This window comes from Paraburkholderia sp. BCC1886 (genome assembly GCF_900996245.1).
Classification (GTDB): domain Bacteria; phylum Pseudomonadota; class Gammaproteobacteria; order Burkholderiales; family Burkholderiaceae; genus Paraburkholderia.
The window spans coordinates 1-115,343 of sequence record NZ_CAAJGK010000046.1; the positions used below are offsets into that span (position 1 = coordinate 1).

General features: G+C 61.5%; 101 protein-coding genes and 2 pseudogenes (1 of these 103 running past the window's edge). 50 read left to right on the forward strand and 53 right to left on the reverse strand.

Annotated elements, in window-relative coordinates; translation table 11 throughout:
• The 13 genes from FQ746_RS15365 to FQ746_RS15425 all read left to right on the forward strand — a co-directional run.
• Nucleotides 1-354, forward strand: a 354-nt coding sequence (locus FQ746_RS15365) for an ExbD/TolR family protein (RefSeq protein ID WP_144110222.1), incomplete at its 5' end; no start/stop codon positions are given.
• A 65-nt stretch (nucleotides 355-419) separates the two neighbouring features.
• Nucleotides 420-1,412 carry a succinylglutamate desuccinylase/aspartoacylase family protein gene (locus tag FQ746_RS15370; RefSeq protein WP_144110223.1) on the forward strand — a complete coding sequence of 331 codons (993 nt, stop codon included), beginning with the start codon at nucleotides 420-422 and terminating at the stop codon, nucleotides 1,410-1,412.
• Nucleotides 1,413-1,671: 259 nt separating this feature from the next.
• Entirely contained in the window at nucleotides 1,672-2,220 is a 549-nt protein-coding gene (locus tag FQ746_RS15375) for a GNAT family N-acetyltransferase (protein ID WP_144110224.1), read from the forward strand.
• 118 nt (nucleotides 2,221-2,338) lie between these two features.
• Nucleotides 2,339-3,289, forward strand: coding sequence for an ABC transporter substrate-binding protein (locus tag FQ746_RS15380; protein ID WP_144110225.1), 951 nt, complete (start codon nucleotides 2,339-2,341; stop codon nucleotides 3,287-3,289).
• Nucleotides 3,290-3,484: 195 nt separating this feature from the next.
• Nucleotides 3,485-5,908, forward strand: a complete 2,424-nt coding sequence (locus FQ746_RS15385) for a TonB-dependent receptor plug domain-containing protein (protein WP_260854068.1) — start codon at nucleotides 3,485-3,487, stop codon at nucleotides 5,906-5,908.
• A 136-nt stretch (nucleotides 5,909-6,044) separates the two neighbouring features.
• Nucleotides 6,045-7,046 (forward strand): LLM class flavin-dependent oxidoreductase, encoded by a 1,002-nt coding sequence (locus tag FQ746_RS15390; RefSeq protein ID WP_144110227.1) that lies wholly within the window; start codon nucleotides 6,045-6,047, stop codon nucleotides 7,044-7,046.
• 49 nt (nucleotides 7,047-7,095) lie between these two features.
• Complete coding sequence (locus FQ746_RS15395) at nucleotides 7,096-8,418, forward strand: LLM class flavin-dependent oxidoreductase (RefSeq protein WP_144110228.1); 1,323 nt, start codon at nucleotides 7,096-7,098, stop codon at nucleotides 8,416-8,418.
• A 31-nt stretch (nucleotides 8,419-8,449) separates the two neighbouring features.
• A complete protein-coding gene (locus tag FQ746_RS35515; protein ID WP_409932402.1) occupies nucleotides 8,450-10,261 on the forward strand; it encodes an amino acid ABC transporter permease/ATP-binding protein in 1,812 nt (603 codons plus the stop codon).
• Nucleotides 10,262-10,265: 4 nt separating this feature from the next.
• Nucleotides 10,266-11,252 (forward strand): ABC transporter substrate-binding protein, encoded by a 987-nt coding sequence (locus FQ746_RS15405; protein WP_144110229.1) that lies wholly within the window; start codon nucleotides 10,266-10,268, stop codon nucleotides 11,250-11,252.
• A gap of 61 nt (nucleotides 11,253-11,313) precedes the next feature.
• Nucleotides 11,314-12,399, forward strand: coding sequence for an LLM class flavin-dependent oxidoreductase (locus FQ746_RS15410; protein WP_144110230.1), 1,086 nt, complete (start codon nucleotides 11,314-11,316; stop codon nucleotides 12,397-12,399).
• Between the two features lie 64 nt (nucleotides 12,400-12,463).
• The gene (locus FQ746_RS15415; RefSeq protein WP_144110231.1) at nucleotides 12,464-13,051 is read left to right on the forward strand and encodes a GNAT family N-acetyltransferase; all 588 of its coding nucleotides are present in this window, start codon (nucleotides 12,464-12,466) and stop codon (nucleotides 13,049-13,051) included.
• A gap of 172 nt (nucleotides 13,052-13,223) precedes the next feature.
• Entirely contained in the window at nucleotides 13,224-14,825 is a 1,602-nt protein-coding gene (locus FQ746_RS15420) for a methyl-accepting chemotaxis protein (RefSeq protein WP_144110232.1), read from the forward strand.
• Nucleotides 14,826-15,037: 212 nt separating this feature from the next.
• Nucleotides 15,038-16,816 carry a phosphodiesterase gene (locus FQ746_RS15425; RefSeq protein WP_144110233.1) on the forward strand — a complete coding sequence of 593 codons (1,779 nt, stop codon included), beginning with the start codon at nucleotides 15,038-15,040 and terminating at the stop codon, nucleotides 16,814-16,816.
• Here the strand turns inward: FQ746_RS15425 and FQ746_RS35215 are convergent, their stop codons facing one another.
• A complete protein-coding gene (locus FQ746_RS35215) occupies nucleotides 16,817-16,993 on the reverse strand; it encodes a hypothetical protein (protein WP_260854070.1) in 177 nt (58 codons plus the stop codon).
• Here FQ746_RS35215 and FQ746_RS35220 point away from each other — a divergent pair.
• Nucleotides 16,983-17,285 (forward strand): aminotransferase class I/II-fold pyridoxal phosphate-dependent enzyme, encoded by a 303-nt coding sequence (locus FQ746_RS35220; protein WP_409932403.1) that lies wholly within the window; start codon nucleotides 16,983-16,985, stop codon nucleotides 17,283-17,285. The genes FQ746_RS35215 and FQ746_RS35220 overlap by 11 nt on opposite strands.
• 81 nt (nucleotides 17,286-17,366) lie before the next feature.
• On the opposite strand, the gene FQ746_RS15435 is transcribed toward FQ746_RS35220, so the two are convergent.
• Genes FQ746_RS15435 through purU form a run of 5 tightly spaced genes read right to left on the reverse strand, consistent with a single transcriptional unit; the run spans nucleotide 17,367 to nucleotide 23,421 of the window.
• Nucleotides 17,367-17,909, reverse strand: a complete 543-nt coding sequence (locus tag FQ746_RS15435) for a sarcosine oxidase subunit gamma (RefSeq protein WP_186310745.1) — start codon at nucleotides 17,907-17,909, stop codon at nucleotides 17,367-17,369.
• Nucleotides 17,910-17,943: 34 nt separating this feature from the next.
• Nucleotides 17,944-20,943, reverse strand: a complete 3,000-nt coding sequence (locus FQ746_RS15440) for a sarcosine oxidase subunit alpha family protein (RefSeq protein WP_144110236.1) — start codon at nucleotides 20,941-20,943, stop codon at nucleotides 17,944-17,946.
• On the reverse strand, nucleotides 20,930-21,250 hold the full coding sequence (locus FQ746_RS15445) for a sarcosine oxidase subunit delta (RefSeq protein ID WP_144110237.1): 321 nt from the start codon (nucleotides 21,248-21,250) through the stop codon (nucleotides 20,930-20,932). The genes FQ746_RS15440 and FQ746_RS15445 overlap by 14 nt, the downstream gene beginning before the upstream one ends.
• Before the next feature lie 12 nt (nucleotides 21,251-21,262).
• A complete protein-coding gene (locus FQ746_RS15450) occupies nucleotides 21,263-22,513 on the reverse strand; it encodes a sarcosine oxidase subunit beta family protein (RefSeq protein WP_144110238.1) in 1,251 nt (416 codons plus the stop codon).
• A gap of 20 nt (nucleotides 22,514-22,533) precedes the next feature.
• Nucleotides 22,534-23,421 (reverse strand): formyltetrahydrofolate deformylase, encoded by an 888-nt coding sequence (gene purU / locus FQ746_RS15455; RefSeq protein WP_144110239.1) that lies wholly within the window; start codon nucleotides 23,419-23,421, stop codon nucleotides 22,534-22,536.
• Between the two features lie 341 nt (nucleotides 23,422-23,762).
• On the opposite strand from purU, the gene FQ746_RS15460 reads away from it, so the two are divergent.
• Nucleotides 23,763-24,404 carry a TetR/AcrR family transcriptional regulator gene (locus FQ746_RS15460; protein ID WP_144110240.1) on the forward strand — a complete coding sequence of 214 codons (642 nt, stop codon included), beginning with the start codon at nucleotides 23,763-23,765 and terminating at the stop codon, nucleotides 24,402-24,404.
• A gap of 458 nt (nucleotides 24,405-24,862) precedes the next feature.
• Here the strand turns inward: FQ746_RS15460 and FQ746_RS15465 are convergent, their stop codons facing one another.
• Together FQ746_RS15465 and FQ746_RS15470 are read right to left on the reverse strand one after the other, a co-directional pair.
• A complete protein-coding gene (locus tag FQ746_RS15465) occupies nucleotides 24,863-25,276 on the reverse strand; it encodes a hypothetical protein (protein ID WP_144110331.1) in 414 nt (137 codons plus the stop codon).
• 57 nt (nucleotides 25,277-25,333) lie between these two features.
• Nucleotides 25,334-27,571, reverse strand: a complete 2,238-nt coding sequence (locus FQ746_RS15470) for a TonB-dependent siderophore receptor (RefSeq protein WP_260854072.1) — start codon at nucleotides 27,569-27,571, stop codon at nucleotides 25,334-25,336.
• Nucleotides 27,572-27,813: 242 nt separating this feature from the next.
• Between FQ746_RS15470 and FQ746_RS15475 the strand changes: the two genes are divergently transcribed.
• Nucleotides 27,814-28,815, forward strand: coding sequence for a LysR family transcriptional regulator (locus tag FQ746_RS15475; RefSeq protein WP_186310746.1), 1,002 nt, complete (start codon nucleotides 27,814-27,816; stop codon nucleotides 28,813-28,815).
• A gap of 18 nt (nucleotides 28,816-28,833) precedes the next feature.
• On the opposite strand, the gene FQ746_RS15480 is transcribed toward FQ746_RS15475, so the two are convergent.
• The 5 genes from FQ746_RS15480 to FQ746_RS15500 all read right to left on the reverse strand — a co-directional run bounded on the left by FQ746_RS15480 (nucleotide 28,834) and on the right by FQ746_RS15500 (nucleotide 32,560).
• Nucleotides 28,834-29,751, reverse strand: coding sequence for a LysR family transcriptional regulator (locus FQ746_RS15480; protein ID WP_144110242.1), 918 nt, complete (start codon nucleotides 29,749-29,751; stop codon nucleotides 28,834-28,836).
• 114 nt (nucleotides 29,752-29,865) lie between these two features.
• On the reverse strand, nucleotides 29,866-30,669 hold the full coding sequence (hpaH, locus tag FQ746_RS15485) for a 2-oxo-hept-4-ene-1,7-dioate hydratase (protein ID WP_144110243.1): 804 nt from the start codon (nucleotides 30,667-30,669) through the stop codon (nucleotides 29,866-29,868).
• Nucleotides 30,670-30,697: 28 nt separating this feature from the next.
• Nucleotides 30,698-31,300 carry a glutathione S-transferase family protein gene (locus FQ746_RS15490; RefSeq protein WP_144110244.1) on the reverse strand — a complete coding sequence of 201 codons (603 nt, stop codon included), beginning with the start codon at nucleotides 31,298-31,300 and terminating at the stop codon, nucleotides 30,698-30,700.
• A gap of 63 nt (nucleotides 31,301-31,363) precedes the next feature.
• On the reverse strand, nucleotides 31,364-32,026 hold the full coding sequence (locus tag FQ746_RS15495; RefSeq protein WP_144110245.1) for a flavin reductase family protein: 663 nt from the start codon (nucleotides 32,024-32,026) through the stop codon (nucleotides 31,364-31,366).
• Between the two features lie 75 nt (nucleotides 32,027-32,101).
• Nucleotides 32,102-32,560, reverse strand: a complete 459-nt coding sequence (locus FQ746_RS15500) for a VOC family protein (protein ID WP_144110246.1) — start codon at nucleotides 32,558-32,560, stop codon at nucleotides 32,102-32,104.
• A gap of 158 nt (nucleotides 32,561-32,718) precedes the next feature.
• Here FQ746_RS15500 and FQ746_RS15505 point away from each other — a divergent pair, with 158 nt between their 5' ends.
• The 4 genes from FQ746_RS15505 (at nucleotide 32,719) to FQ746_RS15520 (ending at nucleotide 36,930) form a co-directional block, all read left to right on the forward strand.
• Nucleotides 32,719-33,291 (forward strand): MarR family winged helix-turn-helix transcriptional regulator, encoded by a 573-nt coding sequence (locus FQ746_RS15505; RefSeq protein WP_144110247.1) that lies wholly within the window; start codon nucleotides 32,719-32,721, stop codon nucleotides 33,289-33,291.
• A gap of 270 nt (nucleotides 33,292-33,561) precedes the next feature.
• Nucleotides 33,562-35,166, forward strand: a complete 1,605-nt coding sequence (locus tag FQ746_RS15510; protein WP_144110248.1) for a 4-hydroxyphenylacetate 3-hydroxylase family protein — start codon at nucleotides 33,562-33,564, stop codon at nucleotides 35,164-35,166.
• 40 nt (nucleotides 35,167-35,206) lie between these two features.
• On the forward strand, nucleotides 35,207-35,647 hold the full coding sequence (locus tag FQ746_RS15515) for a flavin reductase family protein (RefSeq protein ID WP_186310747.1): 441 nt from the start codon (nucleotides 35,207-35,209) through the stop codon (nucleotides 35,645-35,647).
• A gap of 176 nt (nucleotides 35,648-35,823) precedes the next feature.
• A complete protein-coding gene (locus FQ746_RS15520; protein ID WP_144110250.1) occupies nucleotides 35,824-36,930 on the forward strand; it encodes a porin in 1,107 nt (368 codons plus the stop codon).
• 90 nt (nucleotides 36,931-37,020) lie between these two features.
• On the opposite strand, the gene aceE is transcribed toward FQ746_RS15520, so the two are convergent.
• Nucleotides 37,021-39,693 carry a pyruvate dehydrogenase (acetyl-transferring), homodimeric type gene (gene aceE / locus FQ746_RS15525; RefSeq protein WP_144110251.1) on the reverse strand — a complete coding sequence of 891 codons (2,673 nt, stop codon included), beginning with the start codon at nucleotides 39,691-39,693 and terminating at the stop codon, nucleotides 37,021-37,023.
• 162 nt (nucleotides 39,694-39,855) lie between these two features.
• On the opposite strand from aceE, the gene FQ746_RS15530 reads away from it, so the two are divergent.
• Nucleotides 39,856-40,326 carry a MarR family winged helix-turn-helix transcriptional regulator gene (locus FQ746_RS15530; protein ID WP_144110252.1) on the forward strand — a complete coding sequence of 157 codons (471 nt, stop codon included), beginning with the start codon at nucleotides 39,856-39,858 and terminating at the stop codon, nucleotides 40,324-40,326.
• On the opposite strand, the gene FQ746_RS15535 is transcribed toward FQ746_RS15530, so the two are convergent.
• Nucleotides 40,321-41,292, reverse strand: a complete 972-nt coding sequence (locus FQ746_RS15535; protein ID WP_144110253.1) for a transketolase-like TK C-terminal-containing protein — start codon at nucleotides 41,290-41,292, stop codon at nucleotides 40,321-40,323. The two genes, FQ746_RS15530 and FQ746_RS15535, sit on opposite strands and share 6 nt — an antisense overlap.
• A 710-nt stretch (nucleotides 41,293-42,002) precedes the next feature.
• Here FQ746_RS15535 and FQ746_RS15540 point away from each other — a divergent pair.
• Nucleotides 42,003-42,347: a hypothetical protein gene (locus FQ746_RS15540; protein WP_144110254.1), complete on the forward strand. Its 345-nt coding sequence runs from the start codon at nucleotides 42,003-42,005 to the stop codon at nucleotides 42,345-42,347.
• A gap of 1,247 nt (nucleotides 42,348-43,594) precedes the next feature.
• Here FQ746_RS15540 and FQ746_RS15550 read toward each other — a convergent pair.
• Complete coding sequence (locus tag FQ746_RS15550; RefSeq protein WP_144110255.1) at nucleotides 43,595-44,656, reverse strand: LysR family transcriptional regulator; 1,062 nt, start codon at nucleotides 44,654-44,656, stop codon at nucleotides 43,595-43,597.
• Here FQ746_RS15550 and FQ746_RS15555 point away from each other — a divergent pair.
• The 5 genes from FQ746_RS15555 to FQ746_RS15575 are packed head-to-tail and all read left to right on the forward strand — an operon-like array spanning nucleotide 44,655 to nucleotide 50,065.
• Nucleotides 44,655-45,629 carry a hydroxymethylglutaryl-CoA lyase gene (locus tag FQ746_RS15555; protein WP_144110256.1) on the forward strand — a complete coding sequence of 325 codons (975 nt, stop codon included), beginning with the start codon at nucleotides 44,655-44,657 and terminating at the stop codon, nucleotides 45,627-45,629. The two genes, FQ746_RS15550 and FQ746_RS15555, sit on opposite strands and share 2 nt — an antisense overlap.
• A gap of 4 nt (nucleotides 45,630-45,633) precedes the next feature.
• Nucleotides 45,634-46,836 carry a CaiB/BaiF CoA transferase family protein gene (locus FQ746_RS15560; protein WP_144110257.1) on the forward strand — a complete coding sequence of 401 codons (1,203 nt, stop codon included), beginning with the start codon at nucleotides 45,634-45,636 and terminating at the stop codon, nucleotides 46,834-46,836.
• Nucleotides 46,837-46,851: 15 nt separating this feature from the next.
• Nucleotides 46,852-47,658 (forward strand): hydroxypyruvate isomerase family protein, encoded by an 807-nt coding sequence (locus tag FQ746_RS15565; protein WP_144110258.1) that lies wholly within the window; start codon nucleotides 46,852-46,854, stop codon nucleotides 47,656-47,658.
• A gap of 55 nt (nucleotides 47,659-47,713) precedes the next feature.
• The gene (locus FQ746_RS15570; protein WP_144110259.1) at nucleotides 47,714-48,730 is read left to right on the forward strand and encodes an SMP-30/gluconolactonase/LRE family protein; all 1,017 of its coding nucleotides are present in this window, start codon (nucleotides 47,714-47,716) and stop codon (nucleotides 48,728-48,730) included.
• A gap of 54 nt (nucleotides 48,731-48,784) precedes the next feature.
• Nucleotides 48,785-50,065, forward strand: a complete 1,281-nt coding sequence (locus FQ746_RS15575; protein WP_144110260.1) for an MFS transporter — start codon at nucleotides 48,785-48,787, stop codon at nucleotides 50,063-50,065.
• 233 nt (nucleotides 50,066-50,298) lie between these two features.
• Here the strand turns inward: FQ746_RS15575 and FQ746_RS15580 are convergent, their stop codons facing one another.
• A complete protein-coding gene (locus FQ746_RS15580) occupies nucleotides 50,299-51,030 on the reverse strand; it encodes an alpha/beta fold hydrolase (protein ID WP_144110261.1) in 732 nt (243 codons plus the stop codon).
• A gap of 426 nt (nucleotides 51,031-51,456) precedes the next feature.
• Between FQ746_RS15580 and FQ746_RS15590 the strand changes: the two genes are divergently transcribed.
• From FQ746_RS15590 to FQ746_RS34810, 3 genes are all read left to right on the forward strand, one after another.
• Nucleotides 51,457-51,612: a c-type cytochrome gene (locus tag FQ746_RS15590; protein WP_186310748.1), complete on the forward strand. Its 156-nt coding sequence runs from the start codon at nucleotides 51,457-51,459 to the stop codon at nucleotides 51,610-51,612.
• 151 nt (nucleotides 51,613-51,763) lie between these two features.
• Nucleotides 51,764-53,095 (forward strand): carbohydrate porin, encoded by a 1,332-nt coding sequence (locus FQ746_RS15595; RefSeq protein WP_186310749.1) that lies wholly within the window; start codon nucleotides 51,764-51,766, stop codon nucleotides 53,093-53,095.
• 24 nt (nucleotides 53,096-53,119) lie between these two features.
• Complete coding sequence (locus FQ746_RS34810) at nucleotides 53,120-53,287, forward strand: hypothetical protein (RefSeq protein WP_186310750.1); 168 nt, start codon at nucleotides 53,120-53,122, stop codon at nucleotides 53,285-53,287.
• Between the two features lie 57 nt (nucleotides 53,288-53,344).
• Here the strand turns inward: FQ746_RS34810 and FQ746_RS15600 are convergent, their stop codons facing one another.
• From FQ746_RS15600 to FQ746_RS15665, 14 genes are all read right to left on the reverse strand, one after another.
• Nucleotides 53,345-54,211: an oxaloacetate decarboxylase gene (locus FQ746_RS15600; RefSeq protein WP_144110264.1), complete on the reverse strand. Its 867-nt coding sequence runs from the start codon at nucleotides 54,209-54,211 to the stop codon at nucleotides 53,345-53,347.
• A 5-nt stretch (nucleotides 54,212-54,216) separates the two neighbouring features.
• A complete protein-coding gene (locus tag FQ746_RS15605) occupies nucleotides 54,217-55,653 on the reverse strand; it encodes an FAD-dependent oxidoreductase (RefSeq protein WP_144110265.1) in 1,437 nt (478 codons plus the stop codon).
• On the reverse strand, nucleotides 55,650-56,279 hold the full coding sequence (locus FQ746_RS15610) for a cysteine hydrolase family protein (protein WP_144110266.1): 630 nt from the start codon (nucleotides 56,277-56,279) through the stop codon (nucleotides 55,650-55,652). The genes FQ746_RS15605 and FQ746_RS15610 overlap by 4 nt, the downstream gene beginning before the upstream one ends.
• Nucleotides 56,280-56,289: 10 nt before the next feature.
• Nucleotides 56,290-58,386: a hydantoinase/oxoprolinase family protein gene (locus FQ746_RS15615; protein WP_144110267.1), complete on the reverse strand. Its 2,097-nt coding sequence runs from the start codon at nucleotides 58,384-58,386 to the stop codon at nucleotides 56,290-56,292.
• Complete coding sequence (locus FQ746_RS15620; RefSeq protein WP_144110268.1) at nucleotides 58,383-60,065, reverse strand: hydantoinase B/oxoprolinase family protein; 1,683 nt, start codon at nucleotides 60,063-60,065, stop codon at nucleotides 58,383-58,385. Before FQ746_RS15620 ends, FQ746_RS15615 begins: the two co-directional genes overlap by 4 nt.
• A complete protein-coding gene (locus tag FQ746_RS15625; RefSeq protein WP_144110269.1) occupies nucleotides 60,059-60,604 on the reverse strand; it encodes a 3-isopropylmalate dehydratase in 546 nt (181 codons plus the stop codon). The genes FQ746_RS15620 and FQ746_RS15625 overlap by 7 nt, the downstream gene beginning before the upstream one ends.
• A complete protein-coding gene (locus tag FQ746_RS15630; RefSeq protein ID WP_144110270.1) occupies nucleotides 60,601-61,869 on the reverse strand; it encodes a 3-isopropylmalate dehydratase large subunit in 1,269 nt (422 codons plus the stop codon). Before FQ746_RS15630 ends, FQ746_RS15625 begins: the two co-directional genes overlap by 4 nt.
• Before the next feature lie 4 nt (nucleotides 61,870-61,873).
• Nucleotides 61,874-62,584: an ABC transporter ATP-binding protein gene (locus tag FQ746_RS15635; protein ID WP_144110271.1), complete on the reverse strand. Its 711-nt coding sequence runs from the start codon at nucleotides 62,582-62,584 to the stop codon at nucleotides 61,874-61,876.
• Complete coding sequence (locus FQ746_RS15640; RefSeq protein ID WP_144110272.1) at nucleotides 62,581-63,399, reverse strand: ABC transporter ATP-binding protein; 819 nt, start codon at nucleotides 63,397-63,399, stop codon at nucleotides 62,581-62,583. Before FQ746_RS15640 ends, FQ746_RS15635 begins: the two co-directional genes overlap by 4 nt.
• On the reverse strand, nucleotides 63,392-64,420 hold the full coding sequence (locus FQ746_RS15645; protein WP_144110273.1) for a branched-chain amino acid ABC transporter permease: 1,029 nt from the start codon (nucleotides 64,418-64,420) through the stop codon (nucleotides 63,392-63,394). The genes FQ746_RS15640 and FQ746_RS15645 overlap by 8 nt, the downstream gene beginning before the upstream one ends.
• A 3-nt stretch (nucleotides 64,421-64,423) precedes the next feature.
• Nucleotides 64,424-65,296, reverse strand: coding sequence for a branched-chain amino acid ABC transporter permease (locus FQ746_RS15650; protein WP_144110274.1), 873 nt, complete (start codon nucleotides 65,294-65,296; stop codon nucleotides 64,424-64,426).
• Between the two features lie 8 nt (nucleotides 65,297-65,304).
• On the reverse strand, nucleotides 65,305-66,510 hold the full coding sequence (locus FQ746_RS15655) for an ABC transporter substrate-binding protein (RefSeq protein WP_144110275.1): 1,206 nt from the start codon (nucleotides 66,508-66,510) through the stop codon (nucleotides 65,305-65,307).
• 31 nt (nucleotides 66,511-66,541) lie between these two features.
• Complete coding sequence (locus tag FQ746_RS15660) at nucleotides 66,542-67,348, reverse strand: GntR family transcriptional regulator (protein ID WP_144110276.1); 807 nt, start codon at nucleotides 67,346-67,348, stop codon at nucleotides 66,542-66,544.
• 150 nt (nucleotides 67,349-67,498) lie between these two features.
• Nucleotides 67,499-68,605: a porin gene (locus FQ746_RS15665; protein ID WP_260854073.1), complete on the reverse strand. Its 1,107-nt coding sequence runs from the start codon at nucleotides 68,603-68,605 to the stop codon at nucleotides 67,499-67,501.
• A 459-nt stretch (nucleotides 68,606-69,064) separates the two neighbouring features.
• On the opposite strand from FQ746_RS15665, the gene FQ746_RS35225 reads away from it, so the two are divergent.
• Nucleotides 69,065-69,436 (forward strand): DUF2382 domain-containing protein, encoded by a 372-nt coding sequence (locus FQ746_RS35225; RefSeq protein ID WP_144110278.1) that lies wholly within the window; start codon nucleotides 69,065-69,067, stop codon nucleotides 69,434-69,436.
• Nucleotides 69,437-69,573: 137 nt separating this feature from the next.
• Here the strand turns inward: FQ746_RS35225 and FQ746_RS15675 are convergent, their stop codons facing one another.
• From FQ746_RS15675 to FQ746_RS15690, 4 genes are all read right to left on the reverse strand, one after another.
• A complete protein-coding gene (locus FQ746_RS15675; RefSeq protein ID WP_144110279.1) occupies nucleotides 69,574-69,858 on the reverse strand; it encodes a hypothetical protein in 285 nt (94 codons plus the stop codon).
• Nucleotides 69,859-69,912: 54 nt separating this feature from the next.
• A complete protein-coding gene (locus tag FQ746_RS15680) occupies nucleotides 69,913-70,329 on the reverse strand; it encodes a MarR family winged helix-turn-helix transcriptional regulator (protein ID WP_144110280.1) in 417 nt (138 codons plus the stop codon).
• A 66-nt stretch (nucleotides 70,330-70,395) separates the two neighbouring features.
• The gene (locus tag FQ746_RS15685; protein WP_144110281.1) at nucleotides 70,396-70,854 is read right to left on the reverse strand and encodes a hypothetical protein; all 459 of its coding nucleotides are present in this window, start codon (nucleotides 70,852-70,854) and stop codon (nucleotides 70,396-70,398) included.
• Nucleotides 70,855-71,005: 151 nt separating this feature from the next.
• Nucleotides 71,006-72,445, reverse strand: a complete 1,440-nt coding sequence (locus tag FQ746_RS15690; RefSeq protein WP_144110333.1) for an MFS transporter — start codon at nucleotides 72,443-72,445, stop codon at nucleotides 71,006-71,008.
• Between the two features lie 223 nt (nucleotides 72,446-72,668).
• Between FQ746_RS15690 and FQ746_RS15695 the strand changes: the two genes are divergently transcribed.
• From FQ746_RS15695 to FQ746_RS15720, 6 genes are all read left to right on the forward strand, one after another.
• The gene (locus FQ746_RS15695) at nucleotides 72,669-73,883 is read left to right on the forward strand and encodes a CaiB/BaiF CoA transferase family protein (RefSeq protein ID WP_144110282.1); all 1,215 of its coding nucleotides are present in this window, start codon (nucleotides 72,669-72,671) and stop codon (nucleotides 73,881-73,883) included.
• A 30-nt stretch (nucleotides 73,884-73,913) separates the two neighbouring features.
• Entirely contained in the window at nucleotides 73,914-75,074 is a 1,161-nt protein-coding gene (locus tag FQ746_RS15700) for an acyl-CoA dehydrogenase family protein (RefSeq protein ID WP_144110283.1), read from the forward strand.
• A gap of 42 nt (nucleotides 75,075-75,116) precedes the next feature.
• Nucleotides 75,117-75,896, forward strand: a complete 780-nt coding sequence (locus tag FQ746_RS15705) for a GntR family transcriptional regulator (protein WP_144110284.1) — start codon at nucleotides 75,117-75,119, stop codon at nucleotides 75,894-75,896.
• Nucleotides 75,897-75,947: 51 nt separating this feature from the next.
• The gene (locus FQ746_RS15710) at nucleotides 75,948-76,736 is read left to right on the forward strand and encodes an enoyl-CoA hydratase/isomerase family protein (RefSeq protein ID WP_144110285.1); all 789 of its coding nucleotides are present in this window, start codon (nucleotides 75,948-75,950) and stop codon (nucleotides 76,734-76,736) included.
• A 6-nt stretch (nucleotides 76,737-76,742) separates the two neighbouring features.
• Nucleotides 76,743-78,116: an MmgE/PrpD family protein gene (locus FQ746_RS15715; RefSeq protein WP_144110286.1), complete on the forward strand. Its 1,374-nt coding sequence runs from the start codon at nucleotides 76,743-76,745 to the stop codon at nucleotides 78,114-78,116.
• A gap of 204 nt (nucleotides 78,117-78,320) precedes the next feature.
• The gene (locus tag FQ746_RS15720) at nucleotides 78,321-80,546 is read left to right on the forward strand and encodes a TonB-dependent receptor (protein WP_144110287.1); all 2,226 of its coding nucleotides are present in this window, start codon (nucleotides 78,321-78,323) and stop codon (nucleotides 80,544-80,546) included.
• Between the two features lie 56 nt (nucleotides 80,547-80,602).
• Here FQ746_RS15720 and FQ746_RS15725 read toward each other — a convergent pair whose 3' ends face one another.
• Both FQ746_RS15725 and FQ746_RS15730 read right to left on the reverse strand, forming a co-directional pair.
• The gene (locus FQ746_RS15725) at nucleotides 80,603-83,044 is read right to left on the reverse strand and encodes a filamentous hemagglutinin N-terminal domain-containing protein (RefSeq protein ID WP_144110288.1); all 2,442 of its coding nucleotides are present in this window, start codon (nucleotides 83,042-83,044) and stop codon (nucleotides 80,603-80,605) included.
• Between the two features lie 215 nt (nucleotides 83,045-83,259).
• Nucleotides 83,260-84,144, reverse strand: coding sequence for a LysR family transcriptional regulator (locus FQ746_RS15730; protein WP_186310751.1), 885 nt, complete (start codon nucleotides 84,142-84,144; stop codon nucleotides 83,260-83,262).
• 77 nt (nucleotides 84,145-84,221) lie between these two features.
• On the opposite strand from FQ746_RS15730, the gene FQ746_RS15735 reads away from it, so the two are divergent.
• Nucleotides 84,222-85,523, forward strand: a complete 1,302-nt coding sequence (locus FQ746_RS15735; protein ID WP_144110290.1) for an aspartate aminotransferase family protein — start codon at nucleotides 84,222-84,224, stop codon at nucleotides 85,521-85,523.
• Nucleotides 85,524-85,620: 97 nt separating this feature from the next.
• Here the strand turns inward: FQ746_RS15735 and FQ746_RS15740 are convergent, their stop codons facing one another.
• Both FQ746_RS15740 and FQ746_RS15745 read right to left on the reverse strand, forming a co-directional pair.
• Entirely contained in the window at nucleotides 85,621-88,734 is a 3,114-nt protein-coding gene (locus tag FQ746_RS15740) for an efflux RND transporter permease subunit (protein ID WP_144110291.1), read from the reverse strand.
• Nucleotides 88,731-89,897, reverse strand: a complete 1,167-nt coding sequence (locus FQ746_RS15745; protein WP_144110292.1) for an efflux RND transporter periplasmic adaptor subunit — start codon at nucleotides 89,895-89,897, stop codon at nucleotides 88,731-88,733. The genes FQ746_RS15740 and FQ746_RS15745 overlap by 4 nt, the downstream gene beginning before the upstream one ends.
• A 381-nt stretch (nucleotides 89,898-90,278) precedes the next feature.
• Between FQ746_RS15745 and FQ746_RS15750 the strand changes: the two genes are divergently transcribed.
• Both FQ746_RS15750 and FQ746_RS15755 read left to right on the forward strand, forming a co-directional pair.
• Nucleotides 90,279-91,787 carry an efflux transporter outer membrane subunit gene (locus FQ746_RS15750; RefSeq protein ID WP_144110293.1) on the forward strand — a complete coding sequence of 503 codons (1,509 nt, stop codon included), beginning with the start codon at nucleotides 90,279-90,281 and terminating at the stop codon, nucleotides 91,785-91,787.
• 467 nt (nucleotides 91,788-92,254) lie between these two features.
• Entirely contained in the window at nucleotides 92,255-93,031 is a 777-nt protein-coding gene (locus FQ746_RS15755; protein WP_144110294.1) for an SDR family oxidoreductase, read from the forward strand.
• A 27-nt stretch (nucleotides 93,032-93,058) separates the two neighbouring features.
• Here FQ746_RS15755 and FQ746_RS15760 read toward each other — a convergent pair whose 3' ends face one another.
• Nucleotides 93,059-93,694 (reverse strand): TetR/AcrR family transcriptional regulator, encoded by a 636-nt coding sequence (locus tag FQ746_RS15760; protein ID WP_144110295.1) that lies wholly within the window; start codon nucleotides 93,692-93,694, stop codon nucleotides 93,059-93,061.
• A gap of 97 nt (nucleotides 93,695-93,791) precedes the next feature.
• Here FQ746_RS15760 and FQ746_RS15765 point away from each other — a divergent pair, with 97 nt between their 5' ends.
• Nucleotides 93,792-94,979: a thiolase family protein gene (locus FQ746_RS15765; RefSeq protein ID WP_144110296.1), complete on the forward strand. Its 1,188-nt coding sequence runs from the start codon at nucleotides 93,792-93,794 to the stop codon at nucleotides 94,977-94,979.
• Nucleotides 94,980-94,995: 16 nt separating this feature from the next.
• Here the strand turns inward: FQ746_RS15765 and FQ746_RS15770 are convergent, their stop codons facing one another.
• On the reverse strand, nucleotides 94,996-95,403 hold the full coding sequence (locus FQ746_RS15770; RefSeq protein ID WP_144110297.1) for a DUF3331 domain-containing protein: 408 nt from the start codon (nucleotides 95,401-95,403) through the stop codon (nucleotides 94,996-94,998).
• Between the two features lie 39 nt (nucleotides 95,404-95,442).
• A complete protein-coding gene (locus FQ746_RS15775; RefSeq protein WP_144110298.1) occupies nucleotides 95,443-96,735 on the reverse strand; it encodes an NAD(P)/FAD-dependent oxidoreductase in 1,293 nt (430 codons plus the stop codon).
• A 148-nt stretch (nucleotides 96,736-96,883) separates the two neighbouring features.
• On the opposite strand from FQ746_RS15775, the gene FQ746_RS15780 reads away from it, so the two are divergent.
• Both FQ746_RS15780 and FQ746_RS15785 read left to right on the forward strand, forming a co-directional pair.
• Nucleotides 96,884-97,555, forward strand: a complete 672-nt coding sequence (locus FQ746_RS15780) for a TetR/AcrR family transcriptional regulator (protein WP_144110299.1) — start codon at nucleotides 96,884-96,886, stop codon at nucleotides 97,553-97,555.
• A 252-nt stretch (nucleotides 97,556-97,807) separates the two neighbouring features.
• Nucleotides 97,808-98,071, forward strand: a complete 264-nt coding sequence (locus FQ746_RS15785) for a DUF2934 domain-containing protein (protein ID WP_144110300.1) — start codon at nucleotides 97,808-97,810, stop codon at nucleotides 98,069-98,071.
• 506 nt (nucleotides 98,072-98,577) lie between these two features.
• Here the strand turns inward: FQ746_RS15785 and FQ746_RS15790 are convergent.
• A pseudogene (locus FQ746_RS15790) lies at nucleotides 98,578-100,050 on the reverse strand (collagen-like triple helix repeat-containing protein); the annotation flags it as partial.
• A gap of 259 nt (nucleotides 100,051-100,309) precedes the next feature.
• On the opposite strand from FQ746_RS15790, the pseudogene FQ746_RS35230 reads away from it, so the two are divergent.
• Together FQ746_RS35230 and FQ746_RS15800 are read left to right on the forward strand one after the other, a co-directional pair.
• Nucleotides 100,310-100,399: pseudogene (locus FQ746_RS35230) on the forward strand (peptidase); the annotation flags it as partial.
• Nucleotides 100,400-100,545: 146 nt separating this feature from the next.
• Complete coding sequence (locus FQ746_RS15800) at nucleotides 100,546-100,863, forward strand: hypothetical protein (protein WP_144110302.1); 318 nt, start codon at nucleotides 100,546-100,548, stop codon at nucleotides 100,861-100,863.
• Between the two features lie 15 nt (nucleotides 100,864-100,878).
• On the opposite strand, the gene FQ746_RS15805 is transcribed toward FQ746_RS15800, so the two are convergent.
• Both FQ746_RS15805 and FQ746_RS15810 read right to left on the reverse strand, forming a co-directional pair.
• Nucleotides 100,879-101,223 (reverse strand): response regulator, encoded by a 345-nt coding sequence (locus tag FQ746_RS15805; protein ID WP_186310752.1) that lies wholly within the window; start codon nucleotides 101,221-101,223, stop codon nucleotides 100,879-100,881.
• Between the two features lie 105 nt (nucleotides 101,224-101,328).
• On the reverse strand, nucleotides 101,329-101,802 hold the full coding sequence (locus FQ746_RS15810) for a VOC family protein (RefSeq protein WP_144110304.1): 474 nt from the start codon (nucleotides 101,800-101,802) through the stop codon (nucleotides 101,329-101,331).
• 249 nt (nucleotides 101,803-102,051) lie between these two features.
• On the opposite strand from FQ746_RS15810, the gene FQ746_RS15815 reads away from it, so the two are divergent.
• Nucleotides 102,052-103,608, forward strand: a complete 1,557-nt coding sequence (locus FQ746_RS15815) for a methyl-accepting chemotaxis protein (protein ID WP_144110305.1) — start codon at nucleotides 102,052-102,054, stop codon at nucleotides 103,606-103,608.
• Between the two features lie 82 nt (nucleotides 103,609-103,690).
• On the opposite strand, the gene FQ746_RS15820 is transcribed toward FQ746_RS15815, so the two are convergent.
• The gene (locus FQ746_RS15820; RefSeq protein ID WP_144110306.1) at nucleotides 103,691-104,857 is read right to left on the reverse strand and encodes a mandelate racemase/muconate lactonizing enzyme family protein; all 1,167 of its coding nucleotides are present in this window, start codon (nucleotides 104,855-104,857) and stop codon (nucleotides 103,691-103,693) included.
• A 216-nt stretch (nucleotides 104,858-105,073) separates the two neighbouring features.
• Here FQ746_RS15820 and FQ746_RS15825 point away from each other — a divergent pair, with 216 nt between their 5' ends.
• Nucleotides 105,074-105,970 (forward strand): LysR substrate-binding domain-containing protein, encoded by an 897-nt coding sequence (locus tag FQ746_RS15825; RefSeq protein WP_260854078.1) that lies wholly within the window; start codon nucleotides 105,074-105,076, stop codon nucleotides 105,968-105,970.
• A 190-nt stretch (nucleotides 105,971-106,160) separates the two neighbouring features.
• On the opposite strand, the gene FQ746_RS15830 is transcribed toward FQ746_RS15825, so the two are convergent.
• The 3 genes from FQ746_RS15830 to FQ746_RS15840 form a co-directional block, all read right to left on the reverse strand.
• Nucleotides 106,161-107,096 carry an NmrA family NAD(P)-binding protein gene (locus FQ746_RS15830; protein WP_313955575.1) on the reverse strand — a complete coding sequence of 312 codons (936 nt, stop codon included), beginning with the start codon at nucleotides 107,094-107,096 and terminating at the stop codon, nucleotides 106,161-106,163.
• 37 nt (nucleotides 107,097-107,133) lie between these two features.
• Complete coding sequence (locus FQ746_RS15835; protein WP_144110308.1) at nucleotides 107,134-107,676, reverse strand: carbonic anhydrase; 543 nt, start codon at nucleotides 107,674-107,676, stop codon at nucleotides 107,134-107,136.
• A gap of 120 nt (nucleotides 107,677-107,796) precedes the next feature.
• Nucleotides 107,797-108,837: a nitrilase-related carbon-nitrogen hydrolase gene (locus FQ746_RS15840; protein WP_260854074.1), complete on the reverse strand. Its 1,041-nt coding sequence runs from the start codon at nucleotides 108,835-108,837 to the stop codon at nucleotides 107,797-107,799.
• Between the two features lie 193 nt (nucleotides 108,838-109,030).
• On the opposite strand from FQ746_RS15840, the gene FQ746_RS15845 reads away from it, so the two are divergent.
• A complete protein-coding gene (locus tag FQ746_RS15845) occupies nucleotides 109,031-110,044 on the forward strand; it encodes a GlxA family transcriptional regulator (protein WP_144110309.1) in 1,014 nt (337 codons plus the stop codon).
• Nucleotides 110,045-110,378: 334 nt separating this feature from the next.
• Here the strand turns inward: FQ746_RS15845 and FQ746_RS15850 are convergent, their stop codons facing one another.
• From FQ746_RS15850 to FQ746_RS15860, 3 genes are all read right to left on the reverse strand, one after another.
• A complete protein-coding gene (locus FQ746_RS15850; protein WP_144110310.1) occupies nucleotides 110,379-111,341 on the reverse strand; it encodes a PLP-dependent cysteine synthase family protein in 963 nt (320 codons plus the stop codon).
• A 224-nt stretch (nucleotides 111,342-111,565) separates the two neighbouring features.
• On the reverse strand, nucleotides 111,566-113,356 hold the full coding sequence (locus tag FQ746_RS15855; protein WP_144110311.1) for an FAD-binding oxidoreductase: 1,791 nt from the start codon (nucleotides 113,354-113,356) through the stop codon (nucleotides 111,566-111,568).
• A gap of 23 nt (nucleotides 113,357-113,379) precedes the next feature.
• A complete protein-coding gene (locus FQ746_RS15860; RefSeq protein ID WP_144110335.1) occupies nucleotides 113,380-114,141 on the reverse strand; it encodes a DeoR/GlpR family DNA-binding transcription regulator in 762 nt (253 codons plus the stop codon).
• 78 nt (nucleotides 114,142-114,219) lie between these two features.
• On the opposite strand from FQ746_RS15860, the gene FQ746_RS15865 reads away from it, so the two are divergent.
• Together FQ746_RS15865 and FQ746_RS15870 are read left to right on the forward strand one after the other, a co-directional pair.
• Entirely contained in the window at nucleotides 114,220-114,810 is a 591-nt protein-coding gene (locus FQ746_RS15865; protein WP_144110312.1) for an NUDIX domain-containing protein, read from the forward strand.
• Nucleotides 114,811-114,815: 5 nt separating this feature from the next.
• Complete coding sequence (locus FQ746_RS15870; protein WP_144110313.1) at nucleotides 114,816-115,184, forward strand: DUF4406 domain-containing protein; 369 nt, start codon at nucleotides 114,816-114,818, stop codon at nucleotides 115,182-115,184.
• 59 nt (nucleotides 115,185-115,243) lie between these two features.
• Here the strand turns inward: FQ746_RS15870 and FQ746_RS15875 are convergent, their stop codons facing one another.
• On the reverse strand, nucleotides 115,244-115,343 hold the final stretch of the coding sequence (locus tag FQ746_RS15875) for a GntR family transcriptional regulator (RefSeq protein ID WP_144110314.1). The gene runs 557 nt beyond the window's last position; the window shows 100 of its 657 coding nt (coding positions 558-657); its start codon lies beyond the right edge, outside the window — the gene reads right to left on this strand; it ends in the stop codon at nucleotides 115,244-115,246.

Genomic DNA, 115,343 nt, shown 5'->3' on the forward strand with positions numbered 1-115,343 from the left:
GACGTGATGCTGGTGCTGCTGATCATGCTGATCATCACGATTCCAATCCAGATGCACTCGGTGAAGATGAATCTGCCGGTGGACAATCCGCCGCCGCCGAGCGCACCGCCGCCGGTCGTGCAGGTGAACGTGAATGCCGACGGCAGCCTCACGTGGAACGGCGCGCCTGTGAAGGTGGGCGCGGATCTCGAGCGGCATATGGCCGGGGTCGCGGCACAGCCGCAGCAGGCGGAAATCCATCTGCTGCCCGACCGGCTCGCGGCGTATCGCGACGTCGCCGCCGTGCTGGCCGCCGCGCAACGCGAGGGCGCGACTAAAATCGGACTGGTCGGCAATGAACGGTACGTGCAGTAAGGTGTATCGCGTGCACTGACACGACGCCAATCCACCCTTCGCCAGCAGCGTGACCGGGAAACGCCATGAGCACCCTCCATAACGAAATCGATCTGGATGCCGACGGTCGTCACGTAGGCTATCTGCGCCTGCCTTACTCGGTTCACCGCTCCGCCTATGGATGGATTCCGATTCCCATCGCGTCGGTCCGCAACGGCGAGGGACCGGTCGTCGTGGTGATGGGTGGCAACCATGGCGACGAATACGAAGGACAGGTCCTCGTATCCAGCCTGATCCGCGACATCGAGCCGCAATGGGTGCGCGGACAACTGATTTTCCTGCCGATGGCGAATTTTCCCGCCGCCGCCGCGGGGCTCAGAACGTCGCCGCTCGACGGCGGCAATCTGAACCGCAGCTTTCCCGGCGATCCAGCCGGGCCGCCGACGGCCGCGATTGCCGATTACATCGAAAACACGCTGCTCGCGCGCGCACAGTATCTGATCGACCTGCATTCGGGCGGCAGTTCGCTGCTCTACGACGGCGCTAACATGCTCGCCATCGAGCCGCGCGATGCCGACGAAGCGCAACGGCTCAAAGCCTTGCTGGCGGCATTCGGCTTGCCGCGGGCTTTCCTGCACCCGGCCAATCCGGTTCATGCGGCCAGCGCCGCGCGCCGGCAAGGCGCCATTTCCATCCTGACCGAACTCGGCGGCGGCGGTACCGTGCAAGCGCGCCTGTTGCGCGATGCGCGGCACGGCTTGCTGAATCTGCTGTCGTTCATCGGTCTGCTGAGCGGTCCCCTCGTGCCGGACGGGCCGCCGGGTACGACGCAGTTCTACAAGGTGTCGGGTTCGCGCCACTACGTCTATGCGTACGAGCGCGGGGTGTACGAACCGCTCGTCGAACTCGGTGAGCAGGTCAGCGCAGGTCAGCCGGCCGCACGCATCCACTTCCCCGATACTCCGCTGCGTGAACCGGTGACGGCCAGCTTTGCAGGCAATGGCGTGGTGGTCTGTCAACGCGTACCGGCAGCGGTCGAACGGGGCGACTGCCTGTTTCATCTGGCCGAGCCGGTTTGAATATAAACCGCATACGCTTCGTAAAGCTTTATTAATATTCGAAAGTCTATTGAAATAATTTAAAGCGGATATTGGAAAATAATCCGCTGCGTTGTCGCCGCAATTCCAGAGAATTAGATATACGGTTTTACGGGAATAACGATTCGCTAATTGTTTGGTTCTGCCGCGATTGACTGGCTGTTATCTTTCTTCCCGTCCGGGACCCTGTTATTGGCCTCGATAACGGCATCAACCGCTAATGCGTTAATCGTTATTTTCCATGACCTACGAGATTGTCGATACTACGTTGCTGGCGCCCGTGGCCGGGCCATTATTGAAAGCGCTGGAAATCGAATACGCCACCCGCTATAGCGAATTCAGAAAAGACAGCGCGGCGTCGGCCAGTGAAGAGTTATTGCGTTATCCCGCCGAACTGTTCGCGCCGCCCGAAGGCGCATTCATCGTGATCGTGCGCGACGGGCAAACCATCGCAGGCGGCGCCTTCAAACGCTACGACGCCACCACCGCAGAACTCAAACGCATCTGGACGCACGCCGGCGAACGCCGGCAGGGACTGGCGCGTCGCGTGGTGGAGGAACTCGAAAAACGTGCGCGGCAGCAAGGTTATCGCCGCGTGTATCTGACCACCGGATTCAAGCAGCCGGAGGCGGCCGGACTCTACGCCAGCCTGGGTTACGAACCGCTCTTCGACCGCGCGATTGCCCCGGAGATCCATTTCCGTCTGCCGTTCGGCAAGGACTTGCTCGAACCCGGTCGCGTGGAGTCGCTGCGCGACCTGACGCGCGCCGAGCCGCTCGGGCAGCGTTGATTCACACGCCCCTCGCGGCACCGACCGGCGACTGCCCGCTCGGTGCCGCAGACCTGCGAACCGCTGACCCGCGCTTCGCTTGACTACAACAACGCATTTCAACAGGGCACGCCCACTCATGAAACCAAGCCGCACCCTACGCCCGGCGCTCGCCGCAGCGTTCGCTGTATTCGCCATGGGACTCGCCGGCAGCGCTTTCGCGGCCGCTAGCACGAACACCTACAACCTGAGTGCAGACCAGCACGATCTCGTGCGCGCCACGGCCAATGCCGCCGCCATCAAGGCGGTGCCCGCCGGCTTCCATTTCGTCGACAAGGACACGCTGACGGTCGGCATGGCCGTCGCCTTCCCGCCGCTCAGCACGTATGCGACCGACGGCAAAACCGTGGTCGGGTTCGACCCGGAGCTCGCGCAACTGGTGGCCGACAGTCTCGGTCGCAAGCTGAAAATCGTCCCGTTGGCGTGGGAGGACTGGCCGCTCGCCGTGCAGTCGGGCAAGGTCGACGCGGTGATCTCGAACGTGACCGTCACCGAAGAGCGCAAGCAGAAGTTCGACTTCTCGACGTACCGCCGTGACGTGCTGGGCTTTTACGTGACCGACTCGAGTCCGATCCGGTCGATCAAGGCGCCGAAAGACGTCGCCGGTCTGCGCGTGATTACCGACTCGGGCACGAATCAGGAAAAGATCCTGCTCGCGTGGGACAAGGAGAACGTGGCGCACGGACTCAAGCCGGTGCAGATCCAGTATTACGACGACCCGGCCGTGCGCGACGTGGCGCTGCGCTCCGGGCGCGCCGACGTGATTCTCAGCGTCAACTCGGGACTCGCTTACGCGGCCGCGCAACGCGGCGGCATCCGTTCGGTGGGCACGATCAGCGGCGGCTGGCCGATTCAGGCCGACGTCGCCATCACGACGCGCAAGGGCAGCGGACTCGACGTGCCGCTCACGCTGTTGCTGAACGATCTGATTCAGGGCGGCAAATATAGCCAGGTGCTGAATCGCTGGCATCTCGGCGACGAAGCAGTCGATAAAGCGCAAACCAACCCGCCCGGGTTGCCGAAGAGCTGAGAGAGCGGCAGCGCAGCGCTGCCGTTCGTCGAAGCCGGTTATTCCTTTCCAACGATTGAAGCAGGTCTGGCGCACGGTTGCCTGTCGGCCCGTGTGCTGGAGCGGTGTATCCACACATAACTAACGGGGCAGTCGATGCGTGCGAAGCAAACAGGGAATCAAGCCGTAGAGCCAACGCTGAAAGTTCGTAGAACCATGCTGTCTCTTGCCGTGCTGGCCATCACGTGCAACGGCGCGGCATGGGCACAGAGCGCGCCCGCGCCGGTGCAGGCGAGCGATGCCACCGCTTCTTCGGGGACTACGCCGTCGCCTGCGAAGTCCACGGGCACGGTAGATACGGTGCAGCAGGACACCGTCGTCGTGACGGGCACGCGCACCGACACGAAGGCGAGCAGGAGCCTGACGCCGGTGGACGTGATCAGCGGCGCGCAGTTGCGCTCGACCGGCCAGACCAATCTGCGCGACGCGCTCACGCAACTCTCGCCCTCCATCACCCACGAGAGTTATGCGGGCGACGCGGCCGTGCTGACCGACGCGCTCACGCTGCACGGCCTGAGCCCGGACCACGTGCTCGTGCTGGTGAACGGCAAGCGCCGTCATACCACGGCAAATATCGCGCTCGATGGCGGCCTGAACCAGGGTTCGACGGGCGTCGACATCGACATGATTCCGGTCGGTCTCATCGATCACATCGAAGTGCTGCGCGACGGCGCCGCCGCGCAATACGGTTCCGATGCGATTGCCGGTGTGATCAACATCATTCTGAAAAGAAACTCGCACGGCGGCGAAGTGCAGTCGACCACCGGGCAAACCTACGGTGGCGACGGCCTGAAGAACAGCGAGTCCGCCACCATCGGTCTCGACCTGGGCGGCAAGGGCTTTCTCGACCTGAGCGCGGAATACGACCGCCAGAACCATACGATCCGCACCGGCCAGGACGATTATTTCGGCACCTTCCAGCCGGGCCACGGTTACTACAATCCGATCGAAGGCGACCCGGCCAGCACGCGCGAATCGATCGGCTATAACGCGGGCTATTACATCGGCGACGACGTCGAGCTGTACGGTTTCGGCACCTATGCGCACCGCAATGCGCAGGCGTACCAGAACTACCGCCCGCCAACGGTCCTGCCGAGCGTCTATCCCGACGGTTTCGTGCCGCGCGAGACGATCAACGAGAACGACTACTCGGTCACCACGGGGATCAAAGGTCAGAACCTGTTCGGCTGGTCGTGGGACCTGAGCACGACCTATGGCGGCGACCACGAGGTGGTCGGCATGGAGAATTCGGCCAATACCGGGCTGTACGCGGTGCAAGGCTACACACCGTCCACGTTCCATCTGTCGACCGTCAGCAACACGCAACTGACCAACAACCTCGACTTCTCGCGAGCGTTCCAGTTGCCGCTGTTGCCGGCACCGGTCAACGTGTCGTGGGGCGCGGAGCAGCGTCGCGAAACCTACTCGGTCGGCCCGGGCGATTACGCGTCGTATATCGAGGGCGGCTCGCAGGCCTTGCCGGGTCTCGCACCGGTTAGCGGCAGCGACAACTCGCGCAACGTGCTCGGCACCTATATCGACCTCTCGACCCATCTCGCGCCGAAATGGACGGTCGACGTGGCGGGCCGCTTCGAGCACTACAGCGACGTCGGCAGCACGACCAACGGCAAGCTCTCGACGCGCTACGATTTCACGCCGGCCTTCGCGATACGCGGCAGCGTCAGCACGGGCTTTCGCGCGCCGTCGCTCGCCGAGGAGTACTACAGCAACGTGAACGAGTCGCCGGCTTCGGTGAGCGGCCTGCTGGCGGCCAATTCGGCGGCGGCCCGGCTGATCGGCGCACAACCGCTGCAGTCGGAAAAGTCGACCAACTACAACATCGGCTTCGTGCTGACGCCGGCCAAAGATCTGCACCTCACGCTCGACGCGTATCAGATCGATATCCGCAATCGCATCGTGGAAGGCGGTACAGCGTCGGGCGCCGACGCCATCGCTGCGATGAACGCGGCCGGACTCTCCATACCGGGCACGGTGCCGCTCTCCGCGGTGTCGGCAAGTTACTTCACGAACGGCGCGAGCACGCGAACCCGCGGTCTCGATCTCACCGGTACCTATCACACCGGCTTCGGCGCCTACGGTCAGGTGGACTGGGACTTCGGCGTGAACGTCAACACCACCTCGGTCACGCACGTGGCGACCGGCGCGAATGGCCAGCCCGAACTCAACGCGCAGCAGGTGTCATGGCTGAGCACGTCGACGCCGAAGAACAAGATCATCATCGGCGGCACGTGGCGACTCGACAAATGGGGCGTGTCGCTGCACGAGACGCGTTATGGCTCGACCAGTGCCGAGGAAACCTACATCGTCGGCCCGAATGCGTTCTCGACGACGCAGTTCCTGCATTTCACGAACGCCGCGCGCTACATCACCGACGTCGAAGTCCGCTACGACGTCACGAAGAAATTCCAGATCGCGATCGGTGCGAACAACCTGTTCGACGTGTACCCGAGCAAGCTGCCTTATGCGGCACAGCTCGAAGGGGCGCAATACGATGCGTTCGGCTCGACCATCGGCGTGAACGGCGGCTTCTATTACGCACGCGCTCGCTACGCGTTCTGATTTTTTCCTTATATGCATAGCAAAATTCGCTCGAACGAAATCGTGTGGCCGTAGCGATAATGGCCAGGCGGTGGAGCTCGGCGGATTTCCGCAAATTTTTCTTCGCTGCGCTTGCAGTGCAGCGAAAGGGGCTGATATGTCCTACTCACTTTCGATTCTCGACAAGAGTCCGATAGCCGACGGCACGACTGCCGCCGATGCGTTGCGCTTCACGACACGGCTCGCGCAGCGTGCCGAAGCGTTGGGATATGCGCGGTACTGGATCGCCGAACATCATGGCGCGCCCGGCCTCGCCAGTTCGGCACCGGAAATCGTGGTCGCGCATCTGCTCGCGCATACTTCGCGCATCCGGGTCGGCTCGGGCGGCGTGATGCTTCAGCATTACAGCCCGTTCAAGGTGGCCGAGCAGTTCCGCGTGCTGGCCTCGCTCGCGCCGGGCCGCGTAGATCTCGGGGTCGGCAAGGCGCCGGGTGGATTGCCGCTCACCACGCGGGCGCTGCAAGCGCATCACGACAAAACCAGCAAGGCCGAATTCGCGGAGCGTTTCGCCGAACTGGATGCGTTTCTCCATACCGGCGTCGACGAGAATCATCCGCTCGCGGGTGCAATTGCCCTGCCCTCGCCGCCCGAGCCGGTTCAGGGCGTGCTGCTGGGTGCGAGTCCCGGGAGCGCTGCGCTGGCGGCGAAACAGGGCTGGCATTTCTGCTATGCCGGCCACTTCAATCGCGACGAACAGAATCTCGCGCGCTCCATCGACACCTATCGCAGTGCGACGGGACGCACGCCGTTGCTCGCGCTCTATGCGCTGGCCGGTCAATCCAAGGCCGAGGCCGAGCGTCATGTCGGCCCACTGCGCATTTTCAGGCTGCAGCTCGCGACCGGGCAAAGCGTGAATCTGCCGAGCCCGGAAGCGGCCAAAGAGTTCGCGCGGCAAACCGGCGTGAGCGATTACCGCCTCGACGAGTTGCATCCGCATCTTCTGACCGGCACGGCGGATGAGGTGCGGCAGGAACTCGATGCGCTGCATGAGCGTTTCGGCATCGAAGAATTCGTCATCGACACGCCGGTCGCCGACTACGCGCTGCGTCTCACGTCGATCGAAGCGCTGGCCGGTGTGCAGCAGGCCGCCCAGGTCTGAATTCATTCCCGACATTCAGTCCCGCTATTCCCGCAAAACGGACAACACCATGACCCAGAAAAATCTGACCTTCGGCATCATGCTGCACGGCGCAGGCGGCCACATGAATTCGTGGAAGCACCCGGCCGGGCCGGCCGATGCGAGCGTGAATCTCGACTTCGTCACCGGCATCGCGCAGAAGGCCGAAGCCAATGGCATTGCCTTCGCATTCGTCGCAGACGGCCTGTATATCAACGAGAAGTCGATCCCGCACTTCCTGAACCGTTTCGAGCCGATCTCGATCCTCTCCGCGCTCGCCACCGCGACCTCGAAGATCGGTCTTGCCGGCACGCTTTCCACGTCTTATAGCCACCCGTTCACGGTGGCGCGCCAGTTCGCCTCACTCGATCTGATCAGCGGCGGGCGGGCCGGCTGGAACGTCGTGACCTCGCCGCTCGAAGGCTCCGCGAAAAATTACGGCGGCGAGCATCCGGATCACGAGTTGCGCTACGAGATCGCCGACGAATATCTGGAAGTGGTGCAAGGCCTGTGGGACAGCTGGGACGACGACGCCTTCGTGCGTGAGCGCGACACCGGTCGCTTCTTCGACCGCGACAAACTGCGCACGCTGAATCACAAGGGGCGCTTTTTCGAGGTGGCGGGGCCAATCAATATTCAGCGCTCGCCGCAAGGACAGCCGGTAATCTTCCAGGCGGGCGCTTCCGATTCCGGCATTGCGCTGGCCGGCAAGTATGCCGACGCGGTGTTCACGCATTCGCCGTCGCTCGAGGAAACAAAGGCGTTTACCGACACGGTCCGCCAGAGCGCGGTCGAACACGGCCGCGCGGCGAGCGACGTGAAAATCTTCCCGGGCATCGGACCGATTGTCGGCGCAACCCAGGCCGAAGCCGAAGCGAAATATCGGGCGATTCGCGACCTGCTGAGCATCGACGAAGCGCTGGCCTATCTCGGGCGTTTCTTCGAACACCACGACTTCACGCAATACCCGCTCGACGAACCGTTTCCCGAACTCGGCGAACTCGGCACCAACAGCTTCCGCTCGACGACCGATCGCATCAAGGCCGACGCACGGCGCAACGGCTCGACGTTGCGCGAGGTCGCGCTGGAAGTCGCGACCCCCAAAACGCAGTTCATCGGCACGGGCGAGCAGGTGGCCGACGAACTCATTCGCTGGTTCGATGCCGGAGCGTCCGACGGTTTCATTCTGGGCTTCCCGGTGCAGGCGGAAGGTTTCGCGGACTTCGTCAAGTACGTGATTCCGGTTCTGGAAGCGCGGGGCCGTTACAGCCGCACGCTGAGCGGGACGACGCTGCGCGATCACCTCGGCTTGCCGCGACGCGAAAGCCGTTACGCCACGGCAGAAACGGCATGACCCACGTCTGGCCACGCAGGAGGACCGCATCTTGAACGACACGACTCAGCCGCTGGGCTCTCACGCGCACGGCGGCCATCCACCCGCCGGGTCCGACGGACCCGAATACGCGCAATACCGCATCGTGCCGGCGAAACATCACGGGCGCACCGCCGGCACCGTGCTGGCCGTCGTGGTTATCGGCATCGTGCTCGAATCGGTGCTCGGCAATCCGCGCTGGGGCTGGGACGTGTTCGTGCAGTGGTTTTTCGCTGAGCCGGTGCTCTCGGCGCTCGGCCGCACGCTGTTGCTGACTGCGATCAGTGCGCTATTCGGCTTTGCGTTTGCCGTGCCGCTGGCACTCGCGCGGGTCTCGGGATCGCCCTTGCTCGCGGCCTGCGCGTGGGCCTTCATCTGGCTGTTCCGCTCCATTCCGCCGATCGTGCTCCTGCTGTTGCTGAACAACGTCGGCTATCTGTACGAGACCATCTGGATCGGCGTGCCGTTCACGCACATCACGTTGCTGAATGCGTCGACCACCGACCTCATCAGCCCGTTTTTCGCCGCTGTGCTCGGCCTGTCGTTGAACCACGCGGCGTTTTCGGCGGAAGCGATTCGCGGCGGCATCCTGTCCGTCGATCACGGGCAGCGCGAAGCGGCCGCCGCGCTCGGTCTGCCGGGTCGCCGTCAGGTGCGCCGCATCGTGTTGCCGCAAGCCATGCGCGCGATTCTGCCGACCGCGTTCAACGACGTGATCGGTCTCGCGAAGGGCACCTCCGTCGTCTACATTCTCGCGATGCCGGACCTGTTCTACACGGTGCAGATCATCTACCACCGTAACCTCGAAGTGATTCCCCTGCTGATGGTCGCCACGGTCTGGTATCTCGTCATTCTCACCGTGCTGTCGGCCATCCAGGTGCATATCGAGCGCTTCTACGCGCGCGGCGCGACCCGCGAGCCGGTGACGGCCGCGCCGCTTGCCGCTTTGTTCGGCCGCTGGCGCAGCGCGCGGGCGGCGCGCCGGGAAGTCGCCGCCACCTCGCCTTCGCAGCAGGCGGAGAACGGAACGGCTACCGGCGCAGGCGGCTGGGCCCAGCGACGCGTGGGCGGCAAGGTCGGGATCCGCAACGTCAGCAAGAGCTTCGGTCCGCTGAAGGTGCTCGACAATGTGTCTCTGGCTTTCCCGTCGGGCAGCGTCACGGTGATTCTCGGGCAGTCCGGCTCGGGCAAGTCCACGCTGCTGCGCTCCATCAATCATCTCGAACGCATCGACGCGGGCTTCATCGATATCGACGGCGAACTGGTCGGCTATCGCCGCGAAGGACGCACGCTGTATGAACTGAAAGAGCGCGACATTCTGCAACGGCGCCGCGCCGACGTCGGCATGGTGTTCCAGAGCTTCAACCTGTTTCCCCATCTGAGCGTGCTCGACAACGTGGTCGAAGCGCCGCTCGCGGCCGGCGTGCCGCGCGGTCAGGCCGAAGCGGAAGCACGGGCCCTGCTCGCGCGCGTGGGACTGGCGGGTAAGGCCGATGCGTGGCCGCGGCAGTTGTCCGGTGGCCAGCAGCAACGCGTGGCCATCGCCCGCGCGCTCGCGCTCAAGCCGAAGGTATTGCTGTTCGACGAGCCCACCTCGGCACTCGATCCCGAACTCGTCAACGAGGTGCTCGACGTGATCCGTCAACTCGCGCGCTCGGGCACGACCCTGATCGTCGTCACGCACGAGATCGGCTTCGCGCGCGAGGTGGCGGACACGGTCGTGTTCATGGATGGCGGTCGCGTCGTCGAAGTGGGCACGCCCGCTCGTGTCCTTGGCGATCCGTCTCATCCGCGCACGCGCGAATTCCTCTCCAAGGTGCTCTGATCCCATGCGCAAAGAACGAAGACGACAAGCCACCGAAGCGATCCGGTCCGTGAAAACGCGCCGACGGTTTTTACTCGACCTGCCCGCCCTGCTCGCGTTGCCCGTAAGCTGGCACGCCGACCTCGCGCAGGCAGTGACGCAATCGTACGATTTCAGCGCTGGGCAGACGGGCCGCGTGCATGCGCCGAAAGACCCGCAGGCCATCCGCTCTCTCGCGAACTACCGGTTCGTCGAAGCGGGTGTGTTCACGGTGGCGGTCGCGCCGTTCGCCCCACCCATTGCCACTTACGCGACGGACGCCCGCACCATTGTCGGCGCCGACCCGGATTACGCGCAGCTCATCGCCGATTCGTTGGGCCTGCGTCTCGTACTCGTACCGGTCGCGTGGCCGGACTGGCCGCTCGGCCTCGCATCGGGGAAATACGACGCGGTGATCTCCAATGTCGGCATCACGGAAAAACGCAAGCAGAAGTTCGATTTCACGACGTATCGGCAGGGCGTGCACGGCTTTTTCGTGGCACAGACCAGCAAGATCCGCTCGATTCGCGAGCCGCGCGATATTGCCGGGCTGCGCCTGATCACCGGATCGGGCACGATTCAGGAGCGCATCCTGCTCGAATGGAACCGGCGTAATGCGGCGCAGGGGCTCAAGGAGGCCACCTTGCAGTATTACGACGACCGGGCTTCCGAGCGGCTCGCGCTGCTGTCGGGCCGTGCCGATGCCATCTTCGATCCGCATGGCCCCTTGTCTTACGAGGCCGCGACGCAAGGGAAAATCCGCGAGGTCGGCACGGTCAACGCGGGTTGGCCACTGAAGGCCGACGTCGCCATTGCGACGCGTAAAGGCAGCGGCCTTGCCGCCGTGCTCACGCAGACCACCAACACGCTGATTCACGACGGCCAATATCGCACGGCGCTAGCCCGTTGGGGTTTGCAGTCGGAGGCGGTCGATCGTTCCGAAACCAATCCGCCGGGATACCCGGACGCCTGACTCGCCGCGCGTGTCGACTAGTGCGCCGTGATGAATCAATAGAACCTGAGAGAACTGCCGTATGTGTGCCGTGCGAATCGATCACGTTGCTTTCCTGAGCCCGGGCAATTATCCGGAAGACCCCACCGCCGGAGACGACGCCCCCTACACCGGCTTCGAACAGACCCTTGCGCTGTTCGCCGCCGGCGAAGCGTTGGGTTTCGACAGTGCGTGGGTGCGCCAGCGTCATCTGGAGCGCGCGGTGTCGTCGTCGGCCACGTTTCTGGCGGCGGCGAGTCAACGGACCTCGCGCATTGGACTCGGCGTGGCCGTGATCCAGATGGGCTACGAGAACCCGTTCCGTCTCGCCGAAGACCTGGCCACCGTCGACGTGCTCTCGCGTGGCCGTCTGAATGTCGGGCTGAGTGCGGGCGCGCCGGCGCATGGCATTCTGCTCGGCGACCGCCTGTTCGATTCGAATCCGGAGCTGGTCGACTTCTCGTATGCCCGCGTCGAGCGCTTGCGGCGCAATCTGGCGGGCGACTGGCTGGGCGATGAAGATGCCTTCGTCGAATCCGCCGCAGGCCGCGTGCGGCCTCGCGTGACGCCGTATGCGTCCGGCCTGACCGAGCGGCTCTGGTATGGGGGCGGTTCGCTGCGTTCCGTCGAATGGGCCGGTCGCAACGGCTTCAATCTGTTGATCGGCAACATCACCACGGGCGACGGCACCGACGACTATCGCGACGCACAATTGCGTCAGCTCGACCTGTATCGCTCGCAGTGGAGCAAGGCCGATGAGGCTCAGAAGGCCCACAAGTCACGCGTGCCGCGTGTGGCCTTAGGTCGTGTGATCGTGCCGACGGACGGCGCGGATGCCGCGACACGGCAGCGCTACCGCGACTTCGCAGCGGGCCGACATGCCCGCACGCTGGCACCGCAAGGCGACAGGCGCACGCTGTTCGTGCCCGACCTCGTCGGCTCGTCCGACGAAATCGTGAGCCGCCTGCTCGACGATCCGGTGCTCGCGCAGGTCGGCGAACTGCGGCTCGAATTACCCTACGCCTTGCCGTTCGAGAACTACCAGCAGATCATCGAGGATTTTATTACCCGTATCGCGCCGGAACTCGGCTGGCGGCCGACGGCCGCTCCCGGAATCATCGCCGCGTAGCCGTGGCGGACATAGTCGCATGCACCGCATGACGAAGACACCGAACAACAGAAGGAACAGACCGATGGACGTGCAATTGGCCACGCGCAAGGATGACAGTGAGAGGGAGCCGGAGACGCCAGCGCCGGACGAGAACCATGACCGCTTCGTGTATGTATCGGTGCACGATCCGCTGGCCCGTCCTTTACTGGACGATCTGGCCTACGAATACTCGAGCCGTTACGCAGGGCTGATCGATCTGGAGGAAATCGCCAAAGAGATGAAGCGCTATCCCGCCGAGGCCTTCACGCCGCCGCAAGGCGCCTTCGTTTTGCTGTTGCGCGACGGGCAGCCGATTGCCGGCGGCGCCTTCATGCCGCACGAGGATGCCGGCACGACCGAATTCAAACGCATCTGGGCGAGCCGTGCGCATCGCCGTCAGGGATTGGGGCGCCGCGTGCTGGCGGAGCTGGAAAGTCAGGCGCGTCGCCAGGGTTATACGCGCGTGTATCTGGGCACGGGACCGCGTCAACCCGAAGCGGTCGCCATGTATCTGGCGAATGGCTATACGTTGCTGTCTTCACATGACTTCGGTGAGGAAGAGCCGCCGGGGGTGCTGTTCGAGAAGGATTTGAACAAGAAAGCAACGCCCGGGAATTTGTCTAAAGAATAACGAAAGCTCGCCATAACGGGCACGAAGCGAAATCTGCAGATGAACCCGTCCGGCTTTGGCTGTTTCATTGTCGAATCGGAAGTCACCGCATCTCTACAGATCTCTTCGCTGCTGCCGTTAAGCCGTGGTCAGCCCGCGCAATGTATCGCGGTTGCCCCCTTCGCGAGCCTTCATGAAACTCAGCCTGAAAATCCCCCTGGCCTTTGCCGCCGTCCTTCTTTTCATGTTTAGTGGCGCGCTCTACGGCATTTTTGCCCTTAACCGCTCTCTCGATGCCTACAGCACCACGGTGCAGCAAAACGTTGCCAACGAACGGATGGTCGCAGCGACGCTGGTCGCCTTCAAGTTGCAAGTGCAGGAGTGGAAAGACACCCTCCTGCGCGGCAAGGATCCGGCCAAACTCGATCAATACTGGAGCGCATTCCAGACCCGCGAGAAAACTGTCGATAAGCTTGCAGCGGAGTTGAAGACGACGCTGCCCGTAGGCGACAGTCGCGCCCTGATCGACCAGTTCGCGACCGCGCATGTCTCCATGGGCGACGGGTATCGAAAGGGATTCGAAGCTTTCAAGTCGTCCGGCTTCGAGCCGTCAGCGGGCGATCAGGCGGTGGCCGGCGTAGACCGGGAACCGGCGGCATTGCTCGAACAGGCCGCGAACAGAATCTCGGCGGATAGCGCGCAAGTCGCGGCCACCGCCGCCATCGACGCGCGTCACGCGACCGAGGCCAGCATATCGATCATGCTGGCCGTGCTGGCGTTGGGAATGATCGGCGGGTTTCTGTTCAGCCGTTCGGTCTCGCGTCCACTAGGTCGTGCACTCGGTTGCGCGCGTGCGGTCGCGACCGGCGATCTCTCGCTCGACTTCGACTCGAGCGGCAAGGACGAGATTGCACAACTGCTCAACGCATTGAAGGACATGCAGTCGAGTCTCTCGCAAGTGGTTTCCAGAGTACGCAGTAACGCCGAGGGCGTTGCTGTTGCCAGCGCTGAAATTGCGGCGGGCAACCTCAGCCTGTCATCGCGCACGGAGGAGCAGGCGGCTTCGCTGGAGGAGACGGCGGCCAGCATGGAGGAACTGACCGCAACCGTGCGTCATAACGCCGAGAATGCGCGCAACGCTTCCGCGCTTGCCGAGAACGCATCGAGCACCGCGTCACGCGGCGGCAACGTGATGGACGATGTGATCCAGACGATGCACGGCATTGCCGACAGTTCGAACAAGGTCACGGAAATCATCGCGGTGATCGATGGAATTGCGTTTCAGACCAACATTCTCGCGCTCAACGCGGCGGTCGAGGCGGCTCGCGCCGGCGAACAGGGCCGCGGGTTCGCCGTCGTGGCCGCCGAGGTACGCACCCTCGCTCAGCGCAGCGCTACGGCTGCAAAAGAAATCAAAGGACTGATCGCCCAATCGACCGAGCGCGTGGATGCCGGCTCGGCGCTGGTCAGCGGCGCCGGGCAGATCATCGTGGATATCGTGGAGTCGGTGCAACGAGTCACGACTATCGTCGGCGAGATTTCCTCGGCTTCGCAGGAGCAGAGCACGGGCATCGAACAGGTCAACACCGCGGTGACGCAAATGGACGAAGTGACGCAACAGAACGCCGCGCTGGTGGAACAGGCTTCAGCGGCTGCCCAGGCCCTCGCGGAGCAGGCTCATTCGCTTCGCGAAGCCGTGTCGGTATTCAAGTTGCGCGCCGAGTCGGCACCGGTTCAAAGTCGTCGGCTTCCTGGAACGCACGGCGTGCCTGGAAGGTACCTCGGGGTGGCATGATGGTCGGGAACCGCCCGCATTTGCGACTCTTCGCAATTCTGTCACGATGTTCCGGTATGACGCTTGATGCGTCATTGTCTTCGCACAAAGGTTACGTCCAGATACACCGATGAAGTGCGATTCAAGTGGCGATTTACCGAGTTGGCTTAAAGACTTCCAAACCGCACACTTGACTCCCGTACATGCCCTCAGCTCAACTTCTCCCACAGGGGATGACTCACACATTGGGTGTTGGCCGGCTGATCGCCTCAAAGCAACTGTCGGCCTTTTTCCAACCTATCGTCAGGCTCGCGGACGGTGCTGTCATTGGCCACGAAGCATTGTTACGCGGACCTGCCGGAACACCTTTCGAACAGCCCCACTCACTCTTTTCGCAGGCCGAACGCGAAGGACTTTCCATCGAACTGGAACACGTCGCGGCGCATCTCGGGATCACCGCCTATGCAACCGCGCCGCGAGACCTCCTTCTGTTCGTCAATTACAGTGCGCCCGCGATTCGCTCACTCGGGTCACCGGACCATGACAGGCTGCTTTCGAACCTGATCGATGCGGTGGCGCACCCGCTGGTGATCGAAGTGACCGAGCGCAGTGAAATCGGCAACCTGCAACAATTTGGCACCGTCATCGAGGCAATGCGCGGCGCGGGCTATAAAGTCGCGCTCGACGACTACGGCGTCGAGAATGCGTCGATGAGCCTGTGGGTTCACCTCGCGCCTCACTTCGTTAAAGTCGACCGGTTTTTCATTCATGGGATTGCCTGGGACGCACTCAAGTTCGAGGCAGTCAAGTCGATGGTCGCCTTTGCACGAGCAAGCGGTTCGCAACTGATCGCAGAGGGCATCGAACACCATGCCGATCTCCGGATAATTCGCGATCTCGGCATATCTTATGGTCAGGGTTTTTTGCTCGGACGCCCTGCCGCGAGACCGGCGCTGGAGATTTCGCGAGACGCGTCGAGCACACTCGATTCGCAGCAGATTGCAGTTTATCCGGGGCGAGCGCACTCCGATATTCGCGCGAACAAGGTGCACAGTTTTCTCGACTCGGTCCTCGTCGACGCGCCGCCTTTGACGGTTCGCTCGCTCAACGACGATGTCGTGCAATTGTTCAACCTGCATCCCGCGCTTCACGCGCTGCCGGTCCTCGACGCCGGCAAACCGGTTGGTTTGATCAACCGTCGCTCTTTCATGGATCAATACGCGTTGCCCTACCATCGGGAACTGTTCGGAAGACGCCCGTGCATGCAATTTGCGAATCGCGAGCCGGTCGTGCTCGAGCGTACGGCAAGCATCGATCAGGTAGCGCGACTCCTGACGGGCGACGAGCAACACATGCTGTCCGATGGCTTTATCGTGATCGAGCAGGAACGGTACCTTGGACTCGTGCCCGGTATCAGCGTGGTTCGCGCGGTGACCGAGCTTCGTCTGGAGTCGGCCCGGCATGCCAACCCGTTGACCTTCCTGCCCGGCAACCTTCCGCTAGGCGCTCATATCGACAGGCTCATCGCCAGTGGCGCGACATTCGTTGCCTGCTATGCCGACCTCGATCATTTCAAGCCGTTCAACGACCGGTATGGATACTGGCAAGGCGACGAACTGCTCAAGATGGCAGCGACCACCCTTGCGTCGGCGTGCGAGCCGACGCGGGACTTTCTGGGCCACATCGGCGGAGATGATTTTCTGGCTCTGTTCCAGAGCGACGACTGGGAAATCAGGCTTCACCATGCTATCCAGTCGTTCAACCTCTCGGTCACCGACTTCTACTCGGCGGAGGACAAAATCGCGGGTGGGATAGGCGGCGAAGACCGCTCGGGCCGTCAGGCATTTTTTGGCTTCGTGCGAATGTCCGTCGGGGCGATCGCGGTTCCTTCATTCGCTGCTCGCAGCGCCGCCGAGCTTAGCGCTGCCGCGTCGGCAGTGAAGCGCCTCGCCAAGAAAGACAGCATCGGCTTCGTCAAGCTCGACCTGGTGGAGGCTTTGTGCGACCGGTGACTAACCTGCCTTGAACCGGTCCAGCTCACGCAGCGCACGCAGTGCACGAACACGCCCAATGGCTCGCGCAAGGGCATCATTTCCTCGCCGCGGCAGGAAATTGACGAAAGACTCCAGCGCCCGTTCATGCTCGACCAGCAGCAGTTCATTCTCAAAGATCTTTTCACTGTTCGGCAAGCGACTCCGGCAACAGTGGGCAGGCGAACTGGAAGGGATGCGCTTGCATATCGCGTCCATGCGCGAGCGCCTTCACTCCGTACTCACCTCGGCGGCGCCGGGCCGCGACTTCGACTACATCGTCAAACAACGCGGCATGTTCGCCTACACGGGTCTGTCGTCTGCCCAGGTCGCTCCGCTGCAGTCGGACTTCGGCGTGTTCGCGGTCTCGAGTGGACGCATCTGTGTGGCTGGTCTGAACCACTCGAACGTCGACTACGTAGCAGAAGCGTTCGCTCGTGTGATCCGATAACTCACATGCCTGGTCTTGACCGCTTACATGCTCTGCGAGCTTAACCAGTTGCCAGACCGTCACCGGTCTGGCAACCTCGCCTCAGCTTCGGAATTCCTCAACTGCATCCAAAAGCCAGTCCAGCACGAATCCCGTCATCGATACATCGAAGTAAAGGACGTAATCCGAAACTTCGCGACAGACAAGCATAGCCGGCAACCCGGCGAAGCGCGTGGTGACCGCCGTGCCTGAGGAGAAATAGTCAGCCTCGACATCGATTGCGCAGCCTTTGCAAATGAAGCTTGCGGCGTCGGGCCCCGCGACGCTGAAACCAACCCGGCTGTCCGAGATCAGCGTCACGGTGGCAAACTTTTCAGCAAACCGTTCCCGGAGCGAATGCACGATCGAAGCTTCGTCTTGGATCGAACAGAAAGCGAGCCATTCGTTCGGACCGCTCCATGCAAGACGGACATCGCCGTTGGCTGTGAAGCTCTCCGCCAGCGGCAGTTGCAGTTGCAGCGTGGCTTCGATATCCGCGCGCGTATGAGTCGCCCACGCATCCGCCTGAATCCGGATGAGGCCGTGACGCGGCTCCTCGCCGATCTTTAGCGCCGGCGCCACGACCGGGAAAGCTCGCCCCGCCACGAAGTCTGGCGTGATAGCCGTACGTGCCTGTAGCTTAAGCATTGAGTCGCTCCCCCTTCGGGTCGAAATGTGCGGTGGGTACCACGCGCGCGGTCACTATCCTGCCGTTGGAGTAGATCTTCACCTCCTCACCGATACGGCTTACTCCATCGCGGAGAATCCCCAACCCGATCGATTTTTTCAGGGTCGGGCTCAGGCACGACGACGTCAGATAACCATGAGTCGGCGAAGACTGTCCGCGGGTGAAGCCATCCACGAAGTGGCCGCCCACCGGCAACTGCAGCGACGCGTCCAGACCTTCGAGACCGACGAACTCAAGACGGCCACTGCGCCTGTCTTCCGGACGCTGAAGCGAGCGCTTGCCGATGAAGTCGTCCGTCTTCTTCTCGATGACTTTGCCCCAGCCAATGTCCAGCGCATTGGAGCAACCATCGGTGTCGGCACCGACGTGGAGATACCCTTTTTCCGTGCGCAGGACTTCGAGTGCCTCGACGCCATAGGGGGTGATGCCAAATGCTTTGCCGGCTTCTGCCATGAGATCCCACAACGCACGGCCATACCGCGCCGGTACGGCGATCTCATACGTGATCTCTCCGGTGAAGCTCGCCCGCAATATACGGGCGTCCACCCCAGCGAAACTGCCTGAGCGGCATTGCATGTGCGGGAAAGCGGCCGCCGAGAAATCGATATCGGACTCGACCAGCAGCATCACGTCCCGAGCTTTGGGTCCGGACAGAGTGACGTTCGCCCATTGCGTGGTCACGTTGTTCACGTGGACCTTCAGGTCTGGCCATTCGCACTGCAGGTACTCTTCCATCAGCTGGAATACCCGGCCCGATGCGGCGCTCGTCGTGTGGACCAGATAGTGGTCGTCGGCCAGGCGCACCACAACGCCATCGTCGATGAGCACGCCGTTGTCGTTCGACAGCATCGCGTAACGCGCCGCCCCCGGTTTGACCGTCGAGAGGTTATTCACGTACATCCGGTTCAGGAACTTCGCCGCATCGGGTCCGCGTACCTCCAGCTTGCCCAGCGGTGAGCCATCGAACATGCCGACGTTATTACGTACGGCGGCCACTTCCCGCCAGGTGGCCTCGGTGAGGCTTTCAGAGCCCTGCGGATAGTAGTCCGGGCGCTGCCAGACATAGTCGCCAAAGCACGATGTTTTCAATCGATGCGCCGCGTGTGCAGGCAGACTCTGATAGGGCGCGTAAAGCTTTCCAACGGTTTCGCCCGCAAAAGTCCCAATGGTCACGGGTTGATACGGTGGCCGGAAGCGGGTCGTTCCAACCGTCTGGATGGGCCGGCCGCCAAGCGCGGCCATGACGGCCAGAATGTTGAAGTTGCTCGACTTGCCCTGGTCGACGCTCATGCCGCCAGTCGTGTAGCGCTTCACGTGCTCCACGGATACGAAATTCTCCCGCATGGCCAGTTCGATATCCGACACTTTGACGTCGTATTGGAAATCCAGCCATTGCCTGTCGGTACGCGCGCTTCTGGTGTACCAGTAGGGCTCGATGCGCAACGTCTCAGCGTCGTCCGCATGAGTGACCGGGACCTGGACATTCGGCGGGTTCTTCGCCCCGAGCTTGCGCAAGGCATCCGATGCCGCGCACAGCCCTTCCTCGAAGCATTTCGATAGCGAGAACGCGCCGTTTGCCGCTCCCACGACAGCGACGTTCTGCGCGCACGAATCCGGAACGAGGCATTGCAGGACGTCGTCGAATCTGAGTGACCCACCTGCCTGACTGTACAGATGGATAGTAGGTGTCCAGCCACTCGACATCGCCACCAGGTCACAGGGCAAGGTCTTCGTCGCCCCAGTGAGTACTCCGCCGCCGGAGTGCGCGGCGACCTTGACCGATTTGACCTTTCGCGTTCCTTCCAACGCTGCGATGCCGTGGCCGACCAGATGAACGATGCCGGCCGCTTTCGTGCGGGCCGTGAGCAGGATGTCGACTGCCGAACGCGTGTCGACGACAGTTAGCGAGCCCACGCCTGCCGCGTGGAGGTCAAACGCAGTCAGGTAAGCATTGTCGTTATTCGTTGCGATGACGACGTGACTGCCGGGCACCACGCCGTACTGGTTGAGATAGGTGCGCACTGCGGACGCGAGCATGATGCCGGGGCGATCGTTATTGGCGAAAACAAGAGGGCGCTCGAGTGCGCCCGTCGCGAGGATGACTTCGCGGGCGCGGATTTTCCACAGCCGTTCGCGAAGCCGTCCTGCCTGGCCGGCCGGACCCAGATGATTGGTGACCCGCTCCTGCGCTGCGACCACGTTGTGTTCGTAATAGCCGCAGACGTTCGTGCGTGGCAGCAGGCGAACGTTCGGCATCTTCCGCAGGGTTTCCAGCGTCTTGCGGACCCAGACGGACGCCGGGACGCCGTTCACTTCGAAGCGCTCGCCGAGAAGCGAGCCACCGAACTGATCGGCATCGTCGGCAAGGATGACCCGCAGACCCGACGTTGCCGCGCTCAGCGCCGCGACGAGACCGGCGGCGCCGCCGCCGACGACGAGGATGTCGCAATGCGTATTGCGCTTCTGGTATTTCTGCGCATCGGGTACGGTCGGCGACTTGCCGAGCCCTGCAATGGGACGCACGAAGCGCTCATAGAAATGCCAGTTCGGCCAGATCATCGACTTGTAGTAAAACGATGCCGGCAGCAGGCTCGAGAACCGGTCGAGCACGCCCATCAGATCGTGTTTTGCATTGGGCCAGGCGTTCTGGCTGCATGCGTTCAACCCCGGATACAGCGGCATGAGCGTCGAGCGGACGTTCGGCTCGTCGAATCCGGCACGTTCCAGTTGCACGAGGCCATTCGGCTCTTCGACGCCTTTTCCCATGATGCCGCGCGGCCGATGCAGTTTGAAGCTCCGGCCGACCACATCGACGCCATTCGCGAGTAGTGCTGCAGCGAGCGTGTCCCCCTCGAGCCCCGCGTACTGCTTACCATCGAACGTGAACTGGACCTCTTCGCGACGCGCCTGGCCGGCGGTACCAAATACCGTGACGCGCTCAGACCGGCTCATGCAAACCTCCTTCCTGCTTTAAAGCGGACGGCCCGCCACGCGGCACATCTGTAAATCTGAAAACTTTGAGCAGCGCGTGGGACACCGTGTCGCGCTCGATGCCGAACCATTGCCGGCACCCGAAGGTGTGCCTCCAGCGCTCGAGGCTCGGGCCTCGAACGTTCTCGCGCCGGAACAGGTAGGTGCTCCACGCTTCATCGCTCATCTGATCGACGTTTGCAGGACGTACGCGTTGATACGGGCCACCGAAGGTGAACTCCTCTTCGTCGCGTGTGCTGCCACAGTAGGGACATGGAATCCGTAACATGACTCGTTCCGTTTAATGCTCGACGCCGGCCGCGGCTGCTTCGTTCACGAAGCGGCCTCTGGCGAACCGGTCGATGCCGAAAGGTTCAATAAGAGGATGCGGACGGTCGTGGGCTACGGTGTAGGCCATCGTCTCGCCGCCGACCGGAATAGCCTTGAATCCGCCGGTGCCCCAGCCGGTGCTGATGAACATCGACCGAATGGGCGTCTTGCCGAGAATCGGGCTGGAGTCCGGAGAGATATCCACGATACCGGCCCATTGCCGCATCAGCTTCAGACGGCTGAACGCGGGGAACAGGTTCAGCGCGGCGCTCAGCGTGTCTTCCAGTGCCGGCAGGGACCCGCGTTGTCCGTACGAGGGATAGGCGTCCGTGCGACCGCCAATAAGGATCTCGCCGCGGTCGGACTGGCTGACATAAGCGTGTACGGCAGGCGAGTTCACGACGCCATCCATGATCGGCTTGACCGGTTCGCTGACCATCGCCTGCAGCGGCATCGAAACGATGGGCAGCGACAGCCCGGCCATCTTCGCGACGACGGAAGAGTTGCCGGCGACCGAAATCACGACCTTGTCGGCAGCGATCGCCCCCTTGCTGGTTCTGACGCCACGTATGCGGTTGTCGACGATATCGAGCCCGAGCACCTCGCAGTTCTGCACGATGTCGACACCCATTGCATCCGCCCCGCGTGCATAGCCCCACGCGACCGCATCGTGTCGGGCAACGCCGCCGCGTCGCTGGATGAATCCGCCGAGGACGGGGAAACGGGCGCGCGCACTGACGTCCAGTAGCGGAAGATAAGCGTGAATCTGCTGGACATCGAGCATCTCCGCGTCGATCCCCTGCAACTGGATGGAGTTCGACCAGCGGGTCAGACCGTCGAGTTGATGCGGACTATGAGCCAGGGTCAGCACGCCGCGCTGACTCAACATGACGTTGTAATTGAACTCCTTGCTCAAGCCTTCGTAGAGCTGCAGCGAGCGCTCGAAGAAGCGAGTGCTCTCCGGGTAAAAATAGTTCGAGCGGATGGCCGTCGTGTTGCGGCCCGTGTTGCCGCCACCGATCCATCCTTTCTCGATCACCGCAACGTTCGTGATGCCGTGGTTCTTCGCGAGGTAGTAAGCCGTCGAAAGACCCTGCCCGCCGCCGCCGATGATGACTACGTCATAACGGCTTCCGGGTTCACTCGAACGCCACGCCGGAGTCCATTTGCGATGACCGCTTAGCGCATGCTTCGCAAGAGACAAAAAAGAGTACTTTTCCATGCGAACCTCTGTCACGAGAATTACAGAATGACCGAGCGATGACCGTTCAGGAAGATGCGGCCTTCACTCCAGAGACGCACGGCGTTGGCGAGCGCAACCGCTTCGGTGTCCTGGCCGACGAGAACCATATCCTCGGCCGTGTAGGCATGGTCGATCGGCTTGACCTCCTGAGCGATGATGGGACCCTCGTCCAGGTCGCTCGTAACGAAATGCGCGGTGGCGCCGATCACCTTGACACCGCGCTCGTACGCCTGGTGGTAGGGGCGCGCGCCCTTGAAGCCGGGCAGGAACGAGTGATGGATGTTGATGGCTCGCCCTTCGAGCTTGCGGCTCATGTCATCCGAGAGAATCTGCATGTAGCGCGCGAGAACCAGCAACTCCGCACCGGTCGTCGCGAACAGATCCAGAATCTGGGCTTCCTGCTGAGGTTTGGTGTGCGGGGTGATCGGATAATGATGGAACGGAATGCCGTACCACTCCACCAGGCTGCGGCAGTCGTCGTGATTCGACACCACCCCGACGATATCGATCGCCAGAGCATTCGCTCGCCACTTCGTCAACAGCAGGTTGAGGCAGTGGTCGTGCTTCGAAACCGCGATGAGCACTTTGGGCCGGTAAGCGGCCGGCCGGATGGCGAACTGCAGGTCCAGTTCGCCGGCAAGCGACGTCAGGCTCTCCTGCACGTCCGCGATATCGCCTTTCAGGACATGGTCGTCGAAGACCATGCGCGCAAAGAAGTGCTCGGTCTGCGGGTCGCCATAGTGAAACGACTCGGTGACATACGCGCCCTGCTCGAAGAGCGCGGTAGAGACTTTGGCGAGAATACCGAGGCGGTCGGGACACTGGAACGTGAACAGGTAGCTGGTCGCTTTCGTTGCTTGCGTGGTTGCTTGCGTCGTTGCGGTCATGATGGCCTACAAAAACAGGGGTTGAGTTCGTTCATGCGCTGACTGTCAAGCGCTTCACTGCGCCGGTCAGCCAGGGCCGCACCGCCAACAAACAATAAATTATTATTGTTTCTGGCCGCGCCGCCGCGGTCTTCGACACGCTATCTGCTACGCGAAGATTCCAGAGGGATAGACGGAGGCTGACCTCGCTGCGTGCTTGACGACAGTATAAGTACAGGCACAATGATAAACAATAAAAATTAATTGTTACTTGTACAATGTTATCCCTTGCCAGACGGTTGGCTCAGGCTGTTCAGGCCATCTGGTATAGACTCTGCCCGCACGCCAATGACCGTCAGATCATGAGTACCGAAATCAAGACCGAAAAGCCCCGCCGCAAGGCGACCCGTCGAACCCAGGAAGAACGAAGCGACGCTACGCGACGCCGGATCGTCCAGTCGGCAATGCGCCTGCTGCAGAAAAAAGGCTTCCAGGCAACCAACCTTCAGGACATCGCGCGCGGTGCGAAAGTCACGCTCGGAGCGCTTCAGCACCATTTCGCCAACCGGCAGGTGCTGATGGAGCGGCTCATCGACGAAGTGATGGCACCGCTGTCGGACGATGGCGTAGTCTGGCCGCCATCGGCGCTCGTGCTGGAAGAGCGCGCGCGTGAATTCGTCCGTCTCGCCTGGCAAACCATCTATGGCGTACCGGGTTACGTCGCCGCCTGGAGCCTCTTCTTCGGCTGCAAGGCCTCGCCCGAACTGTTCAGGCGAATCGACGCGACGCGTGCGAATTCAGATCCGGTCTTCTTTGCCCGCTTCATCACCTGCTTTCCCGAAATCAGATCGAATCACCCGGCACCGGAACAGTTCGCCGGATTCGTGTTTGCTTCGCTTCGCGGGATGAGTCTGTTCGGGCTCTTCGACGTTGCGCAGGAAGAGACCGATGGTCAGCTGGACATATTGGCACAGGTAATCGTGCAGGCCGGAACGAAACGTTAGCGTCGCAACGTTTGCTATCTGGCGACTGCCGCGGTCCCGACGCCTCTCCAGTGTCCGTCGACGACCTTGAAAATAGTCACCACGCTCGGCGCCATTGCCCTGGTAGCGGGAGTCGCGCGGGCGCATGACCGCGGGACTCCCAATGACGTAATGGCAAGTGTGACGATGGTGTGCAGTGGGGCATTTGCGGTCGCAACGGCACCCGTCATGGTGAGAATGCTTTCATGAGCACACTCGCCGCCAGCACGTGGTTGGCATGCACGCCCCGCCGGATGACGATCATCGCAGTTCAGCTTCAGCCGGCCAATGTGTTGCGATGTTTGGGGGACCTCGAAGGAGATGGGTCAATCCGGCGAAAACACAACCTGATTGTTGGTGCTCGAGTGTCTCTCAAGGTCGGGGAGGCGAGTATGCCCGGGAAGTACTCCACCGGTACCTAGCAGCCATCCGCCACTGTCTCAACAGGAGCCGGAGCGCCGACCTAGTGACGAGTGTGCAATTTGGAGAGCATCGTCACGCGTGGCCACGACTTCATGTGGGATCCCAAACGCCTTGGTTGCCATTTCCGACAAAGCTTTCAATGCGTGCCGGCGAGCCTCGTCCGGTTCGACACTGATCAGGCATTTGCAAAGTCGGCCCAGCTCTGATTTGTTGTGTTTCAGCCAGATACCGCGATGTTTCCGGTCGTCATGGTCCTCTTCGGACCTGTGCTGATCGTACACGATGACGAACGCCTTATCGTTCTTCGCGAGCAAGATCATCTCTCTTTCCCACTGACTCGCGTACCCCGGTTGTGCCGCCTCTGAATTAAAAAGAACGAAAGGAAAGTCACTGATGTCGTGCACAGTGAAGGTATTTGGATTAAGGCTCATCACTCACAATCTCCTGATTTGACTAAGGCTGGCGCAATCTTCAACGCCGGGCTTCGACTAAAGTTTGTAGCTGAGCGTCACCATGAAGTTACGGGGCTCGCCGAACAGCGCCTGGTTGTAGAAGCCAGTCATCGTGTAGTAGCTTTTGTCGAACAGATTGTTGACGTTGACCTGAACGGCGGCGTTCTTCGACACGTCGTAGCGAGCCATCAAAGAAGCGATCGCATAGGGGTTCTGTCCTACTACTACCACTCCGTTTGAACTCGTCGCCATCTGGTAAAAGCGGCTTTGCCAGTTGACGCTTCCGCCCACGGTCATTGCTGTCAACTCGCCTGCCAGGCGATAAGTCGTCGATACTCTCGCGGTGGTTCTCGGAATCTGGCTGCTCAAACGGCTACCTGTGTTATCCGATGCCGTGAAATGAGACACCCCGGCGAACACGTTCCATCGGTTCGTGAGTTTTCCCTGCAACTCGAATTCGACGCCCTTCGACGTGGTCCCGTTCGCCGCGTAATAGGACTGCGTGCCGTCCGCCAGAAGATGACCCGTGTCGATCTGCGCAACGTGGTCCAGCTTTGCTTCGAAAAGCGCGAGGGAGCCGTTGAGCCTGCCATTCAGGTATTCACCCTTGATACCGATTTCGGTGTTTTTCCCCGTCGTGGGCGCGAGAATATTCCCGCCTCTATCGCGCGACGTTTGAGGGTTGAAGATCTCTGTATAACTCGCATAGGCCGAGTAGATATCATTGAGATCGTAGACGATGCCTGCATACGGCACGAACCTCGCCGACTTCCGGTCGTGGAACGCGCTGCCCGCCGTGTTCTGATCGACATCGTAGTAACTGACGCGTCCACCGAGGATCAGCTTCAACGGATCGGCCAGCGACAAACGCCCCGCTCCATACACACCACCCTGATTGATCCGCGTTTGCGTCAGCGTGTGCGGCAGCGAATCGAACGCCGGCTCCGGATAATTGCCGCTCCAGTTATAGAAATTGGCAATCGGGTCGCTCGGAAAAACAAAGCCCGTTTCGCGATCGTCCGAAGTACGCCGCGAAGCCATCCCGCCGAACACAAGTTCATGACGCCGGCCGAGCAGTCTGAATGGGCCCGATGCCATCAGGTCCACGCTGGTTTGCTTCGACTGAACGATGCCGTGCGTCGCCACCGGGATCAGTCCTGCGCCAGTACTGCTGTCGACATATCCGAGCGTCGACAGTAGCCGGGCATCCGAGTCGGCGCGCTTCTGGGTCAGCTCGCCGTGCAAGGTCCAGCCGTTGTCGAAGTGCGTGTCGAAATCGGCAAATACGGTTTTTGCCGTGCTTTTCCACGTATTCCAGCTAGCGGCCGCATTGGTCGACCGGGACCAGTGCGTCAGTGAGCCGTCACTGAAGAAAAGTGGCTGGCCGCCCCAAGGCAGGCCTTTCGGATTGGCGTTCTGGAATTCGTAGCCGAGTGACAATGTCGTGTGACTCGTCAGGTCCGCGTCGATCACGCCGTAGAACGACTTTCGCTTTAACGTAGCGTGATCCAGAAACGAGTGCGAATCCTCATAGGCGCCCACTACGCGGGCTCGAATACGTCCGTCCTTGCTGAGCGGCGTCGACACATCGAGAACCGCGCGATAGTCGTCCCAGGAACCGCCACCCACCAAACCGGAAACCGAGAACGCCTTGCCTGGTCGCTTGCGGACCAGGTTCACCGTAGCGGAGGGATTGCCGGTTCCACTCAGCAGTCCTGCCGCACCCCGAACGACTTCGACGCGATCGTAAAACGCGCCATCCTGAACTCCTTCGCCGGGGACGAAGGTGTTCGGGAGATTGGTGGTCGGAATGCCGTCGTACTCGAAGTTCGTTATTTCAAATCCGCGTGAGTAGAACGTCACCCGGCCGCCCTGTCCATCCTGCGCGTACGATGAGACACCCGTCGTATTCTCAAGCACCTCGGTGACCGAGTTCATCTGTTGATCGTCCATCCGCTGACGCGTGATGACGGTGACCGACTGCGGCGTATCGCGCAACGCAAGCGGTAAGCCGGTGGCGGCGCGGGTCGCGCCCGTGGTGTAGGAGCCGGTATCTTCAGTAATCGTCCGGTCCGCAGCCGCCTTGATCTTGATGGCGGGTAACGTCGAACGCGCCGGCCTTTCATCCGAGTCACTCGCGTCGCTCGATTCACGCGAGCCGCCCGTCATTTCACGCTCGGCGGTGTCGACGAATTGCTGCGCGTATAACGTCGACGGTGACGCCAATGCGATACCCAAAGCTGCGATCAATGGTCCGGTGCATGTGTCAGTCATCAGAGAGTCCGTTGGAATAATTCACTTTCAATGCGAATGATTCTCATTGATGACGCACGGGTAGGTAAATGCCGCTACTTGCATTCAAGACGTGCGCAGAACGCAGCGCTGCCTGCCACGCTCAGCCTGTGTCGTGGCTTACCATCGCTTTGATGCAACCGGAAAAGAGGCGGACGGTGATGCAGCCGATCTGAACCTGCCGAATGGGCGCGCTGTTTGGCACAGAAATAAAGAGGAACGCTATGGATCGCGTTGACGCAATGAGAGCTTTTGTTCAGGTCGTCGACTGTTTGAGTTTTACGCAGGCTGCTGACCATCTGCATCTTGCGACGGGTACCGTTTCGCGCTTCATTCACGGCCTCGAGAAGCAGACCAATGTGCGCCTGCTCAATCGCACGACCCGCAACGTGAGCCCGACTGAAGAAGGACGTGCATACTACGACGCCTGCGTCCGCGTGCTGGAGCAGATAGACAGCATGAATGAAGATGCGGCGAACGCCGGCCGTACACCTGAAGGCCGCATCAAGGTCGGACTATCGGCGGCGATCGCGAAGGGCGTACTGATTCCGGCGCTGCCCGAGCTGCTCGAAAAATTCCCGAAGCTCAATGTCGAGATGACGATTTCCGACGGCCAGTTCAATCTCGCGAAGGAAGCGGTGGATTGCACGCTCAGGATCGGCGAGATTCGCGAGAATAGCGTTATCGCCAGGGAAGTTGGGCGCACTGCGCCCATCATGTGCGCGTCTCCCTCCTATCTCGCGCGCTATGGCGAACCACGCACGCTGGCTGAACTGGGAAGACACGTGGCAGTGGCAGGCGCACGCAACGATGGAACCGGCCTGAAGGCGTGGGAAGTCGGGATCGCGGGCAACGTTGCGCCAGTCACCATGCAAAGCCGCGTGATGGTGAACGATACAGATTCGTTCATTTCCTGCGCGCTGTCGGGATTAGGGATCATTTCGGGCTACCGCTTTGCGCTGCAGCCCTACCTGGAAGATGGATCACTGCGCGAAATCCTGCAGAGCATTCCTGCAGCTACGACGCCGGTGAGTATTGTTTATTATCCGAACCGGTACATGCCGAACAAACTGCGAGTGTTTATCGACTGGTTCAAGGACGTTTTCAGGCGGGCGATAGTCGACACGGAACAGAGCCGCTTCATCCTTCCCGCGCGTCGTGAGCCAGCTTCCAGTGCGAATACTCCGGGGCCTGCGAGGCCAGCTTCCCGGATGAGCGGGTGTTAGATCGTGTGTTGCCGTTCCTTACGCAAGATCGCCGCTCCCTCCGCCATGACATAAGGTGCGGACGATGCGACGTATCCACTGATGCGCGCGGTCACTCTTGAATCGGGGATGCCATGCCTGCACCACCACCACGGTCTCGAGAGGAACAGGCAGTTCAAACGAACGCGCGCGTAACCCCATGTCGCGAACGGCCCAGGCGACATGCTCCGGAACGGTCAGAACAAGATCAGCGCCAAAAAGCATGAAGATGCCGGAATGAAACGTCGGCGCCACCAGCGAAACTCGCCGTGCAAGTCCAAGGCGTTGCAGCGCCTCGTCGACCGGTCCGTTTGCGCGGCCACGCCGCGATACGCTGATCTGATCGTAAGCGACGAAACGTTCCGGCGTAATGTCCTGTTCGAAGATGGGATGATCCTGTCTTGCCATGCCAACGAACTTTGTCGTAAAGAGCGACTGCACATGAATTTCCGCTCCCATTGGACGCATCGCGCTGATGTACAGGTCGATGTTGCCGTCCTCGAGTATTCTCGTCTCGCTTTCACGCTCTGGAGAAAACCGCAGCAGCACGTGCGGTGCCTCCGCGCAAACCCGCTCCATCAAAGACTGGCCGAACGCACTGATAAAAACGTCGTTGGCATACAGAACGAAACTGCGCGTCAACGAAGGCAAATCGATTTCAGGCTCCGGTTCCAGTAATCGCCGGGCGCTCTCGACCGAGTGACGGACCTGTTCGCGCAGCGCGATCGCATGCGGCGTCGGGACCATCCTGCGTCCGACTTTCACCAGCAACGGGTCATTAATAGCCCCGCGAATGCGCGCAAGCGTGCGGCTCATTGCAGGGGCGCTCAGATTCATCCGCCGCGCCGCGGCCACGACTGAGCCTTCTTCGAGTAGCGCGTCGATCGCGAACAGAAGATTGAGATCCGGCAGTGTCATCGGCCAGAATATTGTCGACACATCGTTGAAGGAGACCAGGTCATCCTCCCTGCGACGAATATTTTCACAGATTGGCTTACCTGTACTACGTGGGACGCCCCCCGGTTTCGCCGGTTATATGAATCTGCAACTGACCGAACCCAAGGCGCCGTAATCGGCGTGAAATGTATCCCCGGTTTCGGCATAGACAGGACGCGTGAACGAGCCGCTCAGAATGATCTGATCGGCTAGCAGCGACACGTCATAGGCGGCAAGCCGGTTGGCCAGCCACACCACACCGTTGGCCGGATGGTTCAACACGCCCGCAGCAAGTCCCGTTTCCTCGACCACTGCGTTACGCGAGAAGATTGCCCCCACCCAGCGTAAGTCCACCTCGTTCACGGACACGGGCCGACCACCCAGCACTACACCGGCGTTCGCCGCATTATCGGCAATCGTGTCGAAAACCTTACGCGCGCGACCGCTACCGGGATCGACCTGATGCGAACGTGCGTCGATGATTTCCAGTGCGGGCGTGACGTACCTGACCGCATCGAGAACGTCGAACAGCGTGACGCCTGGCCCCTTCAGCGGTTTGCCGAGAATGAACGCCAACTCCACCTCGATACGCGGCACGATGAATCGATCGCGCGGGATGGTACTGCCGTCGAACCACAGCATGTCGTCCAGCAACACGCCGTAATCGGGCTCTGCGATCTGGGACGCCATTTGCATGGCCCGCGAGGTCAGGCCGATCTTATGCCCAATGGTCGTGCGGCCCTCGGCAATCTTGGTATCGATCCAACGTCGCTGGATTTCATAAGCGTCGGCAATCCCGATTTCCGGATATGCGAGCGACAACTGCGATATCTGCGTTCTGGATCGCTCCGCCGCATGCAGGCGGCGTGCTGACTCCTCTATGACTGACGGATCGAGCATGATGTCGTGAATATAAGGTTGAGGTCGATCACGCGGCTTCGGCAAGCCTCGCGGCTTGCACGCATTCCCGTTTGTCGATTTTGGCGAAGAAGGCGCTCAAGGCCTTCCATCGTGCAAGATCCAGCCCAACGTAAGTTAGCCAGCCGAGCACCGTGTACAGATACAGGTCGGCCACCGAAAGTGCCGGCCCCAACACGAATTCATCCTGCGTTGCTTTCAGGTTGAGCCAGTCGAGCATACGGGCAATACGCGACACGCTCTTGACCCGCCCGCCTTCGTTCATCATCTGACGCAACAACAGCCCGATGGGCTTGTGCAATTCCGAGTTGATCAACGCCAGCATCTCGTAGAGCTTATAGCGATCCATCTCGCCTCGCGCACGCTCGCCCTCTCCCGGCCACCTGTCCGCAATGAAACACAGAATAGCCGGCACCTCTCTCAGAAACGAGCTTTCGTCGGTCGCAAGCACCGGCACATATCCGAGCGGATTAACCTGATAGAACGGATGCTGCGGATCGCGCAGCCATTCGTCTTCCAGATTTACGGCAATGAAGTCGGCCTCCAGCCGGGCTTCCGCAAGGGCCAACCGAACCGCGAACGAACTCGTTCCCGGCGCAAAATATAGTTTCATTACTTTCCTCAATGATTCCCGTATCTGGCGGCAACTTGTGAACGCCACTGGGCGGCGCGACCACTACTTGCCGAGAAATGTCTGTGCTTCACCCGTCTGCTTGAGGGCGTTCCATTCTTCGACAGTGGGCGTGGTCAGCCGGAAGGGATTTTCAATCCGGCAGTACCAGCCGGGGTTGTGCAAACGTGCCACCAGATCCATCGGTTCGGGATCGACGTAGAGGTTTTTCGCGTCCAACACCGCAGCGTCGATCAGATGCATGCCGACGATGTCAGCGATCACGAGCGTGCGACGTCCGTCGATGTCGATCAGGGTGCGATTACGGCACTCGAGCGATGCGGGACTTCCGGCAATACGCGGCACCGAAACGGCATGACCTGCGAGCAATTCCAGACCGGCCTCATTGGCTTCGTCGACGTCCTCGTCGAAGTCGATGGCCGTGACATTCATCTGCTTGAGTTGCGCCATGGACACGAGATTCACCACGAACTCGCCGCGCGCGGCGATGTTCCGGCCGGTGTCCTTGAGCACGCCGGCGCGCGAGCCGATGCACACCGCCAGTAACGGTGGGTCACCGGACATCAGGTTGAAAAATGAAAACGGCGCTACGTTGACCGAGCCTGTTGCATCCAGTGACGAAATCCACGCAATAGGCCGTGGCACCACGGTGGAATGAAGCAACTTGTTGCGATGTGGCCCGTCAAGATCACTCATCGAAAAATACATGGCCTATCCTGATTCGATTGGCCGGCGACGTCGCCCTTCCAGGGGAGATCGCGCAGCCGGCATGGATACCCCGCGTCAGTAATTCCGAGCAACGCCGCTGGATGCCTCGGCCTTCTCTACGCCGGGACGCCGGGCGTCTTTCTGGTGAATTTCGACCATGTTGCCTGCAGGGTCGTGTACGAACAGTTGCTTCAAGGTCGGCGATGCGACGTTGTCCAGCGTGAAGTACCGGATGCCCTTGCTGATCAACTCCTGCTCCGCGGCCACCACGTCTTCTACCGCAAGCGCAATGTGGTTCTGGACCGGATCCTGACCCGGGCCCTTTGCGTAGGGTGATGGGCCATCGCTGCCAAGAATATGTAATTGCGTGCCGTTTGGCAGATTGATCCACGAACCGTAGATGCCCGGAATTTTCCAGCGAGTCGGGTCTTGAGGAAGCTCGAGCACGTCACGATAGAAGTCGAGCATCTGATCGGCGACTGCATTCGTCACGCCGAAGCCAACGTGGTGTAGTTCAACTACCTTGATCGACATAAGTATCTCCTGATCTATTTGTTCGAATCGCGAATCGGGCTACCTTCGCGGCTTGCACTCCTGCCTGCGCGTAGCCGACGTCGACATAGTACGTCACACGTACTATTTGTCAATGGTATTATTTTGGAACGTTGGCCCCAATCCCTTCCGAATTTCCCATGAATAAACCGCTTCGCGAGAATCGCAACAAAAAAGAACCCTCCGCTACTGCAAGGACGGCTGAACAGGCAGCGCATCCGCATCTCGAACTGATGAAGAAAACGGCGCCGCGCAATACGGACAGAAAGAAAGCAGGCATTGGCCTGCTCATGCTGTGGCTAAGCGACGACATCACCCAAACCGTCAATCGCAGTCTCGCCAGATACGGCGTCTCGGAGAAAAAATTCGACGTGCTGATGCTGTTCGGTCTCGCTCAGCGAGGCTTTCTCGAAGTCGATATCCTCACACCGTCCTATATGTCCGACTACTTCGGCGTCACGCGTTCCAGCGTGACAGGGTTACTCGACTGGCTGGAAAACCGGCAATTGCTTGCGCGCCAAGCCAGCGCACAGGACCGCCGCAGCCTGACGCTCGAACTCACCGAAACGGGACAATCGCTCCTTAACGAGGCGCTGCCCGGTTTCTGGAAGAGTTGCGAAAATCTGGTGTCGGCACTCGACGATGACGAATGCGACCTGCTGCAAAAGGCACTTGGCAAGGTCTGGCATCAACTCAAGCACAACCCGCAATAGGTCTGCCTGCATCGTATTAATGGGCCGAGCAACGCCGCTCATTCACCGTTCCGCGCTTTTCGCGCCATGACGTAACGCGCGCTTCACGAGGCTCGCGTTACGCAGAAGCACCGGTTCCACTCCTCCGTACCCCTCGCCCCTCCTCTTCTGCTTCGCGGTACACCGTCACGCTCCGGGTAAATACGCTTGACTTATAGTACGTGTGCCGTACTATATTCATCAGTCGCCCAGCACAGCAGGCGATTTCCTAACATGAGAATGGAGACTTCAATGAGCGACACGATTTCGGCGAGCGCCGAGGCGCCCCATGCTGCCGGCCAGCAAAAAGCCAATTCCGCGGTCACCCCATCCGCGCCATACACTGGCGACGAATATCTGCAGAGTCTGAACGACGGCCGCGAAGTCTGGATCAACGGCGAGCGCGTTAAAGACGTGGTGAATCATTCGGCCTTCAGGAATTCCGCACGGATGACAGCGCGACTTTACGACGCGTTGCACGATCCCGCCCGCACCAGCCTACTGACCATACCCATCGACAACGCACCGGAGCAACGCACGCACCGCTTCTTTCAGGCTCCCCGTTCGATCGAAGAGCAGGTGGCCAGTCGCGACGCCATCGCTGAATGGGCGCGCATGTCATATGGCTGGATGGGACGCACACCGGACTACAAAGCTGCGTGGGTCGGCACACTGGGCGCGAACCGTGGCGTCTACGAGGAATATCAACCGAACGCGGACCGCTGGTATGACATCGCACGCCAGCGCGTGCCGTATATCAATCATGCGATTGTCAATCCGCCGCTCGATCGCGCGCAGCCGGTCGAGACTTCCGATGTGTTCGTTCGGGTGGAGCGCGAAACGGATTCCGGGCTTATCGTGAGCGGCGCGAAGGTGGTCGCTACCGGTGCGGCCCTGACGCAATGGACATTCGTCGGACATTACGGCGTCGTGCATAAGGACAAGAAGTTCTCGCCGATTTTCATGATCCCTACCGGCGCCCCGGGTGTCAAGCTCATCTGCCGCAACTCCTACGAACAGATGGCCAGCGTCATGGGGTCGCCCTTCGACGCGCCGCTGTCAAGCCGTCTGGACGAGAACGATTCGATCCTTATTCTCGACAAGGTACACGTGCCGTGGGAAAACGTGCTGATGTACGGGGTCGAACTATCCAATACCTTCATCCGCCAATCGGGTTTCCTCGGACGCACCTTGATGCATGGCTGCACACGACTGGCGGTCAAACTCGATTTCATCGTCGGTCTGTTCCTGAAAGCCGTAGAAGTCACTGGCACGAAAGATTTTCGCGGCGTGCAGGCAGCGGTGGGCGAAGCAATCGGGCTGCGTCACGTCATGTGGGGACTGTCGGACGCCATGGCACGCTCGGGCGGCGCATGGGGCGATGGCTACGTATTGCCGGACGTGAATGCGGCGCTCGGTTATCGCACCATTCAAGCCGACGCGTATTCGCGGATTCGCAACCTCATCCAGAAGACCGTTGCGAGCGGGCTCATCTACCTACCCTCGCATGCGCTCGATTTCAAGGAGCCCGCTCTGCGTCCCTATCTCGACCGTTACGTCAGAGGATCCAATGGTGCGGACGCCGAGAGCCGCGTCAAGCTGCTCAAACTGCTTTGGGACGCAGTGGGATCGGAGTTTGCGTCGCGCCACGAACTGTATGAGATGAATTATTCGGGCAGCTTCGAGCAAAGCCGGCTCGACCCGTTGATGGTTGCCGAACATAGCGGCCTCTCGACCCGGATGCGCTCGTTCGTGGATTCGTGCATGGACGAGTACGACCTCAACGGGTGGACCGCACCAGATCTGGTGAACTCAGGCGACGTCAGCCTGTTTGCCGGCGCGCACAAGCGGGGCTGAAATGACTACCGATATCAATGGTATGGCGTTCCGGCGTGCAATGAGTTCCTTTGCGACCGGCATCACCGTAATCGCCTGCGAAAGTCCCGAAGGTATCCGTGCCATGACCGCGAGCGCTGTGATGTCGGGTTCGCTGAATCCGCCGATGATCGTTATCTGCATAGGCAAGTCCGCGCGCCTGCATGAACACCTTGTCCATGCAGGTGCATTCGGCGTCAGCTTTCTCAGCGACGAGCAGCAGGCACTCAGTCAGCATTTCGCCGGGCAGGCGCAAACGGATACCTTGCCGGCCTTCGAAGTGCAACGGGGTGCGCCCGTTCTTCATGACGCACTTACCCGGGTCGTTGCGCAAACCGAGTACGTGTACGACTGCGGCGACCATTCGCTGTTCGTCGGACACGTGATCAGCGCGGAGCAGCCAGGCGGACGACCACTTGTTCACTACAGCGGCCGCTACTGCCAGCTTTCATTCTCTGCCTGACAGAACGGCCCCGAGACCGGCGCGGCGGATCGGTCTGATCCGCCGCATCATGAAATAGCCGCTCTCCGCTCATTACCCCATGGCATGAGGCGGCGCCCCTCATTTAATTCCCTGCTTCCATGTAATCCGTCCTGCTCATTGCATTAAATCAAAACAATATGCTGGAGACAATTTCAATGAAACGAGTTTCGACGCTCGCGCTAGCTTGCGCCCTGACGACTGGCTACGCTCATGCCCAGGTCGCCGATTCCGATAATGGCAATTCAGTCACGCTTTTCGGATTGCTCGACGCGGGTATTCTGTATGTGCCCAACCAGGCTGGACATGGCACCACCGCCGCCGATAGCGGAATGATGGCGCCTGATCTGTTTGGCGTGACCGGCACGGAAAACCTCGGCGGCGGCACACGGGCAATCTTCAAGCTCGTGTCGCAATTCAATTTGACGAACGGCACGACAATTCCTGGCCCAGGCACACTCTTCAGTCGCGAGGCGTACGTGGGTCTTCAGAATCCCCGATACGGCACCTTAACGCTCGGCGACCAGTACGATGTCATGACGGACGAACTCCTGTCGTTCGACGCCTCACTTTATTTCGGCACCTTTTACGACGCACGCCAGGGGCCCTTCGCCGCGCTGCGCATTCCCAATAATCCCAGCGGGTCGTCCGATTTCGATCACGTATCGGGGTCGATGCGCATCTCAAACGCCGTCAAATACAAAACCCCTGTGAGCGACGGTCTCAGTCTCACGGCCTTGTACGGGTTCGGCGACGTGGCGGGCTCGATTTCAGCCGATAGTACTTACGGATTCGGCGCCGATTACTCCAACGGGCCAATTGCCATTGGCGCTGCTTACTCCGAATCGAAATATGCCGAGCTCAATAACGGCCACGACGGCATCCGGACATTCGGCATGGGCGCTCATTACGCTTTCTCCCATCTGACCGTTTATCTGCTTTACACCAATACACGCAACACCCTTACTCGAGCCGCCGTCAACGTGTACGAAGTATCGGAAAGTTATCGCATGTCTCCCGTACTGACGTTCGGCGCCTCCTACCAGTACATGCAGGGAAACGCGCAGCTAACCGACAACCACGCTACTCAGGTTGCCACGACTTTGCGCTACGCGTTATCGAAGCGTACGACGTTGTCCTTCTCCCTGATTTACCAGCACGCCGCAGGCGATCTGCCTGACACTAATGCGTGGATCAATACTCTGCAGCCGTCTTCCTCGAGCACACAGATGCTTGTACGCGCGGGCATATCGACAGTCTTCTGAAGGCAGACCCGCAACGCCTGACAGGAATCATGCCGGCGCAACAACCAGGTTGCGCCGGCCGACACGATCCGAAGGCAGCGACATGGCCAGCTAGATCGTTGCCGGGTCTGGCTTGCCGACGTCGATGCCGTACAGCTTGATTGCCTCAGTCACACGTTCAAGGGCAATCTTGCCATCGTCAGCCAGTACTTTAAGCGCCGCGATGACGATAAAGAAACGGTTTACTTCGAAAAACGAGCGAAGTGCCTCACGCGTGTCGGAACGACCGAACCCGTCTGTGCCCAACGCTACGAATCGACGGTCGTTGATAAATGGTCTGATCTGGTCGCCGACGACCTTCATGTAATCGGTCGCCACGACAACGGGGCCTTCGCGATCACCAAGACACTGGCACACATACGGTATTCTCGGTTCGGCTTCCGGATGCAACAGGTTCCATCGCTCCACCGAGAGGCCGTCACGCCGGACTTCGGTCAAACTCGTTGCACTCCAGACATCGCTTGAAATGGAAAAGTCCCGCATCAGCAACTCGCCCGCTGCGATGACTTCCCGAAGAATCGAGCCGCTGCCCATCAACTGCACGTGGGCCTGGCCAACGCCTGCGCTATTCCCTTCGGAGAGCAGGTACAGCCCCCTTACAATCCCTTCCTCCGTGCCGGGACGCAGCGCGGGGTGCGGGTAGTTCTCGTTGAGGAGCGTAATGTAGTAGTAGATGTCTTCCTGCTCAACATACATGCGGCGCAAGCCATCCTGCACGATGACCGCCAATTCGCAGGCAAAGGTCGGATCGTAGGAGATACAGTTCGGAATCACCGAAGACAACACATGACTATGCCCGTCGTCATGTTGCAATCCCTCTCCCATCAGCGTGGTACGGCCCGACGTTGCGCCCAGAAGAAAGCCTCGCGTTCGTGCATCGCCCGCAGCCCAGGCGAGATCGCCGATCCGTTGCAGGCCAAACATCGAGTAGAAAATGTAGAACGCGATCGCGGGAACTGAATGATTGCTGTAAGAGGTACCGGCTGCGATCCAGGAACAGAAGGCTCCAGACTCGTTGATACCCTCCTGCAGGATCTGGCCGTCCTTCGCTTCCTTGTAGTAGCTCAACTGGCCCGCATCCTGAGGCGTGTATAGCTGGCCGAGATAAGAATGAATGCCGACCTGGCGAAACATGCCTTCCATGCCGAAGGTGCGCGATTCATCCGGTACGATCGGGACGATCAGCTTGCCGATCTCCGGATCCTTCAAAAGTGTGCCGAGAATGCGGACAAAAGCCATCGTAGTGGATGAGCCACGCTCGCCGCTATCTTTGAGTTGACCACTGAACGCAGTGAGCGGCGGAACCGTCAATGTCGGCCCCTTCGCGACACGCGCGGGGATGTAACCACCGAGTTCGTGCCGTCGTTCGACGAAATATCGGGCCTCGTCACTATCCTTTTCCGGCTTCAGATAGGGCATTTCCTCCAGTTGGCCGTCTGGGACAGGCAGGGCAAATCGGTCGCGAAACGCCCGCACCGCATCTGCGCTCATTTTCTTCAACTGGTGATTGATATTCTGGCCCTCACCCGCTTCGCCCATTCCAAAGCCTTTGACGGTCTTCGCAAGGACCACGGTTGGCCGGCCTTCGGTGTGCACAGCTTCAGCGTAGGCCGCATAAACTTTCTCTGGATCGTGACCGCCGCGCGCGAGCTTCCAGATTTCGTCGTCGGACATGTGCTCGACCATTTGAAGCAACTCGGGATATTTGCCGAAAAAGTGCTCGCGTACGTATGCGCCATTCTGCGATTTGAACGTCTGATAATCGCCATCGACACACTCCATCATTCGCCGACGCAGGAGCCCGGTGCGATCGCGTTTGAGCAGGTCGTCCCAGCCGCCTCCCCAGATCACCTTAATGACATTCCAGCCCGCCGCGCGGAACGTACCCTCCAGTTCCTGAATGATCTTGCTGTTTCCGCGCACAGGTCCGTCGAGCCGTTGCAAATTGCAATTCACGACGAACACGAGGTTGTCGAGCCGCTCGCGGCCAGCAACGGAAATCGCCGCAAGCGACTCGGGTTGATCCATCTCGCCGTCGCCGAGGAATGCCCAGACCTTGCGGCCCTGGTGCTGCTTGAGACCCCGGTATTCGAGGTAGCGCATGAAGCGCGCCTGGTAGGCTGCCGTCAATGGTCCGAGCCCCATCGATACAGTCGGAAACTGCCAGAATTCGGGCATCAGCCTCGGGTGCGGATAGGACGACAAACCGTCCCGATCGACTTCACGGCGATAGTTATCCAGTTGCGTCTCGGTGATCCGACCTTCGAGGTACGCCCGGCCATAAATTCCCGGCGCCGAATGTCCCTGAATGTAGACGAGGTCGCCATCGAAATGCTCGGTGCGTCCGCGGAAAAAATGATCGAAGCCCACGTCGTACAAGACGGCGGCGGACGCGTAGGTGGCAATGTGGCCGCCGACATTGGAGTGCTTGCCGGCGCGCAATACCATGACCATTGCGTTCCACCGGATAAGCGCATTCAACCGCTGCTCGAGGCGCAGGTCGCCCGGATACACAGGTTGCCGCTCACGCGAAATCGTATTCACGTAGGCGGTGGTCACCCGACCGTGCATGTCGCCATGACGGGCCGCATCCTGATCGAGCAACTGGTCGATCAGATAATGCGCGCGAGGACGTCCCTCCACGGCCACGACAGCCTCCAGTGCGTCTAACCACTCTCGTGTTTCCTGCGGGTCTGCATCGGGGGATTCGAAGCTTCGGTTCACGGCATGTCTCCAGAGTCGGCAGTTGGAATGAATTGCGGACGTCGGGCAGACATCCTCGACCGCAATTCCGCGCTATGGATTGCAATTGCAATCGTATATAAGACGCGATTGTATCGGCGCATTGTAGAATTGCAACTGCAATCAACTGATGGAGTGAACGGGATGTCTCAAGCCAAACCAGATCTCTGGTTTTCGTTCGTGAGGAGCCACCGGCTGATGATCCGCGAGGTCGAGCGGCGGCTGGCCGCGGCGGGTCTGCCGGCTTATGCCTGGTATGACTTTCTGTGGGGCGTGGAGAGCGCGGCCGACGGTACGCGCCGCATGCACGAGCTGGCCGATGTGTTGGCAATCGAGCGCTATAACCTGACGCGTCTCGTCGACCGCCTGGAAGAAGAGAAACTGGTTACCCGCTTCCGCTCGACCGAAGACGGGCGAGCGGCGTACGTATCCATCACGGCTAGCGGCCGCGCGCTGCGCAAGAAGATGTGGAAGATCTATGAGAAGGCGGTTGCAGAACTGTTTCTCGCTCAATTCGATGCTGGTCAACAGGAAAGCTTTGCGCTCGCATTGCAGGAGGCCGCTCGGTCCGCCAATGAATCGTTCACGGAAAACTCCGTCGAGCGTCGTTCATGAAAGCGCAAAGCGTCGCAATGCATCCTGCACGACCGTTGGCGCGACGCTTCCGGTGTTCGCCATTGCATGTAGCGCGGCCAGCGCAATCCACCGCGCGGTTGGGGATGTCGGCTGACCCATACCGGAAATAGAGGAAACGCTGTCGGCACCGAGCGCGGTGAAGTGTCCGGGTGCGAAAGGTCCAATCTGGGCCGCGACGTGGCGCGTATAGCCGGTCACTGCAACGACCGGTAAAGCATCTGCACGCAAACATCGTTCGACATGCGAGACCTTTGCGTCTGCTTCTGGATGCAGCAAATTCCATCGTGCTACCGCTGTTCCATCTCGCGCAAGACGGGTATAGCTGGGACAACTCCACAACTCAGCCACGATTCCAGCGCTGTCCCACAGCAATCTCGCAGCCTCGATGACCTGCACCATGGTGCTGCCCGCGCCGCAAAGTCGAACACGGGTTGGCTCCTCCTCGGCAATGTCATTGCGTATCCGGTACATGCCCTTGACGATGTAGTCAGGATCGATATCGTTGAACGGCGCGTCGTCGATATCCACGTCACCGTGGGTTGCGAGGTAGAAAAATCCTGCTTCATTCTCGACGTAGAGTGAGCTCAATGCGTGCCGAAGAATGGTACGCGCCTCTTCCGCAGTAAATGGGTCGTACGGCGTGCACGCCGTTTGCGAAAGGAGCCAGAGTGGCAGTTCCGGCCGCACACCCTTGGGCCACCTCGATTGGCGGCGCTCTGCGCTGTTGCACAGAATACCCCGTTCAGCGCATTCAACCGATACCGACAGCAACTCTCCGAGAGCATGGGCTTCCAGAAAATATAGCAAGGGTCGTTCAAACCGCTCGGCTCCGCCTCGAAACCACATTGGCCATGCCGATCCGCCACTTGATCCTGGGTGTCCGGAAGAAACGGCTGGAGACGGCGCGACAATGCAGACCCGACGTCTCGTGCGCTCGTCTTTCATGAGACATCCCGCCATGTCGATTAGCGCATGGTAAGGAGACCGCGCGCGCATCGATTCAAGCCCATCGCGCGCACCGAACGCCTTAAGACAGGCTCTCGCGGCTTCCCGGGTTGCCCGCAACGCCGTCGTTTCGTCAGAACAACCAGATCGCACTCATATTCTCCATTGCCAGCCGGTTTCCCTAGTCGCTGCCGAGTTACTTCGTTGCATTTGCAATGATTGTAATTGCAACGCTTTAGATGAACAACACTTTCGTGGCGATATCATCCCACTGCAGACGGCATTGGCGAACCAACAGGGCTACGCATTTCGTCGATGAGAATGCTCGCACCGTGTCATTCGAAGCCTTGAACGGATTACCGAACACGACAAACCTCACGCCCCGATACTTTGCCGCACTACCATGCACGGCTCGTGCTGATGCGGATCGGCGACAAATTCGCCGATACCTTAATCCGCGAAAACGGATAGCGTTCGCCTGTCGTTGCCGCGGTTCCTCTCTCCTATAGTGCGTAAGTCACCGATGAGCCGCCGGATCGTCCTTGTCCTTTTGATTGTCGCGACTAAAGCCCGCGTTACGGCTGTGAGTCTCGCGACAAGCTATTCGGATAGATGTGTTCGAGCCATGAACGTGGTGCATTGCTCAGGCTTACTACCGGTGGCACGGGCGGCTGCGGTGAGGCATCATCGCAGCGCCGGAGTTTGGCGCAATGACGACAATCCGTACAAATCGAAAGGATCGAAAAATGAGAAGGACCAGCCTTGTGGTAACCGCTGTGACCTTGGTTGCTGCCCTGGTGACCGGTTGCGCAACCGTGGCCGAGAAAAATACCGATCAGTGCGAGGAGGCCATGCAGGCGCAGGCCGAGCCGGCGCTGGTGTCGGTCACGCACCTCCAGACATCGCCGGATGGGAGCACCGTGACCGTGAGCGGGATGATGGAAGATCAACGCAATTCAACCGTTGTACCCGCACAGGCCGAATGCCAGTTCAAGGGGAAGGTGCTCACTGGTCTCCATTGGCTTAAGCCCGCAAACCTGAAAGCAGGGCGCTAATCTGGAGACCATGACAGGTCGCTCCTGTTGCTCGGTGCAAAGAGCGATTGCACCGTCCGTTTAATCGTTTCGCAGCGGAAAGTCTGCTTGTGCAACACCTTTACCGCGGATGAAGGCTATCCGTAAGTCGCTCCGTAGTTCTCGAGGATATAGTCGGCGTCCTTGTTGCCGCGACCTGAAAGGTTGACCAGAATCTTTTATGATGGCCGCTGAGCCGCAAGACGGATCGCAAAGGCGAGCGCGTGCGAGCTTTATAGTGCCGGGGTGATCCCCTCGTTTCGGGTGATCTGGAGAAAGGTTCTGATTGCTTCGTCGTTGGTGACGGTACTCACGCAGAGACGGCCGGAGTCATGAAGCATTGCAATCTCCGGCCCGACACCAGGATAGACCAGACCCGATGCGATGGAAGAAACCGCTGCAGCCACGCCGTCCTTGTCCTGCAGGACGACGGAGCGCGCACCATGCAGAGTTCCGATTCTGCCGAATGAAAGGGTTGCTGCGTGTCCGGAAGAGCACCCCTTGTTATGGAAAGGAACTGCTCTCGGCCTTCCTTCCCGACTACGGATTGAAAGTCCCGCACGAGCATTGGAAACGGATGAGGTCCGATGGCCGAAGCAATAGCATAAAGCGCACGATCCCGCTGCTCGACATAAGCGTTCAACGCCGAGTCACTCGCCTCCTTGAGTGCGGATTGGCCGGCGCTTGCCACCACTACCGTGGCACTCAGTAGTTGCATGCGGCCGACATTGAAACGCTGCTTCTGAACGTCGAGCAACTGCGACACCGTGTTGTCCCGCACCGGTTTCGGCAATCAGCTTTTTCTTGCCCATCTTCCTCGCAAGAAGCGCAAATCCAACGCAATGATTGATTTTGTGGGCAGCCCTGATAGGAAAGCACGTCATTTAACGCGCTGCCCGTATCGCTGGCTAATCCCGGAGCAATTTTCGGAATAGTACACGTTGAGAGACCGCCGCGAACTGGATAACAGAACCACTGGACCTGTGAGGAGCAGAGGCGGAAACAATTCAGATTGTTATCCTCTCCATGCTGCACGTTGGCACATGGTCGTTCAAACAACTTCCGGCTTTCTCACTGCGAATTTTCCTGTCCAGGCGGATCCACATGCAGGATGAGTGACTCACGGTCACTACCTTCTTCGACAAAATCAGCCAGTCAGGCGAACAGCACCCTTTCTCGCGGCGGGTTTCCGGCCGGAAGCCGGGGGCGCATGCGCATCAGGCCACCTTTCAGGCCATTGCGGCTGGATCGCGGTTCGCTTCGAGATGTTCGACGAGCGCGCGCGCCGCGGACGGCAGATTCAGGCGGTCGCGCACCATGATGCAGATGAGCGGACGCGCCCATGAATCTGTGAGCGGGACAAAGCGCAGGTTGTAGGCAGGCCCATACGTTCTCGCCAGGAACGACGGCACAATGCCAATGCCCATGCCGAGCCCGATCATGTGACACACGCCATCGAAGCCGCGCACCCTGATACGCGTGTTCTTGGTGAGCGAGCTCTGCTTGGCCGCGTAATCGAGTAGCTGGGTCAGCGCGCTCGACTGGTTCTGTTCGACGTGTTCGTAGGCCAGAGTTTCCTCATACCGCAGCGCATCACGCTGCGCGAGCGCGTGACCGTCAGGCACTGCGGCGGCCAGGTCGTAGCGCTTGAACGGGATCAGTTGCAGCTGATCGTGAACGAACAGGTTCGGCCCGAGACCGACGTCGGCGCGGCCTTCGATTACGTCGCGCACGATCACCGGCGTTTCGTGTTCTTCGAGTTCCAGCTTGATATCTGAATGGCGTGCCATAAAGGCCTGAATTTCGGCCGGCACCCCTGCGGCGAGCGCCGAAGCACTCACACGTACCCGAACATGTCCGCGGACGCCCTTCGCGTATTCGGACATCTCAGCCTGCATCTGGTCGAGCGCCTGCACCACCAGCCGGGCGTGATGCACCATCGCGTCGCCAGCGGGGGTCAGGCGAATGCCCTTCTGACTGCGCTCCACCAGTTCCAGGCCGACCGACGCTTCGAGCTCCTGCAGCCGCTTGCTTACCGCCGATGCAACCATGTGCTCGCGTGCCGCAGCTCGGGCAATGCTGCCCTCTTCGGCGATGGTCAGAAAAATCCGGGCGGAACGAATATCAAGTTGTCGCATCGAGCCATCGCATTTCGAGAGGGGGTCCCTCTTCATTGATCGCTTTTTGTCATACGGCGAAGGGGCCATGATAACCAACATACACCCAGCCGCAAAGCGCGGCCCAAACGAGAAGCCCTGCTCATGCGGGGTACAGCCGGAGACAGCCCTCATGAACAGCCGCGATCGCGCCTCGCCACGTCCCTTCGTTACCGTGACCGAAGTCGGCACGCGCGACGGTCTACAGATCGAAAGCACGTATATTCCCGCTGCCCGCAAGATCGAAATGATCGACCGGATGATTGCGGCCGGCATGACCAGCATTGAGGTGACATCGTTCGTCTCGCCTAAAGCCGTGCCGCAACTGCAGGACGCCGAGGAAGTGCTGGCCGGCATCACGCGCCGCCCGGACACCCGGCTTTCGGCGCTCGTGCCGAACCTGCGTGCAGCACAGCGCGCAATGCGCACATCAGTCGACGCAGCAGTGCTGCTGTGCTCGGCGTCGAACACGCACAACCACAAAAACCTGAACCGCACTGTCGACGAATCGCTCGCCGGTTTGCCGGAAATCGCCGCATGTCTGAGCGAATCCGTCGATGGACGTGCGCCGAAGATGCTGATCGGCGCCATCGCGACGACCTTCGGTTGCCCGTTCGAAGGCGATATCGCAGTCGACGACGTGTTGAAGATCGCGCGTGCCTATGTCGCTGCCGGCGTGACCGAGATCACGTTGTCCGACACCACCGGCATGGCCACGCCGCTGAATATCCGCAGCATGGTGCGGTCCATGCGCGATGCCGTGCCCCCGCAAGTCGAACTGGCGCTGCATCTGCATAATACGCGAGGCATCGGTCTCGCCAACGTGATAGTCGGGCTCGAGGAAGGTATCCGCCGCTTCGATTCGTCAGTGGGTGGGCTCGGCGGCTGTCCGTTCGCGCCCGGTGCGACAGGCAATATCTGCACCGAAGACCTGCTGTTCCTGCTCGATGAGTCCGGCTTCGACACCGGCGTCGATCTCGAAGCGGCGATCGCCGTCGCGCACGAAATGGAGGCATCGCTCGGCAAGCGGCTGGTCGGCCAGGTGATGCGCGCCGGTCCGCGCCTGAACCTGCACGCTGCTGACACCGTCGCAACGGCAGCGGGGTAAGCCCATGACCGTATCCGGTACGCTGCCGCTCTCGGGCATCAAGGTCGTCGACCTGACCCGCATCCTGTCGGGCCCGTTCTGCACAATGCTGCTCGGCGACATGGGCGCCGACGTGGTAAAGATCGAGTCGCCCGGCGAAGGTGATCCGATCCGCCGTCAGGGCACAATCATCAAAGGACTGTCGACATACTTCGCCTCGTTTAATCGCAACAAACGCTCGATGGCACTCGACCTGCGCAGCGACGAAGGCAAACAGGTGCTAGCGGCACTACTCGAAAAAGCCGATGTGCTGGTCGAGAACTTCCGGCCCGGCGTGCTCGACGCAATGGGCTTCGACGTGGCGCGGCTCGATGCGCTGAATCCGCGCCTCGTGGTCGCGTCGATCAATGGCTATGGATCGAGCGGCCCGTACGCGCAACGTCCGGCTTTCGATTTCATCGCACAGGCGATGAGCGGTTTCATGAGCCTGAACGGTAGCGAAGGCGACACACCGATCCGCACCGGCATTCCTGCCTGCGATCTCGTTGCCGGTCTCTACGCGGCGTTTGGCATCGTCAACGCACTGCGCGCTCGGGATTTGACTGGTCGTGGCCAGCGCGTTGAGGCGGCCATGGTCGATTCGATCATGAGTCTCTTCGCGTGGTACGCGTCCGATCATCTCGCCACCGGCGAAGCCGCTGTGCGCAGCGGCAACGACCATCCGATCACCGCACCGTACGGTCAGTTCACCGCGAGTGACGGCGAGATCGCTGTTGCGCCGAGCACGGAAGCCGTGCTCGAGCGCTTTCTCGCGGAAATCGGTCTGGCCGATGTTCGTCATGATCCGCGCTTCACGACCAACACGCTGCGCATGAAGCACCGCGACGAGCTGAATGCCCTTATCAATACGCGCGTGCTTGCCGATACCCAGGCGAACTGGGTGGAGCGGTTGAATCGCGCAGGCGTTCCATGCGGCATCGTCAAAAATCTCGCCGAGGCGTTCACCGATCCACAGGTTCTGCACCGGGAAATGGTGCTGCCGGTGGAGCATCCGGGTCACGGCGTGGTGCGTATGCTCGGCTTCCCCGTGAAGCTGTCGGAAACGCCGTGCCGCGTGCGCCATCCCGCTCCCGGCCACGGCGAGCATACCGCACAGATCGTAGAAGACTGGCAACTGTCATGCGGCGAACTGCTGGCCCGCCAGCAACCCGAAACGACCGCCCCGTAATCCGGAGAACTTTGCATGCTGCGCTTCTCGGCCAATCTGTCGACCCTGTTTCAGAACCTGCCCCTCGTGGCCCGCTTCGAAGCCGCGGCGCGCGCCGGCTTCGAAGCAGTCGAACTGTGGTTTCCGTATGAAATACCCGTTGCCGACATGCGCGCCCTGTTGGCCACGCACAAACTGCGCTGCCTGGGCATCAACACGCCGGCTGGCGACGTGAAAAGCGGTGATTGGGGTCTCGCGGCCGACCCCGCCCGCCGTTCGGAATTCGAGGCGAGCGTCGACGAGGCCTTCGCCTATGCCGAAGGGATCGGCTGTCCGTGCGTTCATGTAATGGCCGGCCAGCCTCCAGCCGACACCGCTCAGGACAGGCGCGATGCTGCCTGGAAACACTATGTCAGCTGTATCGCGAGTGCGAGCGCAAAAGCGCAACGGCACGGCGTGACGGTGATGATCGAGCCACTTAACGCGATTGATCGTCCGCACTATCTGCTCAACACGCAGGCGCAGGCACTGGATGTGATCCGCACCGTCGCGCAGCCGAACGTGAAAATCATGCTGGACCTGTATCACCTGCAGCGCGGCGAGGGCAATCTGATCGAGCGGATGAAGACGTCGCTGCCGTATGCCGCCCACGTGCAGATTGCCGATAACCCCGGCCGCCATGAACCGGGCACCGGCGAAATCCGCTTCGATGCCGTGTTCGCCACGATCGAGGCAAGTGGCTATGCCGGCCATATCGGCTGTGAATATCTGCCTTCGGCTGCGACGCTCGACAGTCTCGGCTGGCTGGATGCGATCCAGCCGAAAGCAGATCGCGCCGCCTGACAAAATTGCCGACAAAAGTCGCCGACACATGACCACAACACCGGAGACGATCACGATGCCTTATCCACTGTCTCGCAACTTTCAGATCGCATTCGACGATTTGCGCATCGTCGCCCGTGGTCTGACCCGTCCCGAATGCTTGCTCGCTCTCGCCGACGGCCGGCTCGTCGCGGCCAATGGAAGAGGCGGCTATTCGGTGATCGATCCAGATGGCGGTGTTACACACGTGCTGGCGCAAACCGACGGCAACCGCCAATACTTGCCTAACGGCATCGCGCTCGCGTCGACCGGCCATGTGCTGTTCGCCGATCTTGGCACGCAGGTCGGCGGCCTTTTCTCGCTCGATGGCGACGGTCTGCTCGAAACGGTACTCGGTACGCTCGACGGAGAGCCGCTGCCGCCGAGCAATTTCCTCGTCAATGATCGCGACGGACGGCTTTGGTTCACGATCAGCACGCGCCGCCTTCCGCGCACCGCGGCGTGGAGCCACGATGTTGCCGACGGTTATATTGCGGTGCTCGACGAGCGTGGCGCGCGGATCGTCGCGGATGGTCTCGGCTATACAAACGAAATAGCCTTTTCGCCCGACGGCCAATGGGTGTATGTCAACGAAACCTATAACCAGCGCACGAGTCGTTTTCCGCTGCGCACTGGTGCCACGCTCGGCCCGAAGGAAGTGGTCGCGCAATACGACAGCGCGGATTTCCCCGATGGACTCACGTTCGACGCGCACGGCGGCGCGTGGATCACCTGCATTGGCAGCAACCGGCTAATTGTGCTGCGCCCGGATGGCGAGCGTCAGGTCGTTCTCGCCGATACCGACACCGATTACGCGCGGCAGCTAGGCGAGAAGCTGCGCAGCAACACGCTCACGCAACGCGACATGAGCACGGCAGGCCGCTCACGTCTCGGGAATATCTCGAGCCTCGCCTTCGGCGGAGCGAATCTGCGGACGGCCTATCTAGGCTGTCTGCTGGACGACTGCATACGGGTATTCGAGAGCCCCATCGCAGGCCTCGAGCCCGTGCACTGGCGTCGAAATTTGCAGGTGCCCATCGCTTCACAACGGTAGCGTGCTCGCGGCAGCATTGCCGACAATGCACTTATAAAACGATACGGAGACCTTATGCAACTCGCTCATGAAAGCACGACGGTCGGTAACTCAAGATGGCGTCGCGTCGGGCTGATCGTTTTTGTCAGTTATCTCGTCGCCTTTGCGGACCGCTCGAATATTGGCGTGGCCGCGCCGCTGATCGCGCACGATCTCGGGCTCGATCTGCGCATCATCGGCACGCTGCTGTCGGCGTTTTTCTGGGGCTACGTACTCACGCAGATTCCAGGAGGATGGATCGCGCAGCGAATCGGACCGACGCGCGTGGTGGGATGCGCGCTGATCGTCACCGGCATCGCGGCCTGCCTGACTGGCCTCATTACCGATCTGAAGGCTCTGCTCGCCGTGCGCGTAGTCCTGGGCATCGCCGAGGGCGTAATCTGGCCATCGTTCGCCGTGCTCTTCGTGCGCTGGTTTCCCGGCAACGAGCGCGGTCGCGCGGTGAGCGTCGCGCAGTTCGCGATGCCGGCCTCGTCGATCCTGATGGCGCCTATCGCTGGCTGGCTAATCGACAAGGTACACTGGCAAGCCATGTTCGTGTTGCAAGGCCTACCTGCCATCGCGATGGGAATCGTCTTTATGTGGCTGATTTCGGACGATCCCGCCACCGACCGGCGCATCGGCGAAGAAGAACGTCAGTTCATCATGCGTCACCGTAACGTGGATACGAGCGAAAACGCCAGCTTTGCAACCGTGCTGCGCAGCCCGGTCGTATGGCTGCTTGGCGTTGCATCGTTCTGCTGGATCATGACGATCTTCAGCTTCGGCCTTTGGATGCCGAGCCTTATCAAGCAATTTGTGGCGAACGGTTATACGGTGGCGGGTGCCCTCACCGCTCTGCCCTTCGTAGCCGGCGCAATCTCGATGTACTTCAACGCGCGCCTGTCAGACCAGTCGACCCTGTCGCGTGGCTGGTTCGTCGCGGTGCCCAGCGTGATCGCCGGCATCGCGTTGATCGCGCAGCATTACGGACCGCCGACGCTCGGCTACGCCATCGTAATGTTCTGCATTGCCGGCGCCGGCCTCTACTCGGGGGCGGGAACCTGGTGGAGTTGGGCTATCAGCATGTTCCCGCGCAATCAGGCAGGCGCCGCGATCGGGCTGATGAACATTTTTGCGAGCTTTGGCGGCATTGTCGGGCCGATGGCAGTGGGCTACTTTGCGGCGGGGTCGAACGCGGCAAGCAGCTTTTATATCCTCGGCTATGCGCTCTTCGCAGCCGCCGCAGTGATGCTCGTGCTGATAGCGCAGAACAGCAGACGCGGCCCGGCAGAAACGGGAGTGGTGTATCGGTGAAGGGGATCGACACCGCGGGGTTGTTGTGCCGGACGGCTTTCTGGGCCAGCGCCCTCCGTGCCTTATCGCATGCACCGTGGTGTCGGCGCACTGGTGTGACTGGCCGGGTAGAAGGAAAACATCAGCAACAGGGCGCTCGTCGGTGCAGTAACGAGGTTGTCGACTATATTGCCCGCACCGTCGATTGTCTCCTCCTGGCGGGCGCCGGTCTCACGCAATCGACAGCGGCAAAACTATTCCGCCAGGAATCGTTTGATCGCCGCTGAAAAGGCGACGTCATCGTCCAGCATCATCAGATGGCCACAGTTGGCCAGCGTGTGATCTCCAGCGCATTTTTCCAGTGCCCAGTCTGGTACGTTCCAGCCTTCGCGGGAGTGCTCACCGGACAGTAAATACACCGGATGCCGGTCGAAAACCTTTTCGAGTAACGTAGGGTAGTCATCATTGCCCGTTGTTGTGACAACCGACTTGCCCATCGCACGAAGCGTGGACGCTGGCTGGTGGGCAAGCCAGCGGGCCGCGATCGGACCTAGATGCGGCGCTGGCGCGGTAACGGAACTGCTGATCCAGGCTAATGGATCAGCACGAAAATCTTCCATCATTGCGTCAGCCTCGCTCTGGCTCATCCGTCCTACCGATGCTGACCAGAACGCATCGCCCAATGTGAAGTTCCCTTCGATATTCACGATCCTGCGGACGTACTCCGGATAGGCGTCGGCGAACAGCATAGCGATCGCACCGCCAACCGAATGACCAACCACGTCAACGGGTCCATTTCCAAAGCGGGCGTCTACGAACGATCGCAGATGTTCGACTTGACTGGGTAGGGATATGGCATCGAATGGAACGTCTCGGTGCTCGCCGTACCCAAGCAGATCGGGGGCTGCGTGAGGCAACTCGTAGCCAGTGATGTCCAGAGTGCCGATGAAGCCGTGAACGAATACGACGGGAGAAGTGTGGCTCATGTTTAGGCGGGAACCGTTAAGGTCTCTAGGGCTGTATCCGTGACCGTACACTGTAGGCGGTCGCCCCGGGAATTGTCACCGAACTTGACCACCGTGTCGAACGTCCGTTGTTGGCCGACATTCCTCGGGCAAAGATAAAATTTTAGCATCGCTACTGCATCGCCGTGCGCAACCGGGCGCCGCGCCGGTTCCTTTCAGCACGCGTCACAATGGCTGCGTGTCCGCCGCATCAGCCGCCAGATATCACCACATCGCCAGGCAAAACCCTGCGAAGAGCGTCGAGTACAACCGCGGTGCGTATCTCGTGGAAGGCTCCGGCCATTGCGCGGCTTGCCATACCGGCAAGAATTTTCTCGGCGGCGACAGCTCGCAGTTCGTACAGGGCGGCGACGGTCCGCAGACCGAGACGAACCGACCGGCGCCGGCATGCCGCGCTTCGACTGGAAGCTCTCGGACGACGAGGTAGCCGCCGTGCTGACCTATATCCGCAATACGTGGAACAATGCTGCGCCGGCTGTCGATAGCGCCACGGTCCAGAAGGCGCGCAGTCAGCTCGGCGCGCAGGCGTGGATCGGGAACTGAAACCGACACCGCATTGCTTTGCGCCAATCCGGCCGGCACGTTTAATCACGTGCCGGCCGGGTCAAATTCACGGACGTCTTTCGTCTTCGATCATCCGATTCTTCGTAGCCGGCGCGCCGGCTGCACGCTCTCCTGCGAGTCGAGCTCTACCATGACAGTCACCACGACTTACCGCCCTTCCCGTCGCATGCTGCGCACGCTGGCGCTAGCGAGCGTCGCCCTCGCGCCGGCCGCCCATGCCGGGCCGTTCGACTATCTGACGACCAGTCCGTATCTGCTCGGCGATTGGGGCGGCGAGCGCAGCCGGCTGGCCGAACGCGGCGTCGATTTCGACTTCAGCTATACCAACGAAGCCGCGCACAATTTCAGCGGCGGCGACCAGCATCTGACCCGCGCGGCCCAGCAGCTGGCAGCCGGCGTCACGGCCAATCTGGACAAGTTGTGGGGCATCCGGAACACGACGTTTCATTTCGTGCTGACCGACCGCTTCGGCCGCAGTCTGGATACCGATGCGAATCTCAACACCAGTCAGCAGACGCAGGAAATATACGGTCGCGGCCAAACCGTCTGGCTGACGGCCATGACGCTCGATAGAACGTTCTTCGACGGACGTGTGCTCGTGTCGGTCGGACGCGACAGCGAGGGTCAGGCCTTCGACGCCGGCGACTGTCACTTCCAGAATCTTGCTTTGTGTGGACCACAAGGCGCGAATCTGTACGGCAATTACTTCATGAGCTGGCCAGGCAGCGTGTGGATGGCGCGCGCCAAAGTCAACACCACCGCCGACACGTATCTGCAATTCGGCGTGTATCAGCAAAGCCCGACTTACTACGACAACAGCTGGGAGCGGCACAACGCATGGACCCCGAGCGGCGCGCCGGGCAGCAACGGCGTCGTGCTACCGGTCGAACTGGGCTGGACGCCGAAGCTCGGTGGCCTGGAAGGCGCTTACCGGATCGGCTTCATGTACAACACGGGCGGCCAGCCCGATCTCGTGCGCGACGTCAACGGCAACGCGCGCGCGGTCACGGGACTCGCCGCACAGCAGACGGGCGGCAGCTACAACGGCTATCTGTCGGTATCGCAACGCCTGAGCGGACAGAACGGCGGCGAAGGCGTGACGATGAACCTGCGTACCGTATTCGGCGATCGCGCGAGTTCCTCGCTCGACCGGCAGATGACACTGGACTTCGAGTATCAGAACCCGTTCCACCGCGCCGGCGACCGCGTGGGTATCGGCTTTGCCGCCACGCATTCGAGCAGTCGCGCGGCGGAATATCAGATGGAATACAACGCACTGCATCCCGACGATGCGTCCGCGGTCGGCAACGGCTATGAGATGACGTACGAAATTTTCTATAACTGGCAGGTCGTGCCGTCCGTCAGCCTGCAGCCCGACTTCCAGTACATCGTTCATCCCGGCGGTACATCGCGCAACAGCAATGTGGCGGTCGCTGGATTAAAGACCGTGATCGCTTTTTGAGGCGGTGTCAGACGGAGAGACGGGGTGGTCCGGGCGCATGGTCGCGCGCCTGTCGACCGCCTCGACGTCGGCGTGAATCTGCAATCGGCTAACGCTGCCTTTATCCACACCGGCCTCGCGCTCGCAAATCGCCGCAAGTTCTGGCGCAGCGCAACGATGGCCCGCTCGGGCCGTAGCGCGCGTTCCACGTGATCGAAGCGCGGTCACTCACCGCGAAAATCGTTTTCGCAAACAGCGGGGAATAATGCCCTACTCGTACAACCTCGCCTCTTCCATCAACCCCGGCGTCCCGATCACCTCATTGATGCCATCGAAATCGAGCATCCGGTCGCGCCATGGCGCGGTCGTGCCATGCTCGCGCAGACTGCCGTAATACCCCTGCAGGGTATGCGTGACCGCGCGCGCTGTGCCGCCCGGAAAAATCACGATGCGAAAGCCGATCTGCGTGAGCGTGTCGGCATTCTGCACGGGCGTCTTGCCTCCTTCGACCATATTCGCCAGCAGCGGCACGCGTCCCGCGAAGCGCTTGCAGGCCGCTTCCATCTGCTCGACCGAACGCAGTGCCTCGATGAACAACGCGTCCGCGCCCGCTTCCAGATAACGCTCGGCGCGCTCGAGCGCGGCGTCCAGTCCTTCGATGGCGGCCGCGTCGGTGCGCGCGAGGATCAGCGTATTGGTGCTGGTGCGCGCGTCGAGTGCGGCGCGCAGCTTGCCGCACATTTCATCCACGGGGATCACGGACTTGCCGTCCAGATGCCCGCAGCGTTTTGGAAATGTCTGGTCCTCGAGCTGGATCATTGCGGCGCCCGCGCGTTCGAAACCGCGCACCGTGCGCTTGACGTTCAACGCGTTGCCGAAGCCGGTATCGGCATCGACGATCAGCGGCAGCGCAACGCGCTCCGTGATGCGCGCGAGCGTGTCCTCGACTTCCGGATACGTGGTCAAGCCGACATCGGAGCGCCCGAGCCGCGTGTACGCGATCGACGCACCGGACAGATACAGCGCCTGAAAACCCGCCTGTTCGGCGACCAGCGCGCTGAGCGCATCGAATACGCCCGGCGCGAGCACCGGACCTTGGGAAAGAAGCGTGTTGAGTGGAACGGGTTGCTTAGCCATGACGATCATCCTTGCAATTCAGAAGAGCGGCCGGGCGGTACATCCGCCGCAGCCAGCGTCGCGCGTGCGGTGTGAGCGGCGATATGACCGCCCGCTACCGCGCTCAAAAGTCCGTTACCCGACAGGTAACCCCATACCGCGTTACCCGACACCCCGCGGGCCGCACCGCCGGCCGCCAGCAGATTCGGAAACGGCGTGCCGTCTTCGCGCAGCACGCGGCACGCGGCGTCGATATCCAGCCCGCCCTGCGTGTGAAAGAGCGCGCCGGTCACCTTGATCGCGTAATACGGCGCGCTCAGGCTGCGCGTGAATGTGCGGCCGTGCGCATCCGCGATGCCGGGCGCGATGCTAGCGAGCGTCGTGCGCAGTGCAGAGTCGTCGCAGCCAATAAGCGCTGCAAGCGCCGCGGTATCCGCGCAGGTTTTCAGCGCGCCGGCCGCTTCCGCATCGCGGAAGTCGGGAAAGCTTCGCGCCAGAGCCAGCGTCGTGTCGTCGAACACATTCCACGCGACGCCACCCGGCTGCGCGAGAACATGCACGGCGGCTTCCGAATAGCCCAGCGTCTCGTCGTGAAAGCGTTGCCCGAGCGAGTTGATCTGCACGCCGCCATCCATCATCACGGCCCACGAAATCAGCACGCCATGCGGACTCGCCCACGACCCGTGGCCCTGATAGCCGCCGAGGTCGGCCAGCCGCGCGCCGAGCTGCCGACCCCACGCAATCGCGCTGCCATCGTTACCTTCATGCCCGCCGTAGACTGCCGACGCCATTTCCGGCAGCAGTTCGCCGCGCATCGACAGGTTCCCGCCGAAGCCGTTGCAAGCGAGCAGCAGCACGTCGCAGCGCAGAGACTCCCGTTCGCCATCGGGCCGCTCGAAGCCGACGGCCGTCACCCGGCCGTCGTCGTCGAGCCAAAGCTCACGCACCAGCGCGTGCGTCATGATGGTGGCGCCTGCCGCCTGCGCGGCCCGCTCGAGTGCGGCGATCAACGCGGCGCCGGTCTTCTCGCGCAGACTGTGCATGCGGCGCACGCTGTGGCCCGGATAGAGAAACCCGTCCAGCACTTCGAAGTCGAGCCCGTGCCGGGCCAGTTCGTCGAGCGCCGGACCCGACGCCTGCGCATAGGCGTCCACCAGATGCACCGCGGCCGTACCGTGGGTCTTGCCCATGATGTCGTCGGCGAACCACGTTGCGTTGTCGTCGATACCGGCGCTGCGCTGCGCGGCGGTGGCCGCCGCCGGAATGAAACCGGACGACAGGGCCGTCGAGCCGCTCGGCACGCCGTCCCGCTCGAGCACCACGACCTCGATGCCGGCATCGGCGAGATGCAGCGCAGCGGTCAACCCGCACGCGCCCGCGCCGACGATCACCACCGGAACGTGCGGCACCGGTTGTCCGCTCACCTCCGGCAACGGACCGGTCCGGATCAGCGGCGCGCTCATGCATCACCTCCCTGCAAACGGTGCGTGAACGCGTCACAGGTGGTGACTTCGCCGACGGTTTGCAGATCGGCGAGCGCTGCATCGTGCGCGGTTTGGGTCGAAGCCGCACACCCGTCGCCCAGCACGAGCACGCGATAGTCGCGCATATGCGCATCGCGCGCCGTGCTGGCGACGCCGCCATTCGTCACGATGCCGCACACGGCCACGGTCTCGATGCCTGCCCGGCGCAGCACCCAGTCGAGTTGCGTGTTGAAGAACGCCGAATACGCGACCTTCAGTACCGCGACATCGACCGATGCGGCTAACCCGCCGACCGTCGCGTGGCCTTCGGAACCAGCGACGAAATCGCCGCGCCGCAGAAACGGCCGCAGCTGTTTCAGATGCGGCGAGATCATCGGCTCGCCGTGCGCGTCGGGCCACAGCGTGAACTGGCTCGCGGCGACCAGACCGCCTCGCTGTTTGAGTGCGCGCGCAACCGGCGCCACGCGCTCGGGCAACGATCGCGCCGCCGCCGAAACCGCGCCGCCGCGATCGTACGCGCCGCCCGGACTCACGAAATCGTTCTGCAGATCGACGATCACAAGCGCCGTGCGTCGCGCGTCGAGGGTCGTGCCGGAAGTGCTCATGACAGTCTCCTCAGCTCGCCTGACGGGTAATCAGCAGATTGCCGAGCGCGTCGACCCGGCTTTCGAAACCGGGCTCCAGCCAGATGGTCGTGTCGGCCTGTTCGAGAATCGCCGGGCCTGCCACGACCGCGTCCACCGGCAGGTCGAGCCTCGCGAAGCGCACCGCATCCCACCATCGCCCCGCATGAAAAACCGCCTGCGTACCGAGCGATTCCGGCATGACGGTGGATTTCGGCGCGAGCACCGCGAGATCGAACTTCGGCCGCACGCCGATGCGCGCGTAGCGCAGGTTCATGATGCGTACCGCCATGCCGTCGAGCGCGCGCCCGAACTCCGCGCGATACGCCGCTTCGAAGGCGGCGCCGAGCGCGGCGCGATCCAGCGCGTCGCGTTGCACTTCCACGCGCACCGTGTGGCTCTGGCCGACGTACAGCATGTCCAGTTCGATCGACTCGCGCATCGCCTCGAACGCGACGCCCGCGGAGTCGAGCCGCTGCTGGCAGGCCTCGGCCATGCTCGCGACTCGCGCGCGCAGATCGTCGATATCGAGTTCGGCCAGGCCGCGGTTGAGCGTCTGCACCGCGTCATGACGCATGTCGGCGATCACGCAGCCGATCGCCGAGGTGACGCCCGGAAAACGCGGGACGATGCCGGTCGTCGTGCCCACTTCGCGCATCATCGCGCACACGTGCAGCGCACCGCCGCCGCCGAACGGCATGTAGGCAAATTCGCGCGGATCGTGACCGCGCTCGATCGAGACGAGCCGGATCGCGCCGGCCATCTTCGCGTTGGCCACGGTCAGGATCGCCTCGGCCGCGGCATACGTGTCCAGACCCAGCGGAGCGGCCACATGCAGGTCGATCGCGTCGCGCGACTTGCCGGCGTCCATGCGGGCGAGCAGGCCGCCGCCCAGCGGCCGCTCGGCCGCGATGCGCCCGAGCAGCACGTTGGCGTCGGTCACGGTCGGACGGGTATTGCCGCGTCCGTAGCACGCCGGGCCCGGAATGCTGCCGGCCGATTCCGGCCCGACCTGCAGCAGGCCGCCCGCATCGACGGAGGCAATCGAGCCGCCGCCCGCACCGATTGTCTCGATCTGGATCATCGGCGCGCGCACCACCATGCCGAAGTCGATCGATGTCTGCGCGGAGAGCGATGCCTCGCCGCCCGCCACCAGCGAGACGTCGAACGACGTGCCGCCCATATCGCCCGTGACGAGGTTCGGAAAGCCGGCCGCGCGGCCGATCGCCGCGCACGCGATTACGCCCGCCGCCGGCCCGGACAGCGCCGTGCGAACCGGCACGTCGCAGGCCGTCTGACGCGACATGATGCCGCCGTTGCTCTGCACCACCAGCAGTTCGCCGCCGAAGCCATGCGCCTTCAGATCGCTTTCCAGCCGCGTGAGATAACTGCCCACTACCGGTTGCAACGCGGCGTTCAGTGTCGCCGTGGAGCAGCGTTCGAACTCGCGGATCTCGGGCAGGACTTCGGTCGCCGCCGTGACGTTCGCGTTCGGCCATACCTTGCGCACCGCCGCTACCGCCTGCGCTTCGTTCTGCGGATTCGCGTAGGCGTTGATGAAGAACACGCACACCGCTTCGCAGTCGCGTTCGAGCAACTGGCGCGCAGCGGCTTCCACCTGCTGGAGGTCCACCGGCGTATGCAAGGTGCCGTCGGCCAGCACGCGCTCGTCGACTTCGAGACGCAGATCGCGCGGCACCACCGGCTCGAAACTGCCGCGCAGTCCCCACGTGCGCGGCCGGTCGCGACGACGCATTTCGAGCACGTCGCGAAAGCCGGTCGTGGTGATGATGCCGGTACGCGCAACCTTGCGCTCCAGGAGGGCGTTGGTGCCCACCGTGGTGCCGTGGACGATCGTCGCGATGGCCCCGGCACCGGCACCCGCACCCGCCGTCTCGCCCCGATCCCGTGCATCGGCTTCGGCCACCCGCTCGATGCCGTTCATGAAACCGCGCGCTTCTTCGCCGCGCGTGGACGGGACCTTGACGACGCGCGCCGTGCCGGCGGCTTCGTCGAGGACGAACAGATCGGTGAACGTGCCGCCGACGTCGACGCCAACGACGAGCGAACCCTGTGCAGCAGCCTTCATGCTTGTTGCTCCTTCAAATCCGCGGTAACACCATTCGTGACATAACCCATTTCGCGATCGCGCCGGCGTGCTGCCTCCGCACGTTCCTGCGGCGCGCCGTAGCCGCCGCCGCCCGGCGTTTCCAGCCGTACGCGCTCACCGTGCCTGAGGCGGATGCCGAGCATCTTCGAGGCCATCGGCGGCGTATGCCATTCGCCGTCCTGCTCGTAGCGAAACACGTTACGCACCGATGCCTCGCCGCCCGCAATCCCCTTGGGCGCCGAACGGCCGCGCTCGCCGAAGATGAACGCTTCGGCCTCCTGCTCCAGCAATTCGATCTCGTAGATCGCGCCAAGCCCGCCGCGATACTTGCCGTCGCCGCCGGAGTCGGGGCGCAACGCCCACTGCGTGAAACGCACCGGATAGGCCGCTTCGAGAATTTCCAGCGGCGGAATGGTGGCGGTCGAAATCGGCGCGTTACCGTGACTGAGGCCGTCGCCCTGCGAATGGCCGCCGTGACCGCCGCCGAAGAAGCTGAACATCACCCAGCGCTGACCTTTGCGAGGACCGTCGCTGCGATGCCCCGCAATCGACAACGCGTTGATGGTGCCGTAGGCCTGCGCCATCGCGAGTTCGGGCGCGGCTTGCGCCATCGCGCAGAAGATCACGTCGATCATGCGCAGGATCGTTTCGGTGTAGCCGCCCACGGGCCGCGGCCGGTCGGCGGAAATCACGAGACCGTCGGGCAGCACGAACGACACCGCGTCGAGTACGCCGGCATTGGCGGGCACGTCGGGAAACAGATGCTTCAGCGCGACGTAACAGGCGGCAATCGCGGTGGCGCGCGAGATGTTGACCGGACCCGCGCAGGCCGGCGACGTGCCGGTGAAGTCGAGCGTCAGCGTATCGCCGGCGACCCGCATGCGCAGTGCGATTTTCAGCGGTTCGTCGCGCACGCCGTCGTTATCGAGCATGTCGTCGAACGCATACTCGCCATCGGGCAACGCGGCCACGTGCGAGCGCATCAGCTTGACCGCCCGCTCGCGCAGCAAGGCAAGCGATTCGAGCACGGTCGCGTCGCCGTAGTCGTCGAGCAGGTCGGCAAGGCGGCGCGCGCCGAGTTCCAGCGCAGCCAGCTGCCCGTTCAGGTCGCCCCACAGACTGTCCGGCAGACGCGTATTGGCCTTCAGGATGGCCAGCACATCCTGGTCGAGTTCGCCGCGCCGCACGATACGCACCGGCGGAATCTGCACCGCTTCCTGCCAGCACTCGGTTGCGGCCGGGTTGTAGTTGCCCGGCACCGCGCCGCCCACGTCGTGCCAGTGCGCGGCGGAGGCCAGAAAGCAGAACAGCTTGCCGTCGCGAAACACCGGACGCACCAGCTTGAAGTCGTTCGCGTGCGTGCCGCCTTCGTACGGATCGTTGAAAAGCCACACATCGCCGTCGACCATGCCGCCACGCTCGGCGGCGACGCGGATGGCCGCTTTCACCGCGAACGCCATCGCGCCGACGAACACCGGCAGCCCCGACTTGCCCTGCACCAGCGTCGCGCCGGTTGCGGCTTCGTAGATGCCGTGGCAGGCGTCGTGCGCCTCGGCAATGATCGGATTGAAGGCACTGCGGTACAGGGTCGCGTCCATTTCGTCGGCGATCTGTTCCAGCCGGCCTTTGAGGACCGCCAGCGTGACCGGATCTAGCATGAGATGACTCCGTGTTGTGTGGGGTAGCGCTGCTTGAGCAGCTTGAGCAGGCCGCCCGCATCGACCATGTCGAGCAGAAAGCCGGGCAAGGGTTCGCAGGTCAGTTCGCCGCCGTCGGCGCGGCCGATCAGGCCGCGGCGCGCATCGATCGTGACCCGTTCGCCCTCGCCGATCGTTCCGGCGTCGGCACAGGTCAGCAGCAGCAGACCCAGATTGAAGGCGTTGCGGAAAAACAGCCCGCTAAAGGCGGGGGCGATCACCGCGCGAATGCCGAGGTGAACCAGCGCGGCCACCGCCTGCTCGCGCGACGAGCCAATCCCGAAGTTCGGTCCGGCCACGACCACGTCTCCCGGCCGTGCGCCCGCCGCGAAGTCGGCACGCTGGTTCTGCAGGCAATGACGGGCAATCTCGTCGATGCCGAATTTCATGTACGCGCCGGGAGCGAGTGCATCGGTATCGATATCCGCGCCGACACGCCAGACGCGATGACCTGCCGGCGCCTGGGTGTCCGCTGCGGGTTGCAAGGCGTCGTCATTCATGCGAGCACCTCGCGAGGATCGGTGATGAAACCGCGCAACGCGGACGCCGCCACGGTAAAGGGCGAGCCCAGATAGACGCTCGCCGATTCCGCGCCCATGCGCCCCTTGAAGTTGCGTGCGGTGCTCGAAATAACGGTGCTGCCCTCGGGAATCGAGCCGCCGTATCCGGCGCAGGCGCCGCAACTCGTGGCCAGCAATTGCGCACCGGCCTCTTCGAGCACGGCCATCACGCCCTCCTCTGCCGCGCGCGTCTGGTCGCGCCGGCTGGCTGGCGCAACGACGAGTTGCACGCCATCGGCGACCCGCCGGCCACGCAGCACGCTGGCGGCTGCCCGCAAGTCTTCGAGCTTGGCCCCCGTGCACGCGCCGATATACGCGACCTGCACGGGCACACCTGTAAACGTGCTCACGTCCTGCGTATTCGCGGGGCTGTGCGGCGCGGCAACCTGCGGCGCCAGCAAGGCGGCGTCGAACTCGTAGTCCTCTGCGCGGGCGTCGGGATCGCTCTGCCAGCGTCCGACGTCGATGTCGGACTCCACGCCAACCTCGCGCAGATACGTGAGCGTCACGTCGTCCGGCGCGACGAGGCCGACCTGCGAGCCGAATTCCGCGCTCATGTTCGAGAGGGTCATGCGTTCCTGCATCGACAGCGCGGCGACCGCCTCGCCGCCGAATTCGACGGCCTGATAGCGGCCGCCATTCATGCCGAAGCGGCCGATCATATGCAGCATCATGTCTTTGGCGGTTACCCCAGGCGCCAGACGGTTGCGCCAGTTCATCCGCAAGGTCTCGGGCACCTTCACCCAGATCTGCCCCGACACCGCGACGCCGAGCATCTCCGTGCTGCCAATGCCGAACATGTACGCACCGAACGCGCCGCCCGTGGGCGAATGCGAATCGCCGCCCACGCAGAACATGCCCGGGCGCAGATGACCATGCTCCGGCAAAACGACGTGACAGATGCCGACACTGTCGTACACGTTTGGCAAGCGCTGCGCGCTGGCCCAGTCGCGGGCAATGCGCACGATGCGGCGCGACTCGTCGTCGGCTTCCGGGACGTAGTGATCGATCACGAGGACGATTTTCGACTTGTCCCACAGCGTCGCGCCGAGGTCTTCCAGCATCGGCTGAAGGCGGCGCGGGCCGCTGGAATCATGGAACATCGCAAGGTCGACATCGCACGTGACGATTTCTCCGACTTCGACCTGCGGCCGGCCGCAGGCGGCCGCAATCAGTTTCTGCGCAAGTGTTTGTGCTACTGCCATTCGACTACATCCCCAGATAGGCGCGACGCAAGTCGTCGCTCGCCATCAATTCCGCACACGAGCCCGAATAACGGACCAGACCGTTTTCCAGCACGTAACCGCGCTGGCCTATTTCCAGCGACTGTCCGACGTTCTGCTCGACCAGCAGGATCGCGAGTCCTTCGCCTTGCAGGCGACGGATCAGCGTGAACATTTCCTCGACCATCAGGGGCGACAGACCCAGCGACGGTTCGTCGAGAATCAGCAGACGCGGTTCGGCCATCAGCCCGCGGCCGATTGCCAGCATCTGCTGTTCGCCGCCGGACATCGTGCCGGCCGCCTGATCGATCCGCTCGCCCAGGCGCGGAAAGATCTCCAGCATCCGGGCGAGGTTGCGTTCGCGATTCGGCCTGCCGCGCGAGAACGAACCGAGTTCGAGGTTTTCGCGCACGCTCAGATTCGGAAAAATGCGGCGCCCCTCCGGCACCTGAATCAGGCCGGCTTTGACTACGTCGCGATAGTGCCGCCCGGTCAGTTCGTGGCCGTCGAAGCGCACGTCCCCCTGCCAGACCGGATTGATGCCGCACACGGTGTTGTTCAGCGTCGATTTGCCCACGCCGTTGCTGCCGAGCAGCACGACGATTTCGCCTTCGTCGACGCGCAGATCCACGCCGCGCAGCACTTCGGTCCGGCCATAGCCGGTGCGCAGGCCTGTGATGTCCAGCAAGGCGCTCATGCCCGGCCTCCCTGATGCACTCCGCCGTGCGGCTTGTGTGCCGTGTCGGGTGCGGCCACCGACGACGGTGCGGATTCGCGTGCGAGCCGCTCGGCCGTGCCGTGGCCCAGATACGCCTCGATCACCGCCGGGTCGGACGTCACCTCGCGCGGCGTGCCGCCCGCGATCAGCCGACCTTGCGCCAGCACCCAGACGTGCTCGGCGAGGCTCATCACCGCGCGCATCACGTGCTCGATCATCAGCACCGTTACGCCGCTTTGCACGAGGCCGCGAATCACCGGAATCATTTCGTCGATCTCGCTGGGGTTCAGTCCGGCGAGCACTTCGTCGAGCAGCAGCAGGCGCGGTTTGGTCGCCAGCGCGCGCGCCAGTTCGAGACGCTTGCGGCCGCCAACGGTGAGGTCCGCGGCGGGCTGATCGAGACTGTTCTGCAGGTTCACCCGAACCGCGACTTCCTCGGCGGCGGCCAGCGCCGCGCGCCGATCCGGCTCATGCAGATGTGCGCCGACCGCAATGTTCTGCCGCACGGTCTGCGCACCGAACGGCTGCACGATCTGGAACGTGCGCGTAAGTCCGAGCCGCGCCGATTCATGTGGCGCCATGCCGGTGATGTCACGACCCAGGTAATGCACGCGGCCCGCACCCGGCTTCAGAAAGCCGGACAGCAATGCGAACAGCGTGGTCTTGCCCGCGCCGTTCGGACCGACGAGCGCGGTGAGCGTGTTCGGCATCACGTCGAGCGTCACGTCCTGCACGGCCTTCAGGCCGCCGAACGTGATGGACAGACCGCGAGCCTGCAATAGCGCGTCAGACACGGACTTTCTCCTTGCGCTTGCCGACGCTGGATTGGGTGGAAGGGTTGCCATTAGCGGCGTCCGGGGCAAGCTGCCGGCTGAATACGCGGCGCACGGACAGCCCCATCCCGCTGATGCCGCGCGGCAGGAACATCACGATGACGACCAGCACCACGCCGTAGATCACCATGCTGATGCCGGGCAACTCGCCGAACAGGTTACGGGTCACCTCGCCCAGCGCGTACAACACCGCCGCTCCGAGCACCGGCCCCCACAACGTCCCCACGCCCCCGACGATCACGCCGACGAGCGCCTCGATGGAAATGGTCGAGCCGAACGCAATGCCGGCATCGATGTACTGGAACATCTGCACATAACAGGCGCCCGCCACGCTCATGAACGCCGCCGACAACACGATCGCCCCGAGCTTGACGCGCACCGGGTCGACACCGATCGCGCGAGCAGCGCTTTCGTTGTCGCGCACCGCCTGCAGGTATGCCCCGAAGCGCGAATGACGCAGCCACGCCGTGACGAACAGCGCGGCCATCACGAAAACCAGCAACAGGTACACGTAGCCGCGCCGCGAGCCGAACTGCAGGTTGGCGGCGCCCGTATGCAGCGGCACCATCAGACCCACTCCGCCGCCGGTGAACGGCACCGAGACCGCGATGATGCGCGCGACTTCCGCGAATGCCAGGGTCACCAGTGCGAAGTACGAGCCTTTCAGGCCGCCGCGGAATGTCAGCAGCCCGACCACCAGACCGGCGACGACACCGCCGAGCACGGCGACCGGCAGCGCGAGCCACGGATTCCAGCCCCAGCTCAACTGCGCGATCGCCTGCACGTAAGCTCCGACGCCGAAGAACAGCGCATGGCCGAACGACAGCTGCCCGCCATAGCCACCGAGAATGTTCCAGGACTGCGCGAGCAGTACCGCATACAGCGACATCATCAGAAACGTGAGCACGACGCCGGACTGCAGCAGCGCCGCGGCCACAGCGAGGATCACGCCGAAGATCAGGATGAAACGGACGTCACGCATCGCCTAGACCCTCGCACCGAAAAGACCCTGCGGGCGCAGCAGCAGCACGACGATGAAAATCGCGAAGATGCCCATCTGTCCCAGCGAGTCGCCGAACCACAGACCACCGAGCGCCTCGACCACGCCGATCAGCAGACCGCCGAGCAGCGCGCCGGCGAAACTGCCCATGCCGCCCAGCACGACCACGGTGAACGCCACGAGCACGAAGCCGCCGCCCACCTGCGGATTCACGTAGTAAGTCGGCAACAGGAAGCACGCGGCCGCGCCCACGCAGGCCATGCCGATGCCAAACGAGATGGCATAGACCTGCTCGACGTCGATGCCCATCAGTTTCGCCCCGTGCTTTTCTCGCGATACCGCGCGGATCGCGCGGCCGAGATCCGTGAAGCGCATGACGAAGAACAGCAGCAATGCGACCACCAGCGCGCCGAAGAACGCGATGACTTTGGGCAGCGCGATCATCACCGGGCCGACGTCGATGGTCGACAGCGTGTAAGCCGTTTCGATGTTGCGCGTATCGGAGTGAAACCACACCAGCGCGAGGTTCTCGAGCACGATCGACAGGCCGAGCGTGACGAGCAGGATGTTCTCGTCCTTGCCATGACTTGCCCGGTTGATCACGAAGCGCTGCAGCGCGTAGCCGAACACGAACATGCCGGGCACCACGATCGCCAGCGCGAGGTACGGGTCGATGCCGAGGCGTTCCTTGAGCAGATAGACCGCGTACAACGCCACCATCAGCGCCGCGCCGTGCGCGAAGTTGATGATGTGCAGCACGCCGTAGATCAGCGTCAGACCGAGCGCGATGAGCGCATACACCGCGCCCGTCGTGAGTCCGTTCAGCAACGCCGATAGCAGGATGACAGGATCGAACATGCTGTGCCTCAGCTCTTGAGCGGGAAGACCGGCGCAACCTGGCGGTAGTTCGGCGGGAGCACCACCTGGATATCGCCGCCCACTACCTGCGTGAGCAACGGCTGCGCGCCGGTGTTCTGGCCGTTGACGAAATGGGTCGGCCCGTAAGGCATCAGGTGATCCTTGAACGTGCTGGCGGAGAGGGCCGCGTTGATCGCCGCGCGATCGCCCGACTTCGCGCGCTCCAGCGCATCCGCGAGCAGCGTCATGGCCGTGTAGGTCATGAACACCTCGTACGAAAAGTAAGCGCCCTGGGCCTCGACGCGCTTGCGCAGCGCCAGCGCTCGCGGGTCCTTGGGATTGAACCAGTGATTGCAGTCGATGATGCCGTCGGCGATATCCGGAAACTCTTTCAGGAACTTGTAGCTCGATGCCGCGCCGCCCAGCACCGAATAGATCGCTTTAGGACGGATCTTCTGCTGCTTCATCGCACGCAGCAGCAGCGCGTATTCGTTGTAGTAGTTGGCGGGAATCACGATGTCGGGATTCACCGCGCGCATGCGCAGCACGATGTTGTTGAAGTCACGCGTCGGGTTCGGATGCTTGACGACTTCCTTGATTTCGAACCCGTACTTCGGCAACTCGGCGCTCAGCAGATTCGCCGTGCCGGTTCCGAACAGCGACTCTTCGTGCACGATCATCACGGTTTTCGCGGGCTTTCCCGCCGCCGTGTTCAGCGCGTTGAGATTCTCGACCGCGCGCGAGCTGCACATCTTGTAGCCGGGTCCGAAGCGGAATGTATTGGTCAGGCCGCGCTCGACGATCTGGTCGGCCACGCCGACGTCGACCACGTGCGGCAGGCCGTACTTCGCGGCGGTCTGCGTGGTGGCCAGACAGATGGCCGACGCGAACGCGCCCACGATGGCCGAGACGCCCGCCTCGTTCATTCTCTCGACCTCGGCCGAGCCCGCCTCGGGGCGCGACTGCGCGTCGCCCAGCACCGCCTCGATCAGCGCGCCGCCCTGCGAGTGGATGCCGCCCGCCTTGTTGATGTCTTCGATGGCCAGCAACGCACCCAGGCGGCACTGCTGGCCCGAATAGGCCAACGCGCCCGTCACCGGATGCAGCACGCCGACCTTGATCGTTTTGGCGCCGGCGGCACGCGCGACCCAGGGGGCTGCAACCAGCGCGGCCGCGGCAGAAGACTGACGCAGGAATGTGCGACGCGAACTCATGGAAACTCCGTTGGATGCTTGGTTGGATGTTTTAGTTGAATGTGGCGGACAGTTCTTCGCTGACCCAGACCTTGGCGTCGATGTCGCCGACACGGGAAAGCTGCAGTTGATACTGATACCGGTCGGGCCGGTAAAGGCCTTGCAACAGTTGCACGGGACGCTCGTCGGTATCGCGCACGAGTCGCGTGACCGCGAGCAGTGCAGAACCGACGGCCACGTCAAGGTGACGCGCCACCTGGGCGTCCGCGAGACGGGCGGTGATGGTTTGCGTGGCGCCGCCGAGCTGCACGCCGGCTTCCTCGAGCAGCATCAGCAAGGGCTTGCGCTTGAGGTCCTTGCGGTTGATTTCGGCGACCGCCTGGGGCACGTGCGTCGTGATGAAAGAGACCGGTCCCGTCGACGTACTACGCACGCGCATGCTCTTGTAGACCGGGTCGCCAATCGACACGTCGAGCGCTTCGGCGATCGCGTCCGAGGCGAGCACGATGCTGCTGTCGATCACCTCCACGCTGGTGCGCAAACCCATGTTGACGATGTTCTCGAGCAGGCCGGTGAGATGCGCTTTCTGCCGCGATACCGGCGCGCCTTTGGCCTCGCCCTGCTTCTTGCTGGCCTCCGCGCGCAACGGCCAGGTGCCGACTCCGGGACGGCGCGTGACGAGCCGGTCGGCGACCAGCATTTCCATCGCCTTGCGAATCGTGATGCGCGCCACCGCGAACTGCTCGGCAAGCAGATGTTCGCCGGGCACGCCCTCGTCGTCGAAACGTCCTTCCTGAAGCTGCTCGCGCAACACGAGGTAGATCTGGTGATACTTCGGTAGGGGGAGCGTCGTTTCCATGACATTCACTCTAAAAGTGTCTTAATGTTCGGTCAATAGAACAAATAAGCCTGCAAATTGTTCTATATGGAAAACACCTAAATGTTCTACCGTGCTTGCCATGAAACGGACACGCCGCTCACCCCTTTCCCAACCCGACCGACGATGGCTTCAGAAGCGGTGCCGCAGGCCTACGTAATAGCTCGTCTGACTGCTCGCGCCATTGAGCCGTGCGCTCGAGCCGCCCGTCCAGTTCGTCGTAGTCGTGCCGAACAGACCCGACCAGTCGCCATTCACGCGCTCGTAGGCCGCCGCGAAGTACACGTCGGTGCGCTTGGAGAGCGAGTAATCGGCGACCGCGTAACCGGTCTTGCGCGCGCCGCTGAAGTTGCTGGCCGAGGTCAGGTCGTACATGAACACGCCCAGCAGCATGAAGGCGGGCGTGAAGTTGTAGCTCGCACCCAGCGTCGCGAACTGGTCGCGGCGCGCGGCGCTGAACACCGAGCCCATCGCGGCCACCGTAGTCGGCGTCGCGGCGGTGCTCATGTTGGTAATCGAGCCGTAGTCGGTACCGCCGTTCGATACATCGAAGCCGGCATCGCGCTGGCTTTGCAGATAGTCGCCATATAGACGCACCGTGCCGAGATCGTACTTCGCACCGACCGACCAGGTCTTGGCGGTACGGCTTTGCGAGTCGCGGGTCTGCTGGAATTCGCTCGTCGCCACGACGCCGTGGTCTTCATAAGAGAGACCGCCCGCGAACGACGTGCGCGCGTTCCACGAGCCGGCCACACCGCCCGGCGAGAAATGCAGGTTGACGCCGAACGCGCCGAACTTTTTCGTGTACGCGATCGTATTGTCGTCGCGCTGGCCAGTCAGGAACACGAGCCAGGAGTTGGTCGGCGGCGCACCGATGAAGATCGGATCGACCATCGAAATGGCGACCACCGCGCCGTTGTATTGACGGCCGAAGTCGAACTCGCCCCAGTGGCCCGAGAGTCCGACGAAGGCCTGGCGGCCGAACAGCTGACCTTGCTGGTCGAAGCGGCCGCTATTCGACTGGAAGCCGTTTTCGAGCACGAAGCGCGCCTTCATGCCGCCGCCCAGATCTTCGGTACCGAGAAAGCCCACCCGGCTCGCAGAGAGGAACCCCTCACCGGCCTGGTTCAACGACAGCACGTGTCCGCCGCCGGGGCTCGCATGGTTCTGCGAGACGATCGCCGCTTCGATCACCCCGTATAACGTAACGCTCGATTGCGCATTAGCTTGAGAAGCCATGCATGTCGCGAACAGCCCACCGCACAGACCGCCGATTAGCTTGTGTTTCATAGGTCTAGATTGCCTTTTTGGTTGACGAAAATCGAAGTGACGAAAAACCGGGGTGCACGTGTCCCACCCGGGGCCTGACGGACTCGGGAGAGTGTTTGCAACAGTTGCTGTCTAGTGGCCGGGCGCTATGACGGAACTACTCGCGCCAAACGGGACGATGCTCGGGACACATGTCGGGAAGACGCTTTGTTTTCATGGCGCCGACGATAAAAGCGCCAGAATGTATCGTCAATGGAACAAACGAATTAATAGATGTTCTATCGGGAAAGAACGGATAAGGCTGCGATTTGAAGGCGGGCTTGGTGGAGCGAAGTGGTCGGGCGTGGACGTCAGGGCGCAATGCAGAAAAATCATGTGGTCTCCAGGCACTCGTGTTGCGCTGAAACGTAAACACTCAAGGAGAAAACCATGAACCCCGAACCCTCAGATCCGGTCGAGCGCGCCGACCAACGTCGCCAGGCAGTCGGTAACGGCGACGTTACCGAGAAAGCGGACGGTACGATCGAACAGCGCCCGCACGGGAACATGGACGAGACGCTTGTACCAAAAGGGAAGGACCACCCTGAACAGGGTCCCTACGTTCCGGAACACGACGGCGTGGATCCGGACAAGACCGCGCACGTGGTCGAGGAAGTTACGGTTGGCAAGGTGGCGTCGGAACGCACGGAGACGATCAACGAGACACTTAAGGGAACGAAGGTCGAGGTTGAACGGGTCGAAGGTTCATCGCCTGGCGTTCTTGCAAGCGACGCGGCAGGTGCACCGGTTATTCGTCCGTAGTCTGGTTATTTAAGGTTCCCGTCCGTGCCTCGGCGTTCGAGCATGGATGGGCGTCGAGCCGATGTCGACTTCGACCACGACCGGAATAGATGTCGGACGCTTTGTAATATCGTCGTTCGCGTCAAGACTTTGCTTGTTCAACGCGAACACACCGCGACGGCTTGCACAAAAGCGTCCTGTTCAACGGGACTTTGGAAAAACGCTTCAAGATTTATGTGCTCATCGTTCGCGATCTGCTCCAGACAGAGGCTGTTATTCGCGCGGATGCTTGCCGGCGCCAGCACGACCGCCAGGAGCAACGCTCCAATTGCCACTACCGTAATGACGATGCCGAGTGTCCATCGCGCCGCATCCCCCGACTTCCACGATGCTCGATGCAAACTTTCCGCGGAAGGCGCATGCCGTGCCGATACGTCTCTCATTTAATATTCTCCGTTAGTTAGCATGGCAACTATTTGAATTGAAAAAATCAGGCATCAGGAAAGCGCTTTTCTTACGCCGTGCATGCTGGAGACCGCCGATTCGAACAACGCAGGCCCAACCTTCGTACGCAGTGACTTCGCAATCTCCGCGCTAGCCTCTTTGATAGGCCGGTCGAGCGCCTTTCCTGAGCGGGTTGGGTAGACCCCCCACTCCCTGCCATCCGACTCTGCCTGACGACGCTCGACCAGTTGCTTTTCCGAAAGACTGTCGAGGAGTCGGGTGGCTGTGGGACGAGCAATGCCTAACGTGTCCGCAACCTGACTGCTCAGGCAGCCGGGAGTGGCAAGCACGACACGCAACACGAACCCCTGCGCCGGTGTCAGCCCGAATGGCGCATAAACGGCAGCCCATTCACGCTCGACGAGGCGCGCCAGTGCCGATGAATTGAAGTAGAGACAATGATCAAACATGGGGCCATTAAATACCAATATGGTTAGCAAGGCAACTAAAATCTCACGTGCGCGACCGCGCTGATATCAGCCCTGATCGCGAACGTCCCGGCCCCGCTTAGCCGGATGCCAGATAAGGCCGACCACGCCGCACAAGTGCCGGTTTGCCGCTTCGATTTGCGATATCAGCAAACCTTCTTCGGGCTCCGCCAGTTGCACCCGCAACTGGCGGAGCCCGAAGAGTGTTGGGCTTATAGTCTCGCGCGCTAACCGCACATCGCCCAGCACCCAGAATAAGCTCAGCGTCGCGTAACCAGGCCTTTCCGTGGCATCAAGCAATTTCCGGTCTTGCAGCACGCGTTCATGGGACGCAAATAAACCCCTGCGCGAGTCGAATGCGTCGACGGATTCGAACAACACGGCTTGCAACCGTTCACGCGCGGCAAGTGCGCGCTCCGAAACCAGCTCGCCTCGTTTCAGCAACGTAAGCGCGCCGCAGATATCCTCGAGCACGTCGGCTAGTGGCTCGATCCGCTTGCGTCGCATGGTCGATGCGAAATGGACCAGACAACCGATTGCACATCCTGCCGCGGTGTCGACGCCCCGGGCCGTCGGCAACGGCAGCGAAGCGGCGGCCCCTGCTTCGTGGACTCCTCCGGGCGATGTGCAGGGGCGCAGTGCTGCTCTCCCGAACCTGTCACCGGGATATGTCCTCGAGAGCGATGCCCTTGGTGCGTGGGCCCATTAGACCAATGACAAGCATGACCACGCACATTGCCCCCGCAATAAACGTGAACACGCCCGCCACCCCGAACTCGCGCAACACAAAGGCGATCAGAAAGGCCGTAAAAATAGCGGAGAACCGGCTCCACGAATAGACGAAGCCGACAGCCTGGGCGCGGATACCCGTCGGGAAGAGTTCCGCCTGATACGCATGAAAGCTGTACGACATGATGTTGTTCGCCAGTGTGAGACAAACACCGAGTCCCACCAGAAACACAATATTGGTTGTCTGAGCGAAACACAGACCACACACGACGATCGCTCCCGCCATCAGCACGATCATCGTTTTGCGCTCGAAGCGATCGGCGATGAAAAAACCAATCAGCGGTCCTACCGGCGCAGCGATTGCGATCAGGCTCGAAAACGCGAGACTGGTCGTCACCGTAATGCCCTGCCTGACGAGCAGCGTCGGTACCCAGTTGGCAAAACCGTAAAAGCCCACCGTCTGGAACAGATTGAAAATTGAAAGCATCAGCGTGCGCGAACCATAAGGCCTTGCCCACATGTCACGGAAGCGGCCGCGCTCGGCGACCGCCGCAGGTGGCCCGGGCGGCAAGAGCGCGTGCCCCAGATCTTTTTCGACGCGTGCCTCGAGGTCGCACATGACGCGATCGGCTTCGTCCAGACGACCCTGTTGCGCCAGCCAGCGCGGGCTTTCCGGCACCTTCCGACGGATCCACCAGACGAACAGCGCGCCGTGTGCGCCAGTCAGCACGACCCACCGCCAGCCTTCCAGGCCAAGGATTGTGCGCGGCACCAACAGGTAGGAGAGAAAGGCGACGACTGGTACCGACGCGAAGCCAACTGCCTGCTCGCACGCAAATGCGCGCCCTCTAACGTGCTTCGGCGCCAGTTCGGAAATGTATGTCCCGATGGTCACCAGTTCCACGCCAATACCGAGACCCGCCATGAAGCGCCAGAAATTGAGCCCTACCGGCCCGTACTGGAACGCCATGACTACGTTGGACACGGTGTACCACAGCAACGAATACGTGAAAATGGCGCGCCGCCCAAAGCGATCCGCCAGAAAGCCACAGGCGATCGTACCGATGAAAAGACCCGAAAAAAGTGCAGCGATGAAACTGGCCACGCCCGTCGCCCCAAACAGTCCTTTCGTCGTCGCGGTAAGAATGCCGCTCCTGATGAGACCCGGTGCGACATAGCCCGTATAGAGAAGATCGTAAAGCTCGAAAAAGAAACCCAGGCTCAGCAAAACGATGAGAATCCAGATCGAACGGGTCGCGGGAAGCCGGTCGAGTCGGGCAGAAATGGAGCCTGCGCTGATCCCGGCATGCAGGGCGTGAGCAGTCGTAACACCTGGCTGGACACCGGATGCGGGGTATGAAGAAGCCATCGATTGTCTCCTGACATGATCGGCCGATCTCGAGTCGGCCTGCAAGTTGCCCGGTCCAGCGCCACAGCCCGATCACACACGTGCCGAACATCCGGGCCAACCTGAAATTGACTATATTTTTAGCTTGTACGTACAACAATACATGTTTACCCCAAAAGACAACGGGCGAGCTGGGCGCCAGACTTGATAGCAAGCACATAGGTGGTCCGGAGGAAGAATCGCGATGACGTTAGACGTAGCTACGCCGGTGAATGGGGTCTTGCGCGGAGTCCGCGTGATCGATCTGACGCAGAACGTTGCGGGACCGTATTGCACCCAGATCCTGGGTGACATGGGGGCGGAGGTGATCAAGATCGAACGCCCGGTCGTCGGCGACGATACCCGCGCATGGATGCCGACCGCATGCGGCGAGCAATCGGCGACATTCCTGGCGCTCAACCGCAACAAGAAAAGCTTGAGCGTCGACCTGGATCAGGCGCGCGGACGGGAAATCGTCAAGCAGCTGGTTCGCGACAGCGACGTGATCGTGCATTCACTGAAGCCGGGCAGTGCTGAAGCGCGCGGCCTCGGGTACGAAGATCTGCGGGCGATCAACCCAAAACTGGTCTATTGCGCGATCAGCGCATTTGGTCAACAAGGGCCGATGCGAGGCCTGCCCGGCTACGACCCGCTGATGCAAGCCTTTACCGGGATCATGAGTGTCACCGGTTCCGAAGGCGATGCGCCAGCGCGCGTCAGCGTATCGCTCATCGACATGGGGACGGGCATGTGGGCGGCGATGGGCATTCTCGCTGCCCTTCGCGAAGTCGAGCGATCGGGCGTAGGCACAACGGTCGAAGCAAGTCTGATGGAAACAGGCGTCGGCTGGATGACGTTGTTCATTGCCAACTATCGCGCAAGCGGGAATCTGCCGAAAAAGATGGGTACGGCAGTGGCAATGACGGCTCCGTACGAACTGTTCGAAGCCGCCGACGGCGCCGTGTTCATCGCTGCGGGAAACAATCGGCTCTTCCGAAAAGTCTGCGAGGCGCTGACACTTCCCGATCTTCCCGCTGACGCCCGTTTTGCGGATAACCCGCAACGCGTCGCGCACCGCAACGACCTGCATCGTCTGATTGAAGAGCGGACCCGAGAACTGACTACGCAGGATATCGAGCGCCGGCTGCATGCCCACGGCGCGCCATGCAGCGCGATGAATAACGTCGAGCAGATGCTCGCCAGCGAACAGGTCAACGCAGCGGGCATCGTGCAGGCCTTGCCGATGGCACCGGACGACACGCATCGGGTCGTCGGCTTGCCGTTCACCATCGCCGGCCTGCGTCGCAGCCAGCATGCGGCACCGCCTGCGTTGGGACAGCACACACGTGAGATGCTCGTCTCAATCGGCTATGGCGAGAACGACATCGACCAACTCGTAGAGCAAGGCGTCGTCCGCTAGGCGCTTTATCTAATCGACCCGAGGTATTTCATGGAACTGGAACAGCACGCACCGGTAGAAGACATCCGTCGCGCCGTCACGGCACTTTGCGCGAACTTTCCGGCCGGCTACTGGCAGCAATGCGAGCGCGAAGAGCGCTACCCCGAAGAGTTCGTCGTGGCCATGACCGAGGCCGGCTGGCTCGCCGCCCTCATTCCCGAAGAATACGGGGGCTCGGGCCTATCGCTGTACGAGGCCTGCGTGATTCTCGAAGAGGTCAACCGGTCCGGTGCGAACGGCGCGTCCTGTCACGCGCAGATGTACACCATGGCCGCTTTGCTCAATCACGGCAGCGAGGAACAGAAGCGCCGCTACTTGCCGCGCATCGCCGATGGCTCTCTGCGTATGCAGGCATTCGGCGTCACCGAACCCGATGCGGGGTCGAACACGCTTCGCATCAAAACCTTTGCGAAGCGTGTGGACAACGGCTACGTGATCAACGGACAAAAGGTGTGGACATCGCGCTATAAGCAATCGCAGATGTACCTCTTGATCACCCGAACCACGCCCTACGAGGAAGTAACGAAGAAGACTGACGGACTTACTTTATTTCTCATTGACATTGAAAAGGCGGGCAAGTCGCTCAGTTCGACACCCATCGACACGATGCTCAATCACCACACGAATCAGGTGTTTATCGATGATCTTCATGTGAGTGAAGCCGACCGGATCGGCGAAGAAGGCAAGGGCTTCTACTACCTGCTCGACTCGCTGAACGCCGAAAGGCTTCTGGTTGCGAGCGAGTCGATCGGCGACGGCAAATGGTTCATCGAACAGGCCTCACGATACGCGAGTGAACGGATTGTGTTCGACCGGCCTATCGGCGCCAACCAGGGCGTGCAATTCCCGATTGCGAAAGCCCATATGAATCTGGAAGCCGCCACGTTGATGCGCGACAAGGCTGCGGCACTGTTCAGTGCCGGCAAGCCGTGCGGACCCGAGGCCAACATGGCGAAATATCTGGCGACCGAAGCATCGTGGGAAGCCGCCGAGGCGGCGATGCTCACCTACGGCGGCAACGGTATGGCGTCGGAATACAATGTCGAGCGCAAATGGAAGGAAGCGCGTCTGTTTCGAATTGCGCCTATCTCCAACAATCTCGTCCTCGCGTACATAGGTCAGCATGTTCTTGGCATGCCTCGCTCCTATTAAGCGCAGTCTCCGCCACGCAGGCATGAATACCGACAGTCAATCATGAGCGATCTCACACAGGTTCCGTCCGCTATTTCGGGCAATACCAAGCACGCGGTCATTGCGCGTGCTCTCATGCAGGATATCGTTAGCCGCAAGTATCCGGTCGGTACGCAGTTGCCGTCGGAACCCGAACTCGCCCTGTCGCTCGGCGTGAGCCGGCAGACTATCCGGGTCGCATTGCGCCATCTTCGAGACCTCGGACTCATCGCCGGTGCACAAGGTGTGGGCAGCTTCGTCAAAGCGGGCGCCCCGTCAACCAGGCTTGGCTACACATTCGATTCAATCCGGGATCTTCTGCAGTACGCCAATGACACCCAGGTGCGCATGATTTCGCGTCGGGAAATCACGCTCACCGGCGAACAGGCCACGTGGCTCGATCGCAAGCCGGGCGAAGTCTGGTGGGAGGTCCACACTGTGCGCGTTTCACCGGACTCGGTTTCTCCCATCGCGAGTTCCATCATTCTGTTGCCGTACGTTTTCGGCCAGGTCCTGACGGAGGTCGAGAAATCGAGCGAAGCAATCTTCTCGCTGATCGAACGCAGGATGGGTGAGTCGATTACCGAGATCGTGCAGAACATCTGCATCGCCTTTGCGGACGAACTTCATGCGCACGCGCTCGGCGTTGCGACCGGAGAAGCCATGATGTGTATGGAGCGGCGTTACTTTGGACGCAATGGCGACTTGCTGGAGGTGTCGCGCACGCTTCATCCCGCCGATCGTTTTCAGTATGGAATGCGTGTGCGCGTTCAGTCAGGGCAGGACTCGCAATTTCAACGATAAGTCTTTTCCGTATTGCCACAACCAGAACACAGGTGATCAATGGACTCAGGAATGCCCTATTCGACCATCATTGCCGAGCGCGACCCGGACTATGCCGGCTTGTACGTCATTACGCTAAACCGGCCGGCGCTGCTCAATGCCATGAACACCCAGATGTTCACGGAACTGCGCCACGTTTTTCGCGAGTTGCGCGATGAGCCCGACGTAAAGGTCGTCGTTCTCGCCGGCGGAGAGAAGGCCTTCTCCGTCGGCGGCGATCTGAAGGAGCGCAATGGCATGCCCAACGACACCTGGCGCCGCCAGCACGAACTGATCGAAGAAGCGTTCCTCGCGATCAGGGATTTTCCGGCCGTCGTCCTTTCGGCGGTGGAAGGATATGTGCATGGTGGCGGTTTCGAACTCGCCATGATGACTGATTTCATCGTTGCGTCGCAGACCGCCCATTTTGCGCTCCCCGAGATGCGTCTTGGCATCATGCCAGGCGGGGGTGGCGTGCAGAATCTTTCTCGTGCAATCGGAGTCAGACGGGCCAAGCGCTATCTGCTGACAGGCGATCCGATTCTCGCGGAGCAAGCATTGCAATGGGGACTCGTGACCGAGGTCACCGCCCCAGGGCAGGCCCGGGCGAAAGCCGTCGAGATCGGCCGGCGGATCGCAAGCGGTGCCCCGCTAGCCACACGGGCGGTCAAGATGTCTGCCAGCCGTGGTGTCGAAGTCGACTTTCACACCGGCTATGCGCTCGATATTGCGGCCTACAACACCCTTGCCGCATCCGAGGACAGGCTCGAAGGCGTGGCTGCTTTCAACGAGCGTCGAGCGCCTCGCTGGTCGAACCGGTGATCGACCATGAACGCCACTCAACTGCTTGCGGAATTCATCACCCATGAATCCCCCGATATCCCCGACATTGTCAGGCGGCGCGCCGTTCGTTACGTAGTCGATACCTTTGCCGTCACACTGGCCGGTGCGCGTGACCCCGCTGTCCAGCGCCTCGAAAAGTCGCTGGCTGGTCACAGCGACGGAATTGATCTGCCGTGGACGCCGACCCGCTTCCGGGAAGACGACGCCTGCCTTCTGGCTGGCATGGCATCGCACATCCTCGACTTCGACGACGTTTGCATGCTGGCTATTCTGCATCCAGGCGCGCCGATTTTTTCAGCGTTGCAGATTCTCGCCCGGAGCCTACCCATCAGCGGAGAGGATTTCATTACCAGCTATATCGTCGGAACCGAAATCATGATTCGCTGCGGCGAAGCGCTGGGTTACGCGCACTACGGACTCGGCTTTCACTCGACGGGCACCTTGGGCGTACTAGGTGTGACCGCAGCGTGCGCTCGCGCCGCCGGCCTCGATGTACAGGAGACCCGTCATGCCCTGGCGATCGCGGCGAGTCAATCGGCGGGATTGAAGCGTAATTTCGGCAGCATGGTCAAGTCGCTTCACGTCGGCTTCGCCGCGTCCAATGGTCTGAAAAGCGTGCGTCTTGCCACAGCAGGCTTACTCGGCGCAGATGACATCATGCAGGACCGAGGTTGGCTGCACGCGTTCTCGGGTGGCAGTGTCAGCCAATGGCCCGAAGGGGTGCAACTCGGCAGGCCCTACGCGATCAGTCATCCCGGCTTCGAGCAGAAGCGCTTTCCATGTTGCTATCTAATGCACAAAATCATCTGCGCCACGCTCGAGTTGCGCAATCAGCACGACCTCGGCTTGCAAGGTCTGGAGCGTGCACTCGTCACGACCTGCCGTGGCGGCAGCGAAGCACTCATTCATCACTCTCCCGAAACGGGACTCGACGCGAAGTTCAGCGGGACGTATGCCGTGATTGCAAGCCTGCAGGATGGCCACATCGGTTTGGGCAGCTTTAAAGACGAAGCGGTTCTACGGTCCGAAATACAGCAGGCGTTACGCCGCGTTCGTCTCGAAGAGGTCGGGGAGACGCCAGGAAAGGGAAGCGATGTTGGGGACGCACCTGTCACGGTCACGCTCACCTACAACGATGGCCGGGAATTTACCTGCACGGTAACGAAATCACCCGGATCGCTTGCCGATCCCATGACGGACGAGCAGCTTCTCGAAAAATGGCTGGACTGTCTTTCGATGAGCCAGCTTGGCCTGCCGTCTTCCGACCAGAAGCGGTTATTTGCCGAGGGGCTAGCTATTGAGTCGGTGGCGAATGTCAATGCGTGGCTCAACTTTAAGAAACCCGATGAGGGCAGCTGACGTTGTAGGAATCAGGTACACGTCGGTTAGGGCGACATGACGGGCAATGCAGTAGATTTGCCATCTGCTCAGACCCAAAACAGGTAACAGTTACCTTATAATAATGCGAAATGTATCTTTTTCGCACCTAAAAAAGAATAATTCGCATTTGCATGTATGATTGCGGCCGTTATGTTTTATGCCCCCTATCGGCCGCAATCCACGATGAAAAAGACTTCACACCTGAGCACGCAACGGTTTCCGCTTGCGCCCCTTGCGGCCGCCGCCCGGCACGCTTTCTCCGTGACGGTAGTGTGTTTCGCCGGCTTTTCGGCTCATGCCTACGCTGCGGACGCGGCCGATGCGCAAGGCACGGTATCCGACAACGCCCAGGCCGCATCCACGCTGCCCACAGTCAAGGTGCAAGGCTCGGCAGAACCGCTGCCAGGCAGTCTCTCGCCGGCGTTGCCCGGTGGCCAGGTCGCGAGCGGCGCACAAATCGGCGTGCTGGGTCAGCAAAAGCTCATCAACGTACCGTTCTCGGTTACCAGCTATACGTCGAAACTGATCGAAGACCAGCAGGCGCACACGCTAGCCGACGTCGTCGCCAACGACCCTGCCGTGCGTACCGCACTGGGCTACGGCACGATCGCTGAGACGTACATCATCCGCGGTTTCGAAGTCTATTCCGACGACGTCGCCCTGAACGGCATGTACGGCCTCACCCCGCGCCAGATGGTGGGCACCGGTGCGATCGAGCGCGTGGACATCTTCAAGGGCGCAACGGCGTTCGTGAACGGCGCCGCACCGGGCGGTTCCGGCGTGGGTGGCGATATCAACGTGCAGACCAAGGTGGCCGACGACAAGCCGCTCACCCGCGTGACGGTCGAGGGCAGTGCGTCGGGCGAGATCGGCACACGGGTCGACGTGGGCCGACGCTTCGGCGATAACGATCAGTTCGGTATCCGCGTGAACCAGACGGTCGAAGGCGGCGACGCGGCGATCCAGAAGGAAACGGATCATTCGCAGCAGACGGCCGTCTCGCTCGACTACCGCGGCGACAAGCTGCGTTTGTATGCCGACTTCCTTTATCAGAAGGAGCATCAGTCGGGGAACCGTCCGGTAGTCTTCGAAACCGGCGACGTGCTGCCCGGCACGCCTTCGGCGAGCTATAACTACGGACAACCGTGGACGTACTACCAGACCGAAGACACCATCGGCATGCTGCGAGGCGAGTACGACATCACACGCAACTGGACGTTCTATGCAGGTGTTGGCTCGCGTCACACGACCGAGAACAGCACGACCTCGAGCGTCTACGATTTCGACGGTGCGGGCTCCGCTTACCCGTTCCCGTCTATTCACAAGGAAAACGCGATCTCGGCGCAAGTCGGCGTGCGCGGCAAGTTCGACACCGGTCCGGTCTCGCATCAGTTCAATGCCGGCTGGCAGATCAATCGCGTAGCGGGCTATAACGCGTATGGCTTCGGCTCGGGCTATTCCACCAGTCTGTACGACACGCCCGTCGTAGCGGAACCCGCGGCACCGACCACCGGCAACTTCGCCGACCCGGGCCTGACCAGCGTCGAACTGATGCGCAGCTTCGTCGTGTCGGACACGATGGGCTTCTTCAACGATCGCCTGCTGTTCACGATCGGCGCACGTCATCAGGATCTGCTCGAAAACGGCTACGGCTATGGCACGGAAGTGCAGAATGCGGCGTACTCCGCTTCGGCGACTACGCCGATCGTCGGGCTCGTCTACAAGATTCAGCCGAATCTGTCGGTTTACGCGAATCGGGCGGAAAGTCTGGTCGAGGGCGGCACGGCACCGACCAGCGCGGCGAACTCCGGCGCAGTGATCGCACCGTTTCGCGCCAAGCAGTACGAAGCCGGTGTGAAGTACGACGCGAACCATTACGGCGCAGCGCTCGCTGTCTACCAGATCAAGCAGCAGGTCGCGTACACCAATGCGATCACCAACATCTACGGTGCGGATGGTGTGCAGCAGCACCGCGGCATCGAATTCTCGATGTACGGCGAACCGTTGAAGGGCGTGCGCCTGATTGGCGGCGTGTCGTACATCAACGCGAAGCTCGAAGACACCGGCAGCAGCGCCGAAGAAGGTAATCGTCCGATCGGCGTGCCGGCATGGACCGCCAACGCCAATGTCGAATACGACGTGCCGCGTACGAACGGCCTCACACTGACGGCGCGTGCGTTGTGGACGAGCACCCAGTTCCTCGACACCGCCAACACGATGCAGGTTCCGTCATGGACCCGCTTCGACGTCGGCGCGCGTTATAAGACCAAAGTGGCTGGACACGATACGAGTTTCAAGGTGATGGTGACCAACCTGGCGAACCACTCGTACTGGTCGTCGTCGCTCGGCGGTTACCTGACGCAGGCGCAGCCGCGTACGGCGTGGTTCTCCGTGACGACGGATTTCTAGGCGGAGGGCGGCGCGGGGTGCGCCGCTGCTAGAGTCCGTTCGTGCGGGTTCACGATTCACTTCGCCAGTTGCCACTTCAACACTGGATTCGTCGCGCCCGCGGGCATCGCCCATACGCCTGTTTCACTGAAGTCATAACCTTGAAACGAAGCAGGCGTGCTCATTTGAGCGGTGCTCAATCCATTCGCGGCAGGGATAGTCGTACCGTACACGACGCCGACCGTTGCCCCCGTCGTGTCCTTATTCCAGTACACGTCGCTGGCAATGGTGCCGGTGTTCGTCCGTGCTACACCGATAGGCGTATAGAAAGGTTGCGTGACGGGCCCCGTCCCAAACGACTGGCTGATCGTCCCACTGTTGATAGCGACCAGCGCGGCGCCACCGCATGGCGTGCCGGCAGCGCCCCGGCAATAACCCTGTAGCGTTGTCGGCCCCGTCGCATAGGACTGGGCAATCGAGCCGGAATTGTTGCCGACCAGGCCACCCGCTCCTTCAGCGATATAGCCCGCCGACTGCATACTCCCAGTAGCGAACGACTGAACGATACTTCCTTCATTGGCGCCCGCCAGCCCGCCCATCGTGCCGCCTGTCGTCGCCGCGACGTTGCTCGAAGAACGCACGATCGTGCCGGCATTGCCGCCGACGAGCCCCCCGGCCACGCCCTCATCGACAGTCGAAAAATTTCCGCCACTGAGCGTGCCCGAGGTGTTGACGTGCACGACAGTCCCGTCGTTTTCCGCTGCGAGCATACCCATGTAGGCGTAGAGACCGCCAAACAGCGGATTCGTCTGGCTGTTGACGCCCGTGCCGCTAACGCTCAGATTGCGAACGACGCCATTGCCGCCGATGGTGCCGAACATGCCGATCAATTGCGGAGTAGTCGGAGCGGCCGGGGACCATGCACCGAGCGTCAGCGAATCGATCGCATAGCCTTGACCCTCGAACTGCCCCGTGAACGGCGTTACCGCGTTCCCAATCGGCATGTAGGAACCGTCGCTGGTCGCGCTAGCGTCGATGTTCTTGCCGAGCGCGTAGTTTCCTGCAAGATTCTTCGAAACGTTCTGCAGATCGCCAAGCGAATTGACCAGTTGATAAGCGGTGATCTGCGTGACGAGCCCGCTATAGCTCCCCGGCGTCCATGCAGTATTCGCCAGTTGCACCCCGCCGGAATAGGTTCCGTTCATGTCGTAGAACGCGCCCACGGTGCCGGTACTTGCAGACCAGTCGATCGTGCCGGGATTCGCGATGCTGCCGCCATTGTCGATGCCGCTCGAGTCGGCGCGCAGCGTGAGGTTACCGTTGCCCGTATTTGCAATCGTTGTACCGGTTGCAACGGACAGATTGTGAAAGGCCGCGAGCGTGAGCGACGCCGGTCCACTCCAGCGAAGCGTAGAAGCGACGGCGAGATCGCCCGTCGCGCCGTTCGCGCCGGTCGTGATGACGTCGACCGAAGTACCCGCATTCAGGCTTCGCTGTAACGCTGCCGCTGCACCGCCATCGATGGTGAACATTGGCGTCGTGAGATTCCACTGGCCAGCATGCACCGCAGCAGCAGCGCTGTACGCCAGCCGCGCTGCTTGCGTATCGACCGTCCCGCCACTGCCATCGGCGTTCCTCGCATCGATCTCGCCGCGTTGCTGCACGAGGCCCGTATCGGCAACCAGCCACACGTGACCGTCACGATCAGCCGTGCCGTTGGCGCGCAAACGCGACCCGCCCCCGGCCAACGCATAGATATTGCCGTCCGCGGCTTCGAGATTGATCTGCGCCGCGCTGACCGTGCCCGTATCGACAATGCTGCCCTTGTTGCCCGTCTGCACGAATACCTGTCTGCCACTGGACGAATCCTGCAACAGAACCTGTTGCCCGACTCCGAATTCCACCGTGCCGTTCGGTGCACTCACCTCACCCGTGTTCGCGACGGCGCGCCGCGAGACGAGAAACACGTCGCCACCGCTCGAACTGATCTTGCCGAGATTGACGACCGCTGCGTTCGACTGTCCCGTCAGAGTGAGATTGCCGCCATTCATGAATTCGCAATTACAGACATCGAGGGTAGAAGCCACGAAACGGCCTCCTGTCGTAATCACGCCGGACGGCCCCACGACGATGCCTTGCGGATTGATCAGATAGACGCTGCCGCTGGCGTTGAGTCTTCCGAGAATGGCGGTTGGCGAATTGCCAGTCACGCGATTGAGTATCGCTCCCCCGCTGTCGTCGAAAGTGACCGTATTGCGATTGCCGATCGAAAAGCTTCTCCAGTCGATCACGCCGCGCGTTCCCGCGGCTTGCGTTATCACGACGTTGTTGCCACTGCTCGCAATTGCACCTTGGCCGCTCACATAATGGCCGCCTTGCGGCAGCACGCCGCTAGCGAACGTCGGCAACGCAGGGGCCATTCCAATGACGGGCAAGCCGAGAAGCAGCAGGCGTATCGCCCCGCGATGTCGTGTGGCAGGAGCCCACGAGCTGGGCTGACGGAGTGAACGAATCGACATATAGCCTCCTTGTCCGACTTCGCCTGCCACGGGACTGATTCATCGACGCAAAGCGCTGCATCGACGAAAGCAAGCAATTCAGCTTAGCAGATAGGTTGGTCCGTATGACTTAATAAAACACCGCTAGATTCACTCGTGACGAAGTCATGCGCCGAATAGAACTGAACCGCGTCCGCCAAACTCTTTTTAGGGAAGCATGTCCGTTATCCAATAGATCACAGCAACGGCAACGTCAACCTCAAATGCTCCGCAAACACCTTCGTCAGATGAGCGGGCCGTTTCCGCTCGAAGCGAAGGGTAATGCCGATGGTAGGCAACAGCGGCAACGCGGGATCGTCATTAATGATATGCAAATCAGGAGCGACGGCAGTTCGTGTAATGACAGCAAACGCCTGTCCCGAGCGAACCAGCGCCGTCAATCCTGCAAGGCTGCTACTCGCATAAGCGATGCGATAGTTTCTACCCGCATCCTGCAGCGCTTCGCACGCGGCGATATGGTCGAGCGTATCGGCATCGGAAAGCGCGAGCGGCAATGGGTCGAATTGCGCGGACTCCATGCCCGGATGGCTGACCCACACCAGCGGTTCGCGACGGATGATGTCGCTGTTCCCGTCATTCCCGGGCACCGACACGAGCGCCAGGTCCAGCGCGTGCATGTCGAGGTGTTCGAGCAATCGCGGCGTAGGCGCACACATGACTTCGACCAGCGCATGAGGATGTTGAATCGAGAATTGCCGCAGCAAATGCGGCAGAAAGACGGTGGCGTAATCGTCCGGACAGCCGAACCGGATTGTCCCTGTCAGCCCGTTTCCGGATAGATCGGCCATGGCCTCGTCGTGCACTCGCAGAATACGTTGCGCGTGAATCAGCAGACGCTCGCCGGGATTCGTCAACAGTACCCCTCGACCGGTGCGTTGAAACAGCGGCTGATCGACGATTTCTTCGAGACGCTTCATCTGCTGGCTGAGTGCAGACTGGGTTCGCCCGATGCGATTCGCCGCCCGGCTGAGGCCGCGAACTTCCGCAATGACGATAAAGGACCGCAGCAGATCGATGTCGAGAGAAAGGCTCAAGATATTAGGCTCGCTTCTATCATCCATTAGAACTATTCGATTCTATGAAATCAGAAAGCCTCCTAGACTGCAAGGGCTTTGAACAACAGTAGAGGAGCAACGAGATGTCCAGAAACGATGACGCAGTGTTTTGGCACCATGCCCGGCAGCATCTGATCCGCTACGGCGGCACGTTCGAGCCGCTTATCATCGAACGCGCGAAGGGCAGTTTCGTCTATGACGCGGACGGTCGTGCCATTCTGGATTTCACCTCGGGGCAGATGAGCGCGGTGCTGGGGCACAGCCACCCGGCGATCGTATCGGTCATCAACGAGTATGCCGGCAAGCTCGACCACCTCTTCAGCGGCATGCTCTCGCGGCCCGTAGTCGACCTGGCAACGCGCCTCGCGGACATCACACCAGCGGGACTCGACCGCGCCCTGTTGCTGAGCACGGGCGCGGAATCGAACGAAGCGGCCATTCGCATGGCAAAGCTGGTCACCGGAAAATTTGAAATCGTCGGCTTCGCCCAGTCATGGCACGGCATGACGGGCGCCGCGGCGTCGGCCACCTACAGCGCGGGCCGCAAAGGTGTGGGTCCGGCCGCCGTGGGCTCATTCGCGATTCCGGCGCCGTTCGCTTACCGGCCGCGTTTCGAGCGCAACGGCGAATATGACTACCTTGCCGAACTGGACTACGCGTTCGATCTGATCGACCGACAGTCGAGCGGCAATCTCGCCGCCTTCATCGCGGAGCCGATCCTGAGTTCCGGCGGCATCATCGAGTTGCCCGAGGGCTATATGGCCGCACTGAAACGCAAATGCGAAGAGCGCGGCATGCTGCTGATACTCGATGAAGCGCAAACCGGTGTCGGACGGACCGGTACGATGTTCGCCTGCGAGCGTGACGGCGTAACGCCCGATATTCTTACCCTGTCGAAAACACTCGGCGCGGGTCTGCCGCTCGCCGCCGTTGTCACTTCCGCCAGGATCGAGGAACGGGCTCACGAATTGGGCTATCTGTTTTACACGACCCATGTGTCCGATCCGCTGCCGGCCGCAGTCGGCCTGCGCGTGCTGGATGTCGTGCAGCAAGAAGGGCTCGTCGAGCGCGCCAACGTGATGGGCGCGCGACTGAGGCGCGGGCTTCACGATCTGATGGAACGCTTCGACTGCATCGGCGACATTCGCGGACGAGGCCTTCTGCTTGGTATGGAGATCGTCAAGGATCGACGCACGAAAGAACCCGCGGACGGTCTCGGCGCGAAGATCACGCGCGAGTGCATGAAGCTCGGACTCAGCATGAACATCGTGCAGTTGCCCGGAATGGGCGGCGTGTTCCGCATCGCCCCACCTTTGACCGTTAGCGAGGACGAAATCGACCTGGGTCTGGACCTGCTCAGGCAGGCGATGGAAAAGTCGTTGTAGTCGCACCGATATCGGAGGTATTTCGCCCCGCTTCCTTCGTCGGGCGCCGATGCCGTTCAGCACTGGCATCGGCGCACGTTCGCTGTTGCGTCAGGTCTCAGATTCCCGCTTGGGGCGTGGGGCTGTCTTGCACAACCTCACCCGCCTCTTCACCCGCAGCCGGTGGCTTCACCTTGAACCAGATGGCGTACAGGGCCGGCAGAAACACCAGCGTCAACACGGTACCCACCGCCGTCCCGCCAATTAGCGTATAGGCCATCGATCCCCAGAACACGGACGTCGTCAATGGAATGAACGCGAGCACTGCCGCCATCGCCGTCAGCAGCACCGGGCGCGCACGCTGGACCGTCGCTTCCACCACGGCGTGGTACGGCTCCATCTTCTCGTCGTGCACGTTGTTGCGAATCTGCTCGATCAGAATCAGCGTGTTACGCATCAGGATACCGGCAAGACCAATCAGCCCGAGAATCGCGTTGAAGCCGAACGGCTGGTGGAACAGCAGTAACGTCGCCACCGTGCCGATAATCCCGAGCGGGCCTGTGAGGAACACCATCGCCATCGTCGGGAAAGAGCGCGTCTGAACGATCAGCACCAGCAGAATCAGCACCAGCATGACGGGGAAGATCGGCGCGAGCGCTGCATTGGCCTTGCCCGCCTCTTCGATATTACCGCCCATCTCGATCTTGTAGCCAGGCGGCAGCGACGCGATGATCGGCTGCAACTGCCGCATCACTTCCATCGACACTTGTGGCGGCTGCATCTTCTCGTCGATATCGCCGCGCACCGTAATCGTCGACAGTCTGTCGCGACGATGGAGGATGGGGTCTTCCGGACGCATTTCGATGTGCCCGATCTGGCTGATCGGCACGACCCGGCCATCGTGATTCACCAGGTTCATGCCCTGCATCTTCGATGGGTCGAGACGGGTGTCGCCGCCGCTGCGAGCCACGATCTCGACCGTACGGATATCCTCGCGAACCTGCGTGACCGGAATGCCCGTGAGCAGGAACTGAATCTGTTGCGAGGCATCCCCGGAACTCAACCCCATCTGCTGCAACCGGTCCTGGTCGAGCACGAAGTGCAACGTCGGCACCCGCTCCGCCCAGTCCTGATTCACCTGACGCATGTGCGGGTTAGCCTGCATGACTGCGAACACGCGTTGCGCAACGGCCCGTACCTGCGTTTCGTCGGGACCCATTACACGGAACTCCACCGGAAAGCGCGTATATGGGCCGAAAACCAGTTGCGTCACCCGAACGCGCGCACCGGGCGCGAGACCGTCGGCGACGGCTTTGCGCATCCGCAATTTCAGCGTCTCACGCGTGTTGGCGTCGGGCGTGAGCACGATGATCTTCGCGAACGACGGGTCGGGCAACTCAGGGTTGTAGGCGAGGAAAAAGCGCGGCGCGCCCTGCCCGATGTAGCTGGTCACGACCTTCGCTTCCGGCTGCTTTTTGAGCCACTGCTCGACTTCGATCGTGGCCTTCTGCGTCGCCTCGATACTCGTGCCTTCCGGCATCTGCACTTCGACCAGCACCTCGGGACGGTCCGACTCCGGGAAGAACTGCTGTTTGACCACGCCCATGCCGAGGATCGACAGCACGAACAGCACGACCACCGTGCCCGCCACCCAGAACTTGTGATCCACGCCTTTCCTGATTAGCCGCCGCATACGCTCGTAGTTCGGCGTGTGATAGATCGAGTCATAGCCATGCGCGAGCGGCTTGATGGCGGGCAGCAGTTTGACACCGAGATACGGCGTAAACGTCTGCGCCCCCAACCACGATGTGAGCAGCGCGAACGCCACGATCCAGAAAATGTTGCCCGCGTACTCACCTGCCGTCGAACGCGCAAAACCCACGGGCGTGAAGCCGATCACGATCGTCAGCGTGCCGGCCAGCATCGCGGGCGCCACGTGATTCCACGAGTACGTCGCCGCCTTGACCCGGTCGTAGCCCTCTTCCATTTTGACCACCATCATCTCGATGGTGATGATCGCGTCGTCGACCAGCAGCCCCAGCGCGATGATGAGCGCCCCGAGCGTAATCCGGTCGAAAATACGTCCGGTCAGACTCATGATCACGAACACCACGGCAAGCGTAAGCGGTACCGCGGCAGCCACCACGATCCCCACGCGCCAGCCAAGACTCACGATGCTCACCAGCATCACCACGCCGAGCGCGACGAAGAACTTCAACATGAATTCGTCGACGGCATCGGCGATATTGACGGCCTGGTCGGTAATCTTGCTGAACCGGTAGCCGACCGGCAGTGAGGCCGAAACCTTCGTCTGCTCCTGTTGCAGCGACTTGCCCAGTTCCAGTCCGTTCCAGCCGTCCTGCATCACCACGCCGAGCGCAAGCGAGGGCACGCCGTTGTGACGAATCAGAGAAGTTGCCGGGTCTTCGTAACCGCGCGACACTTCCGCAATATCCGAGAGCTTGAGCGTGCGCCCCTTCGCGACGATAGGCGTATCGCGAATTTTCTGCAGGTCGTTCAGTGCACCGTCCAGCCGCGCATAAACCTGCGGGCCGTTCGTATCGATCGACCCGGCGGGCGTCACCGCATTCTCCTTTTGCAGCGCCGCGAAGACGTCGGCAGGATTGACACCGAGATTAGCGAGGCGCGCATACGAGAAGTTCACGAAGATGCGCTCGGGTCGCTCGCCGAGTATCGTCACCTTCTTCACGCCCGGCACCTTCAACATGTCCTGACGGATACTCTCGGCTTCACGCGTGAGCAGTCGCGCAGGCAGGTCAGGCGCCTCGAGTGCGTATAGCGCGAACGTCACGTCGGAGTATTCGTCGTTGACGAACGGACCCAGCACGCCCTGCGGCAGTTTGGAACTTTCGTCGCTCAGTTTTTTACGCGCCTGATAGAACTGCTCGGGCACATCTTTGGGCGGAGTCGTGTCTTTCAGCGTCAGTTGCATGAGCGCGAGTCCCGGCCGCGTGATGGTCTCGACGCGGTCGTACCAGTCCAGTTCCTGCATTCGCTTCTCGAGCGGCTCTGCGACGAGGTCCTGCATTTCCTGCGCGGTCGCGCCCGGCCAGACGGCGGTGACGGTCAACACCTTCACCGTGAAGGCCGGATCTTCCGCGCGCCCGAGTTTCAGGAACGTCAGGACGCCGGTCAGAACCAGCGCAATGATCAGAAACAGCGTGACCGCGCGCTCGCGCACCGCGACAGCAGAGAGGTTGAAGCCGCTCATTGACTGTCCCCTTGCGCACCGGCGCCTGTTTTCGCGTCGGTACCCGCGTCGGCACCCGCGTCGGCAGTCCCGCTGGCACTCGCGTCGGTCCACTGTTGCGAGGCGACCCGGATCTGCTCGCCGTCGTTCAGCTGATGCGCGCCGAGCGCAACGATCTTCTGCCCAGCGGCAAGACCTGCGGTCACGGTCGCCGTCTCGGCGCCGGCCGAACTCACCTGAACTGCGCGATACGTCAAATGCTCGTCGGCTCCGATGAGCCAGACGCCCGGACCGCGGCCGCGATCCAGAATCGCACCGAGCGGCACGGTCATGGCGTTCGTGTTGGCCGCTTGCGGAAGGTTGACCGTGACCGTCGCGCCGAATGGCGCATCCGCAGCGTCACCGCTCAGCACGTAACGGGCTGCATAGGTACGCGTAAGCGGATCGGCGGAATGCGAAAGCTCGCGCAGCCTTGCCGGGTAGGTCGCTTTGCCGTCACCGTAAAGCGTCGCCGTCGCATCCGAGCCGAGCGAAGGGCGGACCATTTCCGGCAAGGTGACGAACGCCTCGCGCGGACCATCCTGTGCGACCACGAGGACGGTTTGCCCGGCATTCACGACCTGCCCCGCGTCGGCTTGGCGACTCAGCACGACACCGTCTACATCGGCCCGAAGCAGGGCGTACTGATCGGCATTGCGTGCGAGGCCCGACTGGGCCTGCGCGGCGTCGAGCTGCGCCCTGGCACTTCGGGCCGCCTCGACAGCGAGGTCGTAGTCCTGCGCGGATACCGCGCCCTGCTGCACGAGCCCCTGAAGCCGGGCAAGGTCGGCGTCGGCCTTCACCGAGCGCGCACGGGCCGCTTCCACGGCGCCCTGCTGCGCCGTGACGCCCAGCGACAGATCGTCTGGATCGAGACGCATGAGCGGATCGCCGCGATGCACATGCTGTCCGACATCGACGAAACGCTGAATGATCTTGCCGCCGACCCGGAACCCCAGATCGCTTTCGACGCGCGCGGCGATCACGCCCGTGAAGCTGCGTTCGGCCGTGCCCGCGGGCTGAACCGTATAGGACTCGACGAGCGGTGGGCCGGTTCTCGGATCGGCCGTGTTCGACTGGCCGCAACCGGCAAGTACCCCGACGACGCCAAGCGCCGCAGCGCGGTGCAGAACGTACCTATGCATGATGGCACTCCGTCCAGGAATGAAAGAAAGCGGCATTCTGTTGTTACATTACGTATTTGTCAATTCGTAACTTAGCAACTCACTGGATCAGAATTCACACCGTGAAGCCTGTGACCACTAGCAGTCACTTCTCGCATTGCAACTAGGGGGCATCGCTCAGGAACGACTTCATTCCTTCATAGCTGATATGACGATAAGCTGCACATCAAGCGATAATCTGATTGAATCATTCATACCCGAACTGGCAGGCTGATTCGAAATCAAGACCCGTGAGACTGGCTCGACGTCTTGCCCATGACGTAACACACGAGTGAAATCAGACATTGACAACGAGTTATCATTTGTTGAAACTGTAACTCTTATTTCTCCAGTCCACTCACCATGCCCGCATCGCTCAAATTCAGCACTATCCCGGCGGCGGCAGTCTCTGCTGCCGCCATCCTGCTTGCGGGATGCGCAGTCGGTCCCGACTACCACAGCCCAACGGTTTCGTTGCCAGCCAGTTTCGTGAATGCGGGCGACGTAGCGAGCAGAGCTACACAGCAGCGCGCTCCTTCGCTCTCTGCATGGTGGCAAGGCTTCGACGATCCTGAAATGAATCGCGTCATCGAGGTGGCGCTCGCGCAGAATCTCGATCTGGCGCAGGCCATGGCCCGTGTCGATGAAGTGCGGGCAGGCGTCGAGAGCGCCCGCTCTGCACTGTTGCCCTCTGCGGACCTGAATGCCCAGGCTGCACGCGCACACCTGTCACTGGAAGACCCCAACGTCGCCGCGCAAGCCGCGTCCCTGCCCGACTACAACCGCAACACGTACAAATACGACGTCGCGGCCGGCGCGACGTGGGAGATCGATCTCGCAGGCGGCTTGCGCCGCAGTGCCGAGGCCGCGCGGGCAGACTACGAAGGTTCTCAGGCGGCAATGGTGGCCGCGCGGCTAGAAGTCATCTCATCGACGGCCGATACCTACGTGCTCACCCGTACGTTGCAGGCGAGGCTGCAGTTAGCCCAGCAGGAAACGGCTACCCAGCAGGAACGTGTGCGCCTCGTCGGCCTGCTTGCCGCGCGAGGTCTCGCGCCCGACCTGCAACTTCGCCAGGCACAGGGCGCCCTCGCGGTCACTTCGGCTTCCGTACCCGCGTTGCAAGCGGGTCTGATAAACGCCCGCAACGCGCTGGATGTCTTGATGGGACGAAATCCCGGCACCCCCGACCCGGATCTCGATGCCATAGCACCCATCCCCGATGCGCCCGCTATCGATACGGCCACCGGCCCGGCCGAACTGCTGCGTCGTCGCCCCGACATACTCGTGGCGGAGCGACACCTCGCCGCGTCGAATGCGCGGATCGGCGAAGCGCTGTCCGACTATTACCCGAAGTTCTCGCTGTCCGCCCTTGCCGGCTCGACCACCACGGTCGGCGGTCATCTGTTCGAGTCTCCCGCGAATGAGGCGCTCGGCGCTTTCGGGCTGCGTTGGCGACTGTTCGATTTCGGGCGCGTCGACGCCGAGGTCAAGGCCGCACGCGGACGCAACGCAGAAGCGCTCGCCGCTTATCGTCAAAGCGTTCTCCAGGCCAGCGCAGATGTGGAGAACGCGTTCTCGGCCCTCGCCGGGTACGACAGGCAAACCGGCATCCTGAAGGACGGCGAATCGTCCCTCGCCAAAGCACGCGCTTCCACGGCTGCCGGCTACCACAACGGCAGAAACAGCCAGCTCGACGTCATTCAAGCCGACGCGCAGCTTCAACAGATACAGGAAGCGCGGATTCTCGCGCAATCCGCCACCGCGCGTTCGGCTATCGCCTCGTTCAAGGCACTCGGCGGCGGCTGGGATGCGGACTCTTCCGGCAGCAGACGAGCCGAGATGAAGGTGATCGAAGAAGCCCGGTTTTAAGGCTGACGACAGGCTGCACGCTTAATCCACATCGAACGGGACTGATATGAAAACCCACGCAAAAGCATTGATCGCGTTACTCTCGACTATCGCGATCTGCGCTGCACACGCGCAAACCGCGTCACCCGCCGCTAAGGCCACGGTCGAGCCACCGTCCATTGACACTACGCCGTCCGGGACTTCTGAAAGCCCTGGAACTACTGCAAAGGCGAACGGCTCTGCGTCGTATGGCAATGGCAACACCAGCCGCTCCGCGTCGGGGCGTCGGCGGGAATTTGTGCCAAGTTCCTATTCGCCGCCGGTGTACGTGGTCGACTGAAACGATGAGTGGCCGCGAGCGATTGCACACCGAATCACCTATTAAATGCAGGGTTTTTTGTAGCGCGATCTGTTTTCATGCACTATCTTGTGCATATACACATTCAGAACCTTCGTGCTTCCCTGCGATTAACTTCCGGTGCACCTCCATGGCTCGACAACCAACGGTCCTTGTTACCAACGTTACCGGATATGCGGGACCACCATCGGTCGATGCGCTGACGAAGGCCGGCTTCCGTGTACTCGTCCACGATCGCTGTTTCGACGTAGCCACCTCGTGGAGCGAATTCAGTGCGGCGCATCCAGGCGCGGAGTTATTGCTGGCCGAAGATGTCGAGTCGCTCGCGTCGGCGGCTTGGGAGACTGGAGAAGTAATCACGGCGATCGTTAGCAACGACCACTACCCCGCCGTGCAAAATCCAACCGGGAGCGCATCCGTAGAGGATCTGCGCGCGACCCTCGAACGGCTCGTGGTCGACCCTTTCCGTTTGATCCGGGCGGCAATTCCGTATTTCAAGGCGCAGCAAGGCGGCAACATCGTGATGATCACATCCTGTCGCACGCTTGCTCCGATTCCCGGAGGCGCGATTCCAGACATGGCGCGCGCCGCAGCCAATGCGCTGGTCAGATCGCTTGCCGTCGAACTTGCTCCACACGAAGTCGCCGTGAACGCGATTGCGCCGAACTACCTGTACAGCGAGGCCTACTACCCTCGCTCGATTTTTGTCGATAGTCCTGAGGGCCGCGACTACGTGTCTACTACCGTGCCGGCCGGACGCTTGGGACGTCCGGACGAAATCGGAGAACTTGTCGGTTTTCTGGCATCGACTCAGGCGCGGTTTCTGACTGGAGCCGTGATCGACTTCAATGGCGGGTGGCCGTTTTCTGCCGTGCGACCACAGCAGGACGGACCCGTTGCGCAATGAACCCGGCGGCAATGGTCGACTCGGAATCTACGGCGCCAGACTCCGCAAAACGAGACTTGCGACAGCGGCGAGCGCCGCCTCGAGTTCCTCGCGCGGCCTGTATTGGAGAGCGACTGGATGGGCGAATAAGCGAAGCGCTTCGGAGATGCCCGATGCCACCTCGTCGAGCGGCGTCTTGCGCTCGAACTCACCGGTCTCGCGACCCGCTTTTACCAGTTCGCGCGTCATGGCTAACAACTCCGCCTCATGAGCGGTCGCGGTCTTCCACGATTCTTCCATGGCGGATACGACCAGTTCGTGCAGACGGGTTCCGTCGAAGAAGATTTCGAGGCTGCGTTGCAGCGTGAGTTGCATGAAGCGGCGTAAGCGCTGGGTCGCCGTGCCTGGACCGTCGACTACCCGGCGCAACTCGTTTTCCATCCGGTTCAGGACCGTCGTGCAAACGGCCTCGCCGATGGCTTGCTTCGAACTGAAAAAGCGGTAGAGATAGGTGCTGGAAACGCCGATGGCCTTACCGAGATCCGCAACCGACGTTTTACGGTAGCCGTAGAGGCGGAAATGCTCGTCGGCCGCCGCGATGATCTGACTATGCCGTTCGTGTTCCACACTTCCGCGCAAGCCTGACGTCGACGTTTCGGGAGCAGAGGGAGCGTTCTTTTTCATGACCGGGATTATCGCCCAATCTCCGGATGACGGCGAGTTACATATCGACAGCTAAGTAACTTTGCAAACGTACGACACATTCACCAGGAGAAACGCCATGTTTGGATCCACGCAAATCGTACTGGCCGCGCCCGTGCGCACCGCAATCGGCGCCTACAACGGTTCGCTGAAAGATACCCCTGCAACGGAACTCGGCGCGGCCGCAGTTCGCGAGAGCATCCGGCGCGCGGAGCTTTCCCCATCGGCCATCGACACCGTGGTACTCGGCAATGTCATTCAGGCCGGCAACCGCATGAATCCGGCGCGTCAGGCGGCAATAACCGCCGGCATTCCCGTGTCGTCACCTGCCATGACGGTCAACCGGGTTTGCGGGTCCGGTGCTCAGGCGATCGTGTCGGCGGCAATGGAAATCGCTATCGGCTCCGCGCGGATAGCGATCGCCGGCGGAATGGAAAACATGGACCGCGCGCCCTATCTCCTGCCTCAAGCGCGCTGGGGCTACCGGATGGGCAATGCCGAAGTGATCGACAGTATGTTGTTTGACGGCCTGAACGACGCGTTCTCAGGAGAACACTCCGGTTGGCACACCGAAGACCTGGTCAAGGAAGCGGGGCTCACGCGCGAGGCGCAGGACCGATGGGCCGAACGTTCGCAATCTCGATTTGCTGCGGCGATGGCTGCCGGTCATTTTCAGGCTGAGATCGTCTCGCTCGATCTCAAGGAGAAGAAAGGTGTCCGGCAGTTCTCAAAAGACGAGCAGCCGCGACCCGAAACCACATTCGAGATTCTGTCGAAACTGAAGCCGGCATTCCGCTCCGAGGGGACCATCACGGCCGGCAATGCGCCGGGCTTGAACTCGGGAGCAGCGGCGACAATCGTTCTCGAACGCTCCGTCGCGGAACAGATCGGGGTTCGCCCGGCCGCCCGGCTTGTTTCTTTTGGCGTTAGTGCGGTCGAGCCCGGCATCTTCGGTATTGCTCCGGTGCCGGCGGTGCAACTCGCGCTCGAACGGGCAGGATGGCGTCTGCCCGATGTCGAGCGCTTCGAAATCAACGAAGCGTTTGCCGCGGTTCCGCTCGCAGTCATCAAAAGCCTCGGCATCCCCGACGATATCGTCAACGTCGAGGGCGGCGCTATCGCACATGGTCACGCCATCGGCGCAACCGGCGCCGTTCTAACGACGCGACTGATTCACTCGATGCAGCGCGACGGACTCAGGCGTGGCATCGTCACACTGTGTATCGGCGGCGGCCAGGGCATTGCTCTCGCGCTCGAAATTCTGTGACCGTGCGCAGACGGCCTCAACTGTCGGTTCCGGCAACGAGGGGATCGGCGAACGCGGTGTCGACGACCGTTGCAAGAATCATCGCATCGGCGTTGGCCGGAGGCGGCTCGACCTTGGTAGGGCGATAGATCGGAGCGCCTCTGACGATGCTCTGCCCGCTCAGCGCGCAGACACCCGAGCGCTTTGCGGTCGCCGTGCGCCAGACCTGTTCGCCGTATTTACATCCACGCGGGTCGCTCCACGAGACCGTGACCGTTCGGGGACTGGGCCGGTCGAGCAGCGCGACCGCAATGCCGCCGACCCGGACCGGCAAACTGCCCGGGCGCTGCGAATCGACGATACGTCTGACTCGGGCCGTCAACTGCTGCGCGCATCCCGCATCGAGTTGGCCAACCGTGCGCTGCCAGGCCAGGTGGCTCGTCACGCATCGATCCATCGGAACTCCGTCATGAGTGAGTGATGCCTAGATCAGCCGTATCTTTGGCTGAACGAGACCGTTGATACGCTCGGCGGTCCACAGCGCCATCGACTTGCCGAAACCGTGCAACGCCTGCTGGTGCTGCCGGTAGAGCATCGCGTGACTGAGCTGCGCGAATCGGCCTTTGATAAAGCCGCCACGAAAGAAACCAAACTGCCCGAGCGTGCCGAACGCGTTGTAGTCGCTGAGCGAGACCAGCGAGCCGAAGTCGTGAAATGCGAACTCCGGCAACGCGCCGCCGTCGAGCCAGGCCGGCAGATGCTTCGCCAGATGCTGCGCCTGTTGCGTGGCCACTTGCGCGGTGGGGGCGAGAGGACGCTCGTTGCCCTCGAGCGTCAACGTCGAGCAATCGCCCAGCGCGAACAGCGTGTCGTCGTCTTGTGTCTGCAGCGTTGGCTTGATGGCGATCTGGCCGGAACGGTTGCTCGCGATACCTTCGAGTTTGCCGAGAAAGTCGGGTGCCTTGACTCCGGCCGCCCAAACCATCAGATCCGCCGGCTGCAAACTGCCGTCGCCCAGCCGGAGTCCGTCGGGTTCGGCCGCCGTCACTCGGGTGCCCGTTCGCACGGTGAAGCCGATATGTTGCAACTGGGCCTGACTGGATGCCGACACCGTCGGCGGAAACGCCGCGAGTATGCGCGGGCCGCTTTCGTAGAGCGTGAGATTCAGACGCGAACGGATATGGGGGTCGCCGTAACTCGACGCCACTTCGAGCAGGCGGCTTAATTCCGCCGCCAGTTCGACGCCGGTCGCGCCGGCACCGACGATCGACACGCGTAACGGGCTCTTGTTGACGACGCTCTGAAATATGCGCACACGTAGTGCTTCGTTGAACGCATCGGCCTGCGCCTGGCTGTCGATGAAGTGACAATGATCGAGCACGCCGGGCGTGCCGAAGTCGTTGGCGCGACTGCCGAGAGCAAGAATCAACACGTCGTACCCGACCGTGCGCGGGCCCATCACGACTTCGCCCGACTTCGAATGGAGCGCGCCCAGCTTGACGAAGCGCGCAGTGCGATCCAGCCCTTCCATCTCGCCTGGCTGATAGTTGAAGCCGTGGTCGCGCGCATGAGCAAGATAGATGACCTGTTGCTGCTGGACATCGCGTGTGCCCGCCGCGATCGTGTGCAGCATTGGCTTCCAGATGTGCGTCGGACTTTTGTCGATCAACGTGATCTCGGCGCGGCCACTGCGCCCGAGCGTGTTGCCCAATCTGGTCGCAAGCAGCAGTCCAGCAATACCGCCGCCCACGATGACGATCCGGGTGGTCTTGCTCATGGTCGAATATTCTACGAGTGATGAATTAATGCGATACTAAAGTTTCGCCGATGTCATGTCAAACCCTTAGTGCGGCGATCCAGGCCGGTTGTCGGCGTATTTCAGCCGCTAAAATCAGGGCTTTTTGCAACACGTTCTCCCCTCACCGATGAAACACCCTGAAGATCGATCCCCGCACGCCACGACCACGTCTTCGTCGCGCCGGCCGCGTGGCCGTCCGGCGTGCAGCGATGCGAGCGGCGCCGAGGCATTACTTCGCAGCGCCCGCGCGGCGTTCGCAAGAAGCGGTTACGAAGCGACCAGCGTGCGCGAAATCGCAAGGGCATCGGGCGTGGATCCCGCACTGGTTGCGCATCATTTCGGTTCTAAGGAAGCGCTGTGGATCGCCGTGGTGGACCAGATCGCCGAGGAAGCCGCCAGCATGGTCGAAAGGACCGCCGCGTTGCGTGAAACGCCCGGTTTGACATCGCATGCGCGCGTCGAGCAGGCCGTGTCGATTCTGATCGATCAGGTGTTTCTGACGCCGGACGTCGGCCGGTTTTTTTCGACCGCGGCAACCGAAAGTGGAGAACGGCTCGAACTGTTGATCGAGCGCGTGGTGCGCCCGTTTCGCGACGCCTTCGTCCCGTTGCTGATCGACGCGATCGAAGTGGGAGCGCTTGCGCGGCAGGATCCCGACATCCTGTTCATGATGCTCGCCAATGCCATCAGCAAAACGGTCGCTTATAGCCAGGTGCTGAGTCCGTTTTCTTCGTTGCCGCGGCGCGCGAAGGAATTCAAGCGGGCCGTTCTGACAACAGCTCTGGCCATGCTCGGCTGAAGCTCTCAACCGCAGGGTGGAGATTCGTCCCCCTTCTCATGCGCTTAGTCCCCGAAGTGGAACATCGCTTGCTGCTAGAGTCACGCCCCACGTTTGAAAAGGCGTGGTTTTCAATCGCAGGAACAGCCGCGGCAGATTGGGCACCCGATGCAATTGCATCGGGCAACTGACAAATACGATGCCGGCGAGTGCGCCGTTGTACTCCGCCAGCTTCACCAGCCACTCTTCGCGGACTTTTGATGGAGCATCGGTATGGCAAGTGATCTCGAAACCCGCATCCGTACTCGCGCGTATCACATCTGGGAAAACGATCCGTCGTCCGACGGTGACGCTCAAAAGCATTGGGACGAGGCACAGCGGCAGATCGAAGCTGAAGGCGACGATCAGTCCGACGGGCCGCAAGGCGGTGCGGACCAATCGTCAGACCGCGAGCGCGGTGGGCGGCTTGCGCCCGAAGATCAGTTGCAAGATCTTTCCGTGGACGAGTCAGAGCCTCTCAAAGGCAAGCAGCGTTAGCGCGAGACTGATCGCGCGCTCTGCTCGGCAGGCAGCAAGGCGTGCTTTTTCGGACGACGTGTATGACGTGCCCGCAAGAGCCGCCTGTCAGAGCGCTTCAGGCGTAATGGCCCCGGCTGGCGCCGCGAGTGAGTAGGTCTTTCAAAAATCTCTGGCGAGCCGGTTCGACCCGGCTCGCCGTCCCCTTCGGCGCTCCTGGCTCACGCCGTTGCCTGTGACTATTTCTTCGACGCCAGGCCGTTGAGGCCGCCGAGCAAACCGCCCGTCGAGGTACCGACCGTGTTCAACGTCGTGGTCAGTGTGCCGGAAACGGTCGTCAGCAAACCGGTGACCGGGGCCGCCGGATTGATGGTGCCGCCCGATCCGCTGGTCGCCGCCGTGTTCAGCGTGCCCGTCAGCGTGCTGGTGATAGTCGTGACCGCTGACGTAACCGGTGCGAGCGGATTGCCGCTGATGGCTGCGCCACCCAGGCCGCCAGTGACGGTGGTCAATACACCGGTGACGGGTGCGAGCGGATTGCTGCCGCTGCTCAAACCACCGCTCAGCGTTGCGGGCAACGAAGTCAACAGGCTGGTGACCGGCGACAAAGGATTGCTACCACTGCTCAAGCCGCCGCTCAGCGTTGCGGGCAACGAGGTCAACAGGCTGGTGACCGGCGACAAAGGATTGCTGCCGCTGCTCAAACCGCCGCTCAGCGTTGCGGGCAACGAAGTCAACAGGCTGGTGACTGGCGACAAAGGATTGCTGCCGCTGCTCAAGCCGCCGCTCAACGTTGCGGGCAACGAGGTCAACAGGCTGGTGACCGGCGACAAAGGATTGCTACCGCTGCTCAAGCCACCGCTCAGCGTTGCGGGCAACGAAGTCAACAGGCTGGTGACCGGCGACAAAGGATTGCTGCCGCTGCTCAACCCACCGCTCAACGTGCCAGGCAACGACGTCAGGATGCTGGTCAACGGTGCCAGCGGATTGCTGCCGCCAGCAAGTCCGCCAGTCAGCGTCGAAGGCAACGACGACAGCAGCCCCGTCAACGGAGCCAGCGGATTACCGCTGCTCGCGCTACCCGCGGTGAGCAGGCCACCCGCTGAGGTCACCGTGTTGCCAAGCTTCGTCACCACGTTGCCGAGGTTCTGGCCGATCGCATTGCCCGTAGCCGAGCTGATCGTGGCGCCCGCCGTACCCAAGCCGCCGCCGAGTTGCGAGAGCAGACCGTTCAGAGGCGCACCGAGGCCGGTGGTATCGCCGACAGTCTGCGTCGTCTGCGCGACCGTGGTAGTGATCGGCGTAATCGCGGTGCTGAGGGTTTGCGTAACCTGCTGGATCGGCCCGGTGGTCAGTTGCGACGTAAGCTGAGTGCCGATTCCACTGACGGCGTTGCCGAGCGTGGAAACCGCGCCGCCCAGCGGTGTCGTGAGCGGTGCGAGCGGCGCCGTCGGTCCGGAGCCCAGGCTCGTCACGAGTTGGCCTGCGCTGTTGACGGCCTGACCTGCGTCATAAACGAGGTTGCCGCTGCTCGCAAGCGTCGTTCCGAGCGGATCGGTCGAGTTGCCGAGCTGGCCGAGGCCATTCGCCAGCCCGGTCCCAACAGCTGTAACGCCGTTGCCGAGATTCGAGACCACGCCGCCCAGCGACGACGTAGTCGCCGCATTCGCACCCGGAATCGGCGTGAGACCGATCTGGTTGCCGATGGCGGAGACGGTCTGTCCAGCGGCGGTGACGACGTTGCCGCCGTTCTGCACGACCGTGCCGATCGGGTTCGCGCTGGTGGGCGTCGGAGTCGGCGTCGGTGTGGGCGTCGGCGTCGGAGTAGGCGTTGGGGTTGGCGTCGGAGTGGGCGTCGGTGTCGGTGTCGGAGTCGGCGTCACCCCACCTCCGCCGCCGCTCTGCAGACCCGGCGAGGTCAACGTGCTTCCGCATCCGGTCAACGCGATCATCGACGCCACGCAGAGGGCGATTGCCGTCGGTTTAAAAGTAGTCTTCATGGTTTGGGTCCCCCGTAGTTTGAAGTGTGTGGGGGAGACCAACTGCAAGGCCTATGCCATTTTTAAAGCGGCAGTATGAGTTTGGTTTATCCTTGCAAAATCAATCACTTGAAAATCCGTTAAAAAACCCGACCCCGTTCCCGACGTTCGACGTGTCCCGGAACACCTCAGCTGCACAGGGCCGCGTAACGTAACGTGCCGCCGTTGATTTCTCATCACCTTCCTCGGCATCCATGCGTCGCGCAATTCTTCCGAATCGCTGGTGCAACCGGAGCTCTGGCAGAGTGGCACCACCGGGCCTTCGCAAAGCGCGCAGGCGGAGTATTGGGTAGGCAATGGCTATGTATCGCACGACGCGTTGATCCGCCATCGAACCGCCCTCTTCGCGCCAACCAGCGAAGCGGGTGAATAAGGCCGGTTTGGCGTGGCTATTCCAGAAATTGCCTGTCTGGTTACGAGCTAAAGTGAATGCACTTGTGACGAGGCAGATTAACGATGAGCAGATATCAGACGGCCCTTCTGGAAATTCTGGCCACTGGAGGACTGGAGGATTGCATGTCGCCGGGCCGGGCGGTTTCACCCGCGAGCATCAACGACGAAGTCAGGCAGCTTTGCTGCGACATGCAGGGGCAACTCGCGCGGCTCGCGCAGTTCCGCGATTATCCCGACCTGATGTTGATGGCGGTGGACGAACTGATTATCGACGCGGATGTTTTGCGCGCGCTGGCCGCGGCAAGACTGAAGCTGGAACTCGCGGCCGCAGAGGACGGTTTGCAGTGTGTCGCCGCCCCCGAAGAGGCCGTGCTGCATTAGTCCGAAGACCGGTATTTATCCCGTCAACAGGTCTTCGAGCCGGTCAAAACGTAACGGCTTCAGCACGTAGCCGTTGAAATCACCGAGACTCACGCCCTGCTCCAATCCGACGTAGCCCGTCATGGCAAGGATGTGAGAATGCCGCGAGGCGCCTTCGCGCCGGATATTCGCGCACACCTCCCGACCGTCCGATTCCCCGAGCTTGAGATCGAGCAGGATAAGATCGAAAGCGGTGGTGCGAGCGATGTCGGCCGCCGAGTGACCATCATAGGCAACGGATGCCTGGTGTCCCATGGTTACCGCGAGAGCGGCCAATGCATCCGCCGAGGCACGATTGTCGTCAACAAACAGGACATTCAAGCCACGTCTCCTTAACATTTTTGAGTCAGCTAGGACTATACCTCAGGTGCTGTCGGTCCACTTTTGATCAGGCCGGATCCATTGCGCCGGCGAAGACCGAATCAGCTAGCCGCGCACCGCCGCTTCTATCGTGGCGACGTCGATTTTCGTCATCGGCATCATCGCCTCGAACGCGCGTCTCGCCACGTCGCCGCCTGTCGCGAGCGCATCGGTCAGCACGCGTGGCGTGATCTGCCAACTGATGCCCCACTTGTCCTTGCACCATCCACAGTGGCTTTCCTGGCCGCCGTTGCCAACGATCGCGTTCCAGTACCGGTCGGTCTCTTCCTGATCGCCGGTTGCGATCTGGAAAGAAAAGGCCTCGCTGTGCCTGAATTGCGAACCGCCATTCAGGCCGATACAGGGTATACCCACAACGGTGAATTCGACGGTGATCGCGTCGCCCGCTTTGCCGCCAGGATAATCCGTCGGCGCGTGGTGGATCGCGCCAATGCTGCTCTGCGGGAAGGTCTTCGCGTAGAAGGTGGCGGCCTCTTGCGCATCGTGTTCATACCATAGGCAGATCGTATTGGTGGTCATCTCGAAGAACTCCTTTTACCCATCGAAGCAGGCCCGAACAGATAGCACAACGGAAGCAAGTATCGCCGAGTATCCGCCGCCTTTCAAACCGCCTTCTGATCGGCACCGGCACGCCTGACGGCGATCGGCGGCCGCACGCCATAAACCCCTGAAGTTTTCCCGCCTGCCGCCGTTATTCCGTCCACAGACATCGATGTCTACGGCGCCCGCCCTCGGGGCCGTCTAAAACAGGGACAAAGGAATACGGAGATGGAACGCTTTCGCCTCAAAGTTCGGCTATGGCTTGCGCTGGCGGTCATGTGCATAGGAATTCTGTCGATCGGCCTGTGGGGTGCGTTCAAAACGCGCGATACGCTCATCGCGGGCCGGCAGGCCGAACTGAAAAGCGTCGTGAGCGCGGCGTATAGCGTGCTCGATCGCTACAACGGCCTGGTCGCGGCCGGCACGATGCCGCTCGCGGACGCCCAGCGCGCGGCCATGGCCGACCTGCGCGTGATGCGCTATGACGGCGCAGGCGGCTATCTCGTCCTCGAAGACGCGCATGCCAAAGTGCTGATGCACGGCGTGCGGGCCGATCTCGAAGGCAAGGACATGAGCGGCTTCACGGATCCCGAAGGCCGCCACGTGTTCAAGGACGGCTCGGACCTCGCCGAACGCGAAGGAGAAGGCTTCATCCATCTGCAGTTCCTGAAGCCGGGTTCCGACCGGATGGCGCCCAAGATCAACTACGTCCGGCTCTACAAGCCATGGGACTGGACCATCGTTACCGGTGTCTTCACCGACGATATCAACGCCGCGTTCTACACGACGCTCGTGCAATACGTCGGTGCCGCGCTAATTCTGAGTGTGCTGATGTCGCTCGTGATCGGCGTTATCTTGCGCAGCATTTTGCGGCAGCTCGGCGGCGAACCGGCCTACGCGGCGCAGATCGCTTCACGTATCGCGGATGGCGACCTCGACGTGATCGTGGCGACCCGGGCCGACGACAAGACGAGCCTGCTCGCGGCGATGCAACGCATGCAGCTTCGTCTTGCGCAGGCGATCACGCAGATTCGCAGCGGCGCCACGCTGATCTCGAACGTGTCCAACGAAATCGCCGCGGGTAACGCCGATCTGTCGCGCCGCACCGAACAGCAGGCGACCGCACTCGGCGAGACGGCGTCGAGCATGGAGCAGATCACGTCGACCGTCAAACAGAACGCCGATAACGCGCGGCAGGCGAGTCAGCTCGCGCACAACGCTTCCGAGACCGCTGCGCGCGGCGGCGAAGTGGTGGGTCAGGTGGTGGAGACGATGCGCAGGATTTCGCAGTCGTCGCACCGGATTGGCGACATCATCGGCGTGATCGACGGTATTGCGTTTCAGACCAATATTCTTGCGCTGAATGCAGCGGTCGAAGCAGCGCGCGCCGGCGACGAAGGCCGCGGCTTTGCGGTCGTGGCCGGCGAGGTACGCAGCCTCGCGCAGCGCAGTGCGGCCGCGGCCAAGGAGATCAAGGCGTTGATCGAGGAGTCGGCCGCGCAGATCGAAGGCGGCTCGCAATACGTGGACCGCGCGGGCCAGACCATGGAGGAAGTGGTGCACGCCGTGCGTCGCGTGACCGACATCATGGGCGAAATCAGCGCGGCATCGGCCGAACAAAGCTCCGGCATCGAGCAGGTGAACATCGCGGTGGCGAGCATGGACCAGACGACCCAGCAGAACGCGGCGCTGGTGGAGGAAGCGAGCGCATCGGCCGATGTGTTGAGAGCGCAGACCGGGCAACTTGCCGGCGCGATTGCCGTGTTTAATCTGCCGGAGGGGTGAGACCCGGAGGCTTTGGCGGGTGGCTAAAGCCTTTAGTCCGGATTCACGGCTGTAGCGGTCGGCGCGGTCGACGCACCACTTTCTATGCCGACAACTTCTGCATCTCGGCGAAGAGATCCGCCTTGCCCTCGAAACCGATGCCAGGAAGGTCGGGCATGGTGATGTAGCCGTTGTCCACCTTCACGCCATCGGGAAAACCGCCGTACGGCTGGAACAGGTCCGGATAAGACTCGTTGCCGCCGAGGCCCAGACCCGCCGCGATATTCAGCGACATCTGATGGCCACCGTGCGGGATGCAGCGGGCAGGCGACCAGCCGTGTTGGCGCAGCATGTCCAGCGTGCGGAGATATTCGACGAGTCCGTAGCTCAACGCGCAGTCGAATTGCAGCCAGTCGCGGTCGGCACGCATGCCGCCGTAGCGGATCAGGTTGCGCGCGTCCTGCATCGAGAACAGGTTTTCGCCGGTCGCCATCGGCTTGTCGTAGTAATTGCGCAGCGTCGCCTGCAACTCGAAATCGAGCGGATCGCCCGGCTCCTCGTACCAGAAGAGATCGTATTGCGACAGCGCCTTGGCGTACTGGATGGCCGTGTCCAGATCGAAGCGGCCGTTGGCGTCGACGGCGAGCTTCTGCCCATCCTGAAGCACGCTGAGGATCGAGTCGATCCGGCGCAAATCCTCATCGAGCGAAGCGCCGCCAATCTTCTTCTTGACGACCGTGTACCCACGATCGATATAGCTGCGCATTTCGTCTTTCAGCTTGCCGTGGTCCTGGCCGGGATAGTAATAACCGCCGGCTGCGTACACGAAGATCTTGCGCTCAGGCTCGCCGTTGCCGTAACGATCCGCGAGCAACTGGAATAGCGGCTTACCTTCGATCTTGGCCACGGCGTCCCACACGGCCATGTCGATCGTACCGATGGCGACCGAGCGCTCGCCGTGTCCGCCTGGCTTCTCATTCGTGAACATGGTGGACCAGATCTTGTGCGGATCGAGGTTGGTGCCGGCATCGTCGACGAGGCTCGCGGGATCGGCTTCGAGAAGGCGAGGAATGAACCGCTCCCGCATCAGCTTGCCCTGCCCGTAACGGCCATTGGAGTTGAAGCCATAACCGGTGACCGGCTTGCCGTCGCGAATGACGTCCGTCACCACGGCGACGAGACTCAGTGTCATCTTGCTGAAGTCGATATAGGCGTTCCGAATGGGTGAACTGATAGGAACGGTCTTTTCGCGGATTTCTACGATTCTCATGACGGGGTCTCCTCGGAATTGGGCACGTGTTGCCCGTGGTGCGTGTATCGGCGCGCGTCGACGTGCATCGGCTGCAATGGAACGCAGCTTATCCGCAAACCCGGCGGCTATACTTCACCTCAGTTCATTACACCTTTTACCCTGAGTGAAATCTGCGTGGCGACCGACATTGCATCCGACTTCGATTTTTTCATCCTGCTCGCCAGGCTGAAAAGTATGTCCGGCGCCGCTCGCGCGCTTGACCTGACCCCGCCGGCCGCGACCAAACGCCTGGGATTGATCGAACAGAGACTGGGCGTGAGGCTCGTGAACCGGACGACCCGGAACATCAGTTTGACTCCCGAGGGCGAGACCTATTTGCGCTACGCCACACAAATCGTCGGGCAGGTGAAACAGATGGAGGAAGAGATATCGGGCACGCGGACCGATCCTCATGGTCTGCTGCGCGTCAACGCAACGCTCGGATTCGGGCGCACAACCCTTGCACCGCTGGTGTCCGATTTCGCGAAGCGCTTTCCGAAAGTGGAAATCCAGTTCGAGGTCACCGACCGGCCGATCGACCTGGTCGCGGAAGGTTTCGATATGGCGATCCGGTTTGGCGAAATCCCCGACAGCCGGTTAAGCGCCAGGCGCATCATGAGCAATCGACGCTTCCTTTGCGCGTCGCCCAAGTATCTGGAACGTTTTGGCAGCCCGGAGCGCGTTGAAGATCTGGTGAAGCATCGTTGCATCATCCACCGTCAGAATGACGACGCCTATGGCGTTTGGCGATACATCCAGGGCGACCACGTGGAAGCCTTGAAAGTCAAAGGCGCTCTGTCGAGCAATGATGGCGATATCGTCCTGAGATGGGCGCTCGACGGACATGGAATCCTGATTCGCTCGGAATGGGACCTGGCGAAATACGTTCAGAGCGGAAGGTTGAAGCTCGTGTTGCCCGAAACGCCGCTGCCTTCCGCCGATCTGTTTGTCTACTACCCTGGTCAGCGGAACCAGACAGCCCGTGCGCGGGCATTCATCGATTTCCTGGTCGATCACTTTCAGGCGCCGTTTCTCCCGGTCGAAACGGGGGCGCTGGTTCATGCCCGGAAGAAGAAAGCTGCCCGGACCTGAGCGATCGACAGGGAAGTCGACAGGCGCGGGGGCAGTTTCAAAGACGGCTTGTGCAGATCCCGCCAATGCGGCGGTGCGACTGTAGTCGGACGTTGGATTGAAACCAGGGAGCGAGTCATGCACCTCGGCCCGTCACGTAGCAAGTGCGACGTGGGAGATACGCTATCCGCCAATCACCGGCTCCGCGAGACTATTCAACAACTTCCGGCTGGAAGAGCTGGAGATTGGCGATCACATAATCGCGTACCTGCATTGGCTTTTGTCCGGTGATCTGTTCGACGATGTCGTTCGTGCCCGCAAACTCGCCCGCCTGATACGCGCGATACACCGACACGATGTGCTGAATGAAGTGTTCAGGCAATCCGAGCTGTGCAAGCCGGGCTTCAAACGATTCCAGGCTCTCGGCTTCGTAACGGATCGGCCGGCCGAGCGCACGGCCTACGGCTTGCGCAAGTTCTTCGTGATCCATTTCTTCTGCACCGAACAACGGATACGTCTTGCCTGCATGAGGCGCAGGATCCAGCAGGACACTGGAAATTACACGACCTTGATCGACGGCGGCGATCGGCGCGTGTCTGCCGCTTGCGGCGGGCACGCGGAGCAGATCGTCATTCGCAATCGAAGGCAACTGGAAACCGTAGGTCAGCCATTCCATGAAGAACGTCGGACGAAGATGCGTCACTGGAATTCCCGCCCAATCGAACACACGCTCGCCATACCAATGGGCAAGTGCAGCCTCGCTTTGAGCGTCGACTTTCGCGGAAATCTGTGACATGTTGACGATCGAGCGAACTCCAGCGAGCTTCGCGGCATGCGCAAAATAGGCGGTGGCATCGATGAGTCGAGCCTGCGTGACCGGGTACACGAAATACGCACCGGTAACGCCTTGCAGTGCGGCCTGAACAGCGCGGCTGTCCAACAGGTCGCCGACGACGACCTCGACGTCTCTGGCGCGCAGCGCAGAGGCTCGCGCGTCGTCGCGATGGACGAGGGCGCGCACCCGGGCGCCCTTCGAGAGCAGAGCCGTGATGGCAGCGCCACCCGTGTCGCCGGTGGCGCCTGTGATCAGGTAAAGATCGTGGTTCATCTCATGCTCCAGAACGGAAATGATGAAGTCGAACTGCACTAGCGGCAGACGGTACGACCTGGGTCCGCGGTCGCTGTTAGTTGGACGGCGTTCGCAAACGTGTCGGAGGCACGACGGTCTGCACCTGGCCGGTCGTCACGTCGTAGACGAGACCCGACACCATCAACCCGTCGGACAGATCGAGGTTGGTTTTGAGCGCGGCGATATCGAGGGCAATGGCTTCGTACGGGTCGGGGATCGACATGGTGTCCAGAGCGGCTTCCTCGACGTCCAGGTATCTGGCGAGCAATGCAGGCGCATGTCGATGGCATCCGATGATGCCGCAATCAGTATGCTGAAGCAGAACGAGGTTGCGGGCACCGCCGGGACGTCCGGCTGCTGCGCCAACGACACTCAATACCGCCAGGGTTTCTATCAGTGCGTGACTGACGCGGCCACCGACGTTACGGATTACCGCCGTTTCTCCCAGCTTCAATCCCAGCACGGTTGCAGGATCGACGCGAGGATCGACGCAGCCGACTACGATCGTCCCCGTCGACGGCATCATCTTGAGTTCAGGGGAGAAGTCGGTTCTGGCGAAATTGGCATTACGTTCGAGCATTACCTCATGAAAATCCATTCTCTCTACTCCTGCGCGATGAGTGAAAAGTCGAGGGCAGAAACGCCCGGAATGTGAGGATATGGAACATCAGGATCGCAGTATCGGGCGCATCCGCAGCGACGAATATGGCCGAAGACGTCACGGTAGAAGCACACCTGGATCTGGCACGGAGACGGTGGCTCGATACGGTGCCTCGCCAGGCAGTTCGAGGCCGTTGACTGCCTCATCGGCATGGTTGGGGTGCTGTCGCTCCAAGGCATGCTTCCTCGGCGTGCGGTCGATCAGGAGGGCGAGCACGTCCGGACGGCTGTAATGGCCGCGCGAATCCATCATGCGTTTGCGTTTGTCGATCTGCCAGAAGTCGAGATCCGCGATAATCTCGCCCTCGCCCTCTCTCAACGGCGGCCCACCCAGGAACTCTCCCTCTGGCGAAACAATGGCGGTGAAACAGCCGCTGGAGATCGGGTCGAGGTTGGTCGTACGGGTATCCAGCAGAATCTGTTGCTGCTGTTCGGGCGTCAGCCAGGCGGTCGCATTGACGACGAAAGCACCGGCTTCCAGCGCATGCTGGCGGATATTGACGGCAATCTGTTCGGAGAAGATGTCACCCGCGAACGAGCCGGGGTACATCGCCGAATGGATTTCCTCTCCATCGGCCATTAGCGCATAGCGCGCAAGCGGGTTGTAGTGCTCCCAGCACGCAAGCTGGCCGACGCGACCCACGGCGGTATCGATGGCGCGCAGCCCTGACCCGTCTCCCATTCCCCATACCATGCGTTCGTGATACGTCGGCGATAGCTTGCGGCGACGTTGCACCAGCTTGCCATCGGCGTCGAACAGAAGTTGCGTGTTGTAGAGCGTTCCGCGGTCGCGTTCGTTCACGCCGATCGACACGACCATACCCGCCTGGCGCGCCGCGTTGGCAATCGCAGTGGTCGTGTCGGACGGCACCACGACTGACTGGTCGAGCAGCTTGTAATGCTCGGCTCCCATCGCATAGGGTGCTTCGACGAACGAAAAGTAAGGGTAATAAGGAACAACGGTTTCGGGGAACGTCGCGAACTGAACCCTTTCTTTGCCGAGGTCGAGGATCTTGCGGACGACCTTATCGACCGTGCCTTCCCGACTGTAGAGGACCGGCGCAATCTGAACGGCTGCAGCACGAATGATTTTCGACATGGCGGTGTTCCTTTCGCTCGATGTGCAGTAACGGGGAAAGCGCTTGTACGTTACCGCGCCGGCCCGCTAGCATGTATGTCGTTATTGCCACCATTTATGCCATCGCCGCACCAGGCGTTGGCCCTCTATCGAGCGCGCGAAATCCAGTGACATCGCGTTCGCAATCCGTGAATCCCGTTTGCAGGAGCCAGGCATGCATCGGATCGGCTTTATCGTGCCGGACAAGTTTCAGTTGATGAGTCTTGCCGCGTTGACAGCATTCGAGTTGGCGAACCTGCCCCCCACAGGCCAGTGCTATGAAATTCATCTGCTTTCCGAGCGCGGAGGTCCGGTTCAGTCGTCGGCCGGCATGACATTGGAGACCGAAAAGTTCGGGGATCCATCGTTCGACACGATCATCGTCGGCTCCATCACCGAACTGAAGATGCCGCCTTTTGGTCCGCCCTTGATTGCGTTCGTGCAGGAAGCCGCCAAAGCATCCAGACGGACGGCATCCATCTGTAGCGGAGCGTTCGTTCTCGCCGAAGCGGGCCTGCTGAATGGCCGGCGAGCGACGATGCACTGGGCTCACGCGGCCGAATTCAGAGCCCGTTTTCCCGACGTCACGACGGACGAGGACCGCATTTTCGTCAACGATGGTCCGCTCTGGACCTCGGCAGGAATGACGGCTGGTATCGATCTCGCGCTGGCACTGATCGACCACGACCTCGGTCCTGACGCCGCAAAGATGGTCGCCCGGCTACTGGTTATGAACCAACGCCGGCTGGGCGGCCAGAAGCAGCATTCGGCGCTGCTCGACATGACGCCCAAATCCGATCGCATCGAATCGGTTCTGGCGCATATCCGTCGGAACTTGCGCAACGCACTGAGCGTCGACGAGCTTGCTGCGGTGGCGAACCTCAGCCCGCGCCAGTTCAGCCGTGCGTTTCTGGCCGAGACCGGTCTGCCGCCAGCCAGAGCCGTAGAGCAGCTCCGTCTGGAGGCGGCCCGGTTCATGATTGAACAGGGGCGCCACACCATTAACGTAGTGGCGAATGAAACAGGTTTTGCAGACCGGGAGCGCATGCGCCGCGCTTTCCTGCGGACCTTCGGCGTGCCTGCGGATGTGTTGCGCCGGAATGCCCGGGCCGAAGCGCTTGATGACAGACAGACCCATACTCTTGCGCAGCCGCAATCAGTGAGGCATGACGCTTTGCCTAACCCCTGACCGATTGCACGCGTATTGGAGTTCTCGACTTTCTCCATGCCAGAAACAGCGCGAACAGGATTAGCCCGTCAAATCCAGGTACACCTGATGCCAGGCCCACCCGGCTTCCCTTCGTACAGTCCGGTGTTCTGCGATCCAGAACCGATTTCGTTGGATGACCCGGACATAGTAGGTGACCACGGTTGAGCCATTGGGGCGAGAAGATATGGCGCGTTCGGCAAGTTCTTTTTGAAAATGCCAATGGGCATCGTCCAGGCAGGGGCCTTGAATGACCGTTCGCCCACGCAGAACGGTCATTCACGCACACGCCGTCAAACAACCGCAGTCGACGACCTCACGTCCATAAATCCGTCGAGACGTATTTCAGCCCCGAATCGCATATCAGCACCGCGATAGTCTTCCCGCGCATCTCGTTCCCGAGCAGATGGAGCGCCGCCGCAATATTCGCACCGGAGGAGAAACCTCCAAAGATGCCTTCACGCTGGGCAAGCACGCGAGCAGCGCTGCGCGCGTCCGCTCCTGACACCTGGAGGTAGCCGTCGACGGCAATACCTTCCATGAAATGAAGATCGCCGATCGCATATCCGCCGCCCTGAATGGGATGACCAGGGTCGGTGACCGGCAGTCTGGCAAGCGCTGCTGCACCCTCGGGTTCAACCACAAAGCAGCGGATTGCCGGATTCCTCTCCTTGAGCGCTTTGCTTACTCCAACATAAGTCCCTCCGGACCCAACGAAATCAACGAATCCATCGATCGCACCGGACGTTGCCTCCCACAGTTCGGGGCCCGTGGTCCGGTAGTGCGAGAGCCAGTTGCCGTCACGGTGGAACTGGTCGGCCCGAAAAGCACCCCGCGCGTCGGTCACGCGTTGCGCCTCCAGATTCACCAGTTCGAGGTCGCCACCTGAGACCTGCCCGGGTACACCACCTGACAGTTGGTCGACCAATATCACCTCGGCGCCAAGCGCGCGCATCATGCGGGCGCGTTCCTCGGAATTTCCCTTCGACATGACGGCCACGAACGGGTAGCCCTTCACGCTACAAACAATGGCGAGGCCCGTGCCCATGTTGCCCGACGTCAGCTCGACCACGGTCCGTCCTGGCGATAACGCGCCGCTTCGCTCGGCTTCCTCGATGACGCCCAGCGCCGCACGGTCTTTCTTCGAAAAGCCGGGATTGAGATAATCAAGCTTGGCCAGAATGGTGCCTTCGACACCCTGGCTTTCTGTAAGACGATCGAGACGCACCAACGGCGTACCGCCAATCGCCTCGACAACCGAGTTCAGTAGTGCGCTCATCGCGGCTCCAGATTGAGAAACGAACATGTGCATCAGCGCGAAGCAGCGTATCGCGACGAGACGCTGCGTGCTTGTACGTTCTTGCTAACGGTGCCCGTTGTGCGGTGTGGTTGCCTGTGTGTCGTCTGGCCGCCTACCGCGGGCGGCGTCGGTGCGGCGCTCCTGCTTCACAGGTTGGTTTGCTCCGCCGCCTCCAACGTGTCTCCCACCTCGCTACCGAGGTATCACAACCGCACCGGCGTAAAACCATCTGAACTCCAGTCCTCGCTGCCTACCCCGTGATGGACGATAAACAATCCCTCGGAGTCGTAGCGGTTCTTGATCGCTTTCAGTCGCGCATAATTCGCCCCCCAGAACGCTTCGCGCCAATCGTCACGGAAATAATCCGTTTCCGAAATATAGGCGCCTCCTTCTGGCGACAATGCTTTAAGAACAGCCGCAGCCTTCTCCACACGTCCGGCCTGCCGATGAGCTTCCGCCGTGTCGGCCGACGTCACCGGGAGGCCCGCATACGGCGGGGGACCGCCTGTCGCGACAATCATCAGGGCGAAGGCGTCGGCAACCTTTGAATTCATCGAGCAATGGCGCGCCTGCTCGTTCACTTCTGGCGGGGTGCCGGCAAGTCCTTTGTTGACATGCAGTTCCACGGTATGAAAGCGGGCAGCTTCCACGAGCGCGTCAACAAGCCGGCCGCGCGACGTAGGTTCGAGAAGCGCTGCGGGCAGCCATTGTGACTCGTAGCCGTAGAGGAACAGCGAGGCCTGCTCTCCATCGCCTCGCCACCAGCCATGGTGACTGGCCGCGCCATCCCGCGGGTCGGGCACCAGTCCCGGGTTCGCCTCCAGATCCCACCAGCGACGTGCGGGCGCGGCGCCGATATGCGGCTCCGTGTCGAAAGTGAAATCCGACGGTGACGCGCGTACCCAATCAATGAAAGGCGCCCAGGCCGATCTGGCCTGTCCGTCGTCGAGGCCCTGGCACACCATCGACACGTGAACTTCGTCGTTGCTAAAAATAAGCTGCTCGCCCCATTCGGGGTTGAACAGATTCGCGGCGTAATGTTCGACGAGCTGCTCGACCAGTCGCCGGTAAGCCTCACGCGATGACGCCTTGACCTTGAACTCGGCCCAACCAAAGTACTCAGGCAGATCGTGAGTCTGCAAAGTAAGCCGGGTGACTACGCCGAAACTGCCACCTCCCCCGCCCTTCAGCGCCCAGAAGAGATCGGGCTCGCGCGATGCGTTGACGGTGCGGATCACACCATCAGCAGTGACGATTTCGGCCTGAAGCAGGCTCGCGGCGGCCAATCCGTAACGCTTTGAGAACGAACCGAAACCGCCTCCCTGGACGAGGCCCGCCACCCCCACGCTGGTACAGCCGCCGCCCTGGACGTATCGTCCCGCCCGGGTGGTAACGGCCGTGTAGACGTCGATCCACATACAGCCGGCGTCTACCGTCACTGCCGGCATTGGAGGCATCGAAGAACCCGATGGAACGAACGCATCGTGCAGATCGATGCGGTTCATCGCGCGTGTCCAGATCAGAATGGAATCCGGCGCGTTCGAGCCGCCAAGGTAACTATGCCCCCCGCCTTTCACCACCAGACGCAAATTGTGTCGACGGGCGAAATCGATGCCTGCGACTACGTCGGCGGTAGAACGGGCCGCCACCGCGTAAGCGCTCGCATGGGGTGTCCAGGCGTCGAGCCAACCCGATATCTGGGTTCCGCCAGGGTCGTCGCCGAGCGCAATCGGGTTTCGCGCTTCCTCCAGGCGAGCCACGCAATCGGGCGTACGGGACGCTTGCGCGCAGGCCTGCCAGAGGGTCGTGGGTCGCAACAGATTGCCGCCGACTGCGCGATCCAGCGCCTCCCACTCCTCTGCAGCCGGCCACGCCGGATCGCCAGGACGAACGCGGCCCGTTCTACTCAAGACCGGAATCGTCCTGGCAAAGACCGTGGTGGCGGGGAGGAAAGGCAGGGCGGCAGCGCCTTTTAAAAGGCTTCGTCTCTTCATGACGTCTCTTTCTTTACTGGAACTTATGGACTCGCACGCACAATGCTCACGCCGGCAGTCTCCAACGCTACCGTTAGCGCGGCATCGGTCGAGCCTTCGACCACGATCGTCTGCGCAAGCGTCAGATCGCCGATAGCATACGCTGACGCTGCATTGAGTTTTTCCATCGATGCCAGAACGACGGTCTCGGCCGACCGTGCGGCGAGCGCACGTTTCACATAGGCTTCTTCGAGATCGCCCGTGCTGAGCCCGGCCGTCGGATGCACACCGGTTACACCCATGAAGTAAATGTCGGCGTTGATATGCGACATCGCCTCGATGGCCGCGGCACCCACGTTCACGATCGAATGCCTGTACAGCTTGCCGCCAATCATGATTACTTCGATCGACGGGTGATCGACCAGTGCAACGGCGACTGTCGGGCTATGCGTCACGACTGTCGCGGACAAGCTGTGAGGAATATGTTTCACCAGCTCCGCGGACGTGGTGCCGCCGTCGATGATGACGATCTGGCCCGGCTCGATCATGGCCGCGGCAGCGATTGCGATCGCACGTTTGCCGGATGTTTCCAGCGCCCGTCTTTCCGCAAACGGCACGACGGCCGACGAAGCGGGCAAGGCTCCGCCATGAACCCGCTGCAACAATCCTTCCGCAGCCAGTTCGCGGAGGTCGCGCCGTATCGTGTCTTCCGAGACACCGAAGCGTAGGGCAAGCGGCCCCGCCAGTACCTGCCCGTCCCGGGCTAGCCACTCGAGAATGGTCTTCTTGCGCTGCGTCGTCAGCATTGATTGCACGCTTTTTCTTGATATTGAACGAATTCGCACGATATCATGAGCGCTCCTGTTCGGGAATTGGAGCCCTGCATGACTGCAACGCGAGACCGTGTACGCATCGTCGATACGACAGTGCTATCCGACGACTGGTACGTATTGAAGAAGACGACGTTCGACTTCCTGCGGCGCGACGGTACGTGGCAGCGGCAGAGTCGGGAAACCTACGATCGCGGCAACGGTGCGACGATTCTGCTGTTCAATCGTGCGCAACGGACGGTCATATTGACCCGGCAGTTCAGGCTGCCTGCGTTCGTCAACGGGCACGATGGGATGATGCTCGAAGCGGCTGCTGGGCTGCTCGACAACGCATCGCCGGAGCAGCGCATTCGTGCCGAGGCCGAGGAGGAAACGGGCTACCGGGTGCACGACGTACAGAAAATCTTCGAGGCTTACATGAGCCCGGGGTCGGTGACAGAAAAGCTGCATTTTTATATTGCGGACTATGACGCGACGACCCGTATCGGAGACGGCGGCGGAGTCGAAGCCGAAGGAGAAGATGTCGAAGTACTGGAGTTTGCGCTGGACGACGCATTGATGGCGGTGGAGCGCGGTGAAATCGTCGATGGGAAAACCATCATGCTTTTGCAGCATCTTGCGCTGCGCGAACTGAATACGCGGTAAATACGATGAACGCTCAACTCATCCTGATCGCCGGACCGTATCGCAGCGGGACAGAAGGCGATCCTGCACGCATCGCGTTAAACCTCAGGCGGCTGGAGGAAGCGGCACTGCACGTTTACCGGCGAGGACACATGCCGATGATCGGCGAATGGGTGGCATTGCCTTTGGCCGCCGCGGCAGGCTCGAATGAGCCGGGCGATGCGATCAGCGAGCAATTTCTTTATCCCGTTGCTCATCAGCTACTCGAGCGGTGCGACGCGGTGTTTCGCATCGAAGGCGAATCCAGGGGAGCGGACGAAGACGTTCGGTTAGCTCGCGAACTGGGGAAACTCGTGTATTGGGATTTCGAAAGCATTCCGATCTGCGGTCGGTAATCGTTGACGATCCATGCGGACACTCGCAATTCGTGCGCCCGTTTCACGCCCGCGAATTTTTATCCTGCTCCCCCATCGATTCCACTTTTCAGATAGCTCGCACGCGCCGCCAGAATATGCGCCTGCATCACGCTGCGCGCCCACTCGCCGTCCCCCGCC

Coding starts and splice junctions, on each gene's coding strand:
- FQ746_RS15370 (WP_144110223.1), top strand. CDS start 420: ATGAGCACCCTCCATAACGAAATCGATCTGGATGCCGACGGTCGTCAC.
- FQ746_RS15375 (WP_144110224.1), top strand. CDS start 1,672: ATGACCTACGAGATTGTCGATACTACGTTGCTGGCGCCCGTGGCCGGG.
- FQ746_RS15380 (WP_144110225.1), top strand. CDS start 2,339: ATGAAACCAAGCCGCACCCTACGCCCGGCGCTCGCCGCAGCGTTCGCT.
- FQ746_RS15385 (WP_260854068.1), top strand. CDS start 3,485: ATGCTGTCTCTTGCCGTGCTGGCCATCACGTGCAACGGCGCGGCATGG.
- FQ746_RS15390 (WP_144110227.1), top strand. CDS start 6,045: ATGTCCTACTCACTTTCGATTCTCGACAAGAGTCCGATAGCCGACGGC.
- FQ746_RS15395 (WP_144110228.1), top strand. CDS start 7,096: ATGACCCAGAAAAATCTGACCTTCGGCATCATGCTGCACGGCGCAGGC.
- FQ746_RS15405 (WP_144110229.1), top strand. CDS start 10,266: ATGCGCAAAGAACGAAGACGACAAGCCACCGAAGCGATCCGGTCCGTG.
- FQ746_RS15410 (WP_144110230.1), top strand. CDS start 11,314: ATGTGTGCCGTGCGAATCGATCACGTTGCTTTCCTGAGCCCGGGCAAT.
- FQ746_RS15415 (WP_144110231.1), top strand. CDS start 12,464: ATGGACGTGCAATTGGCCACGCGCAAGGATGACAGTGAGAGGGAGCCG.
- FQ746_RS15420 (WP_144110232.1), top strand. CDS start 13,224: ATGAAACTCAGCCTGAAAATCCCCCTGGCCTTTGCCGCCGTCCTTCTT.
- FQ746_RS15425 (WP_144110233.1), top strand. CDS start 15,038: ATGACTCACACATTGGGTGTTGGCCGGCTGATCGCCTCAAAGCAACTG.
- FQ746_RS15440 (WP_144110236.1), bottom strand. CDS start 20,943: ATGAGCCGGTCTGAGCGCGTCACGGTATTTGGTACCGCCGGCCAGGCG.
- FQ746_RS15445 (WP_144110237.1), bottom strand. CDS start 21,250: ATGTTACGGATTCCATGTCCCTACTGTGGCAGCACACGCGACGAAGAG.
- FQ746_RS15450 (WP_144110238.1), bottom strand. CDS start 22,513: ATGGAAAAGTACTCTTTTTTGTCTCTTGCGAAGCATGCGCTAAGCGGT.
- purU (WP_144110239.1), bottom strand. CDS start 23,421: ATGACCGCAACGACGCAAGCAACCACGCAAGCAACGAAAGCGACCAGC.
- FQ746_RS15460 (WP_144110240.1), top strand. CDS start 23,763: ATGAGTACCGAAATCAAGACCGAAAAGCCCCGCCGCAAGGCGACCCGT.
- FQ746_RS15465 (WP_144110331.1), bottom strand. CDS start 25,276: ATGAGCCTTAATCCAAATACCTTCACTGTGCACGACATCAGTGACTTT.
- FQ746_RS15470 (WP_260854072.1), bottom strand. CDS start 27,571: ATGACTGACACATGCACCGGACCATTGATCGCAGCTTTGGGTATCGCA.
- FQ746_RS15475 (WP_186310746.1), top strand. CDS start 27,814: ATGGATCGCGTTGACGCAATGAGAGCTTTTGTTCAGGTCGTCGACTGT.
- FQ746_RS15480 (WP_144110242.1), bottom strand. CDS start 29,751: ATGACACTGCCGGATCTCAATCTTCTGTTCGCGATCGACGCGCTACTC.
- hpaH (WP_144110243.1), bottom strand. CDS start 30,669: ATGCTCGATCCGTCAGTCATAGAGGAGTCAGCACGCCGCCTGCATGCG.
- FQ746_RS15490 (WP_144110244.1), bottom strand. CDS start 31,300: ATGAAACTATATTTTGCGCCGGGAACGAGTTCGTTCGCGGTTCGGTTG.
- FQ746_RS15495 (WP_144110245.1), bottom strand. CDS start 32,026: ATGTATTTTTCGATGAGTGATCTTGACGGGCCACATCGCAACAAGTTG.
- FQ746_RS15500 (WP_144110246.1), bottom strand. CDS start 32,560: ATGTCGATCAAGGTAGTTGAACTACACCACGTTGGCTTCGGCGTGACG.
- FQ746_RS15505 (WP_144110247.1), top strand. CDS start 32,719: ATGAATAAACCGCTTCGCGAGAATCGCAACAAAAAAGAACCCTCCGCT.
- FQ746_RS15510 (WP_144110248.1), top strand. CDS start 33,562: ATGAGCGACACGATTTCGGCGAGCGCCGAGGCGCCCCATGCTGCCGGC.
- FQ746_RS15515 (WP_186310747.1), top strand. CDS start 35,207: ATGAGTTCCTTTGCGACCGGCATCACCGTAATCGCCTGCGAAAGTCCC.
- FQ746_RS15520 (WP_144110250.1), top strand. CDS start 35,824: ATGAAACGAGTTTCGACGCTCGCGCTAGCTTGCGCCCTGACGACTGGC.
- FQ746_RS15530 (WP_144110252.1), top strand. CDS start 39,856: ATGTCTCAAGCCAAACCAGATCTCTGGTTTTCGTTCGTGAGGAGCCAC.
- FQ746_RS15535 (WP_144110253.1), bottom strand. CDS start 41,292: ATGAAAGACGAGCGCACGAGACGTCGGGTCTGCATTGTCGCGCCGTCT.
- FQ746_RS15540 (WP_144110254.1), top strand. CDS start 42,003: ATGACGACAATCCGTACAAATCGAAAGGATCGAAAAATGAGAAGGACC.
- FQ746_RS15555 (WP_144110256.1), top strand. CDS start 44,655: ATGAACAGCCGCGATCGCGCCTCGCCACGTCCCTTCGTTACCGTGACC.
- FQ746_RS15550 (WP_144110255.1), bottom strand. CDS start 44,656: ATGAGGGCTGTCTCCGGCTGTACCCCGCATGAGCAGGGCTTCTCGTTT.
- FQ746_RS15560 (WP_144110257.1), top strand. CDS start 45,634: ATGACCGTATCCGGTACGCTGCCGCTCTCGGGCATCAAGGTCGTCGAC.
- FQ746_RS15565 (WP_144110258.1), top strand. CDS start 46,852: ATGCTGCGCTTCTCGGCCAATCTGTCGACCCTGTTTCAGAACCTGCCC.
- FQ746_RS15570 (WP_144110259.1), top strand. CDS start 47,714: ATGCCTTATCCACTGTCTCGCAACTTTCAGATCGCATTCGACGATTTG.
- FQ746_RS15575 (WP_144110260.1), top strand. CDS start 48,785: ATGCAACTCGCTCATGAAAGCACGACGGTCGGTAACTCAAGATGGCGT.
- FQ746_RS15580 (WP_144110261.1), bottom strand. CDS start 51,030: ATGAGCCACACTTCTCCCGTCGTATTCGTTCACGGCTTCATCGGCACT.
- FQ746_RS15590 (WP_186310748.1), top strand. CDS start 51,457: ATGCCGCGCTTCGACTGGAAGCTCTCGGACGACGAGGTAGCCGCCGTG.
- FQ746_RS15595 (WP_186310749.1), top strand. CDS start 51,764: ATGACAGTCACCACGACTTACCGCCCTTCCCGTCGCATGCTGCGCACG.
- FQ746_RS15600 (WP_144110264.1), bottom strand. CDS start 54,211: ATGGCTAAGCAACCCGTTCCACTCAACACGCTTCTTTCCCAAGGTCCG.
- FQ746_RS15605 (WP_144110265.1), bottom strand. CDS start 55,653: ATGAGCGCGCCGCTGATCCGGACCGGTCCGTTGCCGGAGGTGAGCGGA.
- FQ746_RS15610 (WP_144110266.1), bottom strand. CDS start 56,279: ATGAGCACTTCCGGCACGACCCTCGACGCGCGACGCACGGCGCTTGTG.
- FQ746_RS15615 (WP_144110267.1), bottom strand. CDS start 58,386: ATGAAGGCTGCTGCACAGGGTTCGCTCGTCGTTGGCGTCGACGTCGGC.
- FQ746_RS15620 (WP_144110268.1), bottom strand. CDS start 60,065: ATGCTAGATCCGGTCACGCTGGCGGTCCTCAAAGGCCGGCTGGAACAG.
- FQ746_RS15625 (WP_144110269.1), bottom strand. CDS start 60,604: ATGAATGACGACGCCTTGCAACCCGCAGCGGACACCCAGGCGCCGGCA.
- FQ746_RS15630 (WP_144110270.1), bottom strand. CDS start 61,869: ATGGCAGTAGCACAAACACTTGCGCAGAAACTGATTGCGGCCGCCTGC.
- FQ746_RS15635 (WP_144110271.1), bottom strand. CDS start 62,584: ATGAGCGCCTTGCTGGACATCACAGGCCTGCGCACCGGCTATGGCCGG.
- FQ746_RS15645 (WP_144110273.1), bottom strand. CDS start 64,420: ATGCGTGACGTCCGTTTCATCCTGATCTTCGGCGTGATCCTCGCTGTG.
- FQ746_RS15650 (WP_144110274.1), bottom strand. CDS start 65,296: ATGTTCGATCCTGTCATCCTGCTATCGGCGTTGCTGAACGGACTCACG.
- FQ746_RS15655 (WP_144110275.1), bottom strand. CDS start 66,510: ATGAGTTCGCGTCGCACATTCCTGCGTCAGTCTTCTGCCGCGGCCGCG.
- FQ746_RS15660 (WP_144110276.1), bottom strand. CDS start 67,348: ATGGAAACGACGCTCCCCCTACCGAAGTATCACCAGATCTACCTCGTG.
- FQ746_RS15665 (WP_260854073.1), bottom strand. CDS start 68,605: ATGGCTTCTCAAGCTAATGCGCAATCGAGCGTTACGTTATACGGGGTG.
- FQ746_RS35225 (WP_144110278.1), top strand. CDS start 69,065: ATGAACCCCGAACCCTCAGATCCGGTCGAGCGCGCCGACCAACGTCGC.
- FQ746_RS15675 (WP_144110279.1), bottom strand. CDS start 69,858: ATGAGAGACGTATCGGCACGGCATGCGCCTTCCGCGGAAAGTTTGCAT.
- FQ746_RS15680 (WP_144110280.1), bottom strand. CDS start 70,329: ATGTTTGATCATTGTCTCTACTTCAATTCATCGGCACTGGCGCGCCTC.
- FQ746_RS15685 (WP_144110281.1), bottom strand. CDS start 70,854: ATGCGACGCAAGCGGATCGAGCCACTAGCCGACGTGCTCGAGGATATC.
- FQ746_RS15690 (WP_144110333.1), bottom strand. CDS start 72,445: ATGGCTTCTTCATACCCCGCATCCGGTGTCCAGCCAGGTGTTACGACT.
- FQ746_RS15695 (WP_144110282.1), top strand. CDS start 72,669: ATGACGTTAGACGTAGCTACGCCGGTGAATGGGGTCTTGCGCGGAGTC.
- FQ746_RS15700 (WP_144110283.1), top strand. CDS start 73,914: ATGGAACTGGAACAGCACGCACCGGTAGAAGACATCCGTCGCGCCGTC.
- FQ746_RS15705 (WP_144110284.1), top strand. CDS start 75,117: ATGAGCGATCTCACACAGGTTCCGTCCGCTATTTCGGGCAATACCAAG.
- FQ746_RS15710 (WP_144110285.1), top strand. CDS start 75,948: ATGCCCTATTCGACCATCATTGCCGAGCGCGACCCGGACTATGCCGGC.
- FQ746_RS15715 (WP_144110286.1), top strand. CDS start 76,743: ATGAACGCCACTCAACTGCTTGCGGAATTCATCACCCATGAATCCCCC.
- FQ746_RS15720 (WP_144110287.1), top strand. CDS start 78,321: ATGAAAAAGACTTCACACCTGAGCACGCAACGGTTTCCGCTTGCGCCC.
- FQ746_RS15725 (WP_144110288.1), bottom strand. CDS start 83,044: ATGTCGATTCGTTCACTCCGTCAGCCCAGCTCGTGGGCTCCTGCCACA.
- FQ746_RS15730 (WP_186310751.1), bottom strand. CDS start 84,144: ATGGATGATAGAAGCGAGCCTAATATCTTGAGCCTTTCTCTCGACATC.
- FQ746_RS15735 (WP_144110290.1), top strand. CDS start 84,222: ATGTCCAGAAACGATGACGCAGTGTTTTGGCACCATGCCCGGCAGCAT.
- FQ746_RS15740 (WP_144110291.1), bottom strand. CDS start 88,734: ATGAGCGGCTTCAACCTCTCTGCTGTCGCGGTGCGCGAGCGCGCGGTC.
- FQ746_RS15745 (WP_144110292.1), bottom strand. CDS start 89,897: ATGCATAGGTACGTTCTGCACCGCGCTGCGGCGCTTGGCGTCGTCGGG.
- FQ746_RS15750 (WP_144110293.1), top strand. CDS start 90,279: ATGCCCGCATCGCTCAAATTCAGCACTATCCCGGCGGCGGCAGTCTCT.
- FQ746_RS15755 (WP_144110294.1), top strand. CDS start 92,255: ATGGCTCGACAACCAACGGTCCTTGTTACCAACGTTACCGGATATGCG.
- FQ746_RS15760 (WP_144110295.1), bottom strand. CDS start 93,694: ATGAAAAAGAACGCTCCCTCTGCTCCCGAAACGTCGACGTCAGGCTTG.
- FQ746_RS15765 (WP_144110296.1), top strand. CDS start 93,792: ATGTTTGGATCCACGCAAATCGTACTGGCCGCGCCCGTGCGCACCGCA.
- FQ746_RS15775 (WP_144110298.1), bottom strand. CDS start 96,735: ATGAGCAAGACCACCCGGATCGTCATCGTGGGCGGCGGTATTGCTGGA.
- FQ746_RS15780 (WP_144110299.1), top strand. CDS start 96,884: ATGAAACACCCTGAAGATCGATCCCCGCACGCCACGACCACGTCTTCG.
- FQ746_RS15785 (WP_144110300.1), top strand. CDS start 97,808: ATGGCAAGTGATCTCGAAACCCGCATCCGTACTCGCGCGTATCACATC.
- FQ746_RS15800 (WP_144110302.1), top strand. CDS start 100,546: ATGAGCAGATATCAGACGGCCCTTCTGGAAATTCTGGCCACTGGAGGA.
- FQ746_RS15810 (WP_144110304.1), bottom strand. CDS start 101,802: ATGACCACCAATACGATCTGCCTATGGTATGAACACGATGCGCAAGAG.
- FQ746_RS15815 (WP_144110305.1), top strand. CDS start 102,052: ATGGAACGCTTTCGCCTCAAAGTTCGGCTATGGCTTGCGCTGGCGGTC.
- FQ746_RS15820 (WP_144110306.1), bottom strand. CDS start 104,857: ATGAGAATCGTAGAAATCCGCGAAAAGACCGTTCCTATCAGTTCACCC.
- FQ746_RS15825 (WP_260854078.1), top strand. CDS start 105,074: ATGTCCGGCGCCGCTCGCGCGCTTGACCTGACCCCGCCGGCCGCGACC.
- FQ746_RS15835 (WP_144110308.1), bottom strand. CDS start 107,676: ATGGATTTTCATGAGGTAATGCTCGAACGTAATGCCAATTTCGCCAGA.
- FQ746_RS15840 (WP_260854074.1), bottom strand. CDS start 108,837: ATGTCGAAAATCATTCGTGCTGCAGCCGTTCAGATTGCGCCGGTCCTC.
- FQ746_RS15845 (WP_144110309.1), top strand. CDS start 109,031: ATGCATCGGATCGGCTTTATCGTGCCGGACAAGTTTCAGTTGATGAGT.
- FQ746_RS15850 (WP_144110310.1), bottom strand. CDS start 111,341: ATGAGCGCACTACTGAACTCGGTTGTCGAGGCGATTGGCGGTACGCCG.
- FQ746_RS15855 (WP_144110311.1), bottom strand. CDS start 113,356: ATGAAGAGACGAAGCCTTTTAAAAGGCGCTGCCGCCCTGCCTTTCCTC.
- FQ746_RS15860 (WP_144110335.1), bottom strand. CDS start 114,141: ATGCTGACGACGCAGCGCAAGAAGACCATTCTCGAGTGGCTAGCCCGG.
- FQ746_RS15865 (WP_144110312.1), top strand. CDS start 114,220: ATGACTGCAACGCGAGACCGTGTACGCATCGTCGATACGACAGTGCTA.
- FQ746_RS15870 (WP_144110313.1), top strand. CDS start 114,816: ATGAACGCTCAACTCATCCTGATCGCCGGACCGTATCGCAGCGGGACA.